Here is a 113,859-nt window from a genome sequence, read left to right as displayed (position 1 = left end):
CCGCGGCAAGAGCGCGAAATGGTAGTCCTGGACCAGCACGATCGGCCGCTCGTTGCGCGCTTCGGCAACCACCGTGTCGGCGAACTTCCGGTTGACGGCTTCATAGGCCTGCCAGTCCGACGCCCGAAAAATCGGGCGGGTGAAGGCGATATGACAAAGCGGCCACAGGCCTTCATTGGCGAAGCCTAGATAATAGGCCTGGTATTCTTCCTCGCTCAGCCAGACCCTGCGCAGCGTGTAGGACGGATTGCCGGGCGGCACTTCAACCCGGTCGTTCTCATCGACGGTAAGACGGTCCGCTGTTCCGCCGCCATACGCAATCCAGGTGCCGGCACAGGCGCGGGTGATCGGCTCAAGTGCCGAAACCAGCCCGCTGGCCGGCACCAGGAGCTCGATGCCATCATTCCTGGTGTTGTGGATGTAGGGCTCCCGGTTGGATACGACGATCACCTGCGTCTCCGGCAGATCGTCGGCCAGGATCTTGCGCAAGGTGTCGGGCGACCATGTGATCAGCGCTGCATCGGCCGAGTGGCCATTCTTTTCAAACTCCCGCAGCACCGTGCGAGCCGCTTCCGAAGCCAGGTCATCGCCTGGGGAGGATGCGGCCGCAGGTATGTGGCGCCGGCGGGATATCGAGAACACCAGGGCAACAGCGGAAAGGCCAAGGCTTGCAATGATTAGAACCCAGAGTACCTCTGTGCCAAAGTCTGACATGGGAACAACGATCTTCTCCGGCCGGTCGGTGGCCCTTTTGATTGTTTTTCGAAACTCGCAGCCGCCAATCAGCTGCCGTGCGTCGGAACGCTCGGACGGGCCATCGGTTCCGCTAATTGCAGCCCGGCAGCTGGTTCCATGCGAAAAGCCAAACTAGGTCCGCACGATGAGCGGCACCAATCCCTCGTGCCGGTCGGCGAGAAAGGCGACCACCCTGTCGCCGACACGCTGGAATGTCAGATCCACCTTCCTGGTGCCAACGCCAAGATGCCTCAGCGTCAGCGTGTCGATGCCGATCGGCAGCCTGGGACGGGTGACGTGGATTTCGCCGTCCCAGCCATCGATCTCGAGACCGAGGCAGGCCTGCATCAGCATGAAGGCAGACCCAGCCGACCATGCCTGCGGCAGGCAGGCGACGGGATAGGCGATCGGCGCCTCGCCCGGCGCGCGGGTAAAGCCGCAGAACAGTTCGGGCAACCGCATGTTGAAGTGGACCGCCGATTCGAAGGTGCTGCTCATCAGCCGGATCACGTGTTCACGCTCGCCAAAGCGTGCCAGACCGGCGCCGCAAATGGCGGTGTCATGCGGCCAGATCGAGCCGTTGTGGTATGACATCGGGTTGAAGAACACAGCATCGTCGGCGAGCGTCCTCAGCCCCCAGCCCGAATGGAAGGACGCCGAAAGCAGCTGGTCGGCGACCATCTGCGCCCGTGCCGGCGCGGGGAGGCCGACATAGAGAAGGTGCCCGACATTAGACGTCCGCACCTTGCAGGGCTCGCCGGCGCCGTCGATCGCCAAGGCATAGAAGCCGAGATCGTCCAGCTAGAAATGGCGCTCCACAGCGGCGCGCATGGCCTCGGCGCTGCTCTCCCAATGATCGGCCCTGTCGATCTCGCCGCGGCGGCGGGCGAGTGCCGCCAACCCCTGGAACGCCGCAAAGGCATAGCCTTGCACCTCCACCAGGGCGATCGGTCCCTTGGGGATTCGGCCGTCGGCATGGAACACGGAATCGCCGCTGTCCTTCCATCCCTGGTTGGCGAGGCCGGTCTCGGCGGCACGCTGATAGGTGACGAAGCCGGTCGGCCGGCTCGCCTCCTCGATCCATTCAGCCGCAGCGCAGAGCGACGGCCACTGGCTGTCGACGAACGCCATGTCACCGGTACGGTCCGCATAGGCGCAGGCGAGATGGATGTAGAGTGGCGTCGTGTCGACACCGCCATAGTAGCGGCCGAAGGGCAGCTCCCGCAGCGCCGCCATTTCGCCTTTGCGGGTCTAGTGCATGATCTTGCCTGGCTGCGAATCGCTGAACGGCGATGTCTCCGTCGCCTGGTGCTGGGCAAGGAAGGCCAGCACGCCTCGCGCCAGGCCCGGGTTGAGCCACAGCATCTGCAAGGCGGAGATCACGCCGTCGCGGCCGAACGCCGTCGAAAACCAGGGGATGCCCGCATAGGGGTAGGGTCCGGTCGTAAGCTCGGTGGTCAGCAGCGCCACATCCGCGCGGGCGCGCTCGACCCAATCGTTGAAGACGCGCCCGGAACTGTGCATCGTAGCACCATGGCGGCGCTTGGCCCGCATGCCGAAGCGAGCCCGGGCCGCGGCGGCGCGGAAGCGATCGCGGTTCGGCGTTTCCGCCATTTCGGGACCGACTTCGACATACAGCACCTTGCTGCTGCGCCTCGTCACGGCAATCAGGAAGTCGGCTCGGTCGCCCGTCAGATGGTCCGGCGCCTGCGAGAACGATATCGCCGACATCCGCGCCAGCCCGTCCAGCCCGTCGTAGCGAAGCAGCACGCAGGTCGCGTCCGTCTTGGCAGCATGGGCCATGCCGCGCTTCAGCCTTGTCGATCCGCGCACTTCGAACATGTCGCGGAAATCCGCGGCAAAATACAGCGAAACGCGGATGGTGGAGTGTTCCTGGCTGTAGTTGGAAAGGGTGATGCGTTCAAACAGCCGGTCCTGCCAAAGCAGCCTGACGCGTTCGATATGGATCGCGCCCTGCGGAATGTCCCGGCCGCGGACGCTCTGCATCGGCAGATTGGTCAGGTTGGAGGTGAAGAGCACATTGTCCTGGCTGAGCGACGCACCGAGCAGCGATGTCTGCCGCTCGCCGACGGTCAGCCGGAATTCGGAAAGCACGCGCGTGTCGTCACGGAAGAAACCGTCGCCGGCGCCGCGGATATCGCCGTAGGCGTCGGCCACGGCAAAACAATCGCCTTGCTTGAGGGCGAACAGCCGATGCGGCTCTCGAGGTGCGGTGGCGTCCAGGGACGCAAGTGCTACCGCGGGATCAAGCTGGCGCTCGTCGAGTTGGGCCATTCTCTACATATCCCTCTCGTTTCGCCCCCCTGAGGTAATGCCGCTCACGACGCTCTTGCCTCGGCCGAGGCACCGATCAGGCGCGCATAAGCGGAAACATAGTCGCGGGTCATTCTTTTGGCAGAAAACCGCCTTTCGAAGACAGTTCGCACCTTCCGCCTGTCGAGCCGCAGCAGGTCGGGCACCGACGCAACCGCGCCTTGCATGGAATCCACGATAAAACCGGTCACGCCTTGATCGACGATTTCCGGCAAGGCGCCGGATTTCCAGGCGATCACCGGCGTGCCGCAGGCCATCGCTTCTATGACGGCAAGACCGAACGGCTCCGGCCAGTCGATCGGGAATACGAGGCCGGCCGCGTTGCCGAGGAATTCCGCCTTCTTGTCTTCCTCGATCTCGCCGACATAGTCGACACGATCACCATCGACCAGCGGCTCGACCATGTTGCGGAAATAAGCCCGGTCGTCGTCGCCGATCTTTGCTGCAAGCTTCAGTTTCAGCCCCGAGCGCAGCGCGATCTCGATGGCACGATCCGGACGCTTGTCGCGCGACATCCGGCCAAGGAAGGCGAGGTAGGGCTCCCCTGGGCTCGGCTCGAAAACCGGCTTGTAGAGTTCGGTCGGCAGCCCGTGGTGGATCGTCGCCAGCCAGTTGGCGTCGGCCAGCCCCGTCCTTTGGCTGCCGGACACGGAGATCATCGGAAAGCGCGGAAAACGCTCATAGGCCGGTGCCAGATCGACGTAGTCGAGCCTGCCATGAGGCGTCGTCACCGTCCGCTCATGGATCTGCTCGAAGAAGGAAAAATGCAGGAAATGGCTGAGGTGGAAGTGAATGATATCAAATTCTTGAGCTCGTTTCCTCACCTCGGAAAGCATCGAAAGGTGCGCGGCTGTCTCGGATTTCAGCGGGCTTGGGTCAAGACGCAGCGCACGCTCGCGGCACGGCACTAACTTTGCCGAGGTCCTTGTATCGCCACTGGCGAACAAAGTTACGTCATGGCCTAGCTCCACCAACCCTTCAGTCAGATAGGAGACAATGCGCTCCGTGCCCCCATAGAGCCGAGGCGGCACGGATTCGTGGAGCGGCGCCACATGGGCTATTTTCATAGGCTGGCATTTCCCAGAAAGATCATCGCTGATGTCGAAATGCACCACGCCCCCGAACGTTCCTCAACGGCAAGAAGTCGGGCGATGACTGGCGATTCACCCAGCCGGCGTTTTTGCCGGGAACCAATTGGCTGGCCGTGAATTTAACTAGGTTCGATCGAACGCATCGCGATCGACGGGAGGAAAAGATGAATCGCCTGGAATTCTTTACGCCGGTGCGAATTGCGCGCGGGCACGGAGAGCCTGTGGAAGAAATCGACAATGTCAGCGAAGCGATGACGTTTTTGCGCCACTGGCCGAAGGGTAGGCGCGGCCCGGTGTATCAATGCGCGCTGAACTGCTGCGCTGCGGCACTGGCAGGCCGGATGTCTGCCGAGGAAGCAAGAAAGGCTTTTAAGGGCTTTGCCCGGATCACCCGGCTCCTGGATGACGACATAGCGCTGCCGATACGCGGCGAAAGGATGGACAGCGCATACACGCCGAGGCGATAGACGCCTGCGCTCCCAGGTGCCAGTTTGCCGACCGGCCCAGTTGGCGAGCAGCATTACCGCGACACCGGCGATCTGCGCGGTGCGCAGGATGCCCGGGCGCCGGATCCAGGCCGACCCCAAAATCATGGCAAGACCGAAATGCGCCCCAGAAGAGCCACCAGTTCCGCCTGACGTCTCGTTTCGGTCTTGGCGAACAGCGAGGCAAGCTGTGAGCGGATCGTGGTGCGGCTGAGCCGCCAGCTGCGGGCGATCTCCAACGGCGCATCGCCCTGAGCCAAACGCAGAGCCAGATGCGTTTCCGCGCTCGTCAGGCCAAACATCCTTTGCAGTGTCTGAGGGTTTGGCCCCGACCTGTTCACACGGCCAAGCAATGCCACGATGCTCGTTCCATCGGGGGCGATAAGACCGTTCTCTTTCAGTACCACCGGCCTGTCACCTGTGCTGCGGATCACCACCCAGGAAAGGGAGCCGGGCAGGAAAGGCGCCGGGACATTTGCGACCAGCCGCCTTAGGGCTGCCGAAAGCACACTGGCTGTATCAGCCGCTTCGCCTTTGTGCTCCAGAGTGGGGCGCTCCGGCGTGGGGCGCTCCAGCGTGGTTAGAGCGGCCGCGTTCCATTCGATTACTTTTCTGTCGCGGTCTAGTACGAGATAGCCACAGCCGAGGCGATCAAGCATGCCGGTGACGGATTCCAGGCTGCGTCTCCTTGGTTCGTCGCCCTCTGTCTCCGGCCGATCGGATGCACGAGCTGAAGGATAAGCATAGGAGGGCCGCGTCACCTGCGCGTCAGGGTTATACTTGGTTCCTGTCGTGATGTACCGGTCGCCCGCAACGGCATCACTGTATCTATCGATCATAGCCATTTTCCAACCTCCCCAAAGGTCCATCAGCCCGTAGTAACTTGCCCGGGATTTACGAACAGTCTTCTTGCGCAGGGCTCGCAAAAAATGCGCTCCCTGCTGTCTTGAAACTCGTTATATTCTGATGAGTTCTGTTCGCCCCTGTTTGATAAAATGCGCGCTGTGATAGTGGTATGGCAATCCCGCAGTCGGACTAGGTTGTACGTTTTTTGCTCTAGTCTCGATGGCCTAGTCAAAAGGTAGTAGTCTATGTCGATGAACTGGCAGTCGCGCAGGTCGGATGTGAACCCAACAGGCAGACTGCTAACTCACATTGCCTCCGCATCGGTGCTGGCTGCAACGCTGATATTTGAAACAAAAGCGTCAGCATACATCGGAGAAGGGTCGAGTTTCCTCGAATTTATTCCAGCTATTATTATCATTTCCTACCTTGAAGACCGTGGTCCTGCGCTTGCGGCGACGGTCCTGATGATGGCTGCCGGCTTGTGGACACGAAGCACCCTGCATGGTCAGATCTCCGGCGAAGATTGGGCGCGCGCCATTCTGCTTCTGATTTCCGGTGGCGTGATTGCCATGACATTCCATCGGCTGCGGCAGGACGTGCGTGAGCTGCTGGAGGTAGCCGAAGCCAGGCTCGCTGCCGTCGAAGCAACCGAAAGCCGCTATCGTTGGGCTTTCGAGCGCGCCGCCATGGGGTTCGCAAACATCAACGAGAAAGGTGAGCTGCTGCAATCCAACAGACGCCTCAGCGAGATGACAGGCTACGAGGAGGACGAGCTTGCCCAACTGCAGCTGGAGACACTCGTTCACCCGGACGACCGTGATGCCTTGGCGCAATTGCTGGCTGGCCTGGGCAAAGACTCTGCTTCGTTCGCTTCGGAGGTGCGTCTGTCAAGAAAGAACGGTTCGGCATTCTGGGCGCGGCTAACGCTGTCTTTGTCCGTGCCCGACGGGGTTCTCTCAGAGACCATTTTCGTGGTGGTCGACGATATCTCGGGACGACGAGCCGTGCACGAAGCGCTTCGGGCTCAGAAGGAGTGGCTGGATCTCGCTTTGTCTGCTGGACGCCTGGCCACGTGGCGGATCGACCTTAAAGACGGCATCGTCACCGGTTCGGGTGCGTTCTGGGACATTCTCGGACTGCCTCCGGCCGGCAGCCGCCGGTTGGAGGAACTGTCGGCCGTCGTTCATCCGGCGGACTGGCCAAAGCTGGCCGTATCGAGAAAGCTCGCATCGGTCACCAACTACGACGTCGAGATTCGCGTCCGACGACCGGACGGACATATCCGCTGGGTTGCTCTGCGCGGAAGGGAAGAGAAATACGATGATCGTCTACAGCGGCTCGGCGTGGCCGCCGACCTGACCGAGCGACGGCAAACCACGCTGCTGCGTGCCGCGGCAAAGAAGCGGGAGCGCATCATGCTCGAGCAACGCCACAGGTTCATCAACCTGTTCCCGGTGATCACGGCACTGGTGAACATGGTCAATGATCCCGAGAACAATCTCGCCAGGTACAAGGAGACGCTCATCGACAGGATTCGTTCGCTCGAGGCAACGCATCTGCTCCTTTCGGGCAACAGCAGCGGGTCGGGGATGCTTCACGATCTCGTTGTCCAGGAGCTGCAACCGTATATGGGGACACGCGAAATATCTGTCGGCGGTCCCTCGGTTACGATGTCGGGAGGCGCCGCCGAGAGCTTTGCGATGATTGTTCACGAGCTTGCGACCAATTCCTTGAAACATGGAGCGCTTGGCGATTCAAAAGGCCGGATCGAGGTGAATTGGACGTTCGCATCGGAAGATGCGGGCGGTGACATCGTGTTCGACTGGGTGGAATCAGGGCGGCGGCGGCGGCCTGCAAAAGTTGTCCGCCATGGTTTCGGTTCGATGATAATCGGAGTGGATGGGGCGCCGCTTGTCGGTCACTCTCCCAAGCTGGAGATGACGGATCACGGGCTGCGATATTCGCTGCGGCTGTCGCGCAAGGAAATCGGACCTTGACGCCATCGGAAGCGTTTAACAGCGCCCCTTGCGTATCAAAAGAACGTGGTGCTCTAATTAATTGATATCCCTCGTTAACCACGTCTTCAGCATAACGGCAGCCTCCGTCCGATTCCGCACCCCAAGCTCACGCAAAACGGCAGCGGCATGGATTTTCGTCGTCGCTTCGGCAATCTCCAGATCGCGCGCGATTTCCTTGTTCGAATAGCCTTCCGCCATCAGCTTCAGGACCTCCTTTTGCCTCGAGGTCAGCCTGCCAAGATTGCCGGTGGTGGTGCGTCGGTGCGGGACAGGCTCGGCGGGAGCAGGTATGTGAGGTGTTGGCGCAGCACCGGGGCGCGACAGAAGTGCAGGGACGTAGATGCGGCCCGAGAGGATTTCGTTGACGGCCATAACGACCTCCTCGTCTTTTTGCGACTTTACGATATAGCCGTGGAGACCGATCGACAGAGCCGTGAGTATCTCCGAGCGTGAATCGTTTCCGGAAACGATGGCAAATCGCGTATCCGGATAAGCCGACAGAATGCCGCTGAGCACTTCCTGATTGAACAATCCCGGCATGTTCAGGTCCAGGATCGCAAGATCAACGGACGCCTGCTCGGCCAGCAGACTGAGCGCGGCGTCGAAACACGACGCCTCGAATATCTCCACACCTGGAATGCCTGCGCTCAGAGCCAAGCGCAGGCCACGACGATACAGGCCGTGATCGTCGGCGATGACGATTCGATACATTGAACTACCCCAACGAAACCTGAATGGACTGAACGGTCACCGGCCTTTGGAGTCGCGGCCAATCACTCGTCAATTCACCAGTCAACGCCAGCGGTGCCCCAACACCGCAAGCCCAGCTTGCTAATATAATCCTAAAAGGCAGGTAAGGCTCCTCTTTTTTTGAACCCTGTCGACGGGAGCCGCTGAACACGTCGAATCTTCCGTTCCTATCCTCCAGGACCATGTGCCAACGCCTTTGAGACGATGCCGATAACTCGCGATCGCAAATGCCCATGGCGAGGCGTGTTTTTCGATTGCCGATCGGGAACTTAGTGATTTAACTTCCACTCAATTGTCGGGCTGCGACCCGGCAAGACAGGGAGGGAACTGTCGTGAGCGAAGAGATCAGTGTCGCCGAAGCCTACCGCAAAGGCCGCACCATCTTCATGGGGCTGGAGTTGCTCATCGCGCCCGGTGCGCTCGTTCCCCGGCCGGAGACGGAGTTGCTCGGCACGACAGCACTTGATGTTCTGCGGCAAATGAACCTGTCGGCGCCGCGGGTTGTCGACATGTGCTGCGGGGCCGGCAATCTGGCCTGCGCCATTGCGCATTCCGCCCCTGCCGCGCAGGTCTGGGCGAGCGATCTCACCGATGGATGCGTCGAGGTCGCGCGCCGCAACGTCGCCCATCACGAGATGGCAGATCGCGTGTCGGTGCTGAGGGGTGACTTGTTCAGTGCTTTCTCGGGCTTGCAACTCGACAGCACGATCGACGTGATCGTCTGCAACCCGCCATACATTTCGGAAAAGCGGCTCGAGGGCGACCGCGCGCATCTGACCGAACTCGAGCCGCGTGAAGCGTTTGCAGCCGGCCCTTACGGCCTGAGCATCCATATGCGGGTGATCAAGGACGCGCCGCGCTACTTGCGGCGCGGAGGCATCCTGCTCTTCGAGGTCGGTCTCGGCCAGGACCGGCAGGTCATGCGTCTGCTGGAGCGCTCCAAGTCCTTCCACGGGATCCGGGCGGTCACGAACGAAGCCGGCGAGGGAAGGGTGGTTGTGGGACATACCACGCCGTGAGCGTCAGCCATGCCGCAACGGCTGGCTCAATTCGCAGTGTTCACGCTTCTGGCGCGCTCCAGCAAAAAGCAAAAAAGGTGGCGCTTACTCGCGTCCCTGATCGGCTTTTTAGGCTTTTCTTGATTTATTCGGTGCTATTACAAGCCCGCTGTTGTCCGGTTTTGCGTCGGAGACAAAGCTGTATGCAAAGATGTGTCCCCGGTTCTCGTCGGTTACTCGGATCCAATCCTTTTCCCACCTTCGCAGCGTAACATGTCGATCTGTCGACATGGCGGCGGCTTTGAAGGGGCTCGGCGCGTTGATGACACGCACCGTGATCACGTCATCGCCCTCCATTTGTTCGACGAGGTACGTCTGCATAAAGGCCTCCCCAGCGCCACTGCAACCCTAACGTCAGTCAAAAAGTTCGGTTGCAGCGTAGCAAAGAGATTTTCGACAAATGTGACGGACCGAAGAGGCGTGCGGGCGAGGGTTAGCCCTGGATCGACCAAGCGGCGCGCAGGTGGTTGGCTTGGGCGATCCTGACGCCACAAGCAGTCAGAGCGCCTCTGGTCGCTGTCACGAGCGCGGCATTGTCCTTGGCAGTCGTGCCATCGGCCAGGGTAAAATTGTTCTCGAAGCCGACGCGGGCATGACCGCCCAGCAGCGCACCGGCCGCAACGCAAGCGGTTTCCTGCCGACCGAAGGCACAGACCATCCAGTGCGCGAAGCGCGGGCGGTCCTGCGCAAGGAAGGGCAGCAGATCGGCCGGTCGCGAAACCTGTCCCGGCGTGTAGCGGCCGAGCACATAGAGCACCGGGATGTCGTCGAAAGGCACCAGCCCGCGCTGCTGCATGGCGGCCAGGGCCGACGCCTCTTCGGGCGCGTAAAGGATGATCTGAGGGGCGATCCGCTCGCTCTTCAACCACGCCAGGAACTGCGCGAAATCAGTCTCATGGGCGGCGTCCGGCACCAGTTCACGTAGCGCCAGCGAAACCGCCTCAGGGCGGGCAGCGCGTACCACCGCCATCTGCTCGGCCGGCTGGTAGCGGCCGATCGCTTCGCTGGTGATCTGGATGATCAGCCGCTCGCCCACCGCATCACGTATCGCTTTCGTCGTCTCGCGATAGGCGTGCGCGTCGAGCAAATGGCCGCCGTCGCGGTCGCGGACATGGGTATGGATCATGGCGGCGCCCGCCTCGAGGCAGGCGGCGGCGGTCCGGGCCAATTCCCAGGGGCCGATCGGCAGGGCAGGGTGGTCTTGCTTGCCACGCCGTCCACCATTCGGCGCAACGGCGATTGCCGTCGGTGCGATAAGTCCGGGGCCGGTCGCGTCCCTGTCGGCGGTCATAATCTCAGTCCAATTGTTTCAGTATTGCGCAGTGTGTAACATATGTTGCATGATAGGTTCGCTGCAAATCGCGCCATCGTCAATCGGGGAAGGCATGACACACATCCTGCACCGCCAGATCCACGCGAGCCTGCCCGTCGCGGCTGGCGGCAAGGGCATCGAACTGTTCGACCGCGATGGCCGTGCCTATATCGACGCGTCAGGCGGTGCGGCGGTTTCCTGCCTCGGCCACGGCCATCCCGAGGTGACGGCCGCGCTCCACGCGCAGGCCGACAAGCTCGCCTATGCCCACACCAGCTTCTTCACCAACGAGCCGGCCGAGACATTGGCCGACAAGCTCGTCGCCGGCGCGCCACAAGGTATCAGCCACGCCTACTTCGTGTCCGGCGGCTCCGAAGCGGTGGAGGCGGCGCTCAAGATGGCCCGCCAGTTTTTCGTCGAGACCGGCAGGCCAGAGCGGCGAAACGTCATCGCCCGCCGCCAGAGCTATCACGGCAACACGCTCGGCGCTCTCGCTGCCGGGGGCAATGAGTGGCGCCGCGCCCAATTCCGCCCTTTGCTGATCGACACGCATCACATCGACCCGTGCTATGCCTACCGCTACCAAAAAGCCGGTGAGAGCGAGGCGGCCTACGGACTGCGCGCCGCCCAGGCGCTCGAGGATAGAATTCTCGAACTCGGTCCGGACACTGTCATGGCCTTCGTCGCGGAACCTGTGGTCGGCGCGACAGCAGGAGCTGTGCCCGCGGTTCCCGGCTATTTCAGGCGCGTTCGCGAAATCTGCGACCGCTACGGTGTGCTCCTCATCCTCGATGAGGTGATGTGCGGCATGGGCCGCACCGGCACGCTGCACGCCTGCGAGCAGGACGGCGTTGCGCCCGACCTGATGACGATCGCCAAAGGCCTCGGTGGCGGCTACCAGCCCATCGGTGCGGTGCTGCTTTCGCGCCGCATCTTCGACGCTTTCGCCGAAGGCTCCGGCTTCTTCCAGCACGGCCACACCTATATGTGTCACCCGATGGCCTGCGCGGCGGCGCTCGCCGTCCAGGAGGTGATTGCTCGCGACGATCTGCTTGCCAATGTCCGGGCGATGGGAGCGCATCTTTCGCGGCGACTGGGCGAACGGTTCGGCAACCATGCCCATATCGGCGACATTCGCGGCCGTGGCCTTTTCATGGGTGTAGAACTGGTCGAGGATCGCTCTACCAAGGCGCCCTTCGAACCGAAGCGGAAGCTCAATGCGAAGATCAAGCGCGAGGCGATGGCGCGCGGACTGCTGGTCTATCCCGCAGGGGGCACGATCGACGGCGTGCGCGGCGATCATGTGTTGCTGGCGCCGCCCTTCATCATAGACGCCGCGGCAATCGACGCGGTTGTTGAACGGCTCGGCGACGCGATAGACGCGGCGGTGGCATAGCCAGCGCTCTTCATTCCGGCAGATAGGCCCCGAACGCCTGTAACTCCAATTCCGTCTCCCTGACACGAGCCGCGGCGGCCGGCCCGCTGCGCGCCAGCATCGTTGCGGCCAGCGCTTCCACGATAGCCATGGCTGCGGCTACCGACGGGAAGAAGGACGGGCTGTCGGTAGAGAATCGCAAGACAACCTGCGCATGCCGCGCGATCGGAGCAGCCATGCTGTCGACGATCGCGACAATAGGAACGCTGTGTCGTTGCGCAGCCTCCACCACGGGCCCGAGTTCACGCGAATAGGGCGAAAAGCCGATCGCGACGACCGCTTCCTTCTTTCCAAGCGCTGCCAGTTCCGCCTCGATCGCACCGCCGTCGCCGCCGAGCAGCGTGATCTCGCGCCGAAACATCCGGCAAAGATAGACAAGCGCGTGGGCGGGCGCGCGGCAGCTTCGGAATCCGGCGACACGTATGCGCTGAGCCTTCTCCAGTATCGCGCAGGCCCTTGCGATTTCTTCGCTGCCGTTGACGGCTTCGGCCGTCGCCAGATTGGCCACCGTCGTCCGCAGCGATTCGGCGAAGATCGTCTCCGACCTGCGCCTGACAAGCGCATCGGCCCTTGCCGCGAAAGGCGCCTTGCCGGAGCGCAGCCGGTCTTCGAACGGCTTGCGCAGCGCCGCCCAGTCGCCAAAACCCAGTCGCCGCGCCAGTCGCACGAAGGTCGTCGGTGTCACCTCTGATCTCGAGGCCAGCACCCGCATGGACACCAGCGCCACCTCGTCGGGGTGATCGACCAGGAAACGCGCCGCCTTGCGCAGTTCCGAGCTCAATTTTGGGAGTTCGGTCAGTATGCGCGCCAAAAGCGCGTCGAAACCCATCTCCCGACTGTCCATTGTAACAAGCATTTCCCTTGATTGATAAAGCGCAACAATCGTAGCATGCATCGACGTGCCTTGACACCAAAACACCGGACGGCCGCGACGGCACGCAAAGTACCAAGGGAGAACCAGATGAAACATGCCCGGACTGCACGCCTCGGAGCGCAGATCGCCGCCTTGTCGGCGGCGCTGCTGTTTTCGGCCAGCGCAATGGCGCAGCAGAATTTCGTTACCATCGGGACCGGTGGCGTCACCGGCGTCTATTATGCCGCCGGCGGCGCTATCTGCCGGTTGCTCAACAAGGATCGCAAAACACACGGCATCCGCTGCTCGGTCGAATCGACCGGCGGATCGGCATTCAACGTGAACACGATCAAGGAAGGCGAACTCGACTTCGGCATGGCCCAGTCGGACGTCCAGTACAACGCCTACAAGGGGCTGGAATCATTCAAGGACGGTGGCCCCCATACCGACCTGCGCGCGGTCTTCTCGATCCATCCGGAGCCGTTCACGGTGCTGGCGCATTCCAATGCCGGCGTGACGAAATTCGAGGATTTCAAGGGCAAGCGTTTCAACGTCGGCAATCCCGGTTCCGGGACGCGCGCTTCCATGGAGCGTCTGCTCGGTGCGATGGGCTGGACGTTGGCCGACTTTTCGCTTGCATCGGAGCTGAAGGCTGACGAGCACGGGCCGGCGCTCTGCGACGGCAAGATCGACGGATTCTTCTACGGCGTCGGTCATCCTTCAGCGAACATCCAGGATCCGACCACGACCTGCGCCGCCAAGCTGGTGCCGTTGACCGGTGAGGCCGTGGACAAGCTTGTCGCCGAGAATCCTTACTACGCCAAGGCGGTGATCCCGGGCGGGCTCTACGCCAACAATCCCAACGATACCGAGACTTTCGGCGTGCTCGCCACGCTGGTCACTTCAGCCAAGGTTCCCGATGAGAGCGTCTATCAATTGACCAGGGCGGTGTTCGAGAACTTCGACGAGTTCAAGTCGCTGCATCCGGCCTTCGCCAATCTCGATCCCGCCAAGATGGTGGCGGAAGGAAATTCCGCGCCGCTGCATCCGGGCGCTGAAAAATACTTCAAGGAGAAGGGCTGGTTGAAGTAGGCTTCGTGACCTGACGACGGTCCGGCGGGTCCAGCTGATCCGCCGGGGCCATCCGCAACAGGAGACGACGTCATGAGCGAAGTGAAGGCACAACCGGCCGGCGTCGATCTCGAAGAGCTCGAACAACTTGTGGCGGAAGCCGACACGGGTGGCCGGCATCCGGTTGGCACGGTCGGGCGAATCCTGCTGTGGGTTGCGGTCGCGTGGTCGCTTTTCCAGCTCTGGTACGCTTCGCCTTTGCCGTTCGTGTTCGGCTTCGGCATCCTCAACGACACGGAAGCGCGCGCCATCCATCTCGGCTTTGCGCTGTTCTTGACCTTTCTCGCCTATCCGGCGCTGAGATCCTCGCCCCGCGATCACGTGCCGCTGCTCGACTGGGTGCTGGCCGTGGTCGGCGGATTTGCCGGCGCCTACCTCTTTCTCTTTTACGTCGTGCTTTCCGGACGGCCGGGCCAGCCGACCACGCTCGATCTGGTGACCGGCACCGTTGGCATCCTGTTGCTGCTCGAGGCGACGCGCCGTGCGCTCGGCCTGCCGATGGTGGTCGTGGCGTGTGTCTTCATCTTCTACACCTTTGCCGGCCAGTATATGCCGGACGTGATTCAGCATCGCGGCGCATCACTCACCAAGTTTCTCAACCATCAATGGCTGACCACCGAAGGCGTCTTCGGCATTGCACTTGGCGTGTCGACGAGCTTTGTCTTTCTGTTCGTCCTGTTCGGCACGCTTCTGGAAAAGGCAGGCGCCGGCAACTGGATGATGCAGATCTCCATCGCGCTGCTCGGCCATCTGCGCGGCGGCCCGGCGAAAGTCGCGGTGGTCTCATCGGCCCTCAACGGCGTCGTGTCCGGCTCGTCCGTCTCCAACGTGGTTTCAGGCGGCATCTTCACCATCCCGCTGATGAAGCGCACCGGCCTTTCCGGCGTCAAGGCGGGCGCCATCGAGGCTACGGCTTCGATCAACGGCCAGATCATGCCGCCGGTCATGGGCGCGGCCGCCTTCCTGATGGTCGAATATGTCGGCATTCCCTATTCGGAGATCGTCAAGCACGCGCTGCTGCCGGCGGTCTTCTCCTATATCGCGCTGCTCTACATGGTTCATCTCGAAGCGATAAAGATGGGCCTGAAGACGATCCCGCAGCGTCCGACGCCGGCAAGAGAACGGATGCTGCGGATGGGACTGGGACTGTCGGGCAGCGTTCTCGCCGTCTGTATCCTCTATTACGGCATTGTTGCTATCCAGGCTGTCTTCGGAGGGGCCGCGCCGCCGCTGCTCGCGCTCGCCGGCGTCGCTCTCTACGTCGCCTCGGTCTGGTATTCGTCTCGCTATCCGGACCTCGCACTCGACGATCCGAACGCGCCAATCCTCGAACTGCCGCGCGCCTGGGACGTCACGCGGACCGGGCTCGACTTCCTCATCCCGATCGCGGTGCTTCTGTGGTGCCTGATGGTAGAGCAGATGTCGCCCGGCCTTTCGGCGTACTGGGCGACCGTTTCAATCCTCGGTATTGTCGCCACCCGCAAGCCGCTGATGGCGCTGTTCCGTAAAGAAAATCTCGCCGCCTCAGTGCGGGCTGCCTGGGACGATCTGATCGACGGGCTGGCGCTCGGCGCCCGCAACATGATCGGTATCGGTATCGCCACGGCCACCGCCGGCATCGTCGTCGGCACGATCACGCTGACCGGTCTCGGCCTGATGATGACGGAACTTGTCGAGTTCATTTCCGGCGGCAATGTCATCCTGATGCTGATCCTCATCGCCGCGATCAGCCTTGTGCTTGGCATGGGCATCCCGACCACCGCAAACTACATTCTGGTCGCCACCCTGATGGCCCCGGTCGTGGTCGATCTCGGCGCGCAGGCCGGACTGCCAATCCCGCTGATCGCGGTCCACCTGTTCGTCTTCTACTTCGGCATCATGGCCGACATCACCCCGCCCGTCGGGCTGGCAGCGTTCGCGGCGGCGGCGATTTCCAAGGAGGATCCGATCGCCACCGGTTTCCAGGGCGCGCTCTATTCGCTGCGCACTGCGATCCTGCCGTTTGTTTTCATCTTCAATCCGGCGATCCTGCTGATCGGAGTCGACACCTGGCCGCAGACGATCTGGGTGGCAACGGTCTCGTTGATCGCCATCCTGCTGTTTTCGGCCGCGACCATGAACTGGTTCGTGACCAAAAGCCGCCTGTGGGAAAGTGCGGCGCTGCTGCTCATCTGCTTCACGCTGTTTCGGCCGGACTGGTGGCTCAACCAGGTGTCGCCGCCTTACGAGGAGTTGCCGGCGAGCGAGTTCCTGTCGGCGGTGGCTCAGACGCCGGCCGATGGCCGCATCAATTTTGTCGTCGAGGGTGTCGACCTCATGGGCGAGGATGTCCGCAAGACGGTCAACGTGCCGCTTGGCGAGCCGGGCGAGCCGCTGGAGCGGCTGCGCGGCATCGGCCTTACCATCACGCAAGCGGGCGACGCGCTGATGATCAGCAATGTCGATTTCGGATCCTACGCCAAGCGCATCGGGCTGGATGTCGGGTATGACGTGGTGGCGGTGCTCAGAAAGGCCGACCAGCCCTCGAGCCTCATTCCGATCGGCCTGGCGCTCGCTGCGACGGCCGGCGTCGCCGGGCTGCAGTTTGCGCGGGCGCGCAAGCAGGCCGACAGGAAGGAAACCGGGCCGGCAGGCTGAGACTGGAACGGTTGATAACAGATGGTGGGGGTCGATTCCGGTAGGGGTGAAATGACAACCAAGCGCCATGGCAACGTTCACACGACGGGGATATGGCCGGTTTCCGCCGTACAACGGTGATTGGACGGGCACCTAGTAGACGGCATGGTGTGACTCATTCCCATACAGAGCGCTTTTAAGTGCATTCCGGGTCATTCGCGTTCGTGCATGCTATACTTCCACCGTGGCTCCAAAGCAGCCATTGATGGCCAGGATTTCTGTTCGTCTCCGGAACCAACGCCGATGGGCAGGTCAGATCGACAGCAATTCAACAGCGGGTCCTTGGACGAGACGGATCAGCTCGCCCTCGGTCGTGAAGCTTACGAAGAAAGGGCGTGGGACGACGCCTATCGGTTCCTCGCGCGCGCCGGCGAAGCGGCTCCGCTCGCAGTAGACGATCTCGAACGGCTGGCGATGTCGGCCTATTTGACCGGGCGCGACGAGGAGTACCTGCGGGCCCTGGAGCGAACCCATCATGCATATCTGGACGCGGGCGAGTGCCATCGCGCCGCCCGCTGCGCCTTCTGGTGTGGCCTGCGCCTCGTCTTTCGTGGGGAGATGGCTCAGGCGGCCGGCTGGTTTGGACGGGCGCATCGGCTGCTCGAACCCGAGCCACATGATTGTGCCGAACAGGGTTACCTGATGCTGCCCCACGTGGAACAGCATCTTGCTTCGGGCAACCTTGAGGCGGCCTACGCTGCGGCGAGCGGCGCAATCGAGATTGGCGAGCGCTTTGCGGACGTGGATCTGGTGGTCTGTGCACGGCACTTGCAGGGCCGTGTTCTGTTGCGACAGCGGCGAACCGCGGAAGGTTTCGCGCTCCTCGACGAGGCGATGGTTTCGGTCACGGCCGGCGAATTGTCGCCGCTGCTTACCGGCTTGATCTACTGCAGCGTGATCGAAGCGTGTCAGCAAGTCCATGCTCTGGGCCGCGCACGCGAATGGACTTCCGCTCTGGGACGATGGTGCTCCGAACAGCCCCAGCTGGTCAGTTTCAGCGGCACTTGCTTGATTCATCGCTCCGAGATCAAGCGGCTCAGCGGCGCATGGCAGGACGCGATCGACGAAGCTCAGCAGGCCGTAGAGCGTTTGACGCAGTCGAACAATCGGAGAGATACGGCTGGGGCGTGGTACCAGCTGGCGGAAGTACACCGCCTTCGCGGAGACATTGACGCGGCCGAGCAGGCATATCGGAATGCAAGCCAATATGGCTTCGAACCGCAGCCGGGCCTTGCCCTGTTGCGGTTGGCCGAAAGGCACATCGATGCGGCTGCGGCGGCAAGCCGGCGCGTCATGGCCGCGACGACCGACCAAGTGAAGCGCATTCGGCTGCTGCCTGCTCACGTCGAGATCATGCTGGCGGCTGACGACATCGAGGAAGCACGACGCGCCTGCCACGAACTGGCGGACGCTGCAGAAAGTTACGGAACCGAACCGTTGCGCGCCCTTGCCGCTCACGCGCGGGGAGCGGTGGAACTGGCAGACGGCGAAGCGCAAGCCGCGGCGATTTGGCTGCGTCAGGCAATCGAGGCGTGGCAGCAAGTCGACGCGCCATACGAAGCAGCGCGCGTAGGCGTCATAATGGGCCTGGCTTGCCGCGCCCTCGGTGACAACGACGGTGCGGTACTGGAGCTGCAGGCAGCCCGGACAGTATTTCAGCAGCTTGGTGCCACGCCCGACGTTTCTCGCATCGATACACTGCTTGACACGCGGCCGGACGAAGCCCGCGGCCTCTCTGCCCGCGAACTGCAGGTTCTCCGCCGGATCGCTTCCGGTAAAACCAACAAGGAAATCGCCAACGAACTGCATTTGAGCGGGAAGACAGTGGACAGGCACGTCAGCAATATATTCAACAAGCTTGACCTCCCCACTCGCACCGCCGCCACCGCCTGGGCCTACGAGCACCGCCTAGTCTGAGCGCGCCCGGCATGGGTGGAATCACCCATGCCGTCATCGGCGCCATTGGGTGGTTCGCCCGAAGCGCCGCCCTCCCTTCCGCCCTAAGCTTGCACCTGTCGGCTATGGATGCGCGGCGCCTCGGCGCAACTCGCCTGCAGACTGCAGGACGGACTCGGTGATCGCGCGGCAAACATCCGGCCACGATGAAAGGAGGAAGCGATGTCACATACCGATTCTGTGTGGCGCTTTGGACGTTGTGGTTCGGATTGGGGCTCGCGCGAGCCGAGAACAGCGTGTCAACCGCTCGCAGCGCGCGCTCCAGCGCGTGAGCAGCCCAAGCGGCCAGGCGGCACGTGCAAGACGAAATCTTACTATCAACAGGAGGGAGGCCATGATGTCTCACGTTGAAGGTTACACCACCACCCCGGCGGCAATTGAATCGAACCGCATATTCGGAGAAGCTGCCCGCAAGCGCCTGCTCACCGGGCTGCCGATCGCCGAACGGCGGCTCGAATTGGCCGGCATCTCAACCGAGCTACTGGAGGGCGGCGCGGGACCACCGATCGTGCTGTTGCACGGCCCAGGAGAACATGCAGCAAAGTGGCTGCGAATTCTCCCGGAGCTTGTGAGAACACATCACGTGATCGCGCCGGATCTGCCGGGCCATGGCGCGTCTGGGACAATCGAGGGTCCGGTCCATTCCGATCGTGTGCTCGCGTGGCTTGGCGAACTCATCGAACGCACCTGCCCGACACCGCCCATTCTTGTCGGCCAAATTCTCGGCGCCGCAATTGCCGCCCGCTTTGCCGCCAAGCATGGTAACAAGCTCCGCTGCATGGTGCTGTCGGATGCGCTCGGCCTCGCGCCGTTTCAGCCGGCGCCTGAATTCGGTGCGGCGCTCGCCGCGTTCATCACGGAGCCAAGTCCGGAAAACCATGACCGCCTCTGGCAGCAGTGCGCCTTTGACCTCGACGCGCTGCGCAATCATATGGGCGAGAGCTGGGAGCGGCTGGAAGCCTACAATCTTGATCGCGCGCAGGCGCCAGAGTTGAAGCCGACCCAGCAAAGCCTGATGGAGCAATTCGGATTTCCCGCAATCCCATCAGAAGAACTGGCACGCATCAGAATCCCGACCTTCCTGATCTGGGGGCGGCACGATCTTGCCACCCCATTGCCTGTAGCGGAAGCCGCGAGCGTCCGTTTTGGGTGGCCGCTCCACATTATCGACGGCGCAGCCGATGATCCGCCGATCGAACAGCCTGCCGCATTTGTAAAGGTGCTGCGCGCTGCGCTTATCGAGGCCGAATCCGTGGTTCCTCAGGCGCTGCCGGACACACGCGAGGCTTGGGACCGAATTGCCTCGGGTTACGATCGGACGAATACCGAAACACAGATCTGGCTTGGCAATGAGAGTCTGGTCAGGGCAGGGCTCCGCCCCGGCAGGCGCTTTCTCGACATTGCATCCGGCAGCGGCGCGCTCAGTATTCCGGCAGCTCGGATCGGTGCCGAGGTGGTCGCTGTCGACCAGTCTCCCGTCATGCTCCGCCTGCTGCGAGAGCGCGCCAGCCGGGAAAGCCTGGAAATCGACACCCGCGTAATGGACGGGCATGCGCTTGCCTTTGACGACGACAGCTTCGACGCCGCGGGATCTCAGTTTGGGGTCATGCTCTTTCCCGACATGCCGAGGAGCATTCGGGAGATGACGCGGGTTGTCAAACCTGGAGGGCGGGTGCTGGTCATTGCCTATGGCGACCCGCATCAAATCGACTTCCTCGCATTCTTGGTCGGGGCCGTTCAATCAGTACGCCCGGGGTTTAATGGTCCGCCAATGGACCCGCCGCCACTACCGTTTCAGCTCAGCGATCCGGAGCGGCTTGCCCGCGAGCTGGCGAAGGCCGGACTGAAGCACGTCACCGTCGAGACGATCACCGAAAGCACGGCCTTCAACTCAGGTGCTGAGCTATGGGACTGGATCGTGTGGAGCAATCCAATTGTCGAGGAAGTGCTTGGCAGCCTCGCGTTGAGCGAAAGCGAGCGCGGAGTCATTCGCCAGACGCTCGACCGCATGGTGCGCGACCGGGCCGGCGATGACGGCTCGGCCATCCTGAGAAACCCCGTCAATATTGGTATCGGGACCAAGTGACCGCGCGGCCATTGATGGCGCGACGCTCGCGCCTCGGCCACGCCGTCGCGGGACGACGGAACGAGGTATACGATGTAGCGCCCGACCTTCTGGCGCACATCTCGCCGCTGGCCTGGGCGCACATTTTTTACTGACCGGCTAGTATCTGTGGCCGAAGGAGCAGAACGCTTAGAGGGCCATTTCGCCCCTACCGGAACCGACCCCTGGTGGGGAGGCGCCGGGAAAAACGCCTCAGTCGGCGGTCAGCACCACCTTGACGCTCTGCGAGCGGTCGGCGGCCAGGGCAAACGCATCGTAGGCCGAGGAGAGGGGGCGTTCGGCGGTCACCAGCTTCAGGACATCTATATCCCCGCTGACGATGAGGTCGACCGCCTCGTTGAATTCCGCGCCGAAACGAAACGTGCCGTTCAGATTGATTTCCTTGGCCATCACCGCATTGGCGGCCACCGGGATCTGACCACCCGGCAGATTGCCGACCTGAACGACCGTGCCGCCGCGCCGGACGCTGGCGATCGCAGCTGCGAGACCCGCGGCGGTGCCTGAAATCTCGAACGCGACATCGATCAACTTGTCGGCCGCGAGCGCCTTGAGCTCGTCATCGCCGCCGAACAGGTTGATCGTCCTGTTTGCTCCAAGTTTGCTGGCGAAGGCGAGCGGCGCCTCGGCTATGTCGGCGACGGTCAGCTCGCCACAACCCTTGAGCCTGGCGGCGAGCATGGTCAGGAGCCCGATGGGGCCGGCGCCGATCAGGATGACGTTGCGGCCGGCAATGTCGCCGGCCCGCGCCACGGCATGCAGGCTGACGGCGAGCGGTTCGGCAAGTGCCGCCGCCTGGTAGGCAACAGCATGCGGGACTTTGATGCATTGCGCCGGCGTGGCATCGAACACGCTGGCAAAACCGCCTTGCATGTGCGGCGTTTTCGACGCCGAGCCCATGAAATAGATGTTTTCACAGAGATTGGCGCGGCCCTCTGCGCATCGGGCGCATTGTCCGCACCAGCGCGACGGGTTGACCGCCACGCGATCACCGACGGCAAGTCCTGGCGCGTCCGCGTTGATTTCGACGATCTCTCCGGCGACCTCGTGACCGAGCACGAGCGGCGATGTGACGACAAAATCGCCGGTCCGCGCATGGCGAAAATAGTGCAGGTCGGAACCGCAGATGCCGCCGGCGCCGAAGCGCACGCGCACCATTCCCGGCGCGAGGGGGCCGAGCGGGTGCTCGACGACGCGCAGATCCTCAGGGCCGAACAGCGTCGCGGCGACTGGACTGTCGATCAACGGATCAGCCCCATTTGCGTCGGCAGCCACAGCGTGATGGCGGGGACGAAGGTGATCAGGATCAGCGCGACGATCAGCGGCACGAGCCAGGGCAGAATTGCCATGGTGGTACGCTCGACCGACAGTTTTGCGACCCGCGAGAGGACGAACAGCACCATGCCGAGCGGCGGATGGAGCAGACCGATCATCAGATTGAGCGTCATGATCAGACCGAAATGCACCGGATCGATGCCGTAGAGAACCACGATCGGCAGGAGGATCGGCACAAGGATCGTGATGGCGGCGATCGTGTCGAGAAAACAACCGACGACCAGCATCAGGATGTTGACCAGGATCAGGAACACCCATTTGTTTTCGGTCAGCGATGTGATGAAGACCGAGAACAGCTGCGCCGCCTGGCTGACCGTGAGCAACCAGGCGAAGATCGACGCTGCGGTGACGATGAAAAGGACCGACGCCGTCGTTTCGATCGTGTCGAAACTGGCCTTGGCGAGGGCTGAAAGTGTCATCGTCCGATAACGCACAAGCCCGAGAAACAACGACCAGATGACGGCGGCCATGGCCGCTTCGGTCGGGGTGAACCAGCCCATGGTCATGCCGCCGATCAGGATGATCGGTGTCATCAGCGCCATGACGGCGGAAAAGTCGAAATACCAGTCGCAGGCGATCAGGATGACGAGCACGATGCCAACAGCAATGTTGAGCGACAGTCCCGTCTGGACAAGGACATAAACGGCCAGCGGAAAGCAGCACACGACGGCGACCTCGATCGAGGCGGCGGCGAGCCGGTTCAGTTTGAACGGCGTGTCCGAACCCCAGCCCCGGCGGTGGGCGAAGATCGCGACCGTCACCATCATCAGCGCCGTCATGACGACGCCGGGCAGGATGCCGGCCATGAACAGCGCGCCGATCGAGACGTTGGCCATCATGCCGTAGATGACGAAGGGCAGCGACGGCGGGAAGATCGGGCCGAGCGTCGAGGAGGCGGCGGTGACGCCGACCGCCGCCTCGACGGGATAGCCGTGGTCCTTCATCGCCTTGATCTCGATAGTGCCGATGCCGGCGGCGTCGGCAAGGGCTGCGCCCGACATGCCGGCGAAGACCACCGATCCGATGATGTTCACCTGCGCGAGGCCGCCCTTCATCCAGCCGACAAGCGCCAGCGCGAAGGAATAGATCCGCCCGGTGACACCGGCGATGTTCATGAGGTTGCCGGCAAAGATGAAGAACGGCACGGCAAGCAGCGGAAAGCTCTCGACCCCGGCGATCATGCGCTGCGCGGCGATGATGTCAGGCGCCACCCCATAGAAGACGAGATAGAGCAGCGACGACACCGCCATCGACACAGCGACAGGCACGCCGACCAGCATCAGGACGAGAAAGGCTCCGATCAGAAGCAGCATGGCCTATTCCCCCAATCCGTCGAACGCGGCGGGGCGCTCCAGCGCCGAGTAGCCGCGGCGAATGTTGCCGATGAAGACCTGGATGGCGCGCAGCATCATCAGCACGAAACCGGCGAAGACGGCGTAGAAGACGACGTTGCGCGGCAGGTTGATGGTGACCATCCGTTCGCGGTGGACGATCCCGACATAGCGCCAGAGGAGCCAGGACATGTAGGCGAAGAAGCAAATGGTAATCACATTGACCGCGAGCGCCAGGTAGCGCCCCGCCCCAGCGGGGAGATAGTGATAGAGCACGTCGACGTGGATGTGGCGCGTGGTGCGCGTGCACATCACCGAGCCCAGGAAGACCACGACGACGAGGCAGTTGATGGCGATCTCCTCGGTCCAGGCAAAACTGTTGTTCATGACGTAGCGCGTGAAGAACTGCAGGAACACGCAGAACGACATGCCCCAGAACACGGCGAGCGTGACCCAGTCCTCCACCGCGTATCGCGACAGATCGATGGGCGGCGCTTCTTCCTCAAAAGCATGCGCCAGTTCTTCTGCTGTAACCTGGGTGTGGACCTCTTGGGTCATCGGCAAGCTCCGGGCACTGTTGGGACAGCGGGCTCGACAGACCCGACGCGCTTGTCGCGCCGGGCCCGGATCGATGCGGCTTACTTGACGGCGCGGATCGCCTCCCAATCCTCCTTGCGGTAGCCGAACTCCTCGAACGTCACCTTCTCCATCACGTTCTTTTCGAAATCGGCGCGATCGACTTCGGTGACGGTGAGACCGCGCTCCTTGAAGGTTTCGACCAAAGCCTTCTCGCGATCGACGATGATCTTGGTCGCTCGCGCGGCGGCTTCCTGCATCACCTCGGTGAAGATCGCCTTGTCCTCGTCCGACAATTGCGACCAGCGCGATTGCGACACGAGCGTGTTGAGATGATCGACGATGTGCCCGGTCAGGATAATGTGCTTTTGCACTTCGTAGAATTTTTTGGCGTCGATCGTCGTCAGCGGGTTTTCCTGCGCTTCCACCGTACCCTGCTGCAAGGCGAGATAGACCTCGGCGAAGGCGATCGGCGCGGTGTTGGCGCCGCAGGCGCGCGGCATGGCGAGATAGGCCGGCACATCGGGCACGCGGATCTTCAGGCCCTGCATGTCGGCGCATTTCTCGATGGGCCGGTTGGAGGTCGTGTGACGCGTGCCGTAGTAGGTGGTCGCCGTGATGTGATGGCCGGAGGCCTCTTCGTAGCCGCCGGTCAACTCCTTGTATTTGTCGCTCTTGGTGTAAGCGAGCAGGTGATCCGCGTCGCGGAAAGTGAACGGGAAGTAGGTCACGCCGATCGGCGGGTATTCGCGGGCGGCGAAGCTCGATCCGGAGATGATGATGTCGACCGTGCCGAGGGTCAGCCCCTGGTTGATGTCGGCTTCCTTGCCGAGTTGCGAAGCCGGGAAGACGTCGATCGTATAGCGGCCGTCGGTGCGCTTCTTGATCTCCTCTGCCGCCCACACCGACTCGGTGTGGAAGGGTTCGGACGTTTCGTAGACATGGGCCCATTTCAGCGCGGTTTGTGCAGAGGCCGAAGCCATGGGCAGAGCGATTGCGGCGATCGTGCCGAGCAGAACGGCGTATTTCCTCAACATCATATTCCTCCCTGTGAATGGATTGACGGTGCCGACAGGATCCTCCCGGTCGGCTGACTCCTATCCCGCGACCTCCCTGGCCGCGGATTTCTCACCGAAATTGCATGAGAATCTCAGTTGCGACTGACGCAGATGTTCTTGCATGGCGGCCTTGGCCCGTTCAGGGTCGCGCGCCGCGATCGCGTCGCGCACCGCGCGATGCTCCTCCGCGGCGGCCCGCCAGGACTCCCTGTTCTCGAAATAGCTCGACAGGCGTTCGAAATATGGGTTCATGCGCTGGTCGAAGAGCTCGCCAATGCAGCGCACCAGCACGGCGTTTCCGAGAATGCCCGCCACCATCGTATGGAACTCGCGGTCGAGCGCGATCGTCATCCTGGTCGGGCGAGGTATGTCCTCCATGCGGCGCAGCACGTCGTCCATATGTTCGATGTCGATCGGCCGAGCATGGAGGGCGGCTTCGGCGGCGATCGCCCCTTCGATGAACTCGCGTGCCCGCAACAGCTCGAACGGGCCTTCATCCATTTCTGCCGTCAAAATTTCGGCGCGCGGCGGTTCGGTGACGTAGATGCCCGAGCCGACGCGAATGCGTATCCGCCCCTCGACCTCGAGCGCGATCAGCGCTTCACGGACGGTCGGGCGGGAGATGCCAAGCTGATCGGCCAGCTCGCGCTCGGTCGGCAGCCGATCGCCGACTGCGAACTCGCCCGCGTCGATCAGCTGCCTGAGCTGATCGGCGATCTGTCGGTAAAGTCGACGCGGTTCAACGGCCTGGATCGGCATTGTTACCCAGTTCTACTTCAACGGAATCATCTGGCTGATCCCGGATCGGTAAATTGGTCTGACCTATTGATCGAAACCTGCCGCGAAAAAGGCTGAGAGTCAAGTAGCAGAGAACGCCCATGGAACCGATTCTCCGTGACTTTCTTGCAAACGACGGATCGGCCATGGCTGGACGGCAACTCTTGAACTTCCAGCAGCTGGAAGGATTATCGCGTGATTTCCGCCGGCGGACAGCCGAATTATTTCACCATCAACGGCCGCGCCTATCCTTCGACGGACACGATCAGGACGAAAGTCGGCGAAACTCTGAAAGTGCGCTTCATCGGCACCAATGTGCCACTTGTGGCAGCGGATCATGCAGAGGCGACTTCCGGCACCGTAGCATATCTCACCTGCGCAATGAGTATAGACTGAGAGGGGGCGCCAGGGCAGCTAGGGGAGCCGTGTCATCGAGCCAGTGGATAGGCCTGCGGCGACTTCCGATATGGCTCTTCACAACGCGGCGAACAAAACCATGGCCCTTCTGGGGCGGCCCGTCGATAGGATGCATACGGAGCATGCATCTTGCACACTGGATCGATCCAGGCCGGGTCAGGCGAGGGGGCAAGTTCGATCTCGTAAAGAGGGATTTCATCAGCTACCGACCGCAGCGCCACCTCTCCGAGATCCCGCACCAAGATGCCTTTGGCGGCAGCGGCGTCGGCAATGGTTTTAGTCGCAAGCAATTGACCGGGGGACGCAAGCGCAGCAATGCGTGCCGCTATGTTGACGGTCGATCCAAACAGATCACCTGCCCTGCGGATGACCGGTCCATGGTTCAGCGCCGACCGGGTGAGCGGAAGGCGCGGTTCTTCCCGGCATGCCTGCACAGCGTTCCAAGCGCCTGGATCGCTAACTCCGGCTCCGGAAACGAGAGCATCGCTTCATCCCCGATCCACTTGATCGGAGGCTCGTAGCCAGCAAGCGCCTCGCGGACCATGCTCTCGAAAATCTCGAGCACATCGATTGCCGCTGCATCTCCATAAACGTCCGCGATGGCGCTAAAGCCCGCAAGATCGATGAATGCCACCGTAGCCGAAGCCCCGACGGAACTCTGCGTCTGGCTCATATCCCTGTCCATGCGAAGTTATTTAACGCCTGTAACACGGTTTCGCGAATCTCGGACGCGATCGTCAGAGCTCCAGGGCGTCGGTACGCCACACCGCAGACCTCCCTTCGAGTGAAATTGGAGAAGGCGTTAGCCGCCTGTTTCCTCGGGAACACTTTGGTCTCGCAAAGTGTTTTGCCGCGTGGCAACGGCGAAAGGGAGCGTGAACATGCGCGCAGTCATCATTGGTGCAGGCATCGCCGGACTTGCAGTTGCCAAGGGCCTGCGCCTCCTCGGATGGGAGACCGAGATTTACGAGCAGGCGAGCGAGCTGAAACCACTCGGTGCGGGTCTCAGTCTCAGCGCCAATGCGCATCGTGCCCTTCGTACGCTCGGCCTATATGAAGCGGTTGTGACCGTGGCGCAGCCAATACACAGACTCGACCTTCTCGACGACAAGGGACAAGTTCTCCAATCCACGGATTTTCAGCGCTTCAGTCAGCAATATGGTCACCTCAGCATGGCCGTGCTGCACCGTGGCGATCTCCACAAGGCCCTTCTTTCGGAACTACCGCGTTCTGTCATCCGCACCGACATGGAATGCGTGGATGCACGGCAGGTTGGTGAGAATATTGCCCTGCGCTTCGCAAATGGGGAGATTGTGGAAAGCGAGCTGGTGCTCGCTTGCGATGGCATTCACTCCGCGGTTCGTAGGGCGCTGTTTCCGCAGTCGCGCGAGCATTTCGCCCGCTACACCTGCTGGCGCGCCATCGCGCCCGGTTTCCCGCAAGGAATGGACCCGACGCGTCTTACCGAAAGCTGGGGGGCCGGAAAACGCATCGGCCTGGCCGCGATCCCCGGCGAAAGGGTCTACTGGTTTGCTTGCTGCGGCGCGAATCACCGGGACAACCCCAAGCTGGCTCAGGCCGATCTTGCAGAAGTGCAGGCGATGTTTTCCGGATTTCACGAGCCAGTCCCGGAGGTCCTTGATCGGACACCGGCGGACTCGCTGATCTGGACGGATATACTCGATCTCGATCCAATGCCCTCGTTTACGCACGGAAGGGCGGTTTTGCTTGGCGACGCCGCGCATGCGGTGACGCCCGATCTCGGACAAGGAGCCGGACTTGCGATCGAAGACGCGGCCGTTCTTGCAGCGTTGTTCGGGCGGCTTCCGACCGACCGCGCCATCCGCGAGTATGACAAGCGCCGTCTCAGCAGGGCACATAGGGTCGCGGCTGAATCGCGCCTCTATGCGAAAGTGGCGCAGTGGCAGAACCCGCTTGTCGTCCCGCTACGCAACTTGCTGGTAAAGAGCATACCGGAGCGTTTCATGGACCGGCAGCTCGAGGCGGTTCTCGATATAGATTTCGAGCCTGTCAGGAACGCCGCCTAGCGCCGGCAATTAAACGCACACCTATCCAATTTTCTTGTCGGCGGCATAGTGGCCAAGGCCCTGGCGGCGAGTGAAGGGGCGCCCATCTCATGCTGCGGCAACCCCCAGGGGAGGCGCTGGCCATATCGCAGCGGAAGATAAGAGATCATTTTGCAGAAAGCCTCTTGACCTTCCAGTAACTGGAAACCGTAGGTGGAAGAGGAGTTGCCCATTTAGGAGTGCCCCATGACCGACCGTCACGATGACGCCACCCACACCGACGCATCGCATGGCTCGTGCTGTTCCTCGCACGCGCCGGCCGCTGCCTCAATCGTCGTCACTCGCGATCCAGTGTGCGGCATGACAGTCGATCCAGCGGCGGGAAAGCCGTCAGCGACCTTGGGCGGCCACAGCTATCATTTCTGTTCGGAAGGCTGCCGGACCAAGTTCCAGAAGGAGCCAGAAGCCTTTCTGAATGCGACCGATCCGGTTTGCGGGATGAAAGTCGAGCGCGCCACGGCGAAGCATTTCGTGCGGCATGAGGGCAAGGGTTTTTACTTCTGCTCCGCCGGGTGCAAAGCCAAGTTCGAGGCCGATCCTCAGAAATATCTGAGCGGCCAGCCAGCACCGGAGCCGATGCCGAAGGGCACGCAATATACTTGCCCGATGCATCCCGAGATTGTCCGCGACAAGCCCGGCTCCTGCCCGATCTGCGGCATGGCGTTGGAGCCGATGGGTGTGCCGACCGGCGACGAAGGTCCCAATCCGGAGCTGGTCGATTTCACCCGCCGCTTTTGGGTAAGTGCCGTCCTGTCGATCCCGCTGCTTCTGATCACCATGGGACCGATGCTCGGCCTGCCGTTCCGCGACTGGCTGGGCGAGCAGCCGGCAGCCTGGATCGAGTTGGCGCTGGCGACGCCGGTGGTGCTCTGGGCGGCGATCCCCTTCTTCCATCGCGGCTGGGAGTCGATCGTCAACCGCAGTCCGAACATGTGGACGCTGATCTCGATCGGCGTCGGCACCGCCTATGTCTACAGCGTCGTGGCGACGTTGTTCCCGGATATCTTCCCGCACCAGTTTCGCGGCCACGGTGGCACGGTTCCGGTCTATTTCGAGGCAGCCGCAGTAATCGTCGCGCTGGTCTTTCTCGGCCAGGTGCTGGAACTGAAGGCAAGGGAGCGCACTGGCTCCGCCATCCGCGCACTGCTCGACCTGGCGCCGAAGACGGCACGGCGGATCGGGGCGGACGGTTCTGAGACGGATGTGCCGCTCGAGGAAGTGCAGGCCGGCGAGCGGCTCCGCGTGCGGCCCGGCGACAGTGTGCCGGTCGACGGCACGGTGCTCGAAGGCCGCTCCTCGGTCGACGAATCGATGCTGAGCGGCGAACCTGTCCCCGTCGAGAAGACGCAAGGCGACTTTGTGACCGGCGGCACGCTCAACAAGAACGGAACGCTGGTCATGCGCGCCGAAAAGGTCGGCGCCGATACGATGCTGTCGCGCATCGTCGAAATGGTTGCCAAGGCGCAGCGCAGCAGAGCGCCCATCCAGGGACTTGCCGACCGCGTCTCCTATTACTTCGTGCCTACTGTCGTTCTGGTCGCCATCGTCGCCTTCATCGTCTGGGCCATCTATGGGCCTCAGCCGAGCATGGTCTTCGCCATCGTTTCGGCCGTCTCGGTGCTGATCATCGCCTGTCCCTGCGCGCTTGGGTTGGCGACGCCAATGTCGATTATGACCGCCACGGGACGCGGCGCGCAGGCTGGCGTGCTGATCAAGGAGGCCGAAGCGCTGGAGCGCTTCTCCAAGGTCGACACGCTGATCGTCGACAAGACCGGCACGCTGACCGAGGGCAAGCCCAAGTTGACCGACGTCGTCGGGTTCGATGGCTTTGACGAGGCCGAACTTCTCGGCCTTGCCGCCAGCCTCGAGAAGGGTTCGGAGCACCCGCTTGCCGAGGCGATCGTCGATGGCGCGCGGGAGCGCGGCGCGACCGTCGAAGACGCAGCGGATTTCGAGGCCGTCACGGGCAAGGGCGTCACGGGAACGGTCAAGGGCCGCGCCGTTTCGCTCGGCAATCAGGCGCTGATGGACGATCTGGGCATCGGCCTGGAGGTGGCGAAGGAGCGTGCCGACGCGCTGCGGTCCGACGGCAAGACGGTGATGTTCGTCGCGGCCGACGGCAGGCTTGCCGGTTTCGTCGCCGTGGCCGATTCGATTAAGGCGACGACGGTGGAAGCGATCCGCGCCCTGCATGACAGCGGACTCAGGATCATCATGGCGACGGGCGACAACGAGCGCACAGCGAAAGCGGTGGCGGCGAAGCTCGGCATCGACGAGGTGCGCGCCGATATGCTGCCGGAGAGCAAGAAGGCGCTGATCGACGAACTGCATGCGAAGGGCGCGGGCGTCGCGATGGCCGGCGACGGCGTCAACGACGCACCGGCGCTGGCGGCGGCCGATGTCGGCATCGCCATAGGAACCGGCGCCGACGTGGCGGTCGAGAGCGCCGGCATCACGCTGGTCAAGGGCGACCTCAACGGCATCGTCCGGGCGCGGCGGCTGTCGCAGGCGACGATCCGTAACATCAAGCAGAACCTGTTCTTCGCCTTCGTCTACAACGCACTCGGCGTGCCGGTAGCGGCGGGCATCCTCTACCCGATCTTCGGCACGCTGCTGTCACCGATGATCGCGGCAGCGGCAATGAGCCTTTCGTCAGTTTCCGTGATCGGAAACGCGCTGCGACTTCGTTCCTTGAAGCTTTGAGGTCAGACCATGAACATAGGAACTGCTGCAGAACAGTCCGGCCTGCCGCCAAAGACCATCCGATACTACGAAGACATCGGTCTTCTCAGGCCTGATCGCGCCGACAACGGGTACAGGGACTATTCGATGGCCGACGTGCATCGCCTGCGCTTCCTGCAGCGATCACGCAGCCTAGGCTTCTCGGTCGAGGAATGCCGCCAGCTCCTTTCGCTCTACGGCGACAAGGAGCGCGAAAGCGCGGATGTGAAGGCCATAGCGGAAGCCAAGCTCGCCGAAATCGACCGGAAACTTGCGGAACTCGCCGGGCTGCGGGACATGCTTCGGCATCTGGCCGACCATTGCAACGGCGATGACCGACCTGATTGCCCGATCATCGACGGGCTTGCTGGACACGGCACGGTTCAGTGAGGCGCGTCCCCATCATTGCAGCAGTCCTTGTCATCGCCGGGATCGCCGCCGGGACGGCGCCCCCGAAGACAGCCGTCGCCCCAGTCGTCGCCGAGCGCCAAGCGTCGATGAAGGCGATGGCGAGCGCCGCCAAGACCATCTCCGAAATTTTTGCCGGCAAGGTGGCCTACGATGCCGCAGCCTTCAAGGCGGCAACCGAAACCATTCGCCGCCGGTCCGGAAGTGCCATGGTAGACGCATTTCCAGCGGACTCGCTTGGTGAACCCTCGGCCGCTAAGGCGGATATCGGTCAGTCCCAAGAAGAATTCGCCGCGCTCGCTCGCCATCTCGAAAGCCTGGCTGCGGCGCTGTCAGATGCGGCTGACGATGCGCCCGAAGGCATTACGGAAGCCATGAGGATGAAACCCGGAATGGCAATGGGCAGCAGCCTGCTCGGAAAACGGGCTGGCGGCGCGGCCGATTCCGATCCTTCGAAGATCCCAGCCGAACACGTATTCCATCTGATGCTGCAGAACTGCACGAACTGCCACGCCAAGTTCAGGGAGAAACGGCAGTAGGCAAGGCATCGACTTCACCCGATGCCGGACTAGGTGACATTGACGACAATCGACAGGAATCCTGCAATGTTCGTACAGCCCGTCGACTACTTCCTCGCAGTCTGGTTCGTTCTGGCGGGCCTGAGCACGGCCTATGTTGCGTGGGACCAGTTCCGCAACAACCCCGAACCCGTGGTGATGAAATGGGGTTTCATCCTGGTCACGCTTTATATGGGGCCGCTGGGGCTGCTGATCTACGTGCTGGCCGACAAGGAGCCTCGGCCAGGCGAACATGAGGCGTTCACCAAACCGCTCTGGAAGCAAGGCGTCGGCTCGACGATCCACTGCGTCGCCGGAGACGCCACCGGCATCATCCTTGCTGCGGCAATCACCGCCGCTCTCGGGCTGCCGATGTGGATCGATCTTGTTGTCGAGTACGTTGCCGGTTTCGCATTCGGCCTGTTCATCTTCCAGTCGCTGTTCATGAAATCGATGATGGGCGGCACCTACTGGGAGAATGTCCGCAAGAGCTTCATGCCGGAATTCATCAGCATGAATTTCATGATGGCGGGCATGGCGCCGATCATGAGCTTTCTGATGATGGGCAGCGACATGCGGGCCATGGAACCGACCGAGCTCCTGTTCTGGGGCGTGATGTCGTTCGGCGTGATCGTTGGATTCGTCACCGCATATCCCGCCAACGTATGGATGGTGGCCCGTGGACTGAAGCACGGGCTGATGACCGAACGCGAACCGGAGTTCGACAAGGCAAGGGAAGGCAGGCGCGAGCACGCACATAGCGGCGCGAAAGCCGGGATGGTGGGGCACCACGCTTACGCGCGCCTCGATGAACATGCCAAGCCCAGACATGCCAACCCAGGCGGCAATCCCGGGCCTGGCCATCATGGATCCGGCCATGGCTCCTCCCACGGCGATGGGGGAGGAGGGTCGCGTGGTTCGCATGGCGGTCACGACGGTATGGAACCGGATGCAACTGTGCCGCAACTCGCGGCCTTCGGCGGCGTGTCCGTACTCGCGCTGGCGCTCGGCATGATCGCTCCAGCCAATTGGGTGAACCTCGCCCTCAGCGCGCGAGACGTAGGCGGCGCCATTATGCCGCCCGGCATGATCATGGACCGCGACACGCCGGCTGCAGCGATGCTGGACATGGCCGCCGTGCATCCTCGCCTGATCACGGCCAGCCATGGCTTGGAAGTTCGCGGCGACCGGGAACTGGAAGCCAGGATGGAGAACGGGGTAAAGGTGTTCGACCTGGAAACCTCGGTCATCCGCTGGGCGATCCTGGCGGACGTGAAAGTCGACGCCTATGCGATCAACGGGCAGGTTCCCGGCCCGCGGCTGCATATCCGGCAAGGCGACCGGGTGCGCATCAATGTGACGAATCGCCTGCCGGAGAGTACGACCATCCATTGGCACGGGTTGATCCTGCCGAACGAAATGGACGGCCCGGCCGAGATCACGCAGGAGCCGATCCCGCCCGGCGGCAGCTACCGATACGAATTTACGGCAGGCCAATCGGGAACCTACTTCTATCACTCGCATGACCATGTCGATCGCCAGCAGGCGCTCGGACTCTACGGCGCACTCATCATCGATCCCGCCAATCCCCAGGACGAGATTGCGGCAGACCACGACTATGTTATCCAGCTTCAGGAATGGCTGATGCGGGAGGGCCTGACTTTTCCGTCGATGCCGATGGACGGCGGGCAGCCGAATTATTTCACCATCAACGGCCGCGCCTATCCTTCGACGGACACGATCAGGATGAAGGTCGGCGAAACTCTGAAAGTGCGCTTCATCGGCACCAATAATGGGTTTATCCACCCGATGCACATCCACGGCGGTCCATTCGAAGTTGTCGCCCGCGACGGCGAGACTATCCCGGAGTCGGCACGATTCCTTGCCGACACAGTCAACGTCGGACCAGGGCAACGCTACGATGTCGTCTGGCAGGCACGTCGGCCCGGAAAATGGCTGATTCATTGCCATATCGGGCATCATACGACCAACAACAATGTCGAAGAGAAGGGCGGTGGCGGACTGATGGTCGTAATCGATGTGCAACCCTGAAGCCCGCTCCGCAAGGCGAAACGTAGATGGATATCCTTGCCATCTACGGCGGCCTGTTTGCTATTGCCTTCGCTGCGGCGACCATCCTCCCGGCGCAGTCGGAGGCCGCCCTTGCAGGGCTCCTCGCCATGAATTCCTTCTCGCCCGCAATGCTGGTTCTTGTCGCCAGCCTGGGCAACGTCCTGGGTTCTGTGGTGAACTGGGGTCTTGGTCGAGGGATCGAACGCTTCCGAGACAGGCCTTGGTTTCCGCTGCGTCCCGCGACGCTCAACCGCGCCACGAACTGGTATCACCGCTATGGAAGATGGTCGCTCTTGTTAAGCTGGATGCCGATCGTCGGTGACCCACTGACCGTGGTCGCTGGGGCTTTGCGCGAGCCGCTATGGAGCTTCGTCGCGATCGTCGCCCTGGCGAAGGTTTCGCGTTATCTGGTTGTCGCCGGAACGGTGCTGAGTCTGAAGTGAAATCGAAATGCAGACGCGTCGCAGCAGGCAGTGGCGTTCACTTTTGGTTGCGTTGCAACAAACCTTACGCACGCGAACTTGACAAATCAGACGAACAATTGTCCCAAGGGCACGATGACGAAAGTTGGTCGAATCTCGATCTTGGGAAACATACCGCTCCGAGCAATGCTGGCGGTCGTATTCCTGGTCATGTCGGCTCTTCAGCCTGGTCTGTTTGCCACAGCCAACGCCACGGGTTTTCACGCTGGGACGGATCTTCAAGCCGGGATGCATCTCCAAGACGAGACGTCTGCACACGACATGGGCCATCACGGCGCCACGGCGGACGACGCGGATACGTCGGACCATCATCACGACGGCGCCAAGCAATCCTCCGACAAGAGCTGTGAAGTCCATTGCGCGCCGGCAAATGCGGTGCCGGTCGACTGCCCTGACTTGGAGCATGTTGTCTCCCGCTGCTTTGCGCCCGGCGTTGACGTCACCTTACCGCTTGGCGAATACACTGCGCTCATAAGGCCCCCCAAACATCTGAACTGACGCGCCCTTTCGGGGTGTTCGCGCAGCGTCGGGAATCCGTTCCCGCGCGGCCAAACGCATACGTCAAGCTTCAGGTCTACAATGAAAATCGCAAGCTCCGCGATGCTCGCATCGCTGCTAGTTGCCGGATGTTCTGCAACCACGCCGCCGGACATCCTTCCCGCCTTCAATCCGGCCGATCACGCAATGGGCGTCCGTGATGCACATTACCACCCGGTCGTCGTCGACTATCGCCACCGGGAGCCAGTGGATCCACAGAATTGGCGGCGTCTCAATGAAGAACGCTCCTCTGCGAACCCGGGAGCCGGATTATGAAACGCCGGCCCCTGACCATAGCTGCGATGGTAACCATCCCGCTGATCGCTGCCGGATGCACGACAAGCGGGGCCCTTGAGGGCATCTCAGCCCCCATGGCTGGTTTCACGACAGTCGCGGCACGTGCCGAATCCGTGACCGGCAAGAAAACCGTCTGGGTGCAATCCAGCGAGGAAGCGCGGACGGTTTCAGAGCGCGTGAAAAGCCTCGTCCAGAAGAAAACAATCGGTCCAGACACCGCGGTGCAGGTCGCCTTGCTCAACAACAAGGGCCTGCAGGCCGCCTACGCCGAGATCGGCCTGTCGGCGGCCGACATGTGGCAGGAATCGATGCTCGTCAATCCGACGATCTCGATCGGCATGATCGGCGTCGATCCTGTGCGGACGATTGAAGGAGCGGTCGTCAGCAACATCCTTGCGCTGGCGACTCACAAGCGGCGCATCGCAGTCGCGGATGCACGTTTTCGTCAGGCCCAGCTCCGCGCCGCCGAAGAAACGTTACGACTGGCCGCGGACACGCGGCGGGCCTGGATCAACGCCGTCTCGGCCTGGGAGAGCGTTTCCTATCTGAGCAAGGCGCAAGCCGCCGCCGATGCTGCCTCCGAACTCGCTCAAAAACTTGGAGAGACGGGCGCCTTCACAAAGACCGGCCAAGCCCGCGAACACGTCTTCTATGCCGAGATCACCGGGCAGGCGGCGGAGGCGCGGCTCGCCGCCCGCACCGCCAAGGAAGAGCTCACCCGGCTGATGGGTCTATGGGGACCGGATGTCGATTACTCAGTCCCCAACATGCTTCCAGCCTTGCCCAAAGGCGCCAAGGCCAAACGCGCAATCGAGGCGGAGGCGCTAAGAAATCGCGTCGACCTTGAGATCGCGAAACTAGAGCTGGAAGCGCTGGCGAAATCCTACGGTCTGACCGAGGCGACGCGCTACGTCAGCGATCTGGAGTTACTTTCCGGTGTGGAGGTGGAACGCGAGGAGTCGGAGGAGGGTGCGACGGAAACGAGTGTCTCACCCACTCTCGAGCTCGAGTTCGTCATTCCGATATTTGACACCGGCGAGGCACGCATGCGCAAGGCCGAGCTTGGTTACATGCAAGCCGCAAATCGGATGGCCGAAAAGGCGGTCAACATCCGGTCGGAGGCCAGATCCGCCTATGACGCCTACCGTTCGACTTACGACATTGCCCGGCACTATCGGAACAATGTCGTGCCGCTGCGAACAAAGATCGAGGCGGAGTCGCTCCTCACCTACAACGGCATGATCACCAACACGTTCGAGCTGCTGGCGGACACACGCGCGAAAATCAGCTCGATCATGCTTTCCCTCAACGCCAAGCGCAATTTCTGGCTGGCCGACGTCGACCTCGGGACCGCCATCCACGGTGGCGGCGCAGGCTCGCCCGGCGGCGGCGACGCACCGGCAGCAGCCGAAGCGGGCGCCGAAGGCCACTGAACCTCAAGGAGAAGAAAATGCTTTCAAGACGTCAGTTGCTTGGCGCGGGAGCCCTGCTCGCCGGCGCCACTGCATGGACCAAAACGTCCGCGATGGGGCTGCCCGACGCTGCAATCATGGAGTCCCCCGACATGCAGCCTCCGATCTTCCCAACGAGCGGACCGGACTACCAGCCGGTCGTGACGCTCAACGGCTGGACCCTTCCGCAGCGCATGAACAACGGCGTGAAGGAGTTCCATCTGGTGGCCGAGCCGGTCGAGCGCGAGATGTCGCCCGGCATGACTGCCTATCTCTGGGGCTACAACGGTCAATCTCCCGGCCCGACCATAGAGGCGGTCGAGGGCGATCGAGTCCGCATCTTCGTAACAAACAAACTGCCGGAGCACACGACGATCCATTGGCACGGCATGATCCTGCCCAACGGCATGGACGGAGTGACCGGTCTAACCCAGCCCGGCATCCCGCCCGGCAAGACCTTCGTCTACGAGTTCGACCTCGTGAAGAGCGGCACATTCATGTACCACCCGCACGCCGACGAAATGGTCCAGATGGCCATGGGCATGATGGGCTTCTTCGTCATTCATCCCAAAGACCCGAAGTTCATGCGCGTGGACCGCGATTTCGTATTCCTGCTGAACGCCTTCGACATCGAACCGGGGTCGTACGTCCCGCGCATCATGGAGATGACGGATTTCAATCTCTGGGCATGGAACAGCCGCGTTTTTCCGGGGATCAGCCATCTTCCAGTGGCGAAAAACGACCGGGTCAGGGTCCGGGTGGGCAACCTGACCATGACCAATCATCCGATCCACATGCATGGCTACGATTTCGAGGTGACCTGCACCGATGGCGGCTGGGTCCGGCCGGAGGCGCGGTGGCCGGAGGTGTCGATCGACATCCCCGTCGGCGCCATGCGGGCATATGAGTTCGAAGCCAAATACGAGGGCGACTGGGCGATTCATTGCCATAAGTCGCACCACACAATGAACGCCATGGGCCACGACGTGCCCACGTTTATCGGCGTCGACAACTCGAAGGTCACCGACAAAATCCGCCGGGTCCAGCCCGAATACATGGCCATGGGTGACCGCGGCATGGCCGACATGGGCGAGATGGAGATGCCGCTTCCCGACAACACGATCCCGATGATGACCGGCTGGGGCCAATTCGGCGCCATCGAGATGGGCGGCATGTTCTCGGTGGTGAAGGTTCGCGAGGGTCTCGCCTCGAGCGATTACGCCGATCCGGGCTGGTACCAGCATCCGGAGGGAACCGTGGCTTACGAATGGAAGGGGGATCTCCCCGCTCCGACGAAATCAGGCGACGCAAAAACGATGGCCCCGGCAGCGCACGGCGGTCACGGCAAACAGGGATGAGAACCGAAACCCCTCAACCTCAACCATGAGAGAAAGTGCAGCATGAAACATTTAATCGCAGCGGCCGTTTTGATGGCGGTCAGTTCGGGAACAGCTCTTGCCGGTGGAACGCATGCCGGAGGCCATGGCGACAAGGCCGCCACGATGCCGATCGGCAGCCCTGGCGAGGCTGGCAAGGCAAAGCGGACCATCAACATCTCGATGTCGGAGAAGGACGATGGAAAAATGTTGTTCCAGCCGGCCGTGCTCAAGGTGAAGAAGGGCGAGACCGTTCGCCTGGAATTCGTCAACAAGGGCCAAGTCGACCACGAATTCGTCATGGACGTCCATGACGGGATCATGGAGCACAAGGCGCTGATGGAGAAATTCCCCGAGATGGAGCACGCCGATCCCAATTCGATCCGGCTGGCGCCCGGCGCCAGAGGCGAGATCATCTGGACGTTCGCCAACGCCGGCGAATTCGGCTTCGCCTGCCTGATCCCGGGTCACTACGATTCCGGCATGAAGGGCGATATCACCGTCGCCAACTGACCGCCAAACCGCAAAGGAAGAAAATCATGACACTATTGGTAAAGACACTCTCGACGCTCGCGCTCATGCTCGCCATCGGCGGGAGCGCGCTCGCCCAGGAATACGTGAAGGGCGAAGTCGTCAAGGTTGACGCCAAGCAGAAGAAGCTGACGATCAAGCATGAGCCGCTGACCAATCTCGACATGCCCGCGATGACGATGGTGTTCGTCGTCGCCGAGCAAGGCATGCTTGACAAAGTCAAAACGGGTCAAGCGATCGAGTTCACGGCTGATCGCGTGAACGGGCGCATCACGGTCACGGAAATCAAATAGGCCAGGTGCGTGGATAGCGGGCCGTCGGAAAACGTCGGCCCGCCCTCGCGAGTGGCCGCTAATATCCGATGCCGCACTGTCGACTGCGGCACGATCGTTCCGTCGGGACGATCGATGACCCTTGTGGTCTCGAAACCAAGGACGCGGTCCCGCCGATAGCTTCGCCTAGCGAACCGAGTTGAGCACTGATGACATTCAGCAAAAGCGCTCTTACCGAGATCGATATTCTCATTTCGGAGGTCGAGCAGCGCAATGAGCTGCGCACCGCGCTTTGGCGGTTCGTGGCGTTGTTCGTGTTCGCGCTCTCTGTTGCGCTTGAACCGGATATCGTCAATCACGAGATCCACCTTATTCTGCTGAGCGCCTATGCCGCGATCACCTTTGTAGCTGTAGGCCTGGTGATATCGCAATTGTTCCGCCCATTGCTGAATTGGGTTTATGTTGCAGTAGACGCATCGCTCGTCATTTACTTGACCGCCGAGCACCTCCTTGACCCCGCTTCTTCCTTGGTCGATGCGCTGGCAACACCAAGCCTCGTGATCGCGTTCGTGCTTCTTTCGCACGCGAGCATGCGCATGCGTGCGGGGCCGGTTACCGCCTTTGCACTGATCGTCATTCTCGGCTCCTCGGCAGTTGTCTTGATGCCGGTTTGGGAGGACGACTTTGGGGCGGTCTTTCGCCTCTCTTCGGAAGAAATTCAGGCAGCGGGCGTTCGGCTTGCGGCTTTCACTGTCGTCGCGGCGATCCAGATCGTTCTGGTATTGGACATCCGGCGGCTGGTGCAGGAAGCGGTCGCAAGTTCGAGCGAGCGGGCGAACTTGGCCCGCTTCTTTGCTCCCGAGACGGCTGAGCGCTTGGCAACCGAGGGTGCGAATCTCGGTCTTCGCCGCCAGGAGGCGGCGATACTGTTCGTCGATATCCGAGGCTTCACGAGGCTCTCCGAGACGATGCCGCTGGAGGAGATCGCATCCCTGCTCACCGAATACAGGCGGCGGGTGACGCAGGCCGTATCGGGATGTGATGGGGTCGTGGACAAATTCATCGGCGATGGCGTCATGGCTGTATTCGGCTTTCCTCTGCCGCTCGCCACTGCCGCGCTCCGAGCGTTCGAATGCGCGGTCGAGCTGTCCAACTTTCTCGATGTGTGGAGCGAGATCAGGATGCGCGACGGCGAGGAACCCCTCAGTTTCGCGATCGGCGTTCATTACGGCCACGTGATCGGAGGCGTCATACCTGGAGAACATCACAGCGAATACACCGTTATCGGCGATTCGGTGAATCTCGCCGCCAGGCTTCAGGCGATGTGCAAGCTTATGGACGCCCGCATCGTCATCTCGGACGAACTCGCCTGCAAACTGCCGCGGCATTGGAGGACGCCTGAGTGGCAAACGCTGAGGGCTGCAACCGTTCCGGGCCGATCTGAAACCGTCGACGTCCATCTCCTGCCGATGCAGGCGTTAGGGATACAAAGTTATCAACCACAGGATCCGGATCGGAACGCTTCACGGCCAAACCCAGGCGCCGCGAGCCGTGCGGCCCGTCACAACGGCGATCAGGCCAGGACCTGGTCGGCCACATCAAGGGCATAAGCCGCTGTCGTTAGTTGGAGATCGGACGATCCGGTGACCTCACATCGCGGGTATCAAGACGAGGGGACCGCACAAAATGTCATCCAGAGGCTTTCTTTCCAGTCATCGTGTGCGGAGCGGTTGAGAGGAAGAGCCATGGGATACTTCCGCGCGCCCACACCCACATAGGCGGGATAATTACAGCGAACGCGCGCACGATGCTTTCCGGTGTCTTCATACCTGACAGCGCCACTCACGTCCGTCTCGGCCAAGCCAATAGCGACGTCAAAATCATAGTCGCTATTTTGTGAGACACTATTGCTCAGGACGCTAAGCTGGACCGACGTCGCATCAGGAAAATTGGCAGTGTAGAAGATCAGCTGCTCCGCCGCCATCAAGGGCGTAGCCACCAACACGCCGGCAAAAAATGCAATGGCGCGCATCTCCTCCTCCCGAGGAACGAAGGCGAGAGTATCACCTCTCGCATCGATATTCGAATCGAATCTGTGCTCCCGGTAGTGGGCCGCGCGACGCTGATTGCTTGTACATCATATGCCGTCAGGCCGCGCAGGCGACACGTGTGCACGGTTTCACAAGAAGGTCACAAATCCCGGAAACACTATCGCGCGATGGCTGCCCATGCCAAAGTGTGACTAATGACGAATTCGTTCGGCTTCGGAAGGATACTGTTGCTGCTGGTCGTATTCGGCCTGGCCTTTGCACCTTTGGGAGCTTCGCCTTCGAGTGCTGCTGTCGCCGGGTCGGCTTTGTCGATGCAGGACGACATGCCATGCTGCCCGGACGGCAGGCCAATGGTGCCGGACTGCGGCGAGGATTGCCCGCTGGCCGTTCTGTGCGTGTTGGGGGTGGTCACCGCCCCGCTTCCCGAAACGCTCTCCTTCCTTCTCCCTGCGCCGGTCGGAGACGATTTCCTGAACGGCAGAGACGTGATCCTGCCCTCGCTCGTCGGGGAACCGCCCCCGAGACCTCCCAAAGTCTGACTGGCAAATAGGCGCGTTTAGCGCCGGAACCCGTGCGAACGAATGCTGCGCGGGCCGTTCGCATGGCGTTTGTAATGCCCCGCTGTGCGCAAGCGCGGAACACTGTCAGTCGGAAACTTTGACCATGAAATCGAAATTTTTCACACGCGCCGCGATGCTGGCGCTCGCGTCCTTCATCGTAGCTTCCCAAGCGGCCAAAGCAGCGCAAGAGGACTACGAATTCCAGCTCGTTGAGAACGAGATCAAGGAAGGGGGCGGCGCCATCGTCGCCGTCAAGCTCCTCGACAAGAGGACAGGCGCCCCGGTGAACAACGCCGTCGTGTTCGCCACCAGAATGGACATGGCTCCGGACGGAATGGAGGCGATGACTGCGCCCATCGAGGCGCTGCCATCAGAGGAGCCCGGCATCTATCGCTTCAAGACCAACCTCATGATGGCTGGAGGCTGGCGCTTCTCCATCGCGGCGAAGATCCAGGGCGAGACCGAAACGGTCGAGCGCCGCCTGGAATTCAAGGCCGTCCAATGAAAAGGTTCGGCTCATTGCTGGCCCTTACCGTATTGACGGCCGGGGCGGGCGCGGGCGGATACTGGGCCGGGCAGCACGATCTGTCCGTCTCGGACGTCGTGCAAATGATCGAGACGAATATCGGGGGCCTGCTTAGGGCGGAACCAATTCCGATGGTGGCCGGCCCGGCTCCCTCTGGTCCCGTCATTTACTACCGCCATCCCGACGGAGATCCCGCCTATTCGTCGACGCCGAAGCGCACCGAGGACGACCGGGATTTCGTCGCGGTCCTGGCGAGCGAAGACGTGAACTTCGAGGTTCGCCCGGTGACGAAAGCAGGCGGCGGCGAAGCGGCGGCGGCGAGCGGCCGGAAGATCCTGTACTACCGCAATCCCATGGGCCTGCCGGACACCTCGCCCAGGCCGAAGAAGGACTCCATGGGGATGGACTACATCCCCGTATACGAAGGCGAAGCGGATGACGACGCGACGGTCAAGGTTTCGGCAGGAACGCTGCAACGCACAGGCGTGAAGACAGCGCTGGCCACGAGAGGCGCGATCAAACGTCCGGTCCGGGTTCCCGGAACGGTCACGCTGGACGAGCGCCGCGTCAGCGTCGTTTCGACTCGCACTGAGGCTTTCCTTGAGGAAGTGGCTGATGTGACGACTGGAACGGCCATTGAAAAAGGCCAGCCGCTGGTGCGGTTCTACGCCAAGGAGATCGCCGCAGCAGGCGCGCTTTATGCCGCCGACCTAAAGGGCAGGTCAGGCCGCAACGCCGCCGAAGGCAGCTTGCAGCGTCTGGAAAACCTCGGCGTTCCTGCGGAAGCGATTGCTGAGATCGAGGAGACCAAGAAGGTGCCGATCTCGGTTACGCTGATGGCGCCCCGCAGCGGGGTTGTCCTGGAGCGCATGGCCGTCGACGGCATGATGGCGGAGGCGGGCCAGACCCTGTTCCGGATCGCCGATGTTTCGACCCTCTGGGTAATGGCCGATGTGCCGGAATACGAGTTGAGTTCGGTTCGTATCGGGGACAAGGCGACCGTCCGCATCCGCAGCCTTCCGGGCAAGGTGTTCGAAGGCAAGGTCGGTCTGATCTACCCTGAAATCCAGGGGCAGACCCGGACCGCGAGGATTCGCATCGAACTCCCCAATCCCGAGGGGCTGCTGCTTGCCAACATGTATACCGATGTGGAGATCGCGACGGGCGGCACTGATCCTGTTGTGGCCGTGCCCGACAGCGCCGTCATCGACACGGGGGACCGCCAGGTTGTGATCGTCGACAAGGGCGAAGGCAGCTTTGAGCCGCGCGACGTGAAGATCGGCATGCGAGGCGGCGGTATGGCCGAGATCATGCAGGGCCTTGCCGAAGGCGAAAAGGTCGTCGTCTCAGCTAACTTCCTGATCGATGCCGAAAGCAACCTAAAGGCCGCGCTCAGCGCGCTGACGCCTGCGGAGGCGCAGCCATGATCGCAAAGCTCATTGCATGGTCGGCCCGAAATCTGATCCTCGTATTCTTCGCGACCGCACTTGCCGCTGCCGCGGGGGTCTATGCGGTCAAGACCTTGCCGCTGGATGCCATACCGGACCTCTCCGACGTCCAGGTCATCGTCTTCACCGATTATCCGGGCCAGGCCCCGCAGGTCGTCGAGGACCAGGTTACCTATCCGCTGACGACCTCTATGTTGACCGTGCCACGGTCGAAGGTGGTGCGCGGTTTCTCCTTCTTCGGCGTATCCTTCGTCTACGTGATCTTCGAGGACGGCGCCGATCCCTATTGGGCGCGGAGCCGGGTGCTCGAATATCTGAACGCGGCCGCCAGCCGTCTGCCCGACGGCGTCTCCCCGGCGCTCGGACCGGACGCGACAGGTGTCGGCTGGGTTTATCAGTACGCGGTCGTTGCCAAGGAATTATCCCTCGCGGAACTCCGGTCCCTGCAGGACTGGGTCGTGCGCTTCGCAGTCTCGAAGGCGGAAGGCGTCTCCGAGGTCGCAAGCGTCGGCGGTTTCGTCAAGCAGTACTCGATCGTGGTCGATCCGTCGCGGATGCGCGCCCAGGGCGTGACGCTTTCGGAGATCGGCGAAGCGGTTCGCACCAGCAACATGGACACGGGCGGCCGCACGGTCGAAATTTCCGAATTCGAGTTCATGGTGCGGGGTCGCGGCTATCTGAAGAGTATGTCCGACATCGAAAGCATCGCGTTGAAGTCGGTCAGCGGCGTGCCGCTCAGGCTTGGCGACGTCGCCAAGGTCGAGATTGTGCCTGACGAGCGTCGCGGCATCGCCGAACTGAACGGCGAGGGCGAGGTCGCGAGCGGCATCGTGCTGCAGCGGGTCGGCGCGAACGCGCTGACCGTCATCGAGAACGCCAAGGAGAGTCTCGCTGAGATCGAAAGGAGCCTGCCTGAAGGTACCGAGATCGTGCCCGTCTACGATCGTTCAAAGCTCATCGAGGCTGCGATCGAGACTCTGAAGTCGACGCTGGTGGAGGAGAGCATCGTGGTGGCCCTCGTCACCATCGTGTTCCTGCTTCATGTGAGGAGCGCATTGGTCGCCATCATCATGCTGCCCGTCGGAATCCTGATGGCCTTTGCCGCTATGAAGCTGCTTGGCCTCGGCTCCAACATCATGAGCCTTGGTGGCATTGCGATCGCCATCGGCGCGATGATCGACGCGGCGATCGTCATGATCGAGAACGCCCACAAGCACCTGGAACGGGCGCCTCCCGGCAAGCCCCGCATCGAGGTTTTGATCAAGGCTGCAGCCGAGGTTGGGCCAGCGCTGTTCTTCAGCCTGCTCATCATCACGGTCTCGTTCCTGCCGATATTCACGCTTGAAAGCCAGGAAGGCCGTCTGTTCGGTCCTCTCGCCTTCACCAAGACCTTCGCCATGGCGGCGGCGGCGCTGCTCTCCGTGACACTGGTGCCCGCCCTGATGGTGATGCTCGTGCGCGGCCGCATCGTGCCGGAGCACAGAAACCCGCTCAACAGGCTGCTCATCGGGCTCTATCGGCCGATCATCGCCGGCGTGCTGAGGGCAAAGACGTTCACGATCCTGCTCGCGATTGCCGCCCTTGCCGTCACCGTTTGGCCCGCGCGCCAGCTCGGCAACGAGTTCATGCCGAATCTCGACGAAGGGACGCTGATGTACATGCCGACGACCTTGCCGGGGCTATCGGTCACCAAGGCCGCCGAACTGATGCAGATGCAGGACCGGATCATAAAGTCGTTCCCGGAAGTGGAGTCTGTCTTCGGTAAGGCGGGCCGGGCGCAGACCGCGACCGACCCCGCGCCGACCGAGATGTTCGAAACGATCATCAACCTGAAACCGAAATCAGAATGGCGGGCAGGCGTTACGTCTGAGAGCCTGAAGACCGAGATGGACGCCGCGCTGCAGTTCCCGGGCGTTACGAACGCCTGGACGATGCCGATCCGCGCTCGCATCGACATGCTGTCGACGGGCATACGCACGCCCGTGGGGGTCAAGGTCTACGGTACCGATCTTGCTCAAATGGAAAATGTCGCACGCCAGATTGAGGCGGTACTGAGGGCCGTGCCCGGCACGTCCAGCGCCTATGCCGAGCGGGTGATCGGAGGTTACTATCTCGACATCGTGCCCGATCGGACCGCATTGGGCCGCTACGGCCTGTCTATCGGCGACGTGCAGGATGTGATCTCCATGGCGCTCGGCGCAAAGGCGATCACGTCCACGGTCGAGGGCCGCGAACGCTATGGTGTCGCCATCCGCTATCCACGCGCGCTGAGAAGCGATCCCGGCGCGATCGCCCGCGACGTGCAGATCGCATTGCCTGGCGGCGGCTTCGTACCTCTCGGAGAAGTGGCCAAGGTCGAACTCACGCGCGGCGCGACCTCGATTCGCACCGAAAACGGACAACTTGCCGTCTACATCTTCGTCGACATCGCCGGCCGTGATCTCGGCGGCTATGTCGGCGAGGCGCAACAGGCTGTCGCCGCCGAAGTGAAGCTGCCGCCCGGTTATTCGGTCGCCTGGAGCGGGCAGTTCGAATATCTCGAACGTGCCCAGGCGCGGCTGAAGATCGTCGTGCCGCTAACGCTCGCGCTGATCTTCCTGCTGCTCTACCTCAACTTCCGGGCGCTGACGGAGACGCTGATCGTCATGCTGTCGCTGCCCTTTGCGATCGTCGGCGGCATCTGGATGATGTGGTGGCTGGGCTTCAACATGTCGGTCGCGGTGGCGGTGGGCTTCATTGCGCTCGCGGGTGTGGCCGCCGAAACCGGGGTCATCATGCTGATCTATCTCGACAACGCGTGGAGCGAAGCGAGAGCCAGGTGTGCGGCCGAGAAGCGGAGTTTGACAAAAACTGATCTTAACGAGGCTATCATGTTCGGCGCCGTGGAGCGCGTACGTCCGAAGATGATGACCGTCATCGCCATCATGGCGGGCTTGCTGCCCATCCTGTGGAGCACGGGCACCGGATCGGAGGTCATGCAGCGGATAGCCGTGCCCATGATCGGCGGCATGATTTCTTCGACGATCCTGACGCTCGTCGTGATTCCCGCCGTCTACGGCATCGTCAAGGGGTGGCGGTTGCCAAGCCGGAGTGCGGTCGAGGAGTCAAAAGCCGACGCTCGTCTGAAATTGGCCGCGGAATAAGAGCGAAAAATGATGGATCAGATGATGTCGGGCGGCATGTGGGGAATGGGCGCGGCAGGCTTCATCCTTCTCGCCCTGGTCGTTCTGGTGATCGCTGCCTTGGTGAAGTTCGTGTTCTTCAGATGACAATCGCAGCACCGAGGGCGCGCGGTCTGAACCGGGCGCCCTCGAACGAGTCTTCTAGGCCGCCATTTTCCGGCAGCTCTCTGCGCAGCGACGGCAAACCTCGACGCATTCTTGCATATCGCCGATGCGCTCGCAGTCATCCGCACATTCGTTGCAGATCTCGGCGCACTCGCCACAGGTATGCTTGTGGTGCTCGGAACCGATGAGCATGAAATGCGCCGATGTCCGGCAGATCTCGGCGCACGCCATCATCAACGTGAAGTGCCGCTTTTCGGTGTGTTGGCCGCCCAGTTCCAGGCAGTAGCCCATCGCGGTCGAAAGGCACACGGAATAACAGCGCAGGCATTCATCGATGCAGTTCTTCATTTCGGGGCTAAGGTGATGCATGGAGGGTATCCTTTGTTCGAGTCGAGGAGCGCCCTACGGCGCCTTCTGACGATCACTTCGCGTTGGTCTCAAGCCACCGCTTGAACTCGCCGATTTCCTTGGTCTGGGCGTCGACGATCGTCTGAGCCATCTTCTTGGCTTCGTCATTGTCGCCGTATTTCAGCTCGACTTCGGCCATGTCGATCGCGCCCTGGTGATGCGCGATCATCCCGCAAGCGAAGGCGACATCAGGGTCTTTGGCCGTCATGCCTTGCATCATGGCAGGATGCATCTTCATCATAGCCGCCATGTTGGCCTTCTGCGCTTCATCCATGCCCGACATATCAACGCCGGCCACTCCTGGCATGGTGTGTTCCGCTGTCGCGCCTTCAGCCTGACCGCATTGCTCCGGCAAGGGCGTCGGAGCCACATCCATAGGCTGGTCGGAGGATTGCTGAGGGAACGCCGCCGAGGCGAAACCGGAGAGCAGCAATGCCGTGGCGATCGTGAGTTGGGTATTGACCATGATTCAGCTCCTGAACGCTTGAACTAAGACGCGCGGCGCCAAAGTCTCGCCTCGACGCCCGGCTCGTGGCATGAATTCGTCTACTGTTTTGGAGGTCGGTCCAATCGGTCAGGGATCCGCGAGCTAGGCAGACCGGCTGTCTCGATGCGGAAAGGAGATTTCAGTGCCGGACTTGGCAGAGTCGCCGCGATAGCCGCGACGCCGGCAAAGCAGTGGAGCGCCGAACAGCAATGCGCGACGCGATGGCTGGCATCCGCGCAAGGGTCAGCGGCACCCGTCTCGCTTGCCTGCGGCGTGGTCTGCGGCATTTGCACGCGCTGGAAGATTGATGATCGTGGTCCAGCGCGTTGGCGAGTTGCGCTCCGGACAGAAGCAAACCTGCAGCAAAGCAGATGAAAAAACCTGCCTTCACCCGCCGAAGAATCCGCAATAGTGCAACGCATGGCATGCTGCGTAACGGAAGCGCGGAAACTTTGTTCCGATGCGGCGGGCGCCGGTGTAGACGGAGCGGCCGCTTCTAACGCTGCGGAGCCCTCGACCCCTCATGCTGCTTGAGCCACCCGTACGGAGTCAGGCCCCGCGGCTTGTATAGCGACAGCGCCACGGGTACGAGCAACACCAGCAGCCCTCCCGCGGCGTGGATCACAGGCGATATCCGCAGCTCCCGGAGATCAGCGATGGAAAACGTCGTCTCTGCCGCGACATCTGCCAGATAGCCAATCAGCTCCAGTTGAAGCAGCAGGACGACGGTGACGACGAGATTCAGCAGAAGCTTCGCCAGGACCCAGTAGTGCCGGAACAGGCCCCAATTGGTGCCCAGCGACTGGACAAGCCCGGTGACCAATGAGGCGAGAACCAACGGGACGATGACGTACCAGGCGGTCAACTCCATCGCGAGATAGGCGGCGCGCACCATCTGCAGATCCTTGCTGGCCAAGCCGGCGACGGCGAGAGCCAAGAAGCCCGCGACCGCGCCGAGCGTGCCGACCGAGGACGTGATATGCGCGGTGAGCGCGAACTTTCGAAGGCCGGTTGTCATGGTCATGGCTGTTGCATGCCAGGCTCTGTAACGCTGGAGGACGGCAGGTGCCGACCGGGGCCGTGGGGCCCGCCGACGCCCGTGAAGACCACAGCGATAATCAGCAGGACCAGGACGATCGCGATGATCCCCGAAACTTTCACCCAGCGGGGTGCGCCGGGATACGGAGGTGGGTCGGCCATGGGGGTCTCCTGCGTCGTGCGAGGTGGTCGCGTTTTCATGACACGAAGATTTTATCGACACAGTATGTCTCCATCAAGTCTTCATGTCTCGTACCTCGACACGGCTGCTACGTCACGTATATTGGGACGGTGCCGAAGTTATGGAACGAAACAATCGATGCGCACCGCCGCGCGGTGCGCGACGCGACCCTGGACACCACCGCGGCGCTGGTGGCCAAGCACGGGCTGCTGTCGGTTACGATGGCGAAAATCGCCGAGGAGACCGGAATAGGTCGCGCGACGCTTTACAAGTACTTCCCGGACGTCGAATCAATCCTCATCGCCTGGCATGAACGTCAGGTGGCCAGTCACCTTGAACATCTCACTGCAATTCGGGACCAGGCTGGCGACGCCGGTGAGCGGCTTGAGGCGGTACTTGAGGCCTACGCGTTCATTTCACACGAGCACCATGGCACCGAACTCGCAGCACGCCTCCATCGAGGCGAACACATTGTCAAGGCGCAGCATCATCTCCATCAGCTCATCCGCGATCTGCTGGCCGAGGGTGCAGCGACGGGCGATCTCCGGGACGACGTCGCGCCTGACGAGCTTGCGACCTATTGCCTCCACGCCCTCATGGCAGCCAGCAGCCTGCCATCCAAGGCCGCGGTCCGCCGGCTCGTCGCGATCACTCTGGCCGGGTTGCGGCCTCTACGCGCCAGCCACAGGTGAGCGTGGGGGTCGTCATCACATTGCCCCACGCCACGCGCTCCATGCTGATTGCGTAGGGGTTAGCTAATGCAGGATCTGGGCCAGAAATAGCTTGCTGCGCTCGTGGTGCGGGCTCGAGAAGAACTCGGCCGGTGTGTTGATCTCGACGATTTCACCCTGGTCCATGAAGACGACACGGTCGGCCACCTGTCGGGCGAAGCCAATCTCGTGGCTAACACACAGCATGGTCATGCCCTCTTCGGCCAGCGAAATCATGGTGTCGAGCACTTCCTTGACCATTTCCGGGTCGAGCGCCGAAGTGGGCTCGTCGAACAGCATGATCTTCGGGCTCATGCAAAGCGAGCGCGCGATAGCCACCCGCTGCTGCTGGCCGCCTGAAAGCTGCCCGGGATATTTGTGCGCCTGATCCGGGATCTTCACGCGATCGAGATAGTGCATGGCGACCTGCTCGGCTTCCTTGCGCCGCACCTTGCGCACCCAGATCGGCGCCAGCGTCAGGTTTTCCAAAATGGTGAGGTGCGGGAACAGATTGAAATGCTGGAACACCATGCCGACGTCGCGACGGATTTCATCGATCTTCTTCAGGTCGCCGGTCAGTTCAATACCGTCGACGACGATGCGGCCCTGCTGGTGCTCTTCCAGTCTGTTGATGCAGCGGATCATGGTCGATTTGCCTGAACCAGACGGTCCGCAGATCACCAGTTTTTCACCGCGTTGGATGGTGAGATCGATATTTTTCAATACGTGGAAGGCCCCGTACCACTTGTTCACGCCGACCATCTCGACGGCGGCGGGATCGTTTGTCATGGGCAGGGATGGAACGTGCCGGATGGCAGAATTCAACATTGCAGCATTCCTAGTGAGCGGCCGGGCCCCGCCGCTCCAGGAAATCGGCGAAGCGGGCGAAGGAGAAGGACAGCGCAAAGAAGATCGCGCCAATGAAGAGAAAGGTCTCGGCGGCCGGCGACGGCCATTCGGGGTCGGCCAATGCAGCCTTGCCTGAACTGATCAGGTCGAACAGCCCGATGACCAGGACAAGGCTCGTATTCTTGATCATAACGATGATGGTGTTGGCGAGCGCAGGGATCACGACCCGAATGGCTTGCGGCAGGATGACGAGACGTTGTGTGCGCCAAAAGGGCAGGCCGAGCGACGCTGCTGCCTCATACTGCCCGTTCGGGATGGCCTGCAGGCCGCCGCGGATCACTTCGGCGAGATAGGCAGCCGCGAAGATGGTGAGCGCGACAAGCGCGCGCACGAATTTGTCGGGCAGCAGCGCCTCGGGCAGGAACAGCGGCATCATGATGGACGCCACGAACAGGATGGACAGCAATGGCAGCCCACGCACGGATTCGATCAGCACCACCGCGCCGACCCGGACGGCCGGCAGCGTCGAGCGCCTTGCCAGCGCGAGCAGGATGCCGACCGGAAAGGCGATGCCGATGGCGACGACGGTCAAGATCAGCGTCACCGGCAGGCCACCCCAGGATGAAGTCGGCACTTCGGCCAGTCCGAAGCCTCCCCCCATCAGCCAGAAGATCAAAGCGAACGCTGCCACCCAGAGCGCCAGCAGTCGTGACGTCCAGCTCGCCGGACGCACCGACCAGCCGAGCAGCGCCAGAATGAGCAGGCAAACAATGGCTGGGCGCCAGCGTTCGTCGAACGGATAGATGCCGAACAGAAGTTGGCCGGATTTGGCATAAATGAAGCTCCAGCAGGCGCCAGTGGCTGCTCGGCAGGCATTCGGGTCGGGGTCGACGAGCACCGCATCGATCACCAGCCAGCGCAGCATGGGCGGCACGGTGACGACCAGCAGCGCGCCGAACAGCAGCGTGAGCGCGGCGTTGAGCGGTGTGCCGAACAACAGCTTGGCGAGGCGCCGCAGGCCGGTGAACCGGAAATGGTCAGGCCGTGCCTCGGAGGACATGGGAAGAGACATGGCCATGGTCACCGCTCCACGATGGCGATGCGGCGGTTGTACCAGTTGGCCGCGCTCGACAGGGTAAGATTGAGGGCGAGATAGGCGCCAAGGATGATGAAGACGCCTTCGATCGAGTGGCTGGACTTGCTGATGATGGTGTTCATCACCGCGAGGAAGTCCGGGTAGCCGACGGCGATCGCCAGCGTCGAATTCTTGACGACATTGATGTACTGGCTGTTGAGCGGCGGGACGATCACCCGCAACATCTGCGGGATGACGACCAGCCGCAGGATCTTGCCGCGTGACAGGCCGAGCGAATGGCCGGCGTCCCACTGGCCACGACCGACCGACAAAACACCGCCGCGTACGATCTCGGCCACGAAGCCCGTGGTGTAGATCGTGAGGCCGACGAGGATGGTGCTGAGCTCGGGCGTCAGTTCACTGCCGCCCCGGAAGTTCGAACCCGTGAAGACCGGGAAATCGACGGCGAAGCGCATATCGGCGAGCCACAATCCCACGACGCCGGCAGCCAGGATCGCCGGCACAACCAAGGGCGGCAAGCGACCACTCCGGGCGAGACCGTAGCTGAGCGCGGCGAGCGTCAGGGCGAACAGGATGATCAGTGCGCCTGTCATACCGAGGTCGATGCTGATGGCCGGCACGACGAAGCCGCGCATGGATGCGTAAACACCGGGCAGCGGATTCAGCGCTTCGCCGACCGGCGGCAGCACCTTCCACCACAACGAATAGAGGAAAATCAAAAGGACGATCGGTGGTGAGTTGCGGGCTATTTCAACCCAGACCCGGCAGGTGCCCGCTGCCAGGGGATTGCTGCTCAGCCGTGTGATGCCGACGACGAGGCCAAGGAGGGAAGAGAAGAAGATGACAAGAGCGGAAATGAAGACCGTGTTGGCTAGTCCGACAACGATCGCCCAATAGTGAGGATCGCGTGATTTATAGGTAAGGATGGCCTCGGAAATGATGATCCTGGACGGCATCGTCAGGAAATCGAAGCCAATGGGGATACCGCGCGCCCTTAGATTGGCGAAGGTGGTGGAGACCAGCAGCGCAGCGAAAGCGATAACGGCCGTCACCAACACGCCTTGAATGATGATCGATCTCGTCTTGGCTTCGCTTAGCATACCGGCCTCGGTTCATCAGTTGAAGGGAAGGGCGCGCGCTCGGCACGCCCCGACCAAGGCTCAATCCCATGGGAAGGGATAGTTGAGACCGCCGTCTTTCCACAGCGCGTTCATGCCGCGTTCGACCTTGAGCTTGCTGTCCTTGCCCAGGTTCCGGTCCCAGATTTCGGCGTAGTTGCCCATCTGCTTGATGACGTTGTAGGCCCATTTGTCGTCCAGCCCGAGCGGCGCGCCAAAGCCGGGCTCTTCGCCAAGCACCCGTTTGATCTCCGGATTGCCCGCAGCGAGCTTTTCATCGACGTTCTGCGCGGTGATGCCGTTGGCTTCGGCCCAGAACAGGGCGTTCATTGTCCAGCGCACCACGTCGAAGAGCTGGTCGTCGCCGCGCGCGACAGCCACGCCATTGGGTTCGGCGGCGTGGCCGACCTTGAGGATGTCGTAGTCGTCCGGATTCTTGGCCACCGAGGCACGCTGGCCTGCCGCAGCCGTGCCGTCGGTTACGTAGGAGTCGCAACGACCACCGAAGAAGGCGTCACGCGCCTGAATGGTCGAGTCGTAGTAGACCTTCTTCATGGAAATCCCGAATTCCTCCTCGGTCTCCTCAATGGCCTTTTCGGTCAGGGAGCCGCCGCCCTGCAGGCAGACGGTCTTGCCGTCGAGCAGTTTCGGCTCAGTGATGTTGTCGGCCTTGCGCACCAGCACACCGTCCGTGTCGTAGAGGTTGATCCAGACAAATCGGACAACCGTGTCCCGTGTAAACGTGATGGTGGATGTGCGCGACAGAATGTCGATCTCGCCCGTCTGCAGTGCCGGGAAACGTTGGCCGGCATTGAGGGGCACATAGCGGATCTTGTCCTTGTCGCCGAGGATAGCGACCGCGAACGCGCGGCAGATGTCGGAATCGAAGCCGCGATAATAGCCTTTCTCGTCCGGGCGCGAGAGACCTGGCACGCCTTGGCTGGCGCCGCAGCTCACATAACCGCGCTCCTTGATCTTGTTGACGACGGCCTGCGCCGACACCTCGCCGACGCCGGCGGCCAGACCCACTAGTCCGATCGCGATACCGGTGATCCATTTCAAACTTCTGGTTTTCATCGTTATTCCCCTTGTTTTATTGAGTTTGGCGTCACTCGGCAGGCCTTGGCATCGGCCAAGGCAACTCCGTTCTGCAGGGCTTCGGCAAAAAGGTCGAAGGCTTGGGAAAGATCGGCCAGCAGGTCGTCGGGTGCCTCGAGGCCGATCGATAGGCGCCAGACCGGACCACGCTTCAGCCAATCGGGGGCGGGCCGGTCTCTTCGCGGATCGCTGACCGCGATCAACGAATGCACACCGCCCCAGCTCGCACCCAGCCTGAACAGACGCATGCGACCGAAGACTTTGGATTGGAGCGAGGCCAGTTCCGGCCGTAGCACGAAGGAGAACACACCCGCCGAACCGGCGAAGTCGCGTTTCCAGACAGCGTGGCCGGGATGGTCCGGCAGGCTCGGGTGAAGGAGCTGGGCGATTTCGGTCCGTCCCGACAGCCACTCCATGATGCTGCGGGCCGTGGCGTCGGCGTGTCGCATGCGCACCGGCATGGTCATCAAGCCGCGCTCGCATAGCGCGCAGTCCTCTGGCGAAACGCCGTAGCCGAGAAATCGCGCCGTATCCTTGAGGCGCCGGAACAGCGCCTCATCACGCACGGCGAGCGAACCCATTAGCAGATCGCCATGGCCGCCGGCATGTTTGGAAAGCGCCTGCATAGAGATGTCGACGTTGTGGTCGAGCGGCTTGAACAGCAGGTGCGAAGCCCAGGTATTGTCCGCCGCCACCAATGCGCCTGCCCTGTGAGCTACCGCCACGATGGCCGGCACGTTCTGCACCTCCAAGGTGGTCGAGCCCGGCGATTCCACCCACACCAGCCGTGTCGTGTCGTCAAGCAGCGCAGCTATTCCAGCGTCGAGCCGGGGATCATAGGGAACGGCGTGGATGCCGAGCGGCCCCAGAAAACGGGCCATCATGTCGCGCGCCGGACTGTAAAGTGTTTCAGGCATCAGCACCCGGTCGCCGCCGCGGCAAGTGGCCATGGTCGCCAACACGATGGCGGCCATGCCGGACGGGACGACAAGCGCGCGCGTCGCGTGCTCCAGCATGGCGATATGATCCTCCAACTGACGGCTGGTCGGCGTGCCGTAGAGCCCGTAGCTGAAGCCGTCATACAGACGCTCGACGCGACGTTCGAAGGATTCCAGATCGTCGAAGACGACGGTCGACGCACGCTCGACAGGCATCGCCAGCGACCGGAACGGCTCTTGCGTACGCTTGGGAGGATGGACATGGCAGGTGTCGTCGCGCTGGGTCATAGGCAACCATAGCCATCTCGCCCATTGCTATCTATGACCGCAACGATAAAGTTAATCCGTTTTTGATATGGCTTATCCATGAACCTGCACGACGTCGATGTCTTCAACGCAATCATGATCACGCGCGGCGCTGGCGCTGCCGCAGCGCTGCTCGACACCTCGCAGCCAGCGATCAGCCGCTCGCTCGCGAAGTTGGAGGCCGAACTCGGCTTCAAGTTGTTCGACCGCATCCGCGGCAGGCTGGTAGCCACGCGCGAGGGCGAACTTTTCCATGCAGAAGTGAAGGCTAATCTGGTCGGTCTCGACCGGCTGAAGCTGCGCGCGGCCCAGATCAAGGAAGTGGGCACGGGGACGATCCGTGTCGCCAGCTTGTCGGCACTGGGGCACGGGCTGGTGCCGCGCGCCATCGTGGCCTTTTCGCGCAAGCATCCGCAGGTGCGCATCAGTTATCAGGTGCGCACCTCCAATGTGGTGCGCGATCTGGTGGCGTCAGGCAGTTTCGACATCGGGCTCGCCGCTGACGAGGTGGACACGAGCGGTGTGCTCCACAGCGTCTTCAACACGCCGCGCGCGGTTTGCGTGATGCCGAAGAACCATCGGCTGGCGGAGAAAGCGGTGATCACGCCAACCGATCTCGCCGACGAGGCGTTCCTGGCATTGTCACCGGAGGACACGGTGCGGGTTGCGATGGACAAGGTCTTCGCCGCGCATGGCGTGCGCCCGCGCATCCTGATCGAGACCCCCTACGGCCTAACGATCGCCATTCTTACTGCAAAAGGCATGGGAATCGGCCTGGTTAATCCGTCCGTTATCGCCGACCGCATGATCGCTGGCATTATCGCGACGCCCTTCGAGCCGGCAGTCCATTTCCGAGCGCTGATCCTGCGACCGCCAGACGGCATCAACTCGGCTCTGATTACCGATTTCACGGCGGAACTCTATGCCGCGCGCAATATGCTATCACCTGACGGAAATGTGAGCGCCTCGTGATCTTTTCTTGGCGGCATATGGGGATGCATCATTCCGGCGGCACATTATCGCCGACGGGCAAGCTCCCGATAAAACGCCTCCGGCGTAACGGCGATTTCCGACGCAACATGATGCCAGCGTCCCTTGGGCGGCAAGACGCCGCCGTTGCATCCCATCCAGGCACTAACTCTCGCCGCGACGGATTTCAGGGATAATACCTCGGCCCGCGTCCGCGTCCGGTGGACTTCGCCTGCCAAGTGTCGCAGCAGTGCGGAGGCCAGTGCGCGATCGCTTTCGAGCACCGCCATGGCTCTGGTGATCGGCACGGCGCGCACCATCGATGCCTCGGCCGCCAAGGCATCGCAATGGTATCGATCCGCAAACAGCGAAGCCTCGGCCAGGATCGAAGCGGAGCCGGCACGCTGCAATGTCAGTTGGAACCCGTCGGGAAGTGCCCGAACAAGGCGCAGTTCTCCCGCGGTGACCAGGAAGAGCGACAGCACCGGATCGTCCATACGAAACAGGACGCTGCCGGCAGGGAGAGATTGCTCGCGTTCCGCGAGTTCCAGGAATCGCTCGAAGAGGAGTTCCGACATGATCACAATCATGTTTCAGTTCCCGCGGCCGTGTCAAACGTCGCATACATGAAACGCTAGAGATCATTCGATGAACCGCATCCCCATTGCCGTGCTGTCTCTTATGCTGACTTTTCTTGCCGCCCCTCACGGACTGGCGCAGCAGCATGGCAGCATCAACCATCACAAGGCGGCTGAAGGAAAGGATCCAGCCACCTCGTCTTATTCCGGGATGGAGAAACGCCGCGTGAAAGCGCTCTCGGGCGAGCAGATGGCTGATCTTTTGGCGGGGCGAGGGATGGGTCTGGCGCTGGCGGCCGAACTCAACTCCTATCCGGGTCCGTCACATGTCCTCGATCTCCGTGATGCGCTTGATCTCAGCGACGAACAGGCCTCGCGGACCAAGGCCCTGCTGGATCGGATGAAAGCAGAAACCATCCCGCTCGGAAGACAAATCATCGAGAACGAGACCGAACTGGACCGCTTGTTTTCCGAACGAAAAATAACATCGGCGCGCCTCACAGAAATGACAAAAACCATCGCCGACGTACAAGGCGCACTACGGGCAGCGCACCTGCGCTATCATCTCGACATGGCCGAGTTGCTTACCCCTGAGCAGATCCGCCGGTATTCACAGCTTCGCGGATACTCTGGGCAGGTCGATTGAACATCAGCGGACACTATTGCGCGACCGCGCCTTCGAGATAGCCGATGATCGCGGCGCGCTGGGCGGCATTGGGAACGCCCACTGTCATCGACGAGCCCGGAACCATCTGGCGTGGCGCCGCGAGGAAGGTATCAAAGGTACCGCCTTCCCAGACGATGCCCGACTCCCGCAGCGCGGCCGAATAGCGGGCGCCCTCGACACTGCCGGCCTTGCGGCCAATGACGCCCGACAGATGCGGACCGGTTCTGTTCTGGCCTGGCTCCAAGCTGTGGCAAGTCCCGCAGCGCTGCCGGAACAGCCGCTCGCCCTCGGCCTGCTGCGCGAAAGCGGCGCCCGGCAACAGCAGGCCGGCGGCAGCCAAGAGCGCAGCCAGGGACGTACGCGCTCGCGTGACAGACGTGCGCAGGGATGCGGTCGCAACTCCGGCGGAAATTACGTGGTTGCGTGTCGTGGCTTGTGAATGGTTCATCCGATGACCTTTGCGGAACGTTCCGGGAGGGCTTCGCTGGTGGCCGGAGGCTTCCGGCAGGACCAGCCGCTCACCAGCAAGAGCGGCTGGGTCGAGGAGGCGCGGGGAGGATGCAGGTCGTGACTTATCCTTCGCTGCGACAGCGATGATCTAATTATGGCGCGGTAGCGCGGGAGTTCCGATCGCGGGACGGTTTCGGGATCGCAGTCCGGTCGGAGGGCTGGTCTCAGGCGCCGGCGCCGGGGCAAGCTGCCTGGCCATGTCGATGAGCGGCAGCCTGATGACCGCGCGAAGGCCGTTGCTCCGGTTTTCCAGCACGATGTCGCCGCCGTGGTGGCGGGCGATGGCGCGGGCAATTGACAGGCCGAGCCCGACGCCGCCGGTCTCCCGGTTGCGCGACTGCTCCAGACGGAAGAAGGGCGCGAACACCTGTTCCATGTCGGCTTGCGGAATGCCGGGCCCGGCGTCCTCGACCACGATGTCCAGGCTGTCGGTGCGCCTGACCAGGCTCACCTTGGCCTGCTCGCCATAGCGGACGGCATTTTCGACGAGGTTGCGGATCGCCCGGCGCAGCGAGTCCGGCCGGCAGCGGTACAGCACCTTTGGCCCGTCACTGACGGTGACGTTTTGGCCCAGCTCCTCGAGGTCGTCGCAGAGGCTGCCGACCAGCGCCGAAAGATCGACGGTTCGCGTCTCCTCCACCGCGGCGTCCTCGCGCGCGAAGGCGAGCGCCGCTTCCGTCATCGTCTGGATTTCCTCGATGGTCTTCAGCATCTTTTCCTGAAGATCGTGATCCTGGACGAACTCGGCGCGCAGCCGGAGCGAGGTCAGCGGCGTGCGCAGGTCGTGGCTGATCGCCGCCAGCATGCGCGTGCGGTCCTCGACGAAGCGCTGCAGGCGCTCCTGCATGCGGTTGAACGCCTCGGCGGTCTGGCGGATGTCGTCCGGCCCTGATTCCGGCAGCCGCGGCACGGCCTCGCCGCGGCCGAACAGTTCCGCGGCATTGGCGAGCCGTCGCAGCGGACGCGCGATTGCCTGCGCCCCGAAAATCGCTATGGCGGACAGGATGAGCGCGGTGAGCGCCAGTGATATCGCCGATTGCGCGGTCCAGAAGGCGCTCGGCATCACCTTGGCGTAGGCGGCATTCAGCCAGGTGCTGTCGTCAAGGCGGACGGAAAGCCCCATGCCGTTTGGGGCGCCGTCCAGATAAAGAAACTTGGCCGGTCGCGTGAACGGGCTGCCACTGCCGGACAGGTCCAGCATGCGCGGCGGCACCGAAGGGTCGGCGGCAGCGACCGCGTTCGAGGCCTGCCCGTTCATATAGGCTGCATATTTGGCGGCAATGCCGGGCAGCGGCTTGGCGAGTTGCGTCAGCGCCTCCTGTTGCCAGGCGAGGGGATTGCTCGGCCCGTCGTGCGATGTCCAGAAGCGCGTATAGGCCGTGCCGCTGACGGTGAGGATGTCGGGTCGAAGCGAGGGCGGCGTCGTGTCCAGCAAAATGGCAAGCGAGGACGTGCGGCTGACGAACTCGCCCTTGGCCGCTGCGTGCAGGGCTTGTCCGCGCTCGTCCCATGAGATCAGGAAGGTGATCGCCTGCGAAGGGCGAGCGCAAGCAGCACCAGCATGAGGAAGCGGGCCGCCAGGCTGCGTCTCCATAACAGCATCATGCCTGGGCCACCTCGGCGGTGAAGCAGTAGCCGCCGCCCCAGTGCGTCTTGATCAGCATCGGATTCTTCGGGTCCGCCTCGATCTTCTTGCGCAGCCGGCTCACCTGGTTGTCGACGGCCCGGTCGAAACCGTCGGCCGAGCGCCCGACGGTGAGGTCGAGCAACTGATCCCGGCTGAGCACGATCCCGACATGCTCGATAAAAGCGGTGAGAAGGCGGAATTCGGCCGTGCTGAGCGCGACCGCCACGCCGTCGAGCCCGACCAGTTCGCGGCGGCCGACATTCAGGGTCCAGCGGTCGAAGCGCAGCGCGTTCGACTTGAGCCGACCACGCTGCGGCGGCAGGCTGTGAACGCGCCTGAGCACCGCCTTGATCCGCGCCAGCAATTCCCGCGGATTGAACGGCTTCGTCAGGTAGTCGTCTGCCCCGATCTCGAGGCCAACGATCCGGTCGACCTCCTCGGCCATGGCGGTAAGGAAGATGATCGGAACGTCGACCGTTCCGCGCACGTGCCGGCAGGCGGCAATGCCGTCCTCGCCAGGCATCATGACGTCGAGGACGATAAGATCGGGCAGGCTGCGGTCGAGCAGCCGCTTGAGCGCGGCCGTGCTGTCGGCGACGCTGACGCGATAACCCTGCTGCGTGAGGTATTTCCCCACGAGATCGCGGATGTCCCTGTGGTCGTCGACGACCGCGATGTGCTGCGCCACTTCCATGCAATGCTCCCAAGGTCGCCGCTGAATAGTCGGTCAGTATCGACGATATCTAGTTTGCGTCTACACGGATGATCACCTTCCGCGCCATGGCGGGAATCTCGCCCGACATCAACAAAGCGTGAGAAGTGTAACGAAATGTATCAGAGCACTGCGCCCGCGACAACTTGCGATGAACTGCCGGTGTTCGGGACAAGGTTCTGCGACAGCTCCCGCCTAACTTGGCCCCGTCGCTAGCCGGGACGTCCGGTCTTTGTCGCCAGGGGCGGCATCCAGACTCGATCCTCGCCAGCCTTTGATCGAAAGGATTGCACAATGGCCAGATTGATCATCAACGGCACGCCACGTGACATCGAGGTCGATCCGGACACGCCGCTGCTGTGGGTGATCCGCGAGCAGATCGGGCTTACCGGAACGAAGTACGGTTGCGGCGTTGCCGCCTGCGGCGCCTGCACCATCCATATAGACGGCGTCGCCACGCGCTCCTGCGTGCTTCCGGTGAGCGCGGTCGAGCCCGACCAGCAAATCACCACCATCGAGGGGCTTTCGCCGGACAGCTCGCATCCGGTCCAGCAGGCCTGGCTGGCGCTCGACGTGCCGCAATGCGGCTACTGCCAGGCCGGCATGATCATGGCTGCGGCGGGTCTGCTCATGCAGAACCCGAACCCCGCGGACGAGGACATCAACGCCGAGATCACCAACATCTGCCGATGCGGCACCTACAACCGGGTGCGCGCCGCGATCAAGCTGGCCGCCAAGGCCGGCGAAGCCACGCAACGCGGTTGAGGAGAGCAGTCATGAACGCCACAATTTCCCTCTCCCGCCGCAGCTTCATCATTGGCGTGGCCGCCACAGCCGGCGGCTTGTCCCTCGGATTCAACGTGCCGTTCATCAAGCCGGCACTGGCCGATGGCAGCGAGGCGGCGCCGGAGATCAATGCCTGGGTGGTGATCAGGCCCGACGATACGGTGGTCATCCGCATTGCCCGCTCCGAGATGGGGCAGGGGACACTGACCGGCCTTGCGCAACTCGTCGCCGAGGAGCTGAACTGCGACTGGTCCAAGGTCACGACGGAATATCCGTCGCCGGCCCAGAACCTGGCGCGCGACCGCGTGTGGGGCAATTTCTCGACCGGCGGCAGCCGCGGCATCCGCGAGTCGCACGAGTATGTGCGCATTGGCGGCGCCGTTGCGCGCGAGATGCTGATCGCCGCCGCGGCCGCCGAATGGGGCGTCCCGGCCAGCGAATGCACCGCAAGGATGGGCATGGTCACGCATGCAGCGTCGGATCGCGCCACCTTTTATGGACAGCTGGCTGCCGCCGCCGCGCGAATGACGCCGCCCGCCAATGTCACGCTCAAGGACCCGAAGGATTGGACCATAGCCGGCAAGCCGCTGCCGCGGCTCGACACGGCCGACAAGCTTAACGGGAGCCAGGTCTACGGCGCCGATCTCAAGCTGCCGAACATGCTCAACGCGGCGATCCGGGCCTGCCCGTATTTCGGCGGCAAGGTGGAGAGTTTCGACGCGGCGGCGGTGGCGGGCATGCCGGGCGTGCGCACTGTCGTTCAGGTCGACGAGACCGCCGTTGCGGTTGTCGCCGACACCTGGTGGCGGGCGAAGACCGCTCTCGATGCCTTGCCGATCGTCTGGGACGAAGGTCCCAACAGGCAGGTCACCAGCGCCTCGATCGCGGCGATGCTCGAAGAGGGACTCGCCGCAAATGACGCCTTCATCGGCGCCAGGCAAGGTGACGCCGGTGCTGCCCTGTCCGCCGCCGGCCGGACGGTCACGGCGACCTACGCCTTCCCCTACCAGAACCACGCGACCATGGAGCCGATGAACGCGACGGCGCTCTACACGCCGGAGCGCTGCGAGGTGTGGGTGCCGACCCAGAATGGCGAGGCCAGCCTTGCGGCAGCGGCCGAGGCCGCCGGCCTGCCGGTGCAGCAATGCGAGGTGCACAAGATCCATCTCGGCGGCGGCTTCGGCCGACGCGGCAACTTCCAGGACTATGCGCGCCAGGCGGTCAGCATTGCCAAGCAGGTGCCGGGAACGCCGGTAAAGCTCATGTGGTCGCGCGAAGAGGATATGCTGCACGGCGCCTATCACCCGACCACCCGATGCCGGCTGACGGGCGCGCTCGACGCGGACGGCAATTTGACCGCTCTGCACATGCGCATATCCGGCCAGTCGATCCTTGCCGCGGTGCGGCCGCAGGGCATGCAGAACGGCATGGACCCGGTGGTCTTCCAGGGCCTCGCCCTCAGCGGCACCGAAGGCACGCTGGGCTATACGGTGGACAATCTGCTTGTCGACCATGCCATGCGCAACCCGCCGATCCCGCCAGGCTTCTGGCGCGGCGTCAACCTCAACCAGAACGCGCTTTACGTCGAGTGTTTCATGGACGAACTCGCCCATGCGGCCGGCGTCGACCCGCTCGCCTTCCGCCGCAAGCTGATGGCCAAACATCCAAAACATCTCGCGGTGCTGGAGGCGGTTGCCGAACGGATCGGCTGGGACACCCCGCCCGCGGCCGGCATTCACCGCGGCCTGGCGCAGATCATGGGTTTCGGCAGTTATGTGGCGGCGGCAGCGGAGGTTTCGGTCACCGATGGGCAGCTCAGGATCCATCGCATCGTGGCGGCCACCGATCCGGGTCATGTCGTCAACCCGGCACAGGTGGAGCGGCAGGTCGATGGCTCCTTCGTCTATGGCCTTTCCGCCTGCATCTACGGCGAATGCACCGTCAATGGCGGGCGCATGGAGCAGGAAAACTTCGACAGCTACGAGGTCCTGCGCATGGCCGAAATGCCTGATGTGGAGACGATCATCCTGCCGTCCGGCGGCTTCTGGGGCGGCGTCGGCGAGCCGACCATCGCGGTCGCCGCGCCGGCCGTCCTCAATGCGATCTTCGCCGCCACCGGAAAACGCATCCGCACGCTGCCGCTGAAGAACCATGACCTCGCCTGATATGAGGCGCGCGAAGAACAGGCCTGGCGGACGGGCGCTCGCGCCTGTCCTGCTTGCGGCGCTGGTAGCCAGCGCGCCGGCATGGGCCGACGCGGCGTCAGGTGCCGCGGCATGCACCGGCTGTCACGGGCCGGCGGCGCTCGGCTCAGCCATCCCTTCGCTCGACGGCCACGCGGCAGACGACATCGTCGCCCAGATGCAAGCCTTCCGTTCCGGTGAGCGCAAGGCAACGGTCATGGACCGCATCGCCAGGGGATTTACCGAGGAGGAGACGCGCGCCATCGCCGAATGGCTCGCTAAGCCGGAGGCCGCACGCCATGCCCAGCCGTAGAGCCCTGATCGGCGGCGTGGCGGCCAGCGTCGCCGCGGCCGTCCTTGCCGCGCCGCAGCTGCGCGCACAGACCCAGCCCGGCGTGATCGTCGTCGGCGGCGGCTTTGCCGGGGCAAGCTGCGCCCGCGCGCTGAAACGGCTGGATCGCGGTCTTGCCGTGACGCTGATCGAGCCAGAGGCCGCCTATCTGGCCTGCCCGTTCAGCAATGCCGTGATTGCCGGGCTACGCGGCATCGAGGCACAGACCTTCCGCTATGACAAGTTCGGCCGCTATGACCAGTTCGGCGACATCGCACTGGTCCGCAAGCGGGCTGTCGCCGTCGATGCCGAGCGCCGGCGTGTTCGGCTGGAGGATGGTACCGACATCGGCTACACCAGGCTGGTGCTGGCGCCCGGCGTCGACCTGCGCTTCGACGCCTTGCCGGGCTACGACGAGGCGGCGGCGGCGATCATGCCGCATGCCTGGAAGGCGGGCGCGCAGACGCTGCTGCTGCGCGACCAGCTCGCGGCGATGCCGGACGGTGGGGTCGTCATCGTCGCCGCGCCAGCCAATCCGTTCCGCTGCCCGCCCGGTCCCTACGAGCGGGCAAGCCTGATCGCGCATTATCTCAAGACCAGCAAGCCACGCTCCAAGCTGATCATGCTCGACGCCAAGGACGCCTTTTCGAAGCAGCGGCTGTTCGAAGCGGCCTGGCAAGAGCTCTATCCCGGCTTGATCGAATGGGTGCCGCTGTCATCGGGGGGCAGGGTGACGGAAGTCGACCCGGCGACAAGGACGCTGGTGACCGAGTTCGGCAATCACAAGGCCGATGTCGCCAACGTGATCCCACCGCAGCGTGCGGGCGTGATTGCGCAGTCGGCCGGCGTTGCCGACCAGACGGGCTGGTGCCCGATCGACCCGGTCAGCTTCGAGTCCCGCCTGCAGCCGGCGATCCACGTCATCGGCGACGCGGCGATCGGCGGGGCGATGCCGAAATCCGCCTTCAGCGCCAACGCCCAGGCAAAAGCTTGCGCCGCGGCGGTCGCCGCCCTTGTCAGGGAGCGGCCGCCGGCGCAGCCGAAACTCATCAACACCTGCTACAGCCTGGTCGCGCCCGGTTATGGGATTTCGATCGCCGGCGTCTACCAGCCGCGTGATGGGCTGCTTGCCGAGGTGGAGGGTGCGGGCGGCACCAGTCCGCTCGAAGCGCCGCTTTCCGTCCGCGAACTGGAAGCGGCCTATGCGCAGGACTGGTTCCGGACGATCACCAATGAAGTGTTCGGATGATGAGGGTGGCTTTTCTGGCTCTGATGGGATTGCAGCTTGCGGCCTCGCCCGGTGCCGGCGAGGAGACGGGGTCCTACGTCGTGACCGGCGATGCGATCATGCAGCCTCTGGTCGGCGGCAAGGGTGATCCGGCGCGCGGCGCCGCGCTGATCGCGGACCGGCAGCGCAGCCTCTGCACGCTCTGCCACAGCGGGCCGCTTCCCGACGCGCATCTGCACGGCACGCTGGCGCCCGACCTGACCGGCGTCGGGGCAAGACTTTCGGAAGGCCAGATCCGGCTGCGCGTGGTCGACATGAAGCGGCTGGTGCCGAACACGATGATGCCTTCCTACTATCGGGTCGCGGATGAGCAGGGCCGGCGCGTCGCCACCGTCGGGCGCAGCAAGCCGATCCTGGGCGGCGCCGATATCGAGGATATCGTCGCCTATCTCACGACGCTGAAGGGGTGATCATGCACCAAGACCCGCTTCGAGTTTACGCTGGCCCGGGAGTTTACGCAGGCATGGTCGGACGGCGGCAGTTTCTTCGGGCCGGCATGACCGGCCTGCTGGCGATCAGCCTGCCGCGCTGGGCCGTTGCCCGTCCGAGCCTCGAGGAAGCGATCCGGACCTTCACCGGGGGCGCCAACGTTCTCGACGGCCGCGTCCGGCTCGACCTGCCGCCTCTGGTAGAGAACGGCAACGCGGTCGGGATCACAGTCGTCGCCGAGAGCCCGATGACCGAAGATGACCATGTCCGGCGCATCGCGGTCTTCAACGAGAAAAACCCGGAGGCGAATGTCGCGGTTTTCCACCTCGGGGCGCGCTCCGGCCGCGCCATGGTCTCGACGCGGATCCGGCTCGCGACCTCGCAGGTCGTTGTCGCGGTCGCTGAGATGAGCGACGGCAGCTTCTGGTCGAGCCGGGCGAGCGCCATCGTCACGCTGGCCGCCTGTATCGAGGACCTTTCATAATGGCGCGCGCGCTCGTCAATGTGCCGAAAGTGGCCAGGCAGGGCGAAGTCGTCGAGATTAAGGCGATGATCGCCCATCCCATGGAAACCGGCTATCGTATCGGCCCGAACGGCTCCAACATCCCCCGCGACATCATCCGCCGTTTCACCTGCACCTACAATGGCGAGGAGGTGTTTTCGGCCGATCTCTTTCCAGCGGTATCGGCCAATCCGTTCATTGCCTTCACGCTCGTTGCCACGACGAGCGGCACGATCGACTTCACCTGGACCGACGATGCCGGGAAGACCCAAACGGCGTCGGCGACGATCACGGTGAGCTGATGCGCGCCCTCTGGGGCCTGGTGGGGACTATCGCGGCGGTCGTCTGCGGCATTGTCTCTGCCGCCGGCATCGAAGACGTCGAGAAGCGCTCCGGCTTCGACTTCATGACGCCGCAGACGCAGGCGCTGCAGGCCGACGACATGAGCAATCCCGGCATGCTGTGGGTGCTGCAGGGCGAACAGCTCTGGCAACAGGCGCAGGGCAGGGCGGATGTCGCCTGCTCCGGCTGCCATGACGATGCCCGCCAGACGATGCGCGGCGTTGCCGCGCGCTACCCGGCCTTTGACGCGGCGACCGGCCGGCCGATCGACCTTGCCGGGCGCATCAACTCCTGTCGAGCGGAGCGGCAGCAGGCCGAGCCGCTGGCGCCGGAGTCCGACGCTTTGCTCGCCCTGACGGCCTATGTGACGCATCAGTCGCGCGGCATGCCAATCACACCGGCGACCGACGCCCGGCTCGCGCCGTTTCGCGACAACGGCCGGCGTCTGTTCCAGAGCCGCATCGGACAGCTCGAGCTTTCCTGCGCCTCCTGCCATGACGACAATTGGGGCAAACGGCTTGGCGGCAGTGTCATCCCGCAGGCGCATCCGACCGGCTATCCGCTCTACCGCCTGGAATGGCAGACGGTCGGTTCGCTGCAGCGGCGCCTGCGCAACTGCATGATCGGGGTCAGAGCCGAGCCCTTCGCATTCGGCGCAGCCGAACTCGTCGACCTGGAGCTCCATCTGACGGAGCGGGCCCGCGGCCTTCTGGTCGAGACGCCGGCCGTGCGGCCGTGATGCCGGGCTGTGGCCGTCGTTTCCTGCCTAGAACAAAGCGGCTATCACCGCGATCAGGGCGACTGCAAGCGCGACAAGGCTTGGAACCATCACCGCAACGCCGGACACAGTCGCCAGCCCCGCTATCCAGTCAAATTTTCTGTCGGCAGTTTCGCCCATTGTCGCTTCCCTTAGAGATCAACGCCTGTTCGGTGATGGCTGTTCCACATCCGGCAGCGGGGTGTCGGCCGCCTCGTTGAGAAGCACCCGCTCCGCTGCTCCGTCCAGGTCCTCGAGCTGGCCGCTTTTCATCGACCAGAGGAAGGCGAGAAGCCCAACCAGGCCCATGCCGAGTGCTACGGGGACCAGCCAGGCGAGCAGGCTCATGCAGCCTCCGCGAGATGAGTGGACGTCACGCCACCTTGTATTCCTTGCGGATCTCGGCTCGGACCCGAAAGACGAAGCGCATTGGCAACCACCAGGATGGATGATGTGGACATCGCCACCGCCGCGACCAGCGGCGTAACGTGGCCTGTAACCGCGAGCGGGAGGGCCAGCGCATTGTAAAGGATGGAGAGCCCAATGTTCTGGGTGACGAGCTGCCTGGCCTTGCGGGCAATGGTGATCGCTTTCGGAACGCTGTCCAGGCTGGAGCCCAGGAACACGAGATCGGCCGCGTTGCGCCCGACGTCCGCGGCCGAGGAGGGCGCCATCGACACGTGAGCCGTTCCCAATGCGGGCGCGTCGTTGAGGCCGTCACCGACCATCAGCACCTTGCGGCCCTGCGCGCGCAGGACTTCCAACCGCGCGACTTTGTCGCGAGGAAGCATCCCGGCAGTGGCTGCTGCTACGCCGAGCATGCCTGCCACCTTCCTTACCTCCGTTTCCACGTCTCCGGACAGGATCTCGACGCCGAGGCCGAGACTGCGCAGGCGCTTTGTAGCGGCGGCGGCTCCGAGACGGAGGCTGTCGGAAATCCGGAACGCGCCGAGGACGCGGCCGTCAGCCGACAACCAGGCTTCGGCCGAGGCGGAACCGGCAGTGGAGCGGGCGTCGACCCAAGATTGGCGGCCGAGCCTGTAAACGCGGCCGCCGACCGTGCCTTCGATGCCGTTTCCGGGCTCCTCCCGAATCTGCTCGACGGCAGCCTGCCCGGCCGGATGCAGCGCCGCCACCGCTCGCGAGGCAGGATGCCGAGAGAACCGGGCAAGCGCGGAGGCCGCTTCGATCTCGTCGTCCGGCACCGTGAAAGACGCCACTTTTGTCAGGCCTGAGGTGAGCGTACCCGTCTTGTCCAGTGCGACGTGATCGACTTCGGCCAGCCGTTCCAAAGCCGCGCCGTCCTTGAGGGTCACACCGAGAGCGAAGAGACGCCGCGCAGCGACGGCTTGGACCATCGGCACGGCCAGGCCCAACGCGCATGGGCAGGTGATGATGAGGACGGCGATCGCCACCGTCAGTGATCGGTGCAAGTCTCCGGTGGTGATCATCCACCCTGCAAAGGTGGCGAAGGCAAGCAGATGGACCACCGGCGAATAAAGCGAGGCGGCCCGGTCGGCGATGCGCCGATAACGGGCGCGGCCGCCTTCGGCAGCCTCCATCAACCGCATCATGTCAGCAAGGAAGGACTCTTTCTGAGGTCGGTCGACACGCAACGTCAGCGGCCCGTCGAGGTTGAGCGATCCCGACAGCACGCTGGCCCCCGGTCGGACCGACTCCGGGGCGGACTCGCCCGTCACAACCGACAGGTCGAGCGAGGCGTTTCCGGAAATTACGGTGCCATCGGCCGGCACGCGCTCTCCCGCGAGAACAAGGACAGTCTCGCCGCTGCGGATAGCGGATACGTCGCGATATTCGCGTTCGCCATCGGGCGTGAGCACCGTGGCGCCTCGCGGCATCATCCGCGCGAGCGACCTGACCGCTTCGCGAGCGCGTCCGCGCATCGCCTGGTCCACAGCGCGTCCAGCCAGCAGGAAGAACAGCAAGGATGTCACCGCATCGAAGTAAGCATGGGCTCCGCCCGTCACCGTATCGTATGCGCTGAGGCCGAATGCGAGCAGCACGCCGACGCTGATCGGCACGTCCATGTTCGTCCGGCCGCCGCGCAGGGCGCTCCACGCGGAAGCGAAGAAAATCCGGCCCGAATAGGCCAGCGTCGGCAACGCGAGGGCCGTGGAGATCAGGTGGAATGCGTGCCTCGTGCCGGCGTCCGCTCCCGACCAGACCGAGACGGAAAGAAGCATGATATTCATGGCGGCGAAGCCGGCAACGGCCGTGGCGCGCAGCAAGCGGCCCATCTCCGGATCGCCGTCTCCGTTCTCAGGCTCGGCGAGTGTTGCTTCGTAACCGGCTTTTCGAAGCGTTTCGATCATCGGCGGCACGGCGCCGTCCCGCCGCCACTTCACTACGACACGTTTTGCGGTCAGGTTCACCCGTGCGGAAACGATGCCCTCGACTTGGCTGAGCAAGCCTTCGATCGCGCCGATGCAGCCTGCGCAATGCACCTGAGGGACGGAAAAGTCCGTCTGAATCGTACCATCGTCGAGATCTCGGCTCGCAAAGACCACCTCTTGCGAGACGATCTCGCGCCGCCCGGGCCCAATCATCAGGGCCGCCTCGGATCCCGGCGCGCAGCAACTCATCGATCAGGCCTCCGGCCGGGCCACTGCCCGGTAGGCGTGCCATGTCGCGTGTCCGAGCAGCGGGAAGATGACGATCATGCCGATAAGGCCAGTGGCGACGCAGATGCCGAAAAGCACGAGCACCATGGCACCCCAGGCGATCATCGGCGGCAGGTTGTTCCACACCATTTTCATGCTCGTGGCCATCGCGGTCAGAGCATCGACGCGCCGGTCAAGCAGCATAGGAACGGCAAACACGCTGATCGAAAACGCGAAGGATGCGAACAGACCGCCGATCGCCGTTCCTATGATCAACATCGCCCATCCCGACGGCGTGCCAATCAGTATCCCGATCACATTGTCGAGGCCCGGAAACGCCGTCACGCCAAAAAACAGCGCCCACAGGAGAACCGCCGCCCGCATCCAGAGCAGCATCAGGAGACAGAGAAGCAGGCCCGTGAAGAAGATCTGCGCGCCCGCTCTCGGTCGCACATGAAGCATCGAAGCAAGCCCGATTTCGCGGCCTTCGCCGATCGCGCGGCTCTTCTCGTAAAGCCCGATCGCCAGGAACGGTGCGACGATCAGGAAGCCGGCAAGCGATGGGAACAGGATATAGTCGCGACCGAACTCGACGAGGGTCCACACGAACGCCACCGAAAGCACGAAAACGCCGACACCGTAAGCGAGGCTGGAGGCGGGGCGGGTCCAGAAATCGCGCCAGCCCTCAGCGAGCCAACGCAATCCTTCCAGGACCGGAAGGTGGCGTTGAAGCTTGGGATCCCGGGTTTCCCCGATGCCGGATGTCTCGCTCAGCAGCCAGTAGGATTCGTCGGCCTCGCCCATGTCTTTCTCCTTCAGCAGGCTGACTTGGCGGCGCGATATCCGCCGCCGTCGCTGGTATCCTTCACGTGCGCCACGCAGTCCGGCTGCGATTGGAACGCCACGTAGACAAGATGCGCGTTGGCGCCGGCGAAGAGCAGCAGCCCCGCCGGGACGAGCAACCAGAGGATCCATCCGCCGGGAAGGCGAGTGCTTCTGCGGGGGGTCATGGCTGGCGCGTCCCCAGGTCATGGACAAAAAGCGCAAGTGTCCGAATTTCCGCGGTGGTCAGCCGCTCGTCCCAGGTCGGCATGTGGCCTTGCCGGCCACCGTGGACGGAAGCGATGATGGTGTCCATGCTTCCGCCGTAGATCCAGTACGCGTCGGTCAGGTTCGGCGCTCCGACCTCGCGATTGCCTTGCGCGTTCTCGCCATGACAGGCCGCGCATGTCGTCACGAAGACTTCCTTGCCGGCGTTGATGCGGCCGAGGTTCTGCGGTGTCGAGGTGTCGGGATTTGTCAGCGAGTAGACATAGGCGGCAACGTCGCGCACCTGGTTCCGGTCGAGCATGTCGTCGCGGCCGAAAGCAGGCATCTGCCCGATACGGCTTTCGGGATGGGCGGTGTTGATGCCGACGCGCATCGTCTGCTCGATCAGCTGGGGACCGCCGCCCCACAGCCAGTCGTCGTCCGTGAGATCGGGATAGTTCGCGCCGCCCTTGCCGTCGCGTCCGTGGCAGGCGGCGCAGTTGTCGCCGAACAGCTGCTGCCCGGTGTGACGGACGGTCTGCATCAGAGCTTCGTCCGCCATGATGGCGTCGTAAGGTTCGGATTCGAGCCGGGCCGTCCAGGCGGCGCGCTCGCGCTGGCCTTCAATCACCCGTGCTTCAACCGTCGTCTGCTGATCAACGCCTAGAAGCCCTTTGGTGTATGTCGTTCCCAACGGCCATGCCGGCACAAGGAACCACCATGCGAGCGCCCAGATATGCGTGACGATCAGGAACATCAGGACCCCGCGCGGGACCGGCGTGTCCAATTCCTTGATGCCGTTCCACTCGTGGCCAGTCGTTTCGCGGCCGGTAGCGGGATCGCGTTCGCTTACTTCCATGGCTTGTCGTCCCGATCGAGGATGCTGGTCTTGGCCCTGTCGAAACGTTTTCGGTTGGACGGCCAGAAGGCGTAGACAACGACACAGAGGAAGAAGCCCATCAGGTAGAAAAGGCCCCAGCTCTTGGACAGGGCAACGAGCGTGTCGTGGTCGAAATCCATCATCGGTCCTCCCGTCAGCTTTCCGGGTCCGGCTTCTTTTCCGGCGCCGCCGTATCCTCGTACGCGGCTCCCGTCAGCCTGCCCAGCACCTGCAGGTAGGCCACCAGCGCGTCCATCTCGGTGACGTGTGTGGTGACGCCGTCGAATGCGCTCACCTGGGTTTTGTCACCATACCGCTCAGTCACCCCGCTTGAGAAATCAGTGTCGGGGGTCGCCTGCCCGTAGGCGTCGCGGGCAGCGTTTTCCACCATCGCCTCGGTATAGGGTACGCCGAGTGCCCGCTGGGCCGCCAGATGCTGCGGCAGGTCGTCCGTCTTCAGCGTCGTGCGGGCAAGCCAGGTATAGGCGGGCATGTTCGATTCCGGCACGACGTCGCGTGGATTCGTCAGATGTGCGACATGCCAGAAATCCGAATATTTTCCCCCAACACGCGCAAGGTCGGGTCCGGTCCGCTTCGACCCCCAGAGCATCGGCCGGTCGTATTGGGATTCCACGGCGAGCGAATACGGACCGTAGCGCTCGACCTCGTCGCGCAGGGTGCGGATCATCTGACTGTGACAGGCGTAACAGCCTTCACGGACATAGATGTTGCGGCCCGCGAGCTCCAGCGGGGTGTAAACCCGCATGTCGGGCGCCTGCTCGACGGTTTCGTCGATGGTGAACAGGGGAGCAATCTCGACGATGCCGCCAACGCTGGCCGCAGCTATTATTCCAAGTACGAAGAGGATCGCGGACCGCTCGATCTTGCGGTGGAAAAGTTCAGGCATCCGTCATTCTCCCGGTACTGCGGCGGGGATGACGGGTGCGTCTGTCTCACGGGCTGCCGCGAGCGGCACCATACGGACCGTCATCCAGATGTTGTAGCAGCCGACCAGTGCGCCCAGCAGGAACAGCAGTCCGCCGATGGCGCGGGCAATATAGTATGGATACATTGCCACCAGTGAATCGACGAACGAATAGGCGAGAGAGCCTTCCTCGGTATAGGTTCGCCACATCAGACCCTGGATGATGCCGGAATTCCACATCGCGAAGACGTAGATCAGCGTTCCGGCGATCGCGAGCCAGAAATGGACCTCGACGAGCGCGGCCGAATACATCCGCTCGCGCTTCCAGAGCGCCGGGACGAGCGTGTAGACGGAGCCGAAGGTGATGAGCGCGACCCATCCCAACGCTCCGGCATGGACGTGGCCGACTGTCCAATCAGTGTAGTGCGAGAGAGAGTTCACCGGTCTGATCGCCATGAACGAGCCCTCGAAGGTGGAGAGCCCATAGAAGACTGCCGCGGCCATCATGAATCGCAGGGTCGCATCGTTACGGACCCGGTGCCAGGCGCCGTTGAGGGTCAGCAGCGCGTTACCCGCGGATGCCCACGAAGGCACGAGAAGCATCACGGAAAAGGTCATGCCGAGCGTTTGCACCCAGTGGGGGAGCGCGGTGTAGTGCAGGTGGTGGGAACCCGCCCACATGTAGAAGAAGGTGATGCCCCAGAAGCTCAGGATCGAGAGACGGTAGGAGAAGATCGGTCGCTGCGCCCGGACCGGCAGGTAGTAGTAGAGCATGCCGAGAAAACCTGCGGTGAGGAAGAACGCAACCGCGTTGTGGCCGTACCACCACTGGACCATCGCATCCTGGACGCCCGGCCAGATCGTGTAGCTCTTGGCGTGCCCCCAGGACACCGGCAGCGCGAGGTTGTTGACGATGTGCAGGATGGCCACGACCAGGATAAAGGCCATGAAGTACCAGTTGGCGACGTAGATGTGCGGCTCTTTCCGACGCGCGATCGTGGCGATGTAAAGAATGAAGTAGGTCACCCAGACGATCACCAGCCACAAGTCGGCGTACCACTCGGCTTCCGCGTACTCCTTCGACTGGGTGGTACCGAGCAGATATCCGGAAATGGCCAGAACACAGAACAGGTTGAAGCCGAGAAGCACGAACCAAGGGCTTATCTGGCCGGCTAGCCGCGCGCGAGACGTGCGCTGCACGACGTGGAAGGATGTGGCAATGAGTGCGTTGCCGCCGAACCCGAAGATGACGCCGGACGTATGCGTTGGCCGCAGCCGCCCGAAGCTGGACCAGGCCGCATCGAAGGCGAGGTCTGGCCAGGCGAGCTGCGCGGCCACCCACACGCCCATGAACATGCCGAAGACAGCCCAGGCCATCGACAGCACGATCCCGACCTTGATGGGATCGTCGTAATAGGAGACTGCTCGGTCTTCGGTCGGTTCGGCGCCGTAGAACGACGACATGAGGAGGTAGATTACGACGCCCGCGAAAAGCATGACGATGACGCCGTGCACCCCGAGAGTGTCCGAGCGTCCGAGGGCGGCCATGGCGAGTCCCGCGAGCGCTACTGCCACCGCGATGAGCAAGGCGTACTGCCGTTCAGAGGATTTGAGGTTCGATATCATGCATTCCCTCCAGGTACGGCATTAGCTCAGGCAACTTCCCCAGAAACTCTGTGCATTTCAAGCAACTCCACCAGTTCGGATCTGTTTGCGGCTATGTCAGCCAGAGTATAGCCATCGAAGACAGCGAGAAACGCCTGCAGCGCCTTGACGACGACGCCCTCGAGCCGGCAGGCAGGGGATATGACGCACAAGCCGCCATCCCTGCGCATACACTCCGTCAGAGCGAAGTCGTCTTCCATGTGCCGCACGACCTCACCCAAGTTGATGTCCTCCGGCCGCCGGGCGAGCGCTATGCCGCCGGTGCGCCCCCGAGCCGTGGTGAGGTAACCCAGTCGCCCGAGCCTGAAAGCCACTTTCAGGAGGTGATTGCGTGATATCCCGTATGCCGCGGCCACGTCGGTTACTCGGCACGGTCTTTCCCGGTGGACCGCCAGGTAGATCAGCATCCTGAGCGCATAGTCCGTCTGAAAGGTGAGACGCATCCCGCGGATTCCTGGTTCTCATCGCAGAAAGAACCCACCCTAGCAGGCTGTCAGCTAGACGAAAATGCGACGTCAGCGCGAGCATGCCCGCCCACGCTACGAAAGCCGTCGTCTCGGCGGGAAAAGCCTGCCCTTCCGCGTTTATCATCCCGCCGCCCCCGCGGTCGGGCGATCAAGCCGGAAAAACATGGCGACCTTCAGGCTCCGCGCGATCCTTTCGGCGCGGTCGACGAACACTTCGGCTACCTCAGGCGGGCATCGCTCTTCGACGGTTTTGCGGAAATGACCGAGCCATATGTCGAAATCCTCCTCGCGCACCTGCTTCAGCTTAAGGTGCGCAGGCACGGGGCGGCCGCTGTACGCGCCATTCTTCAGAATGACCGAACACCAGAAGTCGGTCATCTTCTCCAGATGCGGTTCCCAGTCGCCGTGGATTTCCGCAGCGAAGATGGGTCCGAGGCGAGTATCCGACCTGACGCGGACGTAGAAATCGCGGACAAGCGCGGCAATGAACCCGCGGTCGACCAACGGGTGGGACAGCGGCATTTCCGCCTGCGGGCGGGCGCGATCGTAAACAGCAGAATTCATCGCAGCACACAAAGTGGTATCGTGCCTGCTACTTTTAGGTGCCTGACTTCCGCACGGCAAGCGCGCAATTCGTCCCAGCCCGCTCGTTCCGCCATTTGTTTGCGCCTGCGCAAAGTTCCGGGCGAGGCGGACGGTTTAGATGGCCTTCTTTGGAGACGACTATCGTGAACCAACCTGAAACCATCGATCCCGATATGATGGTCGACGAGATCATGCGGCGATGGCCGGCAACCATAAGGGTGATGATCCGCAACAGAATGCTCTGCATCGGCTGTCCGATCGGAATCTTCCATACGGTCGCCGACGCATGCCACGCCCATCGGGTCGACCTGGAATCCTTCTCCCAGGAACTTCTCGAGGCGATAAGCAGCGATCCGCTTGCGAACGCGCCGTCGGCCTTCCTCGGTGATGGCGTCGCGGCGCTCTGAACCGCATGCGCCGCATGCGGCACGCTCCACCCGGAGAGGCAGTTGGCAAAATAGCGGATCCGTCACCGAGATCATTGGAATTCCAAACGTTTGGCTGATGTCGATTACCGCTCGCGGCTGAATGCGACTTGATCCAGATCAAATTTTGCGCGACGCGACCCGGAATTGGCCAACATTCACCTCGCCCTTTTCGAAGAAGTCGGCTTCCGACGAGAATCGACGGTAGGAACTTATCGGAACCCCCGATTGCTCCCATTCTACAAAGCTCGTATTGAACGCGCCCGTTTATGCCAGCGACGTGACGGCGGCGCTATGCAGCCGGCCCCTTGCGCCTGTTCTCAGACACCAGCATGAGCGCATGCGGGTCAGTCACGGTGACCTTCTGGCGCCCGCTCCTTACAATATACCCTGGTCTTCCCAGGCGCTGAGCAGCCTGCTGACCGTATGCAGCGTCGTTCCGGTCATCTCCGCGATGTCCTGACGCGTGATTGGAAAGTCGATCTCGATCCCTTCTGGCGTCTTTCGTCCGGACTGGCTGACGATACGCAGCAACGCGTGGGCGATGCGCTGCTCGACCTGCTGGGTCGACATCTCCATGACCTGCGCCTGGGTTTCCTGGAGGCGGGAACCGATCGTGCGGTAGGCACTGGCCCCGAACGTCGGGAAACGCGATTGCAGTTCTGCCCACGCGGAATTGGGCCAGGCGAGGACGACGCAATCAACCGCCGCGACCGCGGACGCCGGATAGGTCGTCCTGCCCATTGCGATGGCGATGCCGAAGAGTTCACCCTCGGTGATATATCGAGCGATCACTTGATGCCCTTCGGGCGAGGTGCGGACGACGCGGATATGACCCGACAGGAGCAGGAAGAAGGACGTGGCCTCCTCCTCTTGTCCGAAAACCTCCAAATCCTTGGGAAAGCGGGAGGACCGCGCCCGAGAGAGAATAGCATCGAGGTCTTTGCCGTCGAGGCCGGCAAACGCGGGCAATCCCGAAATCAGGGACCTGTCGAGAGGCATTGTCTTCGCTTCCAGTCTGGGGCGCTGTTCCTGTGGGGCGCTGCTCCTGTGGGGCGCCGCTCCTGTTCGATTTCTAGCGGCTATTTGCGCCAGCGCAAACTGCCTGTTGGCGACACGCACTAATAAAGCCTTCAACGGCATTGGAGCCGCATACCAGGAAAGGACCAGGAAAATGAAGAAGCTCATCGCAGCGCTGGCGCTAGGCGCGGCCGTCGCGATCGCAGGCGCGGCTGGCGCGGCCGAAATCGAGGTCACGATGCTGAACAAGGGCGAGAAGGGTGCGATGGTGTTCCAACCCGACTTCGTCAGCGCCGCCCCCGGCGATACCATTCGCTTCGTGCCGACCGACAAGGGCCACAACGTGGAAACGATCAAAGGCATGCTCCCGGAAGGCGCCGAGGCCTTCAAGAGCAAGTTCAACGAGGTCTTCACGGTAACGCTCGATAAGGAAGGCGTCTACGGCGTCAAGTGTGCGCCGCACTACGGAATGGGCATGGTCGCCCTGATCGAGGTGGGCCAGCCGGTCAACCTCGACGCAGCGAAGGCCGTCAAGCAGACCGGCAAGGCCAAAGCCGTGTTCGCCGAACTCTTCGGCCAGGCCGTGGCGGCCAGGTAGCGCGGGCCAACAGACGCGAAATGGCGCGGACGGCGGGGGCCGCGTCAAGGAGGCGGAAGTGATGGACCGAGCGGACAGGCAGGCTTGGCGCCAAGGCGCGCCGAACCACGATCCCGCGATCAGGAAGGAAACGTCGCGGCGATATGGCCGCTGCCACCCGGGCCACAGCTTCGCCAACCTCGTCCGTCGGTCTTCCTTTTCCAAGGAGGACCGGCGGCTCTTGGAAAACTGACTGGGAGCCGGAGGCCGCGCCAAGCCTCGTTGCTGATCCCTTGCGAAGGTGACCATCCGCGAAGCTTCACATCCAGGACGTTGGGCCACCTTCCCAGCGCAGGTTACAAGCGCCACCACCGCCGCACGTGATCCAGAGAGAACCGTTCACGCGGGGGCCGTGACGGACTGCTATTGAGTTGAACGCTTCCCGTTTTGGTTTCGTGGCAGCTGCCGCGCCGGATGACGCTGCTTGTCTTGATCTGACAGTGCGTCTGGCGCCAAATGCACTGGCGGCCGTCAGGAAAGCGTTCGCCCTGCTGGTCGAGTAGCTGCTTGGACGCTCGACGTCGACGCGCATCCGCCGCTTTGCCTCATTTCTCATGGGCCTCCCGCCCGGACATCCGCTCGACATGGATTCGAAAGAAGACGTGCGAAGCATGGTCGACGAGCGGTGCAACGACGGGCTTCAGCGCGCCGGGTTCCCACCAGTTGGCGTGCTGGCTAAGCAGAGACCAGGCCCGGTCGCGCTCTCGTTTGATGTCAATGCGGTCGGGCAACTCCTCGAAGCGGCCTTCGGCGACGACGCTCTTCCAAGAACGGGCCTCACCTTTTTCTTCGACCAGAAGCGCCACTTGAGGGTTGCCCCGCATGGTGTCCAGCTTTCGGCCCGGCATAGTGAAGGAATAGGTGCATCTATCGTCGTAGGCGTAGTAGATTGGTACAAGGTAGGGCTGGTTACCGGACGAGCAGGCGAGCCGCGCGAGCCGGTTCTCAGAAATCAGGGCGGTGCATTGGGCGAGGGATAGTTGTCGAATTATCATGGCGGAACTCCTCATCGAAGTCTCACAATGCGCGCGTCGCACACAATCGTCGTTGTCTCAGATCAATGTCCCTCGTTGACAACTCCCGACCAAACGTCGCTTCGAAGTGTCAATCAGCGTGGCTGCCCGGTAGTGTCTCAGATCGAATTTCTGTTATGGCTGGGAAGCAAATCGCCCGCGACGTCACCAACTCCGAAAGTCTAAGGGGCGCAACGGGCTGATGGCCCTCTCGCCATCGGTCCTCTTGTCTTGAAGGAGGAGCGCCAGGATGAGCACCGACCGGGATACCGTGCGGGCCTATGATACGGTCGCGGCGGAGTACGCTGCCGAGGCCGCGGCGATGCCAGAATGGGTCGCGACAGAGATCGATGCGTTCGTGACCGAGCTGGGTGGCTCTGGCAGGGTGCTGGAGATCGGAAGCGGTGGCGGGCGAGATGCACTTGAGCTTGAGAAGCGGGGGATCAGCGTCCGGCGCACCGACATTTCGAAGGGCTTCGTCGAACTGCTTCGCGAGAGTGGCTTCGAGGCCGACCTGTTGGACCCGCTGACCGAAGACCTGGCCGACCCGCAGCGTCCCGGCACGCCGTATGACGGGATCTGGGCCTGTGCCTGCCTGATTCACGTCGCGCGCGAGGATTTCGGCACGCTGCTTGCACGGCTTGCCGAGGCGACCCGGCCCGGTGGCCAACTGCACGCCTCGGTTAGAGAGGGCGATGGCGAGAATGTGTCCACACACGGCAGCGCTGCAGCGCCTCGGCGCTACGTCGAGACGTACTGGCGCGAGTCTGCCCTGCGGTCCGCACTCACAGACGCCGGCTGGATCGTCAGCGAGGTACGTCGGTGCATCGGAAAGCCCAATGATCGGTGGCTGAGCGTTCGGGCGAGGCGCACGTGACACCCACAGAGTTCTAGCCCCGGATGGAGCGGTGTACCGCCACCCGATCATCTGGAAGGCGCGCCGTCGTCCAAGCTCCACATCATTCCGTGCGGGGACCGCGCAGTCCTTTCCAGGCGATCGAATACAGAAGCCGCCGGTAGTTCCTCTCCCTCAAATTCGGGGGGAACTTTCCAGCCGGGATCGACGCCTTCCATGTTCGGCAGCTCGTGGGCTATGCCTTTGTGGCAGTCGATGCAGGTAGCCTCGCCAGACAGGAGGTAGCGTGTGTGGATCGTTGCCGCGCGTTCGGTTTGCTTGGACAAGTCCATCGCCACCGAGGAATGACAGTTGCGGCATTCGAGACTGTCGTTCGCTTTCAGTCGGGCCCATTCGTGCTCAGCCAGTTCACGCCTGTATTCGAGGAACTTCCTGCGGGTGTTGATGGTGCCGAAGATCTTGCCCCAGACCTCTTTGGAAGCCTGCATTTTCCTGGCGATCTTGTCGGTCCATTCGTGCGGGACGTGACAGTCCGGGCACGAGGCCCTCACTCCTGAACGGTTCGAGAAGTGGACGGTGCGCGTGAGCTCCTCGTAAACGTTCGTCTCCATCTCATGGCAGGAGATGCAAAACTGCTCGGTGTTGGTCAGTTCCAGGGCGGTGTTGAACGCACCCCAGAACATCACACCGCCGACAAAGCCGCCGAGCGTCAGGAAGCCCAGGCTGAGCGTCGCGGCGGGCGTCGCCAATATGCGCCAGGCCCATAAGGCGGCGGCCTTTAGCCGTGACCACATGCTACTCATCTCCCGCGTGGCCGACGCCCAGCTTGCTCATGTCGGTGAACGTGTTGCCGACGAGCGGTGCGGTGTTGGCCTGCGGCACATGACAGGCGGTGCAGAAATAGCGTCGGGGTGAGACGTCGGCCAACATCTGGCCCTCGCGGGTGATGTAATGCGTGACGCTGATCATCGGTGCGCCCGACCCTTGCGTGAACTCGCGCTTGTGGCACGACAGGCAGCGGTTCGTGTTGACCGAAAGCTGGTAGCCCTCGATCGAGTGCGGGATGACGGGCGGCTGGTCGGGATAAGCGCGCATCTTTCTGATATCGTCGACTGTCCACTTGGGCGCCGGATCAGCCGGAAGTTCGTCCATGGGCTGCGCTGCCCCGGTAAGCGGCGGGACGATCTCGGCCGACATTTGCGCCAACGCCGCAGTGCCGACGGCGAGCAGGCCTGCGGCGACAAGTGCGACGCGCGCGCGGCGCGTCAGACGGGCATGACCTTGACCGCGCATTTCTTGAAATCCGTCTGTTTGGAGATGGGATCAGTGGCGTCGAGCGTCACCTTGTTGATGAGCTTGCTGGCGTCGAACCAGGGCACGAACACCACGCCGCGCGGCATGCGGTTACGCCCCCGGGTTTCGACCCTGAGCCTGATCTCGCCACGCCGTGAAACGACCCGGACCTCGGCTCCCTGGTTGATGCCGCGCCGTCGCGCGTCGTCGGCGTTCATGAAGCAGACCGCGCCGGGAAACGCCCTGTAGAGCTCCGGCACCCGCATCGTCATCGATCCCGAATGCCAATGCTCGAGGACGCGTCCAGTTACCAGCCAGACGTCGTATTCCTCGTCAGGGGATTCCGCCGGAGGCTCGTAAGGCACAGCGAGGATCACTGCCTTGCCGTCTGGTCTGCCATAGAATTTTACGCCTTCGCCCGGCTTCACATAGGGGTCGAGGCCTTCGCGATAGCGCCACTTCGTCTCCTTGCCGTCGACGACGGGCCAGCGCAGGCCACGCACCTCGTGATAGACGTCGTAAGGCGCGAGATCGTGGCCATGACCGCGGCCGAATTCGGCATACTCCTCGAACAAGCCCTTCTGCAGGTAGAAGCCGAATTCGCGCGATTCCCTGTTTTCATACTCGGCGTCGAGTTCTCCTAATGGGAAGCGGTCGACCATGCCGTTCCTGAACAGCACGTCGAACAGCGTCTTGCCCTTATAGTCAGGATTGGCATTCAGGAGGTCGGCCGGCCAGACGTCTTCGGTGGTAAAACGTTTCGAGAATTCGACCAACTGCCAAAGATCGGAGCGCGCCTCGCCGGGCGCAGGTTCAACTCGACGTAATCGCCTTCATGGACGACCATCATCGGGCCGGGGATCGAGCCGTTGAAGGTCATGCCCTGCAGCACGGTGCCTTCGTCATCGATAGTGACGGGCTTTTCCTCGATGGTCATCGTGAACTCGACCACCTTCGGACCGCTCTTGGCCACCTGTTCGTGCGCATGCACGAAGGGCGGTGCGACGAGCGTGACCTGCTCGCGCGGCAGCGCGGCGATCTCGGTCTCATTCGCGAAAGCGGTCATCGAAGGCGTCGCGGCCAGCATGGCGGCGGCCGCTGCTCCCATCAGTGCCTGGCGACGCGTGAACATTTCGGTTCTCCTTGTGATCCATCGTTGTCGATGAGCGACTTCTACGCCCGCCATGACAGAGGAGTTTGTCCTGGAACAAACTCCCGATGGATTTTCGGGGGAGCGACCTGAAGGCGTATCTGCGGAGTTTGCTGCAGCGCAAATAGCTGACGGCCAACGCGGCTATGCAGTGGCTCCATAAGCGTGCGGAACAACCCGTCGCGCAACTCGAGTGTCATTCGACCTGGAGAGGTCATTCGACCTGGAGAAGAAAGGAGACAGTCAGATGTACAGGCCTCTTATAGTTGCGGCGGTCGCTGCGATCGTGGCCGGACCGGCCCATGCGCATGTTTCGTTCGAAAACGCCCAGGCTGCCGTCGGCACGACCTACAAGGCGGTTCTAAGGATTCCGCACGGTTGCGACGGCAAGGCCACGGACGAGGTCCGGGTCCGGATCCCGGAAGGCGTTATCGCGGTCAAGCCGATGCCCAAGGCCGGATGGACGATCGAAAAGACGGTGACGGGGTACAAGGCAGAGTACGATCTGCACGGCAAGAAGGTGGCCGAAGGCGTTACCGAGCTATCCTGGAGCGGCGGAAGCGTGGCGGACGACGAGTACGATGATGAGTTCGTCTTCAGGGCGACTCTCGACGCAAGCCTCCCGGCGGGCGAAACGATCTATTTCCCGGTGATCCAGGTCTGCGGCACGGACAGGGCAGAATGGACCCAGGCTGCGGCCGAGGGCCAGACAGCTCATGACCTGGAGCGACCGGCGCCCGGTCTGGAACTGCTTCACGGCGAACACGCGGGGCACTGAAACGCCTGAACGCGGGAAATCTGGGGCCGAGTGGCTCAGGAGTCCGGAACATCACCGGAGGGCACGCAGGGCGTTGAGGATCACCGCTACGTCTATGCCCTCCTGCACGAGTGCGCCAGCCACAGGCGGGAGATAGCCGAGCGCAGCCACAGCCATCCCGACGACTGAGAGGCCGAGGCCGGCGACCACGCTTTGCGTTGCGATTTGGCGGGTCCGATGCGCGACCTCTACCGCGGACGCCAGGCTGTCGAGGCGGTCGACGAGAATGACGACTCCGGCGCTTTCCGACGAGGCGGCGGAGCCGCGCGCGCCCAACGCCACGCCCACGTCGGCGCTCGCCAACGCGGGAGCGTCATTCACGCCGTCTCCAGCCATGAGCACGGGAGCGCGCATGCGTTCCCTGGTCACGACTTCGACCTTCTGCGCCGGATCCAGTTCGCCATCCGCCCTGGCTATCCCGAGCCGGGCAGCCACGGCGTCGACCACATCCTGGCGATCGCCGGAGGCGATCACGACGCGGTCGATCCCAGCCTTCTCCAGCGCCCGGAGCATGGCGGGCGCCTCCGGCCTGATCGCGTCAGCCATGGCGATGATCCCGGCCAGGACGCCGTCTACGCCGACGGCCACCACGGCGCTTCCCCAGGGAAGACCTTCCCGCAACCCATGGGGATCGCCCTGCGTGATCGCGTTCCTGACGAAGCGGCTGCCGCCGATAACCAGCCTGCGTCTTTCGACAATCCCTTTGATTCCGGTTCCGGCGACCTCGCTGACGTCCGTCGGCGCAGAGAGCGGGAGCCCCTTCCGGCGTGCGTCCGCCACCAGCGCCGCTGCCGTGACGTGGCCGGACGCCTGGTCGAGCGAGGCGGCGAGCCGCAGGACCTCGTCAGGTAACCAGGTCCCGACGGTGCGTACGTCGACCACCTCGGCTTGGCCGAACGTCAGGGTTCCGGTTTTGTCGAGGATAACCGTCTTGACCTTCGCAAGGGTCTCGAGAGCCCCGCCGTCCTTGACGAGAACGCCGAGCTTGGCGGCGCGCGACATGCCCGAGATGATGGCGACGGGCAGGGCGAGGATGAGCGGGCACGGCGTTGCGACCACCAACACAGCCAGCACTCTGACAGGGTCGCCGGAGATGGCCCAGGCAGTTCCTGCCGCCAAGACCGTCAGCAGCAGGAACCAGACCGCGTAGCGATCCGCCGCACGCACGCTGGGAGGCTTGCCTTCCTGGGCCTTGGTTACAAGCCGGACGATGTTGGCGTAGGTGCTTTCGGCCGCGGGTCTGTCCGCAAGGAGATCGAAGGCATCGCCAGCATTGGTTGCTCCGCTCAGGACTTCGTCACCCAGCAACTTCGTGCGTGGCAGGCTCTCTCCGGTCAAGGCGGACTCGTCCAGGACGGCAGAAGGTGACGCAAGGCTGCCGTCGACGGGGATCACTTCGCCGCGGCGAACGAGGAGCCGGTCGCCTGGAACGATAGCCTGGATGAGGACTTCGTCGAGCCCGTCATTGCCGTACCGCATGGCGCTGTGGGCCACGCGACCGAGTAGGGCGGTCATCTCCCTGCGTGCGCGGCCGGCCGCATAGCCTTCGAGAAACTGGCCACCCGCGTACATCAGCGCGACGACGTTGCCCGCTAGCATCTCGCCGAACGCGAGCGCGGCCGACATCGATAGCGCGGCGACCAGGTCAAGCCCGACTTCGCCGCGCGACAGACTGCGGACGATCTCGACGGCGAGGGCCGCCAGCACCAACGCGGTCGCGACGGCCCACGGCCAGGGATGCCAGCCTGCGCCGGACGCCCATCCAGTAATGCCGACCATGAGTCCGCTGAGCGCCACGCCGAGGAGCACTCCTCTCAACGAGAGAATCGGCCACCGCGCATGAGGCAAGGTAAGCATCCATCATCAGCAGGGCGGTCAATGCGAAAGCAGCACTGGCATCCTCAGGTCCGCCAAGACGCCTTCGGTCGCGCCGCCGAGAACGAAATCCCTGAGCCGTGAGTGACCGTAGCCTCCCATCACCAGCAGATCCGAACCTAGGCCGGCAGCGTGGCGCTGCAGGGTTTCTGCAATCGGGCAGTCCTCCGCGCGCACTGCCGAGAAGGTGGCTTTCAGCCCGGCTTCGCGCAGACTTCCCGCGAGCCGCTCCCCCGCATCTGCCTCGTCTATTGACTTTTCGTCTGTGACGGTGACAACCTTGATCTCCACGGCGCGCTCCAGAACAAACTTGGCGTCTGACACGGCGCGGGCTGCGACGCGCGTGCCATCCCATGCGATCGACACCCGGCTAAAACTGGCGGGCAGCGCCTGATCGGGCAGAAGGATCGTCGGGCGGCCGGAGCTGAAGACAACGGCCTCCGCCAAAGCGCGGATACCGGGGTTGTCGGAGTTCCACCCGACAAGCGCCATGTCGAAATAGCGGGCATGGCGAGCGGCCGCCTCGCCAAGCAGCGCGACCTGCGTCCTCTCCACGGAAGTCGTCAGATTCAGGCTTCTGGCTTCCGCCTCAACCCTGGCCGCGGCCAGCAGTTCCGCGCCGTTGCTCGCGCTGAGTTTCTCGGCGTTGCGGATCATTTCCGGCAGATTCATGAGCATGCGGGAGAACGCGTTCGAAACCTCTGGAATGTCAGCTTCTAGCACCAGCGCGTGGAGGTCCGCGCCAAGCAGATCCGTCACCGCCGCAGCATTGGCTACGACTGCCGTCGTGTGGGGTTCCGGATAGGTGAGTAGGGGCACAAGAGCGCGAAGCTTCATTCGATGTAGTCCTTCAGGACAGGAATTTCCTCCATCCCGCTCAGCGTACGACGAGCACTGGAACGGGGCTATGGGCCAGCACTTCCGAGGTCTGGCTGCCCAGCAGCAGGCGCCCGAGGCCGCGCCGGCCGTGCGAGGCCATGACGATCAGGCTGCATTCTTGGGCCTTCGCCGCCTCGACGATGGCTTCCGCTGGTCTCGCGTCGGGCACGTGCAGCACGTCCGCGCTGACGCCGATCCTGGCGGCCGATTCCCGCACCGTCGCCAGGAGTTTCTCCGCAGCCTTCTTCTGCCCCTCTTCATACCCCGAGATATCCCCGGGAAGCGGGACCCAGCCGCCGCCGGCCGCGCTCGCATGGAAGGGGAAAGGCTCGGTGACCGTGATGACGGTCACCTTCGCGTCGAGGCTCTTGGCAAGCGAAAGCCCATGGTCGACGCCCCTCTGCGCGACGTCGGAGCCGTCCGTCGAAATCAGGATGTGCTTGTACATTGCCTTCTTGTCCTCTGTTGCCTGTTCCGCCCAAGGAACGCTCGCGCTTGGCGCGTCCAGTCCACAGACACGCCGGGACGCGGCCTTGGCCTGAACTCTACCTTTGGGCCTTCTTTTCAGCTTGATCGAGATCAAAGCGGCCCAATCTGCGCAGAAGCGTAGGTGTCGCATATCGGCGCGTATAGCAGACCCGAATAACAATACTCGTGTTCAACGCTGGCCGTGAGCCCCTCAAAATCGGGTTCTCCGGATCGACGGGAAGATCAACGCGTTCATACGATCGTTTCGCGACAGGCGTTGCGACTACCGCCTCCATCACGGCACGCCGGACGAGTGCGGGATGGCAGGCTGCGGCGATATCGGTGGTGCGCTCGAGTAGAACCGGAGGTGCTCAAGCGGTTGAGCTTGGCCGCCTGCCAGAGGACAGCCGCTTTCGACGAGCCGTTTTATCGCGTTGCTGCCTTGGCAGGCGAGGGTTCAAGAATTACGCTTCTCGCTATCGAGGCGTCTGACGCCGGCCGGGCTTCGTGCTTTTTTGTCGATTTCGTGAAGCAACGGCGCAGACATGAACCAGCTTGAGGGCGCGAGGGCGCGCCAGATAGACGTCCGCTGATACTCGAAATCAGATCCCCATGTGGCACACCGTGGACCGCGTCAGGAACCGTCTCTCGCGGCCGTTATCGAGTGAGAACATGCCACCGCGTCCGGGCACAGCATCGATGACGAGGTTGGTGTGCTTCCACGCGTCGTATTGCGCCGCGCCGATGTAAAACGGCGCGCCGCCGATCTCGCCGAGCAATACGTCGCTGTCCCCCAGAGCGAAATCACCCTGGGGGTAGCACATTGGCGAGGAACCGTCGCAGCAGCCGCCCGACTGGTGGAACAGCACCGGCCCATGCTCGGCGATGATCTCCGCCAGGAACTCCAGCGCCGCCGGCGTGGCGCTCACCTTGTCGTGCATACCATCCTCCCTCCGGAAAGCGAAGCGCGGGAACGTCCCGCGCCCCGTGAGGCAGTCCTCAGAAGAAGCCGAGCTTCTTGGGGCTGTAGCTGACCAGCATGTTCTTGGTCTGCTGGTAGTGGTCGAGCATCATCTTGTGGGTCTCGCGGCCGATGCCGGACTGCTTGTAGCCGCCAAACGCCGCGTGCGCCGGGTAGGCGTGGTAGCAGTTGGTCCAGACGCGGCCCGCCTGGATCGCCCGGCCGAAGCGGTAGAGCCGGTTGGCGTCGCGGCTCCAGATGCCGGCGCCGAGGCCGTAGAGCGTGTCGTTGGCGATCGACAAGGCCTCGTCGTCGTCCTTGAAGGTTGTCACCGAAACCACCGGCCCGAAGATCTCCTCCTGGAAGATGCGCATCTTGTTGTGACCCTTGAACACCGTCGGCTTGACGTAATAGCCGCCGGCGAGATCGCCCGGCAGCTCGTTGCGCGCGCCGCCAGTGAGCACTTCGGCGCCTTCCTGCTTGCCTATGTCGATGTAGGACAGGATCTTCTCGAGCTGCTCGGACGAGGCCTGCGCGCCGATCATCGTCGCCGGATCCAGCGGGTCGCCCTGGACGATCGCCTCGACGCGCTTCAGCGCCCGCTCCATGAAGCGGTCGTAGATCTTTTCATGGATCAGCGCCCGGCTCGGGCAGGTACAAACCTCGCCCTGGTTGAGTGCGAACATGACGAAACCCTCGATCGCCTTGTCGAAGAAATCGTCGTCCTCGGCGGTGACGTCCTGGAAGAAGATGTTGGGCGACTTGCCGCCGAGTTCGAGCGTTACCGGGATAAGGTTCTGGCTGGCGTACTGCATGATCAGCCGGCCAGTGGTCGTCTCGCCGGTGAAGGCGATCTTTGCGATCCGGTTGGAGGAGGCGAGGGGCTTGCCTGCCTCGAGGCCGAAGCCGTTGACGATGTTGAGCACGCCCGGCGGCAGCAGGTCGCCGATGAGGTCCGCCCAGAGCATGATCGCCGCCGGGGTCTGCTCTGCGGGTTTCAGAACCACGCAGTTGCCGGCCGCGATCGCGGGGGCCAGTTTCCATACCGCCATGAGCAGCGGGAAGTTCCACGGGATGATCTGGCCGACGACGCCCAACGGTTCGTGGAAGTGATAGGCAACGGTGTCGTAGTCGATCTCGGAGAGGCTGCCCTCCTGGGCGCGGATCGCGCCGGCGAAGTAGCGGAAGTGATCGATGGCCAGCGGCAGATCGGCGGCGGTCGTCTCACGGATCGGCTTGCCGTTGTCCCAGGTCTCGGCGCGCGCGAGGAGATCGAGGTTCTCCTCCATGCGATCAGCAATGCGATTGAGAATCAAAGCGCGTTCGGCCGGGCTGGTGCGGCCCCATGCGTCCCTGGCAGCATGGGCCGCGTCGAGCGCGGCCTCGATATCCTTGGAGTCGGAACGGGCGACTTCGCAGAGAAGCTGACCGTTTACCGGCGAGAAGTTCTCGAAATACTTGCCGGACAGCGGCTCGGTCCATTTGCCGCCAATGAAATTGCCGTAACGCCTGTCGAAGGGCGCCTTGACGGAGCGTGAGAATTCAACCTTGTTCATGATATACCTCCCGAAACAACGCCGCGGGATGCGGCGCTTCGGTGGAAAGACTTGCCGCATCTGCCCGCTCGCTGTCACGATGGTGAGAACAGTGGACCCGCAGGAGGTGTCGCAGAACTGCGACAGTCGTGCCGGGATTCGAAAGATCAGTGCGATCTATGGAGATCGAGGCGGTTGAGCTTCCGGTGGAGCGTCGCACGGCTGATCCCAAGCGCCGCGGCCGCGGCCGAGACATTTCCATCTGTCCGGGCCAGCACCCGTTGCAGAGCCCCGCGCTCCGCCTCGGCGAGGACTTCGGTGACCTTCCTCGCCCCGCCAAGCAGATCGGCCGCGGGGAGCGGCTTCCGAAGGCTCTTTTGCGTGATCCCCAGCGCCAATCGCGCTAAGCGGGTCGCGCCGACCACAAGGTCGTCCGCATCGACCGCGATCAGTCCGCCCGAACCTTTGTCGGTTATTGGCGCGAGCAGAATGCGCGCCTTCGGGAATGCCATCTTGAAGTTCTCCGCCTCGATGCGTCGCGCGGCGTCGACTACGGCCACCGAAATAAGATTGGCGAAGGCTTCGGTTAGATCTGCCCGGCAGGAAGACACGTCGAGGGCGGCAACGAGGTCTCCCTCGTGATCGTAGATGGGCGCGGTGATGCAGCTCAGCGCTGTGTTGCGCGTGTGAAAATGCTGGTCGCGATGGATCGTCAGCACGCGCTGCTCGACAAGACAGGTGCCGATGCCGTTGGTGCCCTCGCTCTCCTCGTTCCAGACCGAGCCTGTCCACAACCCCCAGTTGTGAAACGTCTCGTCATCCGCAGGTGCACCGCGTCGTTCGATCGGCACGCCCTCTTGGTCGGCGAGAAGCACGCAGCATCCAACACCTCCCACCGCCAGGTAGAGTCTGTCGAGGCTTGATTGGGCAGCTCGGATCAGCGGTTCGATCCGTTGCCTGGCGTCGATAAATTCGGCCTGGGTCAGGTATCGCGGCGGTTTGGGATCGGTTGGATCGAGCTTATGCAAATTGGATGAGCGTCGCCATGAAGCGACCAGCGCCGACTTCGCCGCGGCATCTGAAATGATTGCGGCCTGTATCCGATCGGCATGATGACCGGCTAGAGCCTCGCCCATGCTATCCTCCCAAATCCCGACTCTTTCCTTTCAGTTCCTGGATCAGGCCTTTCAGTTCCTGGATCAGGTACGTGTTACGTCGGGGTTGCGTTGGCAGCGCTATCTCCGCTTCGATCGAACCCTCTGTCAATTGCCCAGAAGAACCAGGCGCCTCGGACGGCTGGTGTAGCGCGCAACGGGCGTCGAATGCCGTTCGATGGGTGCTTGATCCATTGCGGGCTCCTTGCGCCAGCGTTATCCGGCAACGGCCGGAGCTCTCTTGACATGGATCAAACGTGCGGACGAGTTTCTGGATCGGCTGCGTCTGCGGCAATATGCGAACCTTGTGTACGCCACGCTGGCATTCGGCGCCGGAGTGTCCGATATTCCCGACAGCGCCATGGACACGAACCGCAAGGACATACACAACTCCGATATTCCTGTGCTTTGCCGGAGCTGCGAGGCTCGGCACAAGGGAATGTGCGGCGTGCTCGATTCTGCCGAGCTTGTTGCGCTTTCGCGCCACACTCGCCTGGCCCGGCATTCTGCCGGAGAGGAACTCGCCGCTGACGGCATGCCCGTCGAGTCCTATGCGAATGTAATGCGGGGCGTAGTCAAGCTGACCAAGGTGCTGGAAGACGGCCGCCAGCAGATCGTCGGACTGCAGTTCGCCCCGGATTTCCTCGGGCGACTTTTCACGCCTGACAGTGCTGTAACTGCCCAAGCTGCGTCCGACGTCGATCTCTGCCGCGTGTCGAAGAGCGGTCTGGAACGGTTGATCGCGGCGAATCCCAAACTGGAGCGTCGGTTAATGGAGCAGACTCTCAGGGAACTCGATGAAGCCCGCGAATGGATGGTCACACTGGGGAGAAAGACAGCTGCCGAGAAGGTCGCCAGCTTCCTTTATCTCATCGCCACGCACCTCGATCCCTCAGCGGACAGCGAACAGAAGGGCCGCAAGTTTATTCTGCCTCTCACGCGCGGTGACGTTGCCGATTTCCTCGGGCTGACGATCGAGACCGTCTCGCGTCAATTGTCCAGGCTCCGTGCGGAGAAAGTCATTGCAATCAGCGCAGTGACCCAGGTCGATGTGCCCGATCTCGAGCGGCTCAGGAAACGTTGTGGCTGAACGGATGGACCAGCGCCAGAAGCGGAACGAGGATTTCCTTTTCGAACGCCACGTGGACGTTCTCGCCTCATGATGAAAAACCAAGGCCTGTTCGGCTCATGAGTTTCGATGACCTCGACCTGAATTTGCTGCGCGTGTTCGACGTCATGATGCGCGAAAGAAGCGTCACGCGTACGGCATGCGAATTGGGAAGAACGCAATCTGCGATCAGCCATTCCTTATCCAGGCTGCGGCACCTTTTCGGCGACAAGCTGTTCACGCGCGATGGAGGAGTTATGAGGCCGACCCCGCGGGCGGTCGAGCTTCTGCCAGACATTTCGGCCGGATTGGCAACGATTCGAGCCTCGATTGATCGCCATCAAACTTTCGATCCCGCAACCACGCGGCGGAACTTTCGTGTCGGCCTCACCGACTACCATGCGATGATAATCATACCACGTCTTCTGCGGGAGTTTTCCAGGCAGGCGCCCGGTGCCACGTTGAATATTATTCCAGCGAACGGGCTCGATATCCCGTCCTCGGTTCATCTTCGACAGATCGACTGTGCATTGACTGGAGCAGTGATCAAGGATGACCCAAGCCTTTTGAAGATCGAACTGGGCCAGGATCGTCTCTTCTGCGCAGTTTGGAGCGGCAGCCAAATCGCAAGTTCGGCGATGTCATTGGAGACATACCTGTCAGCGTCTCACTTGCAGGTTTCCGCCGATGGTGTTTCCAGCGGACTTGCGGATGCCGCGCTCAAGGAGCTTGGTTTGCGGCGGAACGTGGTCGCGACGATATCGAATTATCTGGCACTTCCGTGGGTCTTGCGAGGCACCGAACTTGTTGCTCATTGTGGTGACGGAATCCTCCAAATCCTTGATAAAGCGAGTGAAGTGACTCTCCTTTCGCCGCCCCTGCCGATCCCAAATGTGAGCGCGTGGTTGCTCCTTCATCCGCAAATGGCCACGGACCCAGGGACGATCTGGCTCAAAGAAGTTCTCTCAAACATCTACTCTGAGTCACAGATTAAAAAGAGAGAAATTGTTTCTGAGAGAGAACAGAAGAAATAAACAGGAGACACACGGCTGAAACCATTACGAGTGCAGCCATTGTATGAGCAGGCCTCATAGTCATCATGACGAGAATGAATTTGACCAATAATGAGGCCTGCGCAACCTTGGTGCTCCACAAAAAAATAAGGGGAACCAAGATGCAAGCAATTCTCAAGGGTCTGGTCGGAGCAGCGGTAGGGCTCGTTGTATCCAACGCGTCCGCCGCGACGATCGAAAATGTCAAGAAGAACGGAGTTCTGACCTGCGGAACCAACTCAGCGACGGCCGGATTTAGCCTTCCAGACAATGAGGGCAAATGGACCGGGTTCGTGGTCGACTATTGTCGCGCTGTTGCAGCAGCGGTTCTGGGCGATGCGCAGAAGGTAAGGTTCATTCCGCTTACGCCGAAGGACCGGTTCACCGCGCTTCAGTCGGGCGAGATCGATATACTCGCACATAACGCAACCTGGACGTCATCCCGCGACACGTCTCTCGGAATACTTTTTGCGGGCACGTATTTCTACGATGGCCAGGGCTTCATGGTCCGCAAAGCGGAGAACATCGGTTCGGCCAAAGATCTGGATGGCGCGTCCATCTGCGTCACTCAGGGCACGACGACCGAGTTGAATCTCGCCGATTACTTCCGCTCGCATTCGATGACATACTCGACCGTCGGGTTTGCCGACGAAGAAGCCGTGGTAAAGGCCTACGACGAAGGTCGCTGCGACGTCCTCTCGGCCGACACGTCCACCTTGAATGCGTCGCGCCAGCGCATGGCGAAGGCCGACGACAGCGTCGTGCTTCCCGAACTTATCTCCAAGGAGCCACTTGGGCCTGCCGTGCGGCAGGGCGATGATCATTGGCTCAACGTGGCCAAATGGGCGCTCCTTGTCATGGTCGCTGCCGAAGAATTGGGAGTAACCTCTGAGAATGTCGATGAAATGAAGGCGTCGGACAACCCGAACATTCGCCGGCTGCTCGGAGCGGAGGGCAGCCTCGGAAAGGATCTCGGGCTTGGCGATAGCTGGTCCGTGGACGTTATCAAGCAGGTTGGCAACTATGGCGAAGTGTTCGATCGCAATATCGGCAAGGCCTCGCCGCTCAAGATGGAGCGCGGCCTGAACGCGCTTTGGAATCAGGGCGGTCTCCAGTACGCCCCGCCGATCCGCTAGGCCGGGTCGGTCACAAGCCGCCGGCGATTGCGCCGGCGTCTTAAAGCGCGTCGGGGTTGAATGGAGTCATGCGACACGCTTTAAGTTCTTGTTTATGCATGTCGTTATCGCAAAACCGCTGCGCACTTTTGCGCGACATGCATTAGTTCTGCACCAACACAGGAACAGGGTCATGTCCGATGTGCTGCTCGCCGCGCCCTCGCGCAGGAGCTTGTCCCTGCACGACGCCAAGGTCCGGGGCATCATCTATCAACTTTTGCTAGCGGGCAGCCTGCTGGCATTGGCCGTGGGCATTGCCGTTCAGACTGCGTCGAACATGAGGGCACGCGGGATTCCGCTGTCTTTCGGCTTCTGGAACGAGGCCGCCGGCTTCGACATCAATCAGACGCTGATCCCCTACGACACGCTCTCCACCTACGGCCAAGCGTTCTGGGTGGGTGTGGTCAACACCCTCTATGTGAGCTTGCTTGGGATCGTGTTGGCCACAGTCTTGGGCTTTGTCGTCGGCATTGCCCGTCTGTCACCGAACTGGATCGTTTCAAAGGTCGCGGCTTCGTATGTCGAGATCATACGCAACATCCCGTTATTGCTGCAGCTTTTGTTCTGGTACAATGCAGTCCTGAAAGCGCTGCCTGCGCCGAGGGCGTCGATCGAACTCCCCGGCCGCATCTATCTGAACAATCGCGGTCTCATCATTCCGGAAATCCAGCTCTACGCAGGAGCAGGTACCGTGGGACTCGCGTTCCTGGCGGCCAGCATCTTCTGCGTCGCTTTTTGGTCCTATGCCAGGCGCGCACAGAACCGCACCGGAAAGCAGCTGCCCGTGCTTTGGGTCAGCCTCGCTGCCTTGATCGGACTGCCTCTGATCGTCTTCCTCCTGGTCGGTTCGCCGGTGTCGTTCGTGACGCCAGAGTTGAAAGGGTTCAATTACCGGGGTGGACACCAGCTTTATCCGGAGTTCGCGGCTCTTCTGATCGGTCTGTCCGTCTACACCGCTTCCTTTATCGCGGAAATTGTCCGCAGCGGGATCCAGGCTGTGCCGAAAGGCCAGACCGAAGCCGCCCATGCGCTTGGGCTTGCGCCGGGCAAAACGCTTCGCCTGGTCATTGTTCCGCAGGCACTGCGCATCATCATACCGCCCCTGACCAGCCAGTACCTGAATCTCACGAAGAATTCCTCACTCGCCGTGTTTATCGGCTACCCCGATCTCGTTCAGATTTTCGCGGGAACGGTGCTCAACCAGACTGGCGCCGCCGTCCAGGTGATGGCGATTACGCTGTCGGTCTACCTCGCGATCTCCCTCGTCATGTCGATGACCATGAACGCGTTCAATCAACGTTTCGCGATCGTCGAGAGGTGATGCATGAGCGGCCAGTCCCTGCATCCGCACCTCGTTAGCGCTCCGCTTCTGCCGCCTATGGCGCCGCCTTGTGGAATCCGGCCGAGCCCGGCGACCTGGATCAGAAAGAACCTGTTCTCGACGCCGTTCTCCGGCGTGCTGACGATCTGCTTCACAGTTCTCGCCGCATGGCTTTTGTATCAGTTCGCGAGTTTTGCAGTCTTGGATGCAGTCTGGGCCGGCGGACAGGAAGAATGCCGCGCCAACCCTGAGGGCGCGTGTTGGCCGTTCATCGTGGAGAAATTCGACTATCTCCGTTACGGGGCATATCCGGTTTCCGAGCGCTGGCGGGTGGACCTGACGCTGGCGATCGGCGCCGTGCTGATCGCCTGGCTGCTGTGGAAACGGGCGCCGCGGCGCAACGTGGCGGCGTTGCTGTTCTTTGTTGCCTACCCGGTCGTCGCCTTCGCGTTGTTGCGCGGTGTCGCGTCGCTCGATCTGCCGGTCATCGATACCGTCTTGTGGGGAGGTCTGCTTATCACGCTGCTCATGTCGATCGTGGGCATCGTCTTCTCGCTGCCGCTCGGTGTGCTTCTCGCGCTTGGCCGACGATCGGAGCTTCCCTTCGTCAGGGCAGTGTGTGTGATCTTCATCGAGGTCGTCAGGGGCGTGCCGTTCATCACGGTGCTGTTCATGGCGAATTTCATGATGCCGCTCTTCGTCCCCGACTATCTGACGCCCGATCGGCTGCTGCGTCCGCTGATTGCGATAGCGCTGTTCTCGTCCGCCTACATGGCCGAGGTGGTGCGCGCCGGCCTTCAAGCGATCCCCAAGGGGCAATATGAGGCGGCAAAGGCGCTCGGCGTCAGCTACTTCACCATGATCCGTCTGATCATCCTGCCGCAGGCGCTCACTATCGTTATCCCAGGCATCGTCTCTACCTTCATCGGGCTGTTCAAGGACACGACGCTAGTAGCGATCGTCGGCATTGCGGACTTCCTGAGAGCCGTCGAAACGGCGCGAGTCGACCCGAATTGGGCTGGGCCGACGATCTCTTCGACCGGCTATCTCTTCGCCGGGCTGGTCTACTGGATCTTCTGCTTCGGAATGTCCCGGTACTCGCACTCGATGGAGCGCGCGTTGGCGCGCGGCCACAAGAGCTAGGAAGCGGAATATGCGACAGGCAGTTTCAGCAGCGAGGCACGTGGCGCAAATCCTCAAATAGCCCGCCAAAAGTTCGAGCAGCCGCGAGCGGCGAAAACCACACCGGAAACCAAGCAATGGCTTGTGCAGATGCATCGCAACCGACGGTTGCGGAAAGAAATGTTGGAATGATCGACTTCGACAGGATCTATGATCGCCACCAGTTTGGGTCAGTCAAATGGGCCAATCAGTGGGACGAATTCTCGCCTCGGGTCGAGGGCGAAGATCTGCTTTCGCTGTGGACCGCGGACATGGATTTTCGCGCGCCTGAAACCGTCATCGCGCGGCTGCGGGAAGCGGCGGACCATGGAATCTATGGCTATACCCGCCGCGACCCCCGTCACTACGAGATTGTGCAATCATGGTTCGCGCGTCGGCACGGCTGGTCGCCGGCACTGGAATCGCTGCTGCCGGCGCCTGCGATCATGCCGTCGGTAGCCGCGATGCTTCGGACCTTCACGAAGCCCGGGGACGGGGTGATTGTGCAGTCTCCCATTTACTCGCCCTATTTCGAAGTGATTCAGGGGAACGGCAGGAAGCTGCTGGTCAACAGGCTAAGGTTGCAGGATAACCGATATGAACTCGACCTGGAGAACTTCGCGAAACTGGCAGCCGGCGCCAAGGCCTTCCTGTTGTGTAATCCGCACAATCCAGCTGGAAAGGTGTGGACGCGCCAGGAACTGACGGCGCTGAACGATATCTGCGAGCGCTACGGCATCCTTGTCATATCTGATGACATCCATTGCGATATCAGATTGTCGGATCGCCCGCACATCGTCTTCTCGTCCCTCTCGGAGGATGCCGCGGAAAAGTCATTCATCTGCACGGCTCCAACGAAGACCTTCAATCTGGCCGGCGTGCCCTCCGCAACCGTGTCGGTGGCCAACAAGCAGCGGCGCGAGGCGCTTCTGGCCACCATGCAGGCATCGTTCATGGTCAATGCCAACTTCTTTGGACGGCTGGCGCTAGAGGTCGCCTACAGCACCGGCGCGCCGTGGCTGGATCAGCTGACGCGCTACATCGGCGGTAATGTCGATTTCGTCCTCAAGTTCGCCGAGGATCGCCTGCCGGGCATCACACCGATGCGGCCGGACGCTTCCTTCCTGGTGTGGCTGGATGCGCGCGGGCTCGATCGGAAGGTCGGAGGCGTTCAACGGTTTTTCGTCGACCGAGCCGGAGTCAATTTGTACGACGGGCGCGTCTATGGACCCGGCGGTGAAGGCTTCATTCGCCTCAATGTCGGTTGCCCTCGTCCGCTGTTGCGGAGAGGGCTCGAACGCATGTCCAGGGCGCTGGAGTCGTTGTGAGAGCGTTGACGGGACCGGAGCGGCCCTGCGGCATCGGCGACAGCGTGCTTGCATTCAGCTCCAGGCGTGGCTGGCCAATCCATAGACCCAGGGCCCGTTGCTTTCGCGGTTCAGAAAGCGGCGGCCTTTGGACATCGTCGTCACGGTCTCGGCAATGCCGAGGCCGCTCTGCTGCAGAAACTCGGCAAACACGCCATCCTTCTCGCGCGTATCGACGCGGGCGAATCGACCTGCCAGCTTCTTCAGATGGACGGCTGTGAGGTGGACCGCGTCCTGGTCGTTTCGGGCTATTGTGGGACCAATCACATGGCCGCGCCCGAACTCGCGACACATGGAATAGCCAACGACCTCGCCGCCGCGACTCAAAGTGGCGATCGAGGCATCCTCCGAGAGCAACGCAAGCAGCCTTGCACGGTTGGTCCCGAATGCGCGCGCGTCCAGTTCGGTGATCTCGCGAAGTCCGCCGCTGGGCAGATCACTTAATTCACCATCCGGAGCTGGCATTGGCGGGAGTTTTTGTGGGATCTCGCCCTGGCGCATGTAGACGATCGCCTCGTTCGTGAAGCCGAGCGACACATACAGAGGATAGGCGGCATGGGTGGCATTCAGGGCCAGATTGCGATCCCCGCACTGCTCGAGGACCTGGTCCATGAGCCATCGGCCGCCTCCCTGCGCCTGTGCGCGAGGCGTCGTGATCACCAGGCCGATGGTGGCAAAATCGTCCCCTTGGGGAAACCACATCGCGCTTCCGAAGACGCGCCCAATTCCGTCAACGGCGACGATGCCGTGGCCGGCGCGGCGCAACAAATCCCAGTCCTTGGGACGATGCGGCCAGCGGACCGAAATCGATAGTGCATGCAGCAGATCAACATCGACATCATTGATGTCTCGCGCGACCAGTTCAAAGGATTTCAGGCGTACTGATCTCTGCATCTCAGTCGATCCGCTCCTTCAACGAATGTCTTTCAACGAATGCCCAGGGCACGCGGTGTTAAATCCTGGCGCCGATAGCCATGTTTGCGACAGGCCTCATTTGCAGCAGCATTACAGGGGAACGCCAGCAGGTTTCGCTGGTTCGAGGCGTTTTTTCGCAATCTTCAGCCAAAGCACGACGCGATTCGGCAGGGAACACTGCTGCTCAGGGATAGGCTGGTCGCAACCTACAGTGTGCAAGCAGAGCGGACAGCCATGAACGTGGAAGAAATCCTCGCGACCCTGATTGCGTTTCCCTCAGTTGTGGGCACGCCAAACGGTGAGATCGTCGATTGGATCCGCGACTACTGTCAGGCAGCCGGAGCCGCGGTGACGGTTCTGCCCGGTCCCGAGGGCGACCGGTCCAACCTGTTCGTCACGGTCGGCCCGCGTGCCGGTCGGGGCTACGTCATCTCCGGACATATGGATGTCGTGCCGGCCGGCGAGCCGGAATGGAGCTCCGATCCGTTCGTCCTGCGTCGCGAGGGCGGCAGGCTTTACGGCCGCGGCACCACCGACATGAAGGGCTTTCTCGCCTGCGCATTGGCCGCGCTGCCAGGACTTGCGGCAATGAACCTGCGGCGGCCAGTCCATCTCGCATTCTCCTACGACGAAGAGGCGGGGTGCCGTGGTGTGCCGCATCTCCTGGCTGCGTTGCCGAGCCTGTGCGAGAGGCCGCTTGGCGCAATTGTCGGCGAGCCCAGCCGGATGCAACCTGTGCGTGCGCACAAGGGAAAGGCCGCGGCGCGGCTCGAGGTGATCGGGCGATCCGGCCATTCGTCACGCCCCGATCTCGGACTCAATGCCGTGCACGCCATGGCCGGCGTCATCTCGCACGCAGTGGCCTACGGCCAATCGCTCACGGGCGGCCCGCTCGATCAAAATTTCGAGCCCCCATACTCTTCCTTGCAGGTGGGTGTCATCGCCGGTGGACAGGCGGTCAACATCATCGCTGGCCACTGCACAGCCGATATCGAGGTGCGTGCCGTGCCGGGCGTTTCCCCAGCATCCCTGCTTGAGCCGGTCAAAGCCCGGCTTTTCGATCTGCGCGACAGCGGCTTCGAGGTGGCCTGGCACGAATTGAGTTCCTATCCCGCCCTTGCGCCGGCGGATGGGAGCAAGCTAGCGGCAGTCCTGACAGAGCTGACGGGGCAGGAGCCGCTCACGGCGGTCAGTTACGGCACTGAGGCCGGGCTTTATCAGCAGGCCGGTATCGATGCGATCATTTGCGGCCCTGGCGAAATTTCCCGCGCGCATCGTCCCAATGAATACATCGAGATCGGTGAACTTGCTGCCTGCCAGAGCATGATCGACGATCTCGGCGCGCGTCTCGCGGCCTGAGGGAAGGGCGGGTTCCATGGCATTTCTTTTCAACTCCGATGCGGCGCGTGCTGCGGTGTTCCGCGAGATTTTTGCGCGCGAACTCCCGGATCTGGAATTCTTCCATTCCGGCGAGGAGATGGAGCCGGACAAGGTGCGCTATCTCATCACCTGGACGGTGCCGGACGACATCTCGCGCTACCGCAATCTGGAAGTGCTGTTTTCGATCGGCGCGGGCGTCGACCAGTTCAAGCAGGACGTCGTGCCAAGCCATGTGAAGCTTGTGCGCATGGTCGAGGACGGCATCATCCGCATGATGCAGGAATACGTCGCGCTTGGCGTGTTGGCGCTCCACCGGGAGATGCCCGCCTATCTCGATCAGCAGAAAAAGGGCCTCTGGCAGCCGATTGCCGCTCGACAGGCGGCCGAGCGCCGGGTCGGCTTTCTTGGTCTTGGCATGCTGGCGCAGGCGGCTATCGAGCGCCTGAAGCCATTCCAGTTTCCGCTTGCCGGGTGGAGCCGCAGCGAAAAGCGGATAGAGGGAGTCACCTGTTTTCAAGGCGCCGATCAGTTGCCCCGCTTTCTGAAGCAGACGGATATTCTCGTCTGCCTGCTACCGCTGACGCAGGAAACCAGCGGCATTCTCGATGCAAAACTCTTCTCCTTGCTGCCAGCAGGGGCGCGCCTGCTGCATGTCGGCAGGGGTCCGCAACTCGACCAGGCCGCGCTGATCGACGCGCTCGACAGAGGCCACGTATCCGCGGCGATGCTTGATGTCACTGATCCGGAACCGCTCCCGGAAGACCATCCGCTGTGGTCGCATCCGAAGGTGATGATAACGCCGCACATTGCCTCGGTGACACAACCACATACGGCGGCGCAAGCCGCCGTCGACAACGTCCGGCGCCACCGCGCCGGCGAAGAACTGATCGGCCTCATCGATCGGACACTCGGCTACTAACCAGGAAACCCAACATGTCACTGCTGACCACGATTGACACAAATCCCGCCTTCACGCCGAAGGAGGCATTGCCGCTGCCTGAGCGGCTCATTTCCGGCACTCCATCCTTCAAGAGCTGGGCGCAGGATGCCTCGAAAGGTGAGAAGGTTCTGACCGGCGTCTGGGAAGCCACCCCCGGCGAGACGCATTCGATCAAGGGCACCACCTACGAGTTCTGCCATATCCTTTCGGGCCTCATCGAAATCGAGGAGAAGGGCGGCGAGACCAAGACTTACCGCGCCGGCGACAGTTTCGTGATGAAGCCCGGTTTCGTGGGTGTCTGGCGCACGATCGAGACCGTGCGCAAGATCTACGTCTGCGTTTACGACTGAGTTCAGTGCTCAAGGTACGGCCGAGTAGAGCGCGCGGCGGTTCCAGAACAATCGACTATCCAAGTTCGGCCCGACGCGATTCGACGCTGTCGGGCCGCTCATTCTCGACGAAAAATGCGGCGCGCGGTCCGCTATGGTTCCGCTAGTGCGAATGAGGACCTCGATCGATGAAGACCTATGACATAGCGCTCATCCCCGGCGACGGCATCGGCAAGGACGTGACCGGGGCGGCATGGCAGGTGATGCAGGCCGCGGCCAAACGGGGCGGTTTCGCCCTTGATGGCACACGCTTCCCATGGTCGTGCGCCTACTACCTGGAAACCGGCGCAATGATGCCGCCAGACGGCATCGAGACACTCCGAAAATTCGATGCGATCTATCTCGGCGCTGTAGGCTGGCCCGCGGAAGTACCCGACTCAGTATCGCTTCACGGACTGCTGCTGCCGATCCGGAAAGGGTTCACGCAGTACGCCAACATACGGCCGCACAGGCTGTTGCCGGGCGTTCAGGGGCCCCTCCGCTCCGATGGTTTCGACATCCTGTGCATTCGCGAGAATACGGAAGGCGAATATTCCGGCGCCGGCGGGCGCGTGCATTCCGGCACGGCCAATGAGGTCGCGATTGAGACGTCAATCTTCACGCGTGCCGGTGTCGAACGGATCATGCGTTTCGGTTTCGAACAGGCGCGGGCGCGCGGCAAGAAGCTCGCATCCGTGACCAAATCCAACGCCCAAAAGCATTCCATGGTTTTCTGGGATGAGGTCACGCGTGAGGTGGCGAAGGACTATGCCGATGTCGAGGTCTCGCACTACCACATCGACGCCATTGCCGCCCGCATGGTGCTGGCGCCGGAAAGCCTCGACGTGATCGTCGCCTCGAACCTGTTTGGCGACATCCTCACCGATATTGGAGCGGCCATTCAGGGCGGGCTGGGTTACGCCGCCTCCGCCAATATCAATCCCGATCGCAGTGCGCCTTCCATGTTCGAACCGGTCCACGGTTCGGCGCCCGACATCGCGCATCTCGGTGTCGCCAATCCGATCGCCGCGGTCTGGTCCGGTGCGATGATGCTCGAGCATCTGGGCGAGGGGCATGCTGCGGCAGAAGTGATGTCGGCAATCGAGTCCATAACCGCGCGGGGCATTGGCACGATCGCAGGCAAGGACCGGACTGAAACAATCACGCAAGCCGTGCTTGCGGCGTTGAGCTGAAAGGGCAGAGGAAAGACCATGAATGCGATAACGAAGATTGGCACGTTTGACGATGCGGACCTGTTCCGCCAGCAGGCGTTGATTGGCGGTGTGTGGCGGCAAGCGGATACAAAGGCCGCCGTCGAGGTCACCAACCCTGCCACCCTGGCCGTTCTTGGCAGCGTTCCCGATATGGGCGGCGACGACACCAGGGCCGCTATCGCTGCTGCGGCCGAGGCATTCAAAAGCTGGAAGAAGACGACCCATGCCGAGCGTGCCGGACTGCTGGAGCGCTGGCACGACCTCATTCGCCAGCACGAACAGGATTTGGCTCTTCTGCTGACGCTGGAACAGGGTAAGCCGCTTGCCGAGGCGTCGGCGGAAATCCGCTACGGCGCATCTTTCGTGAAATGGTTTGCGGAGGAGGCGCGCCGCATCGGTGGCTCGACCATTCCGTCACCCACCGCCGATCGACGCATTCTGGTTCTCAAGGAAGCAGTCGGCGTCTGTGCCATCATCACGCCGTGGAATTTCCCCAACGCGATGATCACGCGCAAAGTAGCACCGGCGCTGGCCGCCGGCTGCACGGTTGTCATCAAGCCGTCGGAGTTCACACCCTTTTCGGCGCTCGCGCTCGGTGTCCTGGCGGAGCGGGCGGGCATCCCGGCAGGCGTTATCAACATCGTGACCGGCATGCCGGGCGAGATCGGAAAAGAGCTGATGGCCAACGAAACGGTGCGCAAGATCTCGTTCACCGGTTCGACCCGCGTCGGTGCGCTGCTCATGCGTGGCGCGGCCGATAGCATCAAGCGGCTGAGCCTGGAGCTTGGCGGCAACGCGCCCTTTATCGTCTTTGACGACGCCGATCTGGATAACGCAGTTGAAGGTGTGATCGTATCCAAGTTCCGCAATGGCGGTCAAACCTGCGTTTGCGCGAACCGGATTCTCGTGCAGGAAGGCGTTTACGACGCTTTCGCCGAAAAGCTGAGCCAGCGCGTGACGCGGATGAAGGTTGGCGCGGGGACCGACGACGGCACTGAGATCGGCCCGATGATCAACGCGGCCGCGATCGACAAGATCGAGCGTCACATCGCGGATGCCAAGACGAAAGGCGCGCAGATCCTCGCCCAAAGCGAGGCAGTGCCGGACGGCAGGCAATATGCACGGCCCGTCGTCCTGGGGGAGGCTACCACCGAGATGCTCCTGGCATCGGAAGAGACCTTCGGTCCGGTGGCGCCGCTTTTTCGCTTCGAGACGGAGGAAGAGGCCATCACGATCGCGAACGGGACGCCGTTCGGCCTTGCCGCTTACTTCTACACCGACAACCTCAAGCGGTCATGGCGTGTTGCCGAGGCGCTGGAGTTCGGTATGGTCGGGCTCAATACCGGCCTGATCTCGACCGAGGTTGCGCCTTTCGGCGGTGTCAAGCAGTCAGGCATGGGGCGGGAAGGATCGCAACTCGGGATCGAGGAATATCTCGAGGTCAAGACGCTTCACGTCGGCGGGTTGAACCAGTAGGCTTTGCCGGAGTCGCAACAGCGGCACCAGAATCAGAAAGGGGCGGTGGAAACCGCCCCTTTCTCATTGTGCGCCAGGCATGGCGCGTGGTGCGCAAGCGCCGTTTGGCCGGGGTGGTATCCGGTCGATGACTTGGAGGTGAAAGTCCTCTGCGGGGGCCCTGGTGATGGGAACCGCTAGCCGAACAGCAAGGGCGTCGTCGCGAGGCGGGGTCTGAAGGAAGCTGCAAGCAAAGTGCCGGCCTGACGAACAGGAAGCGCATATGAGGCGTCCGCATCCGGGCGAGGGGGCCGCAAAACCCGAAGCCCGATATCACCCGGAGGGTGCGGCCGTAGATGCGACAGGTAGATGGCACGAAGGTCACGCGTCTTACCCTGGGAGGCCTGCCGACCTGCCCCTGGAGACAGGTGTGCTACCGCCGCCGAGAGGCGCCGGGATGGGTCGGCAGGAGTCAGCAGAGGCCGTAGTAGCCGGACCAACCGGTGAAGGGCTGAACGTGTCGATGGAGGTCGGACTTCATTTCCGACCGCCTTGGGCAGATACCTCGCGAGAAGGCCCGAGCCGGAAGTAGCGGGCGGAACCCGCAAGATAAGGCTGGGGCGCCAATAGGGCGGCGGGCATTGAGGACCTCAAGCCGAGCGCGACACGAACCGCCGTGTACGGAACCGTACGCATGGTGGTGTGGGAGGAGGGACGCCGAAAGGCTCCCTCCTACCCGATTCGATACTTCGAATGCCGCGATGGCCGGAGGCCCGCCGGCCTCAAGCAACTTCCCGAACGGGCTCCAGGCCGACCGCGGCGGCCAGCCCGCCGATATCCTTGATCTCGGTATATTCGTAGAAGGGGTTCGCGGGCTCGTGGCCGCGGTTCACCCAGACCTTGCTCTTGATGCCGAGATCGTAGGCGGTCATGAGATCGTAGCGGAAGGAGGAGGAGACGTGAATGATGTCCTCCGGGCCGCAGCCGAGCTTGTCGAGCATGTATTCAAAGCCCTTCATCAGCGGCTTGTAGGCGCCAACCTCTTCGGCGGTGATAACGGTGTGAAAGGGCGCGCCGAGCTTTTCCACATTCGACATGATCAGGCTGTTCATGGAGTTGGACAGGATCACCAGTGGGATTTCCTTGGCCACTCTGGACAGGCCAGCCGGGACGTCGGGGTGCGGACCCCAGGTCGGCACTTCGTCATAGATGCGTTGGGCGTCTTCGGGTTTGAACTGGATACCGATGCGCTTGCAGCTGCGTTCGATGGAATTCTGCACCACCTCGAGGAAGGGTTTCCATGGCCCCAGCACCTCGTCAAGGCGATAGCCTCTAAAAGCCTCCACGAAGCTGGCCATTGCCTCCGGGGAGAGGCGCTCGCCGTAGACGCGCCGCGCCGCGCCGGCCATATCGAAATTGGTGAGCGTGCCGTAGCAGTCGAAGGTGATGTATTTCGGTCTGAACGTCGACATGGCGACAATCCTCCTGGTTTTTCTCGGCACAGCGTGCCTGTACCACAATCACCATAGTCGGAGATCTGGAAGACTAACGGCCGCATTCGCGGCGACCTGAAGCAGATCGTTTCGTATTGCATCGCCGGTTTGGCAGAGAGTTGCGCCAGGTGTCCTTTCGAGCTTTGGCAGCGGCGCGGCCTGTCGGCCTTGCTCCGGCAGAAGATGCGGCACGAGCGGCGAAGGATAGTGAAAACGCGTCGCGCTTGGCTGCCGGTCGGAAGGAACTGCTGTCTTTGGTGGTCTACCGTCAGCACTGAAGACGAAGGCTGGAAATTCATCATGACCACACGACAGATCATCCTTGAAGAGATGACACCGGGGCACCTGGAAGGTGCTGTCGAGTTGTCTCGCCAAGTCAATTGGCCGCATCGCCGCGAGGATTGGGAACTGGCCCAGCCGGTCAGCCGGGGGATCGTCGCCCTGGAAGAAGAACGCGTGGTGGCGACCATCATGATGACCCCCTACGGCGACGATGCCGCCGCCATCAACATGGTGATCGTCGATGCGGCGATGCGCGGCCGCGGACTCGGCCGAAAGATGATGGAAGAGGCGCTTGCGAAGGCGGGTGAGCGCACCTGTTGCCTGACGGCGACACGGGAAGGCCTGCCGCTCTATGAGAAGCTGGGCTTCGTCACGACTGGCGAGATCGTGCAGCATCAGGGCGAGGCGTTGGCAGTTTCGGCGCCTGCCCGTGTATCCTGGGCAGAGAGCGGCGATCTTGCGCGCCTCGAGGTGCTGGATCGCGAGGCATTTGGCCATGACCGTTCGGCGCTGATGAAGCGGCTTTTCGAGCGCGCGAAGCTCGCTGTCATTCGCGATGACGGCGATATCCAGGCCTTTTCCGCCATCCGGCCATTCGGCCGGGGGCTGGTCATCGGCCCGGTGGTGGCGAGAAACGGTACCGAGGCCAAGGCACTGATCGACTTTCTGCTCGCCCATCATCAGGGCAAGTTCGTCCGTGTCGATACCGACGTCTCAACGGATCTTGCTGAATGGCTCACCGGGCGCGGCCTCGCGCACGTCGGCGGTGGGATCACGATGCGACGCTCCATGGCCACGCACAGGGAAAGCAAGCCGGCGCATCATTGCACATATGCGTTGGTCAGTCAGGCACTTGGTTAAATCAGGCACTCGGTTAAATCAGGCACTCGGTTGAATCGGAGGAAGAAATGCTGGCAAATTCACTGATCGAACTCGATCGCGCACATCTGGTTCACCCGTTTTCATGCTATCGGAGCCACGAGGAGACGGGCGTGCGGGTGCTCAAATCCGCCAAGGGCGCAACGGTGACCGATGCAAGCGGGAAAACCCTGCTGGACGGATTCGCCGGTCTATGGTGTGTAAACCTCGGCTACGGCCAGGAAAGTATCGTTGAAGCAGCCGCAAAGCAGCTGAGAGAGCTTCCCTATGCCACGGGATATTTCGGGCTGGGGTCCGAGCCTGCCATTCGCCTTGCTGCCAGGCTTGCCGAACTGGCGCCCGGCGATTTGAACCATGTCTATTTCACGCTTGGCGGCTCCGACGCAGTCGACAGCACGATCCGCTTCATTCGCTATTACTACCATGCCAAGGGCACGCCGCAGAAGGACCAGTTCATCTCGGTCGAGCATGGCTACCATGGCTCCTCGACGGCAGGGTCAGGCCTGACCGCGATTCCGGCTTTCCATGCGGGTTTCGGCGTGCCTTACGACTGGCAGCACAAGATTCCCTCGCACTACGCCTATCGCAATCCGGTCGGTTCCGACCCGCAGGCGATCATCGATGCATCGGTCGCGGCCCTGCGCGCCAAAATCGCGGAACTCGGCGCGGGCCGCGTTGCGGCCTTCTACGCCGAACCCATCCAGGGTTCGGGCGGTGTCCTCGTTCCACCGACAGGTTGGCTGAAGGCTCTGCACGCCGTGTGCAAGGAACATGACATCCTGTTCGTTGTCGACGAAGTCATCACGGCCTTTGGCCGTACCGGCCCTCTCTTCGCCTGCGAGGAAGACGAGGTCGTGCCGGATCTCATGACCACGGCGAAGGGACTGACCTCGGGCTACGTGCCGATGGGCGCCGTCTTCATCTCGGACCATGTGTACAATACGATCGCAGACGGAGCCGGCAAAGCGCCCGTCGGCCATGGCTATACTTATTCGGCCCATCCCGTGAGCGCGGCGGTCGGGCTCGAATGCCTGCGTCTCTACGAAGACAGCTTGCTCGAGAACGGGCGCAAGGCCGGCAAGCGCCTGATGGAAGGCCTTCGCTCGCTCGCCGACCACCCGCTGGTTGGCGACATTCGCGGCCGTGGCATGCTGGCAGCAATCGAGTTGGTCACCGACAAGGAGCGCAAGACGCCGCTGCCGGCGGCGGCCGATCCGGGGCGCCGCATCTTCGAGCGCGCGTGGGCGAACGGCCTTGTCATCCGCGCCTTCAACAGCGGCATTCTCGGCTTTGCGCCGCCGCTCTGCTGCACCGATGACGATATTGATGGAATCCTCGAACGCACCCGGATGACCCTGGATCAAACCCTCGAGGACCAGGACGTGCGGTCGGCGATGAAGGGATGATCGTCCAGGCTGCCGCCGCGTGCGCGCGGCAGCCTCTTTCTCATCTGTCGAATATCGCGTCGAGAGGCAAATGGGATTTGACGATCGGTGACTTCAGCACGACGAAGCTGAAATATTTGTCGATTCCGATATCCAGTTCGATCATGCGCTCCATGATCGTCTGGTACTCGCTGATGCCCGCTGTGACAAACTTCACAAGATAGTCGTAACCGCCTGAAACCAGGTGGCATTCGATAACAGAATCGACCTTCTGGATTGCGGTGAGAAATCTCGCGAAGTCGTTCTGTTGATGGTGCTTGAGCGTGACTTCGGTGAAGATCGTCAGAGTCTGCCCGAGCTTGGACACATCGATCTGGGCGGAATAGCCGGTGATGAAGCCTTCCGTCTGAAGCTTCTTCACCCGCATCAGGCAAGGGCTCGGTGAAAGGTTCACGAGGTCGGCGAGCTCGACATTCGTGACCCGCCCGTTCTTCTGCAGTTGGGATAAGATCTTGATGTCGATCTTGTCGAGCTTCATTGGAAACCTGTCAAACGTTGGAACCGCGGATCGTCCGGCAGACGGCGTCGGTCACCTCCTGCGTGGTCGCTGTCCCTCCGACGTCCGGCGTCAGCACGCCCTCACGCGTCACCGATTCCACAGCGTTCATCAACCGGGCGGCCGCTGCGCTCTCGCCCAGATGTTCGAGCATCTGGGCAGCGGTCCAGAAGGTGGCGACCGGGTTGGCAATACCCTTGCCGGCGATGTCGAATGCCGAGCCGTGAATTGGCTCGAACATCGAGGGATAGCGCCGCTCGGGATCAATGTTGGCGGTCGGTGCAACGCCGAGACTGCCCGCGAGCGCGCCCGCAAGGTCCGACAATATGTCGGCGTGAAGATTGGTGGCGACGATCGTATCAAGGCTCCGAGGTTTCAACGTCATACGCACTGTCATAGCATCGACCAGCATCTTGTCCCAGGCGACGTCCGGGAATTCCGGCGCCACCTCGGCTGCGATTTCGTCCCACATTACCATGCCGTGACGCTGCGCGTTCGACTTTGTGACAACTGTCAGGAGCTTTCGCGGCCGTGACTGCGCCAGCCGGAATGCATAGCGCATGATGCGAGTGACGCCGACGCGCGTGAAGATCGCGACCTCGGTTCCGACCTCCTCGGGGAGGCCGCGATGGGCTCTGCCGCCGTGGCCCGAATACTCGCCCTCGGAATTCTCCCGCACGATCACCCAATCCAGATCGCCAGGGCCAACGCCCGCCAGCGGCGAAACAATACCGGGCAATATCCTGGTCGGCCGCACGTTCGCGTATTGATCAAAGCCCTGGCAAATCGGCAGCCGGAGGCCCCAGAGGGTGATATCGTCGGGCACATCGGGAGCGCCTACCGCGCCAAAGAAGATAGCGTCGAAGCGCTTCAGTTGCGCCACCCCATCTTCGGGCATCATCCGACCATGCGCCTTGTAGTAGTCTGAGCCCCAGTCGAAGTGCTGGACGCGCAGCTTGAAGTCGCCGCAGCGCCGCTGCAGAGCCTCAAGCGCCTGGAGTCCGGCGGCAATGACCTCTGGGCCGATCCCGTCGGCAGGAATGGCGGCAATCTCATATTCGCGCATCGTCATTTTCCCTTCAGTGCTGGCCGCCTCGCGCCCTCGATCTCGTGTGCGACCTGATGTAGCTTGGCAAACGGTCTTCTCAGAATTCAGCGACCTTGCCCCACGCAGCTGTCTTCAGACGCTCCGGCCTATAGGGACGCGGATCGACGATCGGCTCGCTGCCGGTGATGATATCGGCGATCATATGCCCAGCGCCCGGCCCGATCCCGAAGCCGTGGCCGCTAAATCCCGCGGCGAGAAGAAAGCCCGGAATCCCCTCCACTTCACCAATTGCCGGGACGCCATCGGGCGTGCTGTCGACATAGCCCGCCCAAGCATGAGAAATCGCGACGCGCTGGAACTCGGGCAGCAATTCGCAGGCTCTTTGATAGGTCAGGCGAATCTGCCTCATGTCAGGTGTGGGGTCGAGAATCCGATTCCGTTCCATTGGTGTCACGTCGTCAAGTACCCATCTCCTCAGGCTTTCATGTCCTTGACGCCAGCCCTCGAACGCTCCCGGGGCCAGACTGCGCCAGCGGCGGGCGAACATGGGCACGAACTCGCGGCTGAACCTGAGCTGCTGCGGCGTTGGATCGACTCGCGCCCGCCCGCTGATCGCCAGCGCGTATCCGCCGTTGCTGCGCCGCGTCAACGAGACGCGCGCGGTATGCAGGGCATCCGGCAGGCCTTCTGCTCCCGGCGCTACGGCTAGAATGGACTGACGCACGGCAGCTTGCGGGAAACGGATACCAAGCTGGTTGCAGAAGGAAGAAGCCCACGCGCCTCCGGCCATGACCACGGTCGTTGTGCGGATGGTTCCGGCTTCTGTAACGACGCCGCTGACCCGGCCGGCGCTCAGTTCCAGCCCGCGCGCCGCGCAATTTTGATGCACGGTGCCGCCGGCCGCCATGATGCCGCGCGCGGCAACCGGCACCGCCTTCGATGGATCCGCCGTTCCGTCAGTTGGCGAGAACACGCCGCCTTTCCATTTGCGGCCGGTGGCCTTGCCCCGTTCGGTGGCTTCTTCTGCGCTCAGCACATGCGTCGTGACGCCAACCGTCCTTGCGAAATCGCGCCACTTTGCCCAGCCTGCCAACTCGTTTTCGTCCTGCGAGAGATAGAGCAGGCCGCAGCGGCGGAAGCCGGTGTCCTCGCCGGTCTCCTGCGCCACTTTTTCCCAGAGATCGAGGCTCTTGGTTGCCATCGGCAACTCGCGTGCGTCACGGTTCTGCTGACGGCACCAGCCCCAGTTGCGGCTGGACTGTTCGGCGGCAACGCGCCCCTTCTCCAGCAGGGCAACGCTGATGCCGCGGCGTGCGAGATAATAGGCCGTGAATACGCCGACCACGCCGCCGCCGATGACGACGACGTCCGCCTCGCGAGGCAGGGATGGGCTGGACTCGATGTGAATGAGCGGCGCGGGCATGGATGGGACTCCGTAAATTTGAAGCATCCTAACCTGCGGCCCGCAGAGGCAGGCTGCGGAGTCCATGCCTGGACGGAATTTCCTGCGGTTTGCAGCCCTTGGAACAGGCAATTGTTGCCGAAAAAGCGCTCGCTGGCCCCAACCTCGTAGGGGCAAGCAGGAGTACACTTCATCCAGTCGCGCGATCTGCGGCATGGGCTTTTCGGGACGCGGCGCGCAGTGACGCAAGGCCTGTCGCGCACAAATCAGCGGAAGAAGGACCTGGTTGTCTGATCCCGGTTTTCTGCGCCGGAACGGGAGCAGAGTGAAATGCCGAACCTGACGTTCTTTTCAGAAGTTCCTGCCGCCCGAGGGCCAAATTTCGACGACTATGCGGATACAGAACAGTCAAACTGGCTGAAAGAACGGAGCACCCTTCCTTATAACGGGTAAGCTCCAGAGGACTTCCGATAGGCAGGGCTTACGCCTTCGGAGAGTTCTCCAAGAAAAGGGAACAGTGTCCGGTACACGGACCGAATTTCATCAAGGGAGCCGCCAGGATGAGCAGAATCCGTCTCTCGCAGCCTCAGCGCTCGAAGCGCCGAGATGACCAGACGACGGTCGCTATGGTGAGGCGCTTCTGCTCAAAGCGCGATGATGCGGTCCGCAACAGCGTGGACCCGCTCGGTTCAAACGGGAGATGATCGCAATGGTCGCCACGATCCAGCCTGTAGCCCTCCACGATGTGGCGCTTTCGGTGCGCGACCTCACGGTGAATTTGCCGAAAGGCATGGAGCGGACCCATGCCGTCGAGAACATCTCGTTTGATCTGAAACGCGGCCAGATTCTGTGCGTCATTGGCGAGTCCGGATCCGGCAAGTCGGTCACCGCCAACGCCATCATGGGGCTGCTGCCCAAGGTGATCCGTCTCTCCTCGGGCGCCATCCACCTCGATGGGACGAACATCGTGGGCATGCCGCAGGACAAGCTGCGCAGCCTGCGCGGCCGGGTGGTGTCGATGATCTTCCAGGACCCGCTGTCGGCGCTTAATCCGCTGATGACCGTGGGCGCGCAGATCGACGAGGTCATGGCGGCGCACGGCGTCGGCACTCCGAAATCGCGTCGCGGCCGCGCTGTCGAGTTGCTGACCGAGGTGGGACTGCCGGACCCGCAACTCATGTACCACCAGTATCCGTTCCGCCTCTCCGGCGGGCAGCGGCAGCGGGTGATGATCGCCATGGCGCTGGCGCTTGAACCGACGATCCTGATCGCGGATGAACCGACGACGGCGCTCGACGTGACCACACAGGCACAGATTCTGGAGCTGATCCGCGACATTCAGCGCCGCAAGGGAATGAGCGTCATGTTCATCACTCACGACTTCGGCGTGGTGGCCGAGATCGCAGACAGCGTCGTCGTGATGGAGAAGGGCCACATCGTCGAGCAGGGTAGCGCTCAACAGGTCCTGAAGTCGCCTGGCCATCCCTACACAAGGCGCCTTATCGCAGCCGTCCCGCACCTGACCGGCGAGAACCGCGTTCCTCTGGAGACGGCCGACAAAGCGCCGATCCTGAAGGTCGAAGGCCTGATGAAGACCTACCGAAGCGGCAGTTCCCTGTTCAGCGCGCAGCGCGTCGTGCCCGCGGTCAACGAGGTCTCGTTCGATCTGGCGCCCGGGCGCACGCTGGGCGTTGTGGGCGAAAGCGGTTCCGGCAAATCATCGCTTGGTCGGCTATTGATCAAGCTGCTGGACAGCGACGGCGGCGGGATTCTGTTCGAGGGTCGCGACATCGCCAAGCTTTCCGAAGCCGAATTCCGCCCGCTGCGGCCGCGGGTCCAGATGATCTTCCAGGATCCGTTCGCCTCGCTCAACCCGCGCTCGACGATCGGCCACATCCTCACCGTTGGCCCAGTCGCGCACGGCACGCCCTATGCCCAGGCGCGCGAAGAGGCGAGGGCGCTCCTGGCCCATGTCGGCCTCGATGCCGGCGCCTTTGATCGCTTTCCGCATGAATTTTCCGGTGGCCAGCGCCAGCGCATCGGCATCGCTCGGGCACTGATGTTCAAGCCGAAGCTGCTGATCGCCGATGAGGCGGTGTCGGCGCTGGACGTGTCAATCCAGGCCCAGATCCTGCAGCTGCTCGACCAGATCCAGCGGGAGACCGGCGTGTCGATGATCTTCATCACCCACGACCTGCGCGTCGCCAGCCAGATCTGCGACGAGATCGCGGTGATGCAGAAAGGGCGGATCGTCGAACGGGGACCGCCATCGCAAATCTTCCTCGACCCGCAATCAGCCTACACACGTGAGCTGGTGGCGGCGATTCCTGGAGAGCAGCCGGGAACCACCCGCCCGGTTGCAGCAAACGGATAATAGCCACGGCGGACACCGCCAAAACAAGGGGAATTCCAATGACTGAACGCTCAAACACCAAATCAAACTACTCGCGACGCGATGCACTGCGATTGATGGCGATAGGCGGGGCTGCAGGCCTCATTGCGCCCAATCTGCTGGGCAAACCCGCCTTCGCCCAGAACCCTCCGGCGAGCCCAACCGGCCGCGTCGTGGTTGGACTTTCGCAGGAACCCACCGTCTTCAATCCGTTGATGCCGCATATCGAGGCCGACGAGGCTGTGCATTTCTCGGTGTTCGATGCACTCGTTCGCATGGACCCCAAGGGCGTTCTTCAGCCCAATCTCGCGGTCGAAGTGCCAAGCCAGAAGAACGGCGGCATTTCAGAGGACGGGCTTGTGTGGCGCATTCGCCTGCGTGACGATGTCCGCTGGCACGACGGCAAGCCGTTCACGGCCGAGGACGTGAAATTTACTCTTGAGCTCATCACCAATCCGAAATTCCGCGCGTGGCGCACGGCGGGCCATTCGCTGGTGCGCGATATCAAGGTGGTCTCACCGACCGAGCTGACCTGGCGGATGGAGGAGGCTTTCGCCCCCTACCAGTCGTTTCTCGCCGAAACCTTCATGGTTCCCAAGCACATCCTCGAGAAAGAGGCCGACCCCAACGCTGCCGCCTTCAATCAGGCGCCTGTCGGCACTGGCGCATTCAAGTGGGCGCAGCGCGTTGCCGGCGATCATATCGAACTCGTCGCGAACGCGGATTATGCCGGGGAGGGCCCTTATCTGGAGCGGCTCGTCTTCAAATACATCCCCGACATGACGGTGCTCTACACCCAGTTCAAAAGCGGCGACATCGATCTTGTCGACCAGGCATTCATAACCGCCGACCACTACGCGGAAGCCAGCACACTATCGGATCGTTTGGTCAAGCTGGAGCCCGGGGCATCGGTCGAGTCGATCTATCTCAATCTTGAGAAGCCGCAATTCAAGGACCCGGCGGTCCGCCAGGCGCTCTACGCGGCAATCGACAGGAAAGCGATCCTCGAAGCACTTTACTACGGGGTCCACAAACCGACCGAGACGTTCATGCCGCAGAATTCCTACTACTACAATCCGAACCTGCCGGCACAGGAGTTCAACCTCGAGCGCGCGGGCCAGATCCTCGACGAGGCCGGCTGGGTACCCGGAGCCGATGGAATACGGGTGAAGGATGGGGTGCGTCTGTCGTTCGCCAACTCCACCACTTCCGGCAACCACCTGCGCGAGCAGACGCAGCAGTTCCTGCAGCAGACATTCGCCGAGATCGGGGTCGAGATGACTATCTCGAACCTGCCGGCCGCCGTCATGTGGGGGGATTTCTGGCTCAAATCGCAGTACGAGTCAGCCATCTCGGGTGTAACCAATGTCATCGCGGGCGACCCCGACGTTTCCAACCGCCTGCACACCAAGGCGATCGTCGCCAAGGGCGGAAAGGGCTCGAACACAGGCCAGTACTCCAACCCGGAGGTTGATGCGCTGCTCGAGAAGGGCGCCCGCACCTTCGATCGGGAACAGCGGCGCGCCATCTATCTGCGCGTGCAGGAAATCGTCCGTCAGGATCTGCCGTTCCTGCCTCTGTTTGCCTACACCAACGTGTTCGGCCGCAAGGAAGGGCTGGAGGGTTTCGAGGCAAATTCCAACACCCGCGTCGCATCCTGGCATGCCGCCGGATGGCATTGGAACGCCTGACATATATAGACCGGCGGGGGCGCCCGGGGGGGGGGGGGGGGGGGGGGGGGGGGGGTTTTTGTGGGGGGGGGGGGGGGGGGGGGTTGGGGTTTTGTTTTTGGGTGGGGTGTGGGGGGTGGGTGGGGGGGGCGGGGAGGGGGCCCCCCCCCA

General features: G+C 62.5%; 105 protein-coding genes and 5 pseudogenes (1 of these 110 cut by a window edge). 55 read left to right on the top strand and 55 right to left on the bottom strand.

The features are described from left to right. The 3 genes and pseudogenes from AC0L3O_RS23130 to AC0L3O_RS23120 all read right to left on the bottom strand — a co-directional run. Positions 1-714, bottom strand: the start of a protein-coding gene (locus AC0L3O_RS23130; RefSeq protein ID WP_023798575.1) for an alpha,alpha-trehalose-phosphate synthase (UDP-forming). Its footprint begins 1,047 nt before the window's first position; only the first 714 of its 1,761 coding nucleotides appear in the window; its start codon is at positions 712-714; its stop codon lies beyond the left edge, outside the window. 153 nt (positions 715-867) lie between these two features. Further along, a pseudogene (locus AC0L3O_RS23125) lies at positions 868-3,030 on the bottom strand (amylo-alpha-1,6-glucosidase). A 44-nt stretch (positions 3,031-3,074) separates the two neighbouring features. Next, positions 3,075-4,136 carry a glycosyltransferase family 4 protein gene (locus AC0L3O_RS23120; protein ID WP_473532297.1) on the bottom strand — a complete coding sequence of 354 codons (1,062 nt, stop codon included), beginning with the start codon at positions 4,134-4,136 and terminating at the stop codon, positions 3,075-3,077. 188 nt (positions 4,137-4,324) lie between these two features. Between AC0L3O_RS23120 and AC0L3O_RS23115 the strand changes: the two genes are divergently transcribed. After that, a complete protein-coding gene (locus tag AC0L3O_RS23115; RefSeq protein ID WP_473532296.1) occupies positions 4,325-4,627 on the top strand; it encodes a DUF982 domain-containing protein in 303 nt (100 codons plus the stop codon). A gap of 122 nt (positions 4,628-4,749) precedes the next feature. Here AC0L3O_RS23115 and AC0L3O_RS23110 read toward each other — a convergent pair whose 3' ends face one another. Continuing rightward, a complete protein-coding gene (locus AC0L3O_RS23110; protein WP_473532295.1) occupies positions 4,750-5,490 on the bottom strand; it encodes a helix-turn-helix transcriptional regulator in 741 nt (246 codons plus the stop codon). A 246-nt stretch (positions 5,491-5,736) separates the two neighbouring features. On the opposite strand from AC0L3O_RS23110, the gene AC0L3O_RS23105 reads away from it, so the two are divergent. Further along, positions 5,737-7,488, top strand: coding sequence for a PAS domain S-box protein (locus tag AC0L3O_RS23105; protein ID WP_473616715.1), 1,752 nt, complete (start codon positions 5,737-5,739; stop codon positions 7,486-7,488). Positions 7,489-7,545: 57 nt separating this feature from the next. Here the strand turns inward: AC0L3O_RS23105 and AC0L3O_RS23100 are convergent, their stop codons facing one another. Continuing rightward, positions 7,546-8,220 (bottom strand): LuxR C-terminal-related transcriptional regulator, encoded by a 675-nt coding sequence (locus AC0L3O_RS23100; RefSeq protein ID WP_128244923.1) that lies wholly within the window; start codon positions 8,218-8,220, stop codon positions 7,546-7,548. Positions 8,221-8,591: 371 nt separating this feature from the next. Between AC0L3O_RS23100 and AC0L3O_RS23095 the strand changes: the two genes are divergently transcribed. After that, complete coding sequence (locus AC0L3O_RS23095; RefSeq protein WP_473616713.1) at positions 8,592-9,278, top strand: N5-glutamine methyltransferase family protein; 687 nt, start codon at positions 8,592-8,594, stop codon at positions 9,276-9,278. Between the two features lie 108 nt (positions 9,279-9,386). Here the strand turns inward: AC0L3O_RS23095 and AC0L3O_RS23090 are convergent, their stop codons facing one another. Beyond that, positions 9,387-9,638, bottom strand: coding sequence for a hypothetical protein (locus AC0L3O_RS23090; protein ID WP_473616712.1), 252 nt, complete (start codon positions 9,636-9,638; stop codon positions 9,387-9,389). A 112-nt stretch (positions 9,639-9,750) separates the two neighbouring features. Next, positions 9,751-10,608 (bottom strand): beta-keto acid cleavage family enzyme, encoded by an 858-nt coding sequence (locus tag AC0L3O_RS23085; protein ID WP_473536607.1) that lies wholly within the window; start codon positions 10,606-10,608, stop codon positions 9,751-9,753. Between the two features lie 94 nt (positions 10,609-10,702). Here AC0L3O_RS23085 and AC0L3O_RS23080 point away from each other — a divergent pair, with 94 nt between their 5' ends. Then, positions 10,703-12,025, top strand: coding sequence for an aspartate aminotransferase family protein (locus AC0L3O_RS23080; RefSeq protein WP_473616710.1), 1,323 nt, complete (start codon positions 10,703-10,705; stop codon positions 12,023-12,025). Positions 12,026-12,035: 10 nt separating this feature from the next. Here the strand turns inward: AC0L3O_RS23080 and AC0L3O_RS23075 are convergent, their stop codons facing one another. Then, positions 12,036-12,908, bottom strand: a complete 873-nt coding sequence (locus AC0L3O_RS23075; protein WP_198032801.1) for a MurR/RpiR family transcriptional regulator — start codon at positions 12,906-12,908, stop codon at positions 12,036-12,038. Between the two features lie 117 nt (positions 12,909-13,025). Here AC0L3O_RS23075 and AC0L3O_RS23070 point away from each other — a divergent pair, with 117 nt between their 5' ends. From AC0L3O_RS23070 to AC0L3O_RS23055, 4 genes are all read left to right on the top strand, one after another. Then, positions 13,026-14,009: a TAXI family TRAP transporter solute-binding subunit gene (locus AC0L3O_RS23070; RefSeq protein ID WP_473616709.1), complete on the top strand. Its 984-nt coding sequence runs from the start codon at positions 13,026-13,028 to the stop codon at positions 14,007-14,009. Positions 14,010-14,081: 72 nt separating this feature from the next. Further along, entirely contained in the window at positions 14,082-16,685 is a 2,604-nt protein-coding gene (locus tag AC0L3O_RS23065; RefSeq protein WP_473616707.1) for a TRAP transporter permease, read from the top strand. Positions 16,686-17,006: 321 nt separating this feature from the next. Then, positions 17,007-18,641 carry a helix-turn-helix transcriptional regulator gene (locus AC0L3O_RS23060; protein WP_473616706.1) on the top strand — a complete coding sequence of 545 codons (1,635 nt, stop codon included), beginning with the start codon at positions 17,007-17,009 and terminating at the stop codon, positions 18,639-18,641. A gap of 238 nt (positions 18,642-18,879) precedes the next feature. Then, on the top strand, positions 18,880-20,766 hold the full coding sequence (locus AC0L3O_RS23055; RefSeq protein ID WP_473616724.1) for an alpha/beta fold hydrolase: 1,887 nt from the start codon (positions 18,880-18,882) through the stop codon (positions 20,764-20,766). Between the two features lie 231 nt (positions 20,767-20,997). Here AC0L3O_RS23055 and AC0L3O_RS23050 read toward each other — a convergent pair whose 3' ends face one another. The 5 genes from AC0L3O_RS23050 to AC0L3O_RS23030 all read right to left on the bottom strand — a co-directional run bounded on the left by AC0L3O_RS23050 (position 20,998) and on the right by AC0L3O_RS23030 (position 25,861). Then, complete coding sequence (locus AC0L3O_RS23050; RefSeq protein WP_473616705.1) at positions 20,998-22,047, bottom strand: L-idonate 5-dehydrogenase; 1,050 nt, start codon at positions 22,045-22,047, stop codon at positions 20,998-21,000. After that, entirely contained in the window at positions 22,044-23,450 is a 1,407-nt protein-coding gene (locus AC0L3O_RS23045; protein WP_473616703.1) for a TRAP transporter large permease, read from the bottom strand. The genes AC0L3O_RS23050 and AC0L3O_RS23045 overlap by 4 nt, the downstream gene beginning before the upstream one ends. A gap of 3 nt (positions 23,451-23,453) precedes the next feature. After that, positions 23,454-24,026 (bottom strand): TRAP transporter small permease, encoded by a 573-nt coding sequence (locus tag AC0L3O_RS23040; protein ID WP_023798555.1) that lies wholly within the window; start codon positions 24,024-24,026, stop codon positions 23,454-23,456. A gap of 80 nt (positions 24,027-24,106) precedes the next feature. Then, positions 24,107-25,081, bottom strand: a complete 975-nt coding sequence (locus AC0L3O_RS23035; RefSeq protein ID WP_287173702.1) for a sialic acid TRAP transporter substrate-binding protein SiaP — start codon at positions 25,079-25,081, stop codon at positions 24,107-24,109. Between the two features lie 60 nt (positions 25,082-25,141). Beyond that, positions 25,142-25,861 carry a FadR/GntR family transcriptional regulator gene (locus AC0L3O_RS23030; RefSeq protein ID WP_473616702.1) on the bottom strand — a complete coding sequence of 240 codons (720 nt, stop codon included), beginning with the start codon at positions 25,859-25,861 and terminating at the stop codon, positions 25,142-25,144. 213 nt (positions 25,862-26,074) lie between these two features. Here AC0L3O_RS23030 and AC0L3O_RS23025 point away from each other — a divergent pair, with 213 nt between their 5' ends. Beyond that, positions 26,075-26,275 carry a hypothetical protein gene (locus AC0L3O_RS23025; RefSeq protein ID WP_473616701.1) on the top strand — a complete coding sequence of 67 codons (201 nt, stop codon included), beginning with the start codon at positions 26,075-26,077 and terminating at the stop codon, positions 26,273-26,275. 403 nt (positions 26,276-26,678) lie between these two features. Here AC0L3O_RS23025 and AC0L3O_RS23020 read toward each other — a convergent pair whose 3' ends face one another. Beyond that, positions 26,679-26,969: a hypothetical protein gene (locus tag AC0L3O_RS23020; RefSeq protein ID WP_473616699.1), complete on the bottom strand. Its 291-nt coding sequence runs from the start codon at positions 26,967-26,969 to the stop codon at positions 26,679-26,681. Between the two features lie 208 nt (positions 26,970-27,177). Between AC0L3O_RS23020 and AC0L3O_RS23015 the strand changes: the two genes are divergently transcribed. From AC0L3O_RS23015 to AC0L3O_RS22960, 12 genes are all read left to right on the top strand, one after another. Next, positions 27,178-28,344 carry an FAD-dependent monooxygenase gene (locus tag AC0L3O_RS23015; protein WP_473616698.1) on the top strand — a complete coding sequence of 389 codons (1,167 nt, stop codon included), beginning with the start codon at positions 27,178-27,180 and terminating at the stop codon, positions 28,342-28,344. Positions 28,345-28,569: 225 nt separating this feature from the next. Continuing rightward, complete coding sequence (locus tag AC0L3O_RS23010) at positions 28,570-31,086, top strand: heavy metal translocating P-type ATPase (protein WP_473616697.1); 2,517 nt, start codon at positions 28,570-28,572, stop codon at positions 31,084-31,086. Between the two features lie 9 nt (positions 31,087-31,095). Then, on the top strand, positions 31,096-31,494 hold the full coding sequence (gene cueR / locus AC0L3O_RS23005; RefSeq protein ID WP_027151849.1) for a Cu(I)-responsive transcriptional regulator: 399 nt from the start codon (positions 31,096-31,098) through the stop codon (positions 31,492-31,494). After that, positions 31,491-32,051, top strand: a complete 561-nt coding sequence (locus AC0L3O_RS23000) for a cytochrome c (protein ID WP_473616695.1) — start codon at positions 31,491-31,493, stop codon at positions 32,049-32,051. Before cueR ends, AC0L3O_RS23000 begins: the two co-directional genes overlap by 4 nt. A 66-nt stretch (positions 32,052-32,117) precedes the next feature. Continuing rightward, positions 32,118-34,121: a multicopper oxidase domain-containing protein gene (locus AC0L3O_RS22995; protein ID WP_027151847.1), complete on the top strand. Its 2,004-nt coding sequence runs from the start codon at positions 32,118-32,120 to the stop codon at positions 34,119-34,121. Positions 34,122-34,147: 26 nt separating this feature from the next. Continuing rightward, a complete protein-coding gene (locus AC0L3O_RS22990) occupies positions 34,148-34,585 on the top strand; it encodes a YqaA family protein (protein WP_473616693.1) in 438 nt (145 codons plus the stop codon). A gap of 165 nt (positions 34,586-34,750) precedes the next feature. Then, a complete protein-coding gene (locus AC0L3O_RS22985) occupies positions 34,751-35,122 on the top strand; it encodes a hypothetical protein (protein WP_287064505.1) in 372 nt (123 codons plus the stop codon). 311 nt (positions 35,123-35,433) lie between these two features. Further along, the gene (locus AC0L3O_RS22980; RefSeq protein ID WP_473616691.1) at positions 35,434-36,891 is read left to right on the top strand and encodes a TolC family protein; all 1,458 of its coding nucleotides are present in this window, start codon (positions 35,434-35,436) and stop codon (positions 36,889-36,891) included. A gap of 17 nt (positions 36,892-36,908) precedes the next feature. Continuing rightward, positions 36,909-38,267 (top strand): multicopper oxidase family protein, encoded by a 1,359-nt coding sequence (locus AC0L3O_RS22975; protein WP_473616690.1) that lies wholly within the window; start codon positions 36,909-36,911, stop codon positions 38,265-38,267. A 42-nt stretch (positions 38,268-38,309) separates the two neighbouring features. After that, positions 38,310-38,798, top strand: a complete 489-nt coding sequence (locus AC0L3O_RS22970; RefSeq protein ID WP_473616689.1) for a cupredoxin domain-containing protein — start codon at positions 38,310-38,312, stop codon at positions 38,796-38,798. A gap of 26 nt (positions 38,799-38,824) precedes the next feature. Then, on the top strand, positions 38,825-39,109 hold the full coding sequence (locus AC0L3O_RS22965; RefSeq protein ID WP_287064508.1) for a copper-binding protein: 285 nt from the start codon (positions 38,825-38,827) through the stop codon (positions 39,107-39,109). Between the two features lie 188 nt (positions 39,110-39,297). Continuing rightward, positions 39,298-40,698, top strand: coding sequence for an adenylate/guanylate cyclase domain-containing protein (locus AC0L3O_RS22960; protein ID WP_473616687.1), 1,401 nt, complete (start codon positions 39,298-39,300; stop codon positions 40,696-40,698). Between the two features lie 53 nt (positions 40,699-40,751). Here AC0L3O_RS22960 and AC0L3O_RS22955 read toward each other — a convergent pair whose 3' ends face one another. Next, positions 40,752-41,120: a hypothetical protein gene (locus AC0L3O_RS22955; RefSeq protein WP_027151838.1), complete on the bottom strand. Its 369-nt coding sequence runs from the start codon at positions 41,118-41,120 to the stop codon at positions 40,752-40,754. Positions 41,121-41,366: 246 nt separating this feature from the next. On the opposite strand from AC0L3O_RS22955, the gene AC0L3O_RS22950 reads away from it, so the two are divergent. From AC0L3O_RS22950 to AC0L3O_RS22935, 4 genes are all read left to right on the top strand, one after another. Beyond that, positions 41,367-41,678 (top strand): hypothetical protein, encoded by a 312-nt coding sequence (locus AC0L3O_RS22950; protein WP_473616686.1) that lies wholly within the window; start codon positions 41,367-41,369, stop codon positions 41,676-41,678. A 124-nt stretch (positions 41,679-41,802) separates the two neighbouring features. Next, positions 41,803-42,204, top strand: coding sequence for a FixH family protein (locus AC0L3O_RS22945; protein WP_473616685.1), 402 nt, complete (start codon positions 41,803-41,805; stop codon positions 42,202-42,204). Next, entirely contained in the window at positions 42,201-43,652 is a 1,452-nt protein-coding gene (locus tag AC0L3O_RS22940) for an efflux RND transporter periplasmic adaptor subunit (RefSeq protein ID WP_473616683.1), read from the top strand. Before AC0L3O_RS22945 ends, AC0L3O_RS22940 begins: the two co-directional genes overlap by 4 nt. After that, positions 43,649-46,816 (top strand): efflux RND transporter permease subunit, encoded by a 3,168-nt coding sequence (locus tag AC0L3O_RS22935; protein ID WP_473616682.1) that lies wholly within the window; start codon positions 43,649-43,651, stop codon positions 46,814-46,816. Before AC0L3O_RS22940 ends, AC0L3O_RS22935 begins: the two co-directional genes overlap by 4 nt. 180 nt (positions 46,817-46,996) lie before the next feature. Here the strand turns inward: AC0L3O_RS22935 and AC0L3O_RS22930 are convergent, their stop codons facing one another. The 3 genes from AC0L3O_RS22930 to AC0L3O_RS22920 form a co-directional block, all read right to left on the bottom strand. Next, positions 46,997-47,329 carry a four-helix bundle copper-binding protein gene (locus AC0L3O_RS22930; RefSeq protein WP_473616681.1) on the bottom strand — a complete coding sequence of 111 codons (333 nt, stop codon included), beginning with the start codon at positions 47,327-47,329 and terminating at the stop codon, positions 46,997-46,999. Between the two features lie 52 nt (positions 47,330-47,381). Next, positions 47,382-47,834, bottom strand: a complete 453-nt coding sequence (copM, locus tag AC0L3O_RS22925) for a CopM family metallochaperone (protein ID WP_473616680.1) — start codon at positions 47,832-47,834, stop codon at positions 47,382-47,384. Positions 47,835-48,351: 517 nt separating this feature from the next. Further along, positions 48,352-48,879, bottom strand: a complete 528-nt coding sequence (locus tag AC0L3O_RS22920) for a hypothetical protein (protein WP_473616678.1) — start codon at positions 48,877-48,879, stop codon at positions 48,352-48,354. Positions 48,880-49,184: 305 nt separating this feature from the next. Here AC0L3O_RS22920 and AC0L3O_RS22915 point away from each other — a divergent pair, with 305 nt between their 5' ends. After that, positions 49,185-49,766 (top strand): TetR/AcrR family transcriptional regulator, encoded by a 582-nt coding sequence (locus AC0L3O_RS22915; protein ID WP_473616677.1) that lies wholly within the window; start codon positions 49,185-49,187, stop codon positions 49,764-49,766. A gap of 63 nt (positions 49,767-49,829) precedes the next feature. Here AC0L3O_RS22915 and AC0L3O_RS22910 read toward each other — a convergent pair whose 3' ends face one another. The 5 genes from AC0L3O_RS22910 to AC0L3O_RS22890 are packed head-to-tail and all read right to left on the bottom strand — an operon-like array spanning position 49,830 to position 55,171. Beyond that, complete coding sequence (locus AC0L3O_RS22910) at positions 49,830-50,573, bottom strand: amino acid ABC transporter ATP-binding protein (RefSeq protein ID WP_473616722.1); 744 nt, start codon at positions 50,571-50,573, stop codon at positions 49,830-49,832. A 49-nt stretch (positions 50,574-50,622) separates the two neighbouring features. Continuing rightward, on the bottom strand, positions 50,623-51,711 hold the full coding sequence (locus AC0L3O_RS22905; RefSeq protein WP_473616676.1) for an amino acid ABC transporter permease: 1,089 nt from the start codon (positions 51,709-51,711) through the stop codon (positions 50,623-50,625). Between the two features lie 2 nt (positions 51,712-51,713). After that, on the bottom strand, positions 51,714-52,829 hold the full coding sequence (locus tag AC0L3O_RS22900) for an amino acid ABC transporter permease (RefSeq protein WP_473616674.1): 1,116 nt from the start codon (positions 52,827-52,829) through the stop codon (positions 51,714-51,716). Between the two features lie 60 nt (positions 52,830-52,889). Next, complete coding sequence (locus AC0L3O_RS22895) at positions 52,890-53,924, bottom strand: transporter substrate-binding domain-containing protein (RefSeq protein WP_292531293.1); 1,035 nt, start codon at positions 53,922-53,924, stop codon at positions 52,890-52,892. 2 nt (positions 53,925-53,926) lie between these two features. Further along, entirely contained in the window at positions 53,927-55,171 is a 1,245-nt protein-coding gene (locus tag AC0L3O_RS22890; RefSeq protein ID WP_473616673.1) for a trans-sulfuration enzyme family protein, read from the bottom strand. A gap of 78 nt (positions 55,172-55,249) precedes the next feature. Here AC0L3O_RS22890 and AC0L3O_RS22885 point away from each other — a divergent pair, with 78 nt between their 5' ends. Further along, positions 55,250-56,161 (top strand): LysR family transcriptional regulator, encoded by a 912-nt coding sequence (locus tag AC0L3O_RS22885; protein WP_473616672.1) that lies wholly within the window; start codon positions 55,250-55,252, stop codon positions 56,159-56,161. A gap of 44 nt (positions 56,162-56,205) precedes the next feature. Here the strand turns inward: AC0L3O_RS22885 and AC0L3O_RS22880 are convergent, their stop codons facing one another. Continuing rightward, the gene (locus AC0L3O_RS22880; protein WP_473616670.1) at positions 56,206-56,736 is read right to left on the bottom strand and encodes a Crp/Fnr family transcriptional regulator; all 531 of its coding nucleotides are present in this window, start codon (positions 56,734-56,736) and stop codon (positions 56,206-56,208) included. A gap of 70 nt (positions 56,737-56,806) precedes the next feature. Here AC0L3O_RS22880 and AC0L3O_RS22875 point away from each other — a divergent pair, with 70 nt between their 5' ends. Continuing rightward, positions 56,807-57,382, top strand: coding sequence for a Spy/CpxP family protein refolding chaperone (locus AC0L3O_RS22875; protein WP_473616669.1), 576 nt, complete (start codon positions 56,807-56,809; stop codon positions 57,380-57,382). A gap of 13 nt (positions 57,383-57,395) precedes the next feature. Here the strand turns inward: AC0L3O_RS22875 and AC0L3O_RS22870 are convergent, their stop codons facing one another. From AC0L3O_RS22870 to AC0L3O_RS22860, 3 genes and pseudogenes are all read right to left on the bottom strand, one after another. Further along, positions 57,396-57,743, bottom strand: coding sequence for a c-type cytochrome (locus tag AC0L3O_RS22870; protein WP_473616668.1), 348 nt, complete (start codon positions 57,741-57,743; stop codon positions 57,396-57,398). 258 nt (positions 57,744-58,001) lie between these two features. Then, positions 58,002-59,518 (bottom strand): annotated as a pseudogene (locus tag AC0L3O_RS22865) (ATP-binding protein). Beyond that, entirely contained in the window at positions 59,515-60,234 is a 720-nt protein-coding gene (locus AC0L3O_RS22860; protein ID WP_023798507.1) for a response regulator, read from the bottom strand. Before AC0L3O_RS22860 ends, AC0L3O_RS22865 begins: the two are co-directional and overlap by 4 nt. Positions 60,235-60,546: 312 nt before the next feature. On the opposite strand from AC0L3O_RS22860, the gene AC0L3O_RS22855 reads away from it, so the two are divergent. The 8 genes from AC0L3O_RS22855 to soxA are packed head-to-tail and all read left to right on the top strand — an operon-like array spanning position 60,547 to position 66,852. Next, positions 60,547-61,017 carry a (2Fe-2S)-binding protein gene (locus tag AC0L3O_RS22855; protein WP_023798506.1) on the top strand — a complete coding sequence of 157 codons (471 nt, stop codon included), beginning with the start codon at positions 60,547-60,549 and terminating at the stop codon, positions 61,015-61,017. Between the two features lie 11 nt (positions 61,018-61,028). Beyond that, entirely contained in the window at positions 61,029-63,203 is a 2,175-nt protein-coding gene (locus AC0L3O_RS22850) for a xanthine dehydrogenase family protein molybdopterin-binding subunit (protein ID WP_473616666.1), read from the top strand. Further along, positions 63,190-63,534: a c-type cytochrome gene (locus AC0L3O_RS22845; protein ID WP_473616665.1), complete on the top strand. Its 345-nt coding sequence runs from the start codon at positions 63,190-63,192 to the stop codon at positions 63,532-63,534. The genes AC0L3O_RS22850 and AC0L3O_RS22845 overlap by 14 nt, the downstream gene beginning before the upstream one ends. After that, the gene (locus tag AC0L3O_RS22840) at positions 63,521-64,801 is read left to right on the top strand and encodes an FCSD flavin-binding domain-containing protein (RefSeq protein ID WP_473616664.1); all 1,281 of its coding nucleotides are present in this window, start codon (positions 63,521-63,523) and stop codon (positions 64,799-64,801) included. Before AC0L3O_RS22845 ends, AC0L3O_RS22840 begins: the two co-directional genes overlap by 14 nt. 5 nt (positions 64,802-64,806) lie before the next feature. Next, positions 64,807-65,250, top strand: a complete 444-nt coding sequence (gene soxX, locus AC0L3O_RS22835) for a sulfur oxidation c-type cytochrome SoxX (protein ID WP_473616662.1) — start codon at positions 64,807-64,809, stop codon at positions 65,248-65,250. A 53-nt stretch (positions 65,251-65,303) separates the two neighbouring features. Beyond that, complete coding sequence (locus tag AC0L3O_RS22830; RefSeq protein WP_287239656.1) at positions 65,304-65,753, top strand: SoxY-related AACIE arm protein; 450 nt, start codon at positions 65,304-65,306, stop codon at positions 65,751-65,753. Beyond that, entirely contained in the window at positions 65,753-66,073 is a 321-nt protein-coding gene (gene soxZ, locus AC0L3O_RS22825) for a thiosulfate oxidation carrier complex protein SoxZ (protein ID WP_023798501.1), read from the top strand. Before AC0L3O_RS22830 ends, soxZ begins: the two co-directional genes overlap by 1 nt. Further along, a complete protein-coding gene (gene soxA, locus AC0L3O_RS22820; RefSeq protein ID WP_473616661.1) occupies positions 66,073-66,852 on the top strand; it encodes a sulfur oxidation c-type cytochrome SoxA in 780 nt (259 codons plus the stop codon). The genes soxZ and soxA overlap by 1 nt, the downstream gene beginning before the upstream one ends. 27 nt (positions 66,853-66,879) lie before the next feature. Here soxA and AC0L3O_RS22815 read toward each other — a convergent pair whose 3' ends face one another. From AC0L3O_RS22815 to AC0L3O_RS22765, 11 genes are all read right to left on the bottom strand, one after another. Further along, the gene (locus AC0L3O_RS22815; protein ID WP_023798499.1) at positions 66,880-67,011 is read right to left on the bottom strand and encodes a hypothetical protein; all 132 of its coding nucleotides are present in this window, start codon (positions 67,009-67,011) and stop codon (positions 66,880-66,882) included. A gap of 18 nt (positions 67,012-67,029) precedes the next feature. Next, positions 67,030-67,218, bottom strand: a complete 189-nt coding sequence (gene ccoS / locus AC0L3O_RS22810; protein ID WP_128168220.1) for a cbb3-type cytochrome oxidase assembly protein CcoS — start codon at positions 67,216-67,218, stop codon at positions 67,030-67,032. After that, positions 67,215-69,473, bottom strand: coding sequence for a heavy metal translocating P-type ATPase (locus AC0L3O_RS22805; protein WP_128168221.1), 2,259 nt, complete (start codon positions 69,471-69,473; stop codon positions 67,215-67,217). Before AC0L3O_RS22805 ends, ccoS begins: the two co-directional genes overlap by 4 nt. A 3-nt stretch (positions 69,474-69,476) precedes the next feature. Continuing rightward, positions 69,477-70,295 (bottom strand): DUF2189 domain-containing protein, encoded by an 819-nt coding sequence (locus tag AC0L3O_RS22800; RefSeq protein ID WP_287228108.1) that lies wholly within the window; start codon positions 70,293-70,295, stop codon positions 69,477-69,479. 11 nt (positions 70,296-70,306) lie between these two features. After that, positions 70,307-70,453, bottom strand: coding sequence for a hypothetical protein (locus tag AC0L3O_RS22795; protein WP_473536626.1), 147 nt, complete (start codon positions 70,451-70,453; stop codon positions 70,307-70,309). A 44-nt stretch (positions 70,454-70,497) separates the two neighbouring features. Beyond that, positions 70,498-71,379 carry a cytochrome-c oxidase, cbb3-type subunit III gene (gene ccoP, locus AC0L3O_RS22790; RefSeq protein ID WP_128168224.1) on the bottom strand — a complete coding sequence of 294 codons (882 nt, stop codon included), beginning with the start codon at positions 71,377-71,379 and terminating at the stop codon, positions 70,498-70,500. Further along, entirely contained in the window at positions 71,370-71,540 is a 171-nt protein-coding gene (locus tag AC0L3O_RS22785; protein ID WP_023798493.1) for a CcoQ/FixQ family Cbb3-type cytochrome c oxidase assembly chaperone, read from the bottom strand. The genes ccoP and AC0L3O_RS22785 overlap by 10 nt, the downstream gene beginning before the upstream one ends. Before the next feature lie 14 nt (positions 71,541-71,554). Next, the gene (gene ccoO / locus AC0L3O_RS22780; protein WP_023798492.1) at positions 71,555-72,307 is read right to left on the bottom strand and encodes a cytochrome-c oxidase, cbb3-type subunit II; all 753 of its coding nucleotides are present in this window, start codon (positions 72,305-72,307) and stop codon (positions 71,555-71,557) included. 3 nt (positions 72,308-72,310) lie between these two features. Then, positions 72,311-73,951: a cytochrome-c oxidase, cbb3-type subunit I gene (gene ccoN, locus AC0L3O_RS22775; RefSeq protein WP_287228107.1), complete on the bottom strand. Its 1,641-nt coding sequence runs from the start codon at positions 73,949-73,951 to the stop codon at positions 72,311-72,313. Positions 73,952-73,977: 26 nt separating this feature from the next. Further along, positions 73,978-74,433, bottom strand: a complete 456-nt coding sequence (locus AC0L3O_RS22770; RefSeq protein ID WP_128168226.1) for an Rrf2 family transcriptional regulator — start codon at positions 74,431-74,433, stop codon at positions 73,978-73,980. A 144-nt stretch (positions 74,434-74,577) separates the two neighbouring features. Next, positions 74,578-75,021, bottom strand: coding sequence for a group III truncated hemoglobin (locus tag AC0L3O_RS22765; protein WP_128168227.1), 444 nt, complete (start codon positions 75,019-75,021; stop codon positions 74,578-74,580). Between the two features lie 164 nt (positions 75,022-75,185). On the opposite strand from AC0L3O_RS22765, the gene AC0L3O_RS22760 reads away from it, so the two are divergent. After that, positions 75,186-75,449 carry a DUF1858 domain-containing protein gene (locus AC0L3O_RS22760; RefSeq protein WP_128168228.1) on the top strand — a complete coding sequence of 88 codons (264 nt, stop codon included), beginning with the start codon at positions 75,186-75,188 and terminating at the stop codon, positions 75,447-75,449. A 310-nt stretch (positions 75,450-75,759) separates the two neighbouring features. Here AC0L3O_RS22760 and AC0L3O_RS22755 read toward each other — a convergent pair. Further along, positions 75,760-76,469: pseudogene (locus AC0L3O_RS22755) on the bottom strand (Crp/Fnr family transcriptional regulator). A 172-nt stretch (positions 76,470-76,641) separates the two neighbouring features. Here AC0L3O_RS22755 and AC0L3O_RS22750 point away from each other — a divergent pair. After that, positions 76,642-77,085 (top strand): pseudoazurin, encoded by a 444-nt coding sequence (locus tag AC0L3O_RS22750; RefSeq protein WP_023798487.1) that lies wholly within the window; start codon positions 76,642-76,644, stop codon positions 77,083-77,085. 584 nt (positions 77,086-77,669) lie between these two features. On the opposite strand, the gene AC0L3O_RS22745 is transcribed toward AC0L3O_RS22750, so the two are convergent. Next, on the bottom strand, positions 77,670-78,119 hold the full coding sequence (locus tag AC0L3O_RS22745; RefSeq protein WP_023798485.1) for a pyridoxamine 5'-phosphate oxidase family protein: 450 nt from the start codon (positions 78,117-78,119) through the stop codon (positions 77,670-77,672). A 268-nt stretch (positions 78,120-78,387) separates the two neighbouring features. On the opposite strand from AC0L3O_RS22745, the gene AC0L3O_RS22740 reads away from it, so the two are divergent. Continuing rightward, the gene (locus AC0L3O_RS22740; RefSeq protein WP_128168230.1) at positions 78,388-79,014 is read left to right on the top strand and encodes a class I SAM-dependent methyltransferase; all 627 of its coding nucleotides are present in this window, start codon (positions 78,388-78,390) and stop codon (positions 79,012-79,014) included. Between the two features lie 47 nt (positions 79,015-79,061). Here AC0L3O_RS22740 and AC0L3O_RS22735 read toward each other — a convergent pair whose 3' ends face one another. The 4 genes and pseudogenes from AC0L3O_RS22735 to AC0L3O_RS22720 all read right to left on the bottom strand — a co-directional run. Next, positions 79,062-79,787, bottom strand: a complete 726-nt coding sequence (locus AC0L3O_RS22735; protein ID WP_023798483.1) for a NapC/NirT family cytochrome c — start codon at positions 79,785-79,787, stop codon at positions 79,062-79,064. Between the two features lies 1 nt (position 79,788). Further along, complete coding sequence (locus AC0L3O_RS22730; protein WP_287239543.1) at positions 79,789-80,286, bottom strand: nitrate reductase cytochrome c-type subunit; 498 nt, start codon at positions 80,284-80,286, stop codon at positions 79,789-79,791. Continuing rightward, a pseudogene (locus AC0L3O_RS22725) lies at positions 80,259-81,095 on the bottom strand (molybdopterin dinucleotide binding domain-containing protein); the annotation flags it as partial. The pseudogene AC0L3O_RS22725 and the gene AC0L3O_RS22730, both read right to left, overlap by 28 nt. Further along, positions 81,095-81,418: pseudogene (locus AC0L3O_RS22720) on the bottom strand (copper-containing nitrite reductase); the annotation flags it as partial. The pseudogenes AC0L3O_RS22725 and AC0L3O_RS22720, both read right to left, overlap by 1 nt. A gap of 265 nt (positions 81,419-81,683) precedes the next feature. Here AC0L3O_RS22720 and AC0L3O_RS22715 point away from each other — a divergent pair. After that, entirely contained in the window at positions 81,684-82,214 is a 531-nt protein-coding gene (locus AC0L3O_RS22715) for a YcnI family protein (RefSeq protein ID WP_287239535.1), read from the top strand. A 51-nt stretch (positions 82,215-82,265) separates the two neighbouring features. Here the strand turns inward: AC0L3O_RS22715 and AC0L3O_RS22710 are convergent, their stop codons facing one another. The 6 genes from AC0L3O_RS22710 to AC0L3O_RS22685 all read right to left on the bottom strand — a co-directional run bounded on the left by AC0L3O_RS22710 (position 82,266) and on the right by AC0L3O_RS22685 (position 89,107). Then, positions 82,266-84,050, bottom strand: coding sequence for a heavy metal translocating P-type ATPase (locus tag AC0L3O_RS22710; protein ID WP_473616660.1), 1,785 nt, complete (start codon positions 84,048-84,050; stop codon positions 82,266-82,268). Between the two features lie 78 nt (positions 84,051-84,128). After that, the gene (locus tag AC0L3O_RS22705; RefSeq protein WP_473616658.1) at positions 84,129-84,887 is read right to left on the bottom strand and encodes a universal stress protein; all 759 of its coding nucleotides are present in this window, start codon (positions 84,885-84,887) and stop codon (positions 84,129-84,131) included. A 118-nt stretch (positions 84,888-85,005) separates the two neighbouring features. Then, entirely contained in the window at positions 85,006-85,455 is a 450-nt protein-coding gene (locus tag AC0L3O_RS22700; RefSeq protein ID WP_128168241.1) for a universal stress protein, read from the bottom strand. A 622-nt stretch (positions 85,456-86,077) separates the two neighbouring features. Further along, a complete protein-coding gene (locus AC0L3O_RS22695) occupies positions 86,078-86,416 on the bottom strand; it encodes a DUF779 domain-containing protein (RefSeq protein ID WP_023798470.1) in 339 nt (112 codons plus the stop codon). Positions 86,417-86,474: 58 nt separating this feature from the next. Next, on the bottom strand, positions 86,475-87,992 hold the full coding sequence (adh, locus tag AC0L3O_RS22690) for an aldehyde dehydrogenase (RefSeq protein WP_473616657.1): 1,518 nt from the start codon (positions 87,990-87,992) through the stop codon (positions 86,475-86,477). A gap of 146 nt (positions 87,993-88,138) precedes the next feature. Then, positions 88,139-89,107 carry a GAF domain-containing protein gene (locus AC0L3O_RS22685; protein ID WP_128244984.1) on the bottom strand — a complete coding sequence of 323 codons (969 nt, stop codon included), beginning with the start codon at positions 89,105-89,107 and terminating at the stop codon, positions 88,139-88,141. 259 nt (positions 89,108-89,366) lie between these two features. Between AC0L3O_RS22685 and AC0L3O_RS22680 the strand changes: the two genes are divergently transcribed. From AC0L3O_RS22680 to AC0L3O_RS22655, 6 genes are all read left to right on the top strand, one after another. Beyond that, positions 89,367-90,215 carry a Crp/Fnr family transcriptional regulator gene (locus AC0L3O_RS22680; RefSeq protein WP_473616655.1) on the top strand — a complete coding sequence of 283 codons (849 nt, stop codon included), beginning with the start codon at positions 89,367-89,369 and terminating at the stop codon, positions 90,213-90,215. A 98-nt stretch (positions 90,216-90,313) separates the two neighbouring features. After that, entirely contained in the window at positions 90,314-91,267 is a 954-nt protein-coding gene (locus tag AC0L3O_RS22675; protein ID WP_287122213.1) for a LysR family transcriptional regulator, read from the top strand. Between the two features lie 140 nt (positions 91,268-91,407). Further along, positions 91,408-92,421, top strand: coding sequence for an amino acid ABC transporter substrate-binding protein (locus AC0L3O_RS22670; RefSeq protein WP_287239525.1), 1,014 nt, complete (start codon positions 91,408-91,410; stop codon positions 92,419-92,421). Between the two features lie 172 nt (positions 92,422-92,593). Further along, the gene (locus tag AC0L3O_RS22665; RefSeq protein WP_287239523.1) at positions 92,594-93,781 is read left to right on the top strand and encodes an amino acid ABC transporter permease; all 1,188 of its coding nucleotides are present in this window, start codon (positions 92,594-92,596) and stop codon (positions 93,779-93,781) included. A 3-nt stretch (positions 93,782-93,784) separates the two neighbouring features. After that, a complete protein-coding gene (locus tag AC0L3O_RS22660) occupies positions 93,785-94,924 on the top strand; it encodes an amino acid ABC transporter permease (protein WP_287260364.1) in 1,140 nt (379 codons plus the stop codon). Between the two features lie 116 nt (positions 94,925-95,040). Then, positions 95,041-96,270: a MalY/PatB family protein gene (locus AC0L3O_RS22655; RefSeq protein WP_473616721.1), complete on the top strand. Its 1,230-nt coding sequence runs from the start codon at positions 95,041-95,043 to the stop codon at positions 96,268-96,270. Between the two features lie 54 nt (positions 96,271-96,324). Here AC0L3O_RS22655 and AC0L3O_RS22650 read toward each other — a convergent pair whose 3' ends face one another. Beyond that, a complete protein-coding gene (locus AC0L3O_RS22650) occupies positions 96,325-97,203 on the bottom strand; it encodes a GNAT family N-acetyltransferase (RefSeq protein ID WP_023798462.1) in 879 nt (292 codons plus the stop codon). A gap of 255 nt (positions 97,204-97,458) precedes the next feature. Between AC0L3O_RS22650 and argE the strand changes: the two genes are divergently transcribed. The 5 genes from argE to AC0L3O_RS22625 all read left to right on the top strand — a co-directional run bounded on the left by argE (position 97,459) and on the right by AC0L3O_RS22625 (position 102,602). Beyond that, positions 97,459-98,583 carry an acetylornithine deacetylase gene (argE, locus tag AC0L3O_RS22645; RefSeq protein WP_023798461.1) on the top strand — a complete coding sequence of 375 codons (1,125 nt, stop codon included), beginning with the start codon at positions 97,459-97,461 and terminating at the stop codon, positions 98,581-98,583. A gap of 16 nt (positions 98,584-98,599) precedes the next feature. Then, a complete protein-coding gene (locus tag AC0L3O_RS22640; protein WP_128168247.1) occupies positions 98,600-99,523 on the top strand; it encodes a 2-hydroxyacid dehydrogenase in 924 nt (307 codons plus the stop codon). A gap of 14 nt (positions 99,524-99,537) precedes the next feature. Then, a complete protein-coding gene (locus AC0L3O_RS22635) occupies positions 99,538-99,894 on the top strand; it encodes a cupin domain-containing protein (protein ID WP_023798459.1) in 357 nt (118 codons plus the stop codon). A gap of 167 nt (positions 99,895-100,061) precedes the next feature. Next, positions 100,062-101,105 (top strand): tartrate dehydrogenase, encoded by a 1,044-nt coding sequence (locus AC0L3O_RS22630; protein ID WP_473616654.1) that lies wholly within the window; start codon positions 100,062-100,064, stop codon positions 101,103-101,105. 18 nt (positions 101,106-101,123) lie between these two features. Continuing rightward, positions 101,124-102,602, top strand: a complete 1,479-nt coding sequence (locus AC0L3O_RS22625) for an NAD-dependent succinate-semialdehyde dehydrogenase (protein ID WP_473616653.1) — start codon at positions 101,124-101,126, stop codon at positions 102,600-102,602. 761 nt (positions 102,603-103,363) lie between these two features. Here the strand turns inward: AC0L3O_RS22625 and AC0L3O_RS22620 are convergent. Further along, positions 103,364-104,053, bottom strand: coding sequence for a haloacid dehalogenase type II (locus AC0L3O_RS22620; protein WP_473616651.1), 690 nt, complete (start codon positions 104,051-104,053; stop codon positions 103,364-103,366). Positions 104,054-104,374: 321 nt separating this feature from the next. Here AC0L3O_RS22620 and AC0L3O_RS22615 point away from each other — a divergent pair, with 321 nt between their 5' ends. After that, positions 104,375-105,217: a GNAT family N-acetyltransferase gene (locus AC0L3O_RS22615; protein WP_473616720.1), complete on the top strand. Its 843-nt coding sequence runs from the start codon at positions 104,375-104,377 to the stop codon at positions 105,215-105,217. Positions 105,218-105,264: 47 nt separating this feature from the next. Further along, positions 105,265-106,641, top strand: a complete 1,377-nt coding sequence (locus AC0L3O_RS22610) for an aminotransferase class III-fold pyridoxal phosphate-dependent enzyme (protein ID WP_473536644.1) — start codon at positions 105,265-105,267, stop codon at positions 106,639-106,641. A gap of 40 nt (positions 106,642-106,681) precedes the next feature. Here AC0L3O_RS22610 and AC0L3O_RS22605 read toward each other — a convergent pair whose 3' ends face one another. From AC0L3O_RS22605 to AC0L3O_RS22595, 3 genes are all read right to left on the bottom strand, one after another. Next, on the bottom strand, positions 106,682-107,158 hold the full coding sequence (locus tag AC0L3O_RS22605) for an Lrp/AsnC family transcriptional regulator (RefSeq protein ID WP_023798454.1): 477 nt from the start codon (positions 107,156-107,158) through the stop codon (positions 106,682-106,684). 10 nt (positions 107,159-107,168) lie between these two features. Further along, entirely contained in the window at positions 107,169-108,242 is a 1,074-nt protein-coding gene (locus AC0L3O_RS22600) for a tartrate dehydrogenase (protein WP_473532240.1), read from the bottom strand. Positions 108,243-108,321: 79 nt separating this feature from the next. Beyond that, the gene (locus tag AC0L3O_RS22595) at positions 108,322-109,647 is read right to left on the bottom strand and encodes an NAD(P)/FAD-dependent oxidoreductase (RefSeq protein WP_473616719.1); all 1,326 of its coding nucleotides are present in this window, start codon (positions 109,645-109,647) and stop codon (positions 108,322-108,324) included. Positions 109,648-110,335: 688 nt separating this feature from the next. Here AC0L3O_RS22595 and AC0L3O_RS22590 point away from each other — a divergent pair. After that, positions 110,336-112,000, top strand: a complete 1,665-nt coding sequence (locus AC0L3O_RS22590) for an ABC transporter ATP-binding protein (RefSeq protein WP_023798451.1) — start codon at positions 110,336-110,338, stop codon at positions 111,998-112,000. A gap of 38 nt (positions 112,001-112,038) precedes the next feature. Beyond that, positions 112,039-113,709 (top strand): peptide ABC transporter substrate-binding protein, encoded by a 1,671-nt coding sequence (locus AC0L3O_RS22585; RefSeq protein ID WP_473616650.1) that lies wholly within the window; start codon positions 112,039-112,041, stop codon positions 113,707-113,709. Positions 113,710-113,859 lie beyond the last annotated feature (150 nt).

It is taken from the genome of Mesorhizobium sp. WSM4810 (assembly GCF_055811235.1).
The sequence above is the reverse complement of the archived record's forward strand: the minus strand, read 5'-3'. Positions and strand labels throughout refer to the sequence as shown.

Coding starts and splice junctions, on each gene's coding strand:
- AC0L3O_RS22805 (WP_128168221.1), bottom strand. CDS start 69,473: ATGAGTTGCTGCGCGCCGGGATCCGAGGCGGCCCTGATGATTGGGCCC.
- AC0L3O_RS23115 (WP_473532296.1), top strand. CDS start 4,325: ATGAATCGCCTGGAATTCTTTACGCCGGTGCGAATTGCGCGCGGGCAC.
- ccoO (WP_023798492.1), bottom strand. CDS start 72,307: ATGCCTGAACTTTTCCACCGCAAGATCGAGCGGTCCGCGATCCTCTTC.
- AC0L3O_RS23100 (WP_128244923.1), bottom strand. CDS start 8,220: ATGTATCGAATCGTCATCGCCGACGATCACGGCCTGTATCGTCGTGGC.
- AC0L3O_RS22980 (WP_473616691.1), top strand. CDS start 35,434: ATGAAACGCCGGCCCCTGACCATAGCTGCGATGGTAACCATCCCGCTG.
- AC0L3O_RS23080 (WP_473616710.1), top strand. CDS start 10,703: ATGACACACATCCTGCACCGCCAGATCCACGCGAGCCTGCCCGTCGCG.
- AC0L3O_RS22635 (WP_023798459.1), top strand. CDS start 99,538: ATGTCACTGCTGACCACGATTGACACAAATCCCGCCTTCACGCCGAAG.
- AC0L3O_RS22785 (WP_023798493.1), bottom strand. CDS start 71,540: ATGGATTTCGACCACGACACGCTCGTTGCCCTGTCCAAGAGCTGGGGC.
- AC0L3O_RS22650 (WP_023798462.1), bottom strand. CDS start 97,203: ATGCAGAGATCAGTACGCCTGAAATCCTTTGAACTGGTCGCGCGAGAC.
- AC0L3O_RS22955 (WP_027151838.1), bottom strand. CDS start 41,120: ATGCGCGCCATTGCATTTTTTGCCGGCGTGTTGGTGGCTACGCCCTTG.
- copM (WP_473616680.1), bottom strand. CDS start 47,834: ATGGTCAATACCCAACTCACGATCGCCACGGCATTGCTGCTCTCCGGT.
- AC0L3O_RS22700 (WP_128168241.1), bottom strand. CDS start 85,455: ATGTACAAGCACATCCTGATTTCGACGGACGGCTCCGACGTCGCGCAG.
- AC0L3O_RS22990 (WP_473616693.1), top strand. CDS start 34,148: ATGGATATCCTTGCCATCTACGGCGGCCTGTTTGCTATTGCCTTCGCT.
- AC0L3O_RS22675 (WP_287122213.1), top strand. CDS start 90,314: ATGAGTTTCGATGACCTCGACCTGAATTTGCTGCGCGTGTTCGACGTC.
- AC0L3O_RS22830 (WP_287239656.1), top strand. CDS start 65,304: ATGGTCGGACGGCGGCAGTTTCTTCGGGCCGGCATGACCGGCCTGCTG.
- AC0L3O_RS22940 (WP_473616683.1), top strand. CDS start 42,201: ATGAAAAGGTTCGGCTCATTGCTGGCCCTTACCGTATTGACGGCCGGG.
- AC0L3O_RS22895 (WP_292531293.1), bottom strand. CDS start 53,924: ATGAAAACCAGAAGTTTGAAATGGATCACCGGTATCGCGATCGGACTA.
- AC0L3O_RS22640 (WP_128168247.1), top strand. CDS start 98,600: ATGGCATTTCTTTTCAACTCCGATGCGGCGCGTGCTGCGGTGTTCCGC.
- AC0L3O_RS22630 (WP_473616654.1), top strand. CDS start 100,062: ATGAAGACCTATGACATAGCGCTCATCCCCGGCGACGGCATCGGCAAG.
- AC0L3O_RS22985 (WP_287064505.1), top strand. CDS start 34,751: ATGCTGGCGGTCGTATTCCTGGTCATGTCGGCTCTTCAGCCTGGTCTG.
- AC0L3O_RS22970 (WP_473616689.1), top strand. CDS start 38,310: ATGAAACATTTAATCGCAGCGGCCGTTTTGATGGCGGTCAGTTCGGGA.
- AC0L3O_RS23065 (WP_473616707.1), top strand. CDS start 14,082: ATGAGCGAAGTGAAGGCACAACCGGCCGGCGTCGATCTCGAAGAGCTC.
- AC0L3O_RS22855 (WP_023798506.1), top strand. CDS start 60,547: ATGGCCAGATTGATCATCAACGGCACGCCACGTGACATCGAGGTCGAT.
- AC0L3O_RS22730 (WP_287239543.1), bottom strand. CDS start 80,286: ATGCGCGGTCAAGGTCATGCCCGTCTGACGCGCCGCGCGCGCGTCGCA.
- argE (WP_023798461.1), top strand. CDS start 97,459: ATGAACGTGGAAGAAATCCTCGCGACCCTGATTGCGTTTCCCTCAGTT.
- AC0L3O_RS23120 (WP_473532297.1), bottom strand. CDS start 4,136: ATGAAAATAGCCCATGTGGCGCCGCTCCACGAATCCGTGCCGCCTCGG.
- soxA (WP_473616661.1), top strand. CDS start 66,073: ATGCGCGCCCTCTGGGGCCTGGTGGGGACTATCGCGGCGGTCGTCTGC.
- AC0L3O_RS22750 (WP_023798487.1), top strand. CDS start 76,642: ATGAAGAAGCTCATCGCAGCGCTGGCGCTAGGCGCGGCCGTCGCGATC.
- AC0L3O_RS22900 (WP_473616674.1), bottom strand. CDS start 52,829: ATGCTAAGCGAAGCCAAGACGAGATCGATCATCATTCAAGGCGTGTTG.
- AC0L3O_RS22605 (WP_023798454.1), bottom strand. CDS start 107,158: ATGAAGCTCGACAAGATCGACATCAAGATCTTATCCCAACTGCAGAAG.
- AC0L3O_RS22930 (WP_473616681.1), bottom strand. CDS start 47,329: ATGCATCACCTTAGCCCCGAAATGAAGAACTGCATCGATGAATGCCTG.
- AC0L3O_RS22595 (WP_473616719.1), bottom strand. CDS start 109,647: ATGCCCGCGCCGCTCATTCACATCGAGTCCAGCCCATCCCTGCCTCGC.
- AC0L3O_RS22585 (WP_473616650.1), top strand. CDS start 112,039: ATGACTGAACGCTCAAACACCAAATCAAACTACTCGCGACGCGATGCA.
- AC0L3O_RS22910 (WP_473616722.1), bottom strand. CDS start 50,573: ATGACAAACGATCCCGCCGCCGTCGAGATGGTCGGCGTGAACAAGTGG.
- AC0L3O_RS22770 (WP_128168226.1), bottom strand. CDS start 74,433: ATGCGTCTCACCTTTCAGACGGACTATGCGCTCAGGATGCTGATCTAC.
- AC0L3O_RS23010 (WP_473616697.1), top strand. CDS start 28,570: ATGACCGACCGTCACGATGACGCCACCCACACCGACGCATCGCATGGC.
- AC0L3O_RS22715 (WP_287239535.1), top strand. CDS start 81,684: ATGTACAGGCCTCTTATAGTTGCGGCGGTCGCTGCGATCGTGGCCGGA.
- AC0L3O_RS22880 (WP_473616670.1), bottom strand. CDS start 56,736: ATGTCGGAACTCCTCTTCGAGCGATTCCTGGAACTCGCGGAACGCGAG.
- AC0L3O_RS23015 (WP_473616698.1), top strand. CDS start 27,178: ATGCGCGCAGTCATCATTGGTGCAGGCATCGCCGGACTTGCAGTTGCC.
- soxZ (WP_023798501.1), top strand. CDS start 65,753: ATGGCGCGCGCGCTCGTCAATGTGCCGAAAGTGGCCAGGCAGGGCGAA.
- AC0L3O_RS22945 (WP_473616685.1), top strand. CDS start 41,803: ATGAAATCGAAATTTTTCACACGCGCCGCGATGCTGGCGCTCGCGTCC.
- AC0L3O_RS23075 (WP_198032801.1), bottom strand. CDS start 12,908: ATGGACAGTCGGGAGATGGGTTTCGACGCGCTTTTGGCGCGCATACTG.
- AC0L3O_RS22765 (WP_128168227.1), bottom strand. CDS start 75,021: ATGAATTCTGCTGTTTACGATCGCGCCCGCCCGCAGGCGGAAATGCCG.
- AC0L3O_RS22655 (WP_473616721.1), top strand. CDS start 95,041: ATGGCTTGTGCAGATGCATCGCAACCGACGGTTGCGGAAAGAAATGTT.
- AC0L3O_RS22975 (WP_473616690.1), top strand. CDS start 36,909: ATGCTTTCAAGACGTCAGTTGCTTGGCGCGGGAGCCCTGCTCGCCGGC.
- AC0L3O_RS22620 (WP_473616651.1), bottom strand. CDS start 104,053: ATGTCGACGTTCAGACCGAAATACATCACCTTCGACTGCTACGGCACG.
- ccoN (WP_287228107.1), bottom strand. CDS start 73,951: ATGATATCGAACCTCAAATCCTCTGAACGGCAGTACGCCTTGCTCATC.
- AC0L3O_RS22610 (WP_473536644.1), top strand. CDS start 105,265: ATGCTGGCAAATTCACTGATCGAACTCGATCGCGCACATCTGGTTCAC.
- AC0L3O_RS22660 (WP_287260364.1), top strand. CDS start 93,785: ATGAGCGGCCAGTCCCTGCATCCGCACCTCGTTAGCGCTCCGCTTCTG.
- cueR (WP_027151849.1), top strand. CDS start 31,096: ATGAACATAGGAACTGCTGCAGAACAGTCCGGCCTGCCGCCAAAGACC.
- AC0L3O_RS22800 (WP_287228108.1), bottom strand. CDS start 70,295: ATGGGCGAGGCCGACGAATCCTACTGGCTGCTGAGCGAGACATCCGGC.
- AC0L3O_RS22850 (WP_473616666.1), top strand. CDS start 61,029: ATGAACGCCACAATTTCCCTCTCCCGCCGCAGCTTCATCATTGGCGTG.
- AC0L3O_RS22625 (WP_473616653.1), top strand. CDS start 101,124: ATGAATGCGATAACGAAGATTGGCACGTTTGACGATGCGGACCTGTTC.
- AC0L3O_RS23085 (WP_473536607.1), bottom strand. CDS start 10,608: ATGACCGCCGACAGGGACGCGACCGGCCCCGGACTTATCGCACCGACG.
- AC0L3O_RS22995 (WP_027151847.1), top strand. CDS start 32,118: ATGTTCGTACAGCCCGTCGACTACTTCCTCGCAGTCTGGTTCGTTCTG.
- AC0L3O_RS23090 (WP_473616712.1), bottom strand. CDS start 9,638: ATGCAGACGTACCTCGTCGAACAAATGGAGGGCGATGACGTGATCACG.
- AC0L3O_RS23105 (WP_473616715.1), top strand. CDS start 5,737: ATGTCGATGAACTGGCAGTCGCGCAGGTCGGATGTGAACCCAACAGGC.
- AC0L3O_RS22905 (WP_473616676.1), bottom strand. CDS start 51,711: ATGGCCATGTCTCTTCCCATGTCCTCCGAGGCACGGCCTGACCATTTC.
- AC0L3O_RS23035 (WP_287173702.1), bottom strand. CDS start 25,081: ATGTTGAGGAAATACGCCGTTCTGCTCGGCACGATCGCCGCAATCGCT.
- ccoP (WP_128168224.1), bottom strand. CDS start 71,379: ATGGAAGTAAGCGAACGCGATCCCGCTACCGGCCGCGAAACGACTGGC.
- AC0L3O_RS22815 (WP_023798499.1), bottom strand. CDS start 67,011: ATGGGCGAAACTGCCGACAGAAAATTTGACTGGATAGCGGGGCTGGCG.
- adh (WP_473616657.1), bottom strand. CDS start 87,992: ATGAACAAGGTTGAATTCTCACGCTCCGTCAAGGCGCCCTTCGACAGG.
- AC0L3O_RS22695 (WP_023798470.1), bottom strand. CDS start 86,416: ATGCACGACAAGGTGAGCGCCACGCCGGCGGCGCTGGAGTTCCTGGCG.
- AC0L3O_RS23045 (WP_473616703.1), bottom strand. CDS start 23,450: ATGCTGCTTCTGATCGGAGCCTTTCTCGTCCTGATGCTGGTCGGCGTG.
- AC0L3O_RS23110 (WP_473532295.1), bottom strand. CDS start 5,490: ATGGCTATGATCGATAGATACAGTGATGCCGTTGCGGGCGACCGGTAC.
- AC0L3O_RS22600 (WP_473532240.1), bottom strand. CDS start 108,242: ATGCGCGAATATGAGATTGCCGCCATTCCTGCCGACGGGATCGGCCCA.
- AC0L3O_RS22670 (WP_287239525.1), top strand. CDS start 91,408: ATGCAAGCAATTCTCAAGGGTCTGGTCGGAGCAGCGGTAGGGCTCGTT.
- AC0L3O_RS22845 (WP_473616665.1), top strand. CDS start 63,190: ATGACCTCGCCTGATATGAGGCGCGCGAAGAACAGGCCTGGCGGACGG.
- AC0L3O_RS22735 (WP_023798483.1), bottom strand. CDS start 79,787: ATGTGGTCACGGCTAAAGGCCGCCGCCTTATGGGCCTGGCGCATATTG.
- AC0L3O_RS22665 (WP_287239523.1), top strand. CDS start 92,594: ATGTCCGATGTGCTGCTCGCCGCGCCCTCGCGCAGGAGCTTGTCCCTG.
- AC0L3O_RS23040 (WP_023798555.1), bottom strand. CDS start 24,026: ATGACCCAAGAGGTCCACACCCAGGTTACAGCAGAAGAACTGGCGCAT.
- AC0L3O_RS22685 (WP_128244984.1), bottom strand. CDS start 89,107: ATGGGCGAGGCTCTAGCCGGTCATCATGCCGATCGGATACAGGCCGCA.
- AC0L3O_RS23070 (WP_473616709.1), top strand. CDS start 13,026: ATGAAACATGCCCGGACTGCACGCCTCGGAGCGCAGATCGCCGCCTTG.
- AC0L3O_RS22860 (WP_023798507.1), bottom strand. CDS start 60,234: ATGGAAGTGGCGCAGCACATCGCGGTCGTCGACGACCACAGGGACATC.
- AC0L3O_RS22590 (WP_023798451.1), top strand. CDS start 110,336: ATGGTCGCCACGATCCAGCCTGTAGCCCTCCACGATGTGGCGCTTTCG.
- ccoS (WP_128168220.1), bottom strand. CDS start 67,218: ATGAGCCTGCTCGCCTGGCTGGTCCCCGTAGCACTCGGCATGGGCCTG.
- AC0L3O_RS22745 (WP_023798485.1), bottom strand. CDS start 78,119: ATGATAATTCGACAACTATCCCTCGCCCAATGCACCGCCCTGATTTCT.
- AC0L3O_RS22920 (WP_473616678.1), bottom strand. CDS start 48,879: ATGACCATGACAACCGGCCTTCGAAAGTTCGCGCTCACCGCGCATATC.
- AC0L3O_RS22890 (WP_473616673.1), bottom strand. CDS start 55,171: ATGACCCAGCGCGACGACACCTGCCATGTCCATCCTCCCAAGCGTACG.
- AC0L3O_RS22965 (WP_287064508.1), top strand. CDS start 38,825: ATGACACTATTGGTAAAGACACTCTCGACGCTCGCGCTCATGCTCGCC.
- AC0L3O_RS22840 (WP_473616664.1), top strand. CDS start 63,521: ATGCCCAGCCGTAGAGCCCTGATCGGCGGCGTGGCGGCCAGCGTCGCC.
- AC0L3O_RS22935 (WP_473616682.1), top strand. CDS start 43,649: ATGATCGCAAAGCTCATTGCATGGTCGGCCCGAAATCTGATCCTCGTA.
- AC0L3O_RS22875 (WP_473616669.1), top strand. CDS start 56,807: ATGAACCGCATCCCCATTGCCGTGCTGTCTCTTATGCTGACTTTTCTT.
- AC0L3O_RS22885 (WP_473616672.1), top strand. CDS start 55,250: ATGAACCTGCACGACGTCGATGTCTTCAACGCAATCATGATCACGCGC.
- AC0L3O_RS23030 (WP_473616702.1), bottom strand. CDS start 25,861: ATGCCGATCCAGGCCGTTGAACCGCGTCGACTTTACCGACAGATCGCC.
- AC0L3O_RS22960 (WP_473616687.1), top strand. CDS start 39,298: ATGACATTCAGCAAAAGCGCTCTTACCGAGATCGATATTCTCATTTCG.
- AC0L3O_RS23020 (WP_473616699.1), bottom strand. CDS start 26,969: ATGAGCCAGACGCAGAGTTCCGTCGGGGCTTCGGCTACGGTGGCATTC.
- AC0L3O_RS22615 (WP_473616720.1), top strand. CDS start 104,375: ATGACCACACGACAGATCATCCTTGAAGAGATGACACCGGGGCACCTG.
- AC0L3O_RS22740 (WP_128168230.1), top strand. CDS start 78,388: ATGAGCACCGACCGGGATACCGTGCGGGCCTATGATACGGTCGCGGCG.